Genomic DNA, 115,343 nt, shown 5'->3' on the forward strand with positions numbered 1-115,343 from the left:
CTAGGATATCCGTCTATGTGAAACCAAAGATCATCTTTCTTCGCCCACTTTGTCCTTAGATAATCATTATCAACATCTCTATGGCCGACTGCCATAGTCATGCTTTCAGTAAGCTTATAGATATCTATTTTTCGATTATTCTCGTTCACAATTTTCTTTGCTTTATTTGTAATCCACACAGGAGTAACGATTGATGGTAGATCAAATTCAAATGGACTATTTCCCGATTCAAATTGCACAAGCTCTTCTTTCGTGTCTTCCAATCTTTTCTCAAGTAATGACTCTGCATTTCGTAATGACTTTATTTTTTCGAAAATTAAATTCTTACGCCCCCATTCATTTAAGCTCGATTCAAACTTAAATCTAATACCTTCTATTTTAACTTTATATTCCTTAGGAACTTGCCAATTAGGATCTTCAACAAGTGATTTTAATTCTTTCCATTTAAGAACCTTCTTATAATCACTTTCAATATTCTTAATCTTTCGAGAAAGAAATCTCTTCTTTTTAGTAATCTTTTTAGTGCTTCCTTCTAGCAAATCAGACTCGTATTTATCTATCTCAAAATCTCGATCTTTTTCAGACACACTTCCAACTTCAACAGCTCCAAAACCAACTTCTTCTAATTTCTCATAAAGTAGTTCCTTAGCTTCACTAATGTTTTCTACTTTCAACTTACCTTTCCAAGATGCGAATAACTCTACTCTTTCACTGACTTTATATATATGAGCAAAGTATAGATCCTTGCCTTTCCAGAAAAAATAAAAGAAATTCTTCTCGCCCTTTAACGTTTCAAATTCGAGCAATTTATCTTTTTCATTAAGTCTGATATCAACAAGAGAGCTAGATGATAGATATTTTCTTAAGTATTCAAGATACTTATCAATAACCCTTACTTGTGAGGCAGGATGACGTTCCATAATCCAAAACCCAGAGTATTCAGATCCTCTTCCTAGGGCAAAGTACTTCGTCTTTCCAGGAAAACGTACAGCTACTGATATGAAATGCGGCGTCGACATTATCTTTTGAATTTTACCAAAGGACTTTTTACCATCTTGGTTTCCTTCGGGATTAATTTTATTAACATTTCGCTTTATTTCATTATAATTCAAATTCATGTCACACAACTTATTAAATAACTCAGAGTTTTTAGACTTAGTAGATTGGCCAGAAGTCGCCAATAATATTTCTACTTATTCACATTTTGATTTTACAAAAGAACAACTTCTTAAACAATTGAAGGCTAAGTCAAAAAGTGAAATTTTACAAAATTTTGATAATATTGACTTCTTTATCAAAAATTTTGAACAGTTCACTATTGGTAAAGAGAATTTCCTTACCTATATTCCTTCAAATCTAGAATCTAACTTTTCATCTATCGTAACAAAATCTGCTGAATTAACAATTAGACAGATTAATAGTCTCTGTCTAGCTTATGAATTGTATGGATCACTATATAAGACCTTAATTGACTGGGAAAACTTTCAGGAATTCGAAATTGGTCAATCAGAAAAGGATAAGATCAGAAATAAATTTGTTAAGCCTCTTAGAATCTTTGTATCTAAAGAGGGTCATCAAGACTTAGAAAAACACCCGCTTCTAAGAGAATTATTTCAAAACCTAAGAGCTCTCGAAGAGCACTTGCGCTTTCGTTCTACTGAGCTAATAAGAGATCAGAGATATTCAAAAATTATTCAATTTGAACAATTCGATATTGTAAGCGACCGGTTTGTTATCGCTGTAAGATCCGATTCATATAAATCTGATCTTGGGTCTATTGTAGGCCGTTCTACAACTGGCCATACTTTATATATAGAACCTCCAGAACTCAGAAGTGCCAACAATTCAAAAATTGAAATCACTTCTAAGATAGAAAGTGCTCTTTCTAAAATATGTCGAGATTTTACTCAGACAATTCAAAGCTTCTTACCAGAGTTTTTGAAGCTTATAGATTTCTTCAAACTCTATGATGAAATTTATATGAAGAGTCTTTATTCTCTCAATGCTGGTTTAAATAGACCTGAGATCATTGATGAGTTTTCAATTTCTATTGAAGGATTATTTCATCCACTCATCAAGAATGCTGTAAAAAATGATATTGCTCTAGAGTCGAATAAACTCGGACTTGTTATTTCAGGACCTAATACCGGAGGGAAAACGGTCACCCTTAAAAGTGTCATTATTACTCACTTATTTATGCATCTTGGGATTTTTGTTCCAGCAAAAAGAGCAAAACTCTATCCTGTTCAAGAATTATATTTTTATAGTCATGATCAACAAGACTTATCTCAGGGTTTAAGTTCATTTGCTTCAGAAGCAAAGAACTATTTAGAACTACTCTCTACGATTGGAACAAATTCTTTGATCGTTATTGATGAAATTTTTAATTCAACTAGTTCTGAAGAAGCTTCAGCACTAGCGATTTCTTTACTTGAAAAAATACATCAAAAAAGTCATTCAAAAGTAGTCCTTTCAACTCACCACCAATTATTTAAGACTCATATCCACTCTGATAATCAATATGTCTCGGCCTATGTTGGTTACGATATGGAAGAGCATGCACCAACCTATAAGATTTTTCTTGGTGAGCCAGGAAGCTCAATGGCCTTAACAATCTTTGATGATTTATCAAAGAGATTTGGCGTTGAAACGAATATTTCAGAAAAAGCACAACTTGTTCTCGATAGAAAACAAGTTTCTTACGAGAAATTATTAGAAGAGCTTTCTAAAAAGAAATCTCGTCTTGATAAACTTCTCATGGAGAATGAAACTCTTAATAAAGACTTAAAAAACAAACGTAAGTCTTTAGAGGGAATCGTTCATTTAGAAAAAGAACGCATTATTAACAAATACGAAAAGAAAGTTAAGAAAATCGTTTCTCAAGCAGAAGATTTAAAGCGAAGAGCAAAACGTGGTGAATTCAACATAGGAAAGCGTTTTGATAAAGACTCGCATGGCCTTGTTCATTCTGTTGCTACGATGAAAGAAGACCTCTATCACAAGAACGAGCAACCACAACCTGCAACAACGACATTAAACTTGGAAGCACTCGCCTCAGGTGATGTAATCTATTCAACAATCCTTAAAAAGAACGTCGAAATCATAAGTATTAATCTTAGAAAGAAAGAAGTTCAAATTAAAAACGGAACGCTGAAAGCATGGATGCCAGCTAAGTCTTTTAAAGGCCTTAAAGATAAACATATTAAGAAAGTTCAACCGGAAGTCACTGTCCATGTTCAAAAAACGACTGTAGGAAACATTGAAATCGATTGTAGAGGAATGCGTTTAGAAGAGTTCCAGCGCAAGGCCGAAACCTCTATCAACGAAGTGATTAGTGGAGATATACCTTTTTTAACAATCATTCATGGTCATGGATCAGGGATTTTAAAGAAGTGGTTGCGTGAATATCTAAGTAAGCACAGAGAACTCTATTTTGAAAATTTAGATGGGAATGACGGCTGTACGAGAGTTTATCCTAAAGAGTAATCTCACTCTATAGATGTTCCCATTCGTCCTGGCCTGATTTTAAAATTCTTATGTTCGCCAAAAGGCAATATCATTGAGAACCAAACAAATAAGGCCTTTCCCTTAATATACTTTTCAGGAACTAGACCCCAGAATCTTGAATCGTGAGAAAAATCTCTATTATCACCCATAACAAAATATTTTCCTTTTGGAATTTCTATTTTGTCATGAAAGTTACCATAGTAATTGTCATGATCTTGCTGAATAACATGTTTGTGCTTACCCGTTTCTACTTCGTAGAACCTTAAGTTATAAACCTTAAACATATCATCCATGTCTTCCATGATTTTTCTACCATTGATCTCTTTAGCATGAATTGGTTTAGAGTTTATATAAACAACCTTATCCCTTATCTCTAAAGTATCACCAGGAACGCCTACAACCCTTTTTATAAAATTCGTAGAAGGATCTTGTGGAAATTTAAAAACAATAACATCCCCTCTATCAGGACCATCTGTTTTAAATAAGTAAATTGGATCAAAGTTAATATCGAAGAATGAAAAATCTGAAAAAGGAATCTTGAGCCCATAGCTCATCTTATTGACGAGAATGAAATCACCTATCATCAAGGTTGGAATCATTGAGCCTGATGGAATTCTAAATGGTTCAAAAAAAGAACTTCTAAAGCTTAAAATGATTAAAGCGAGTACAGAGATTATTTTAACCTCTCTCAACACTTTGCTTCTCTTTGTCGCTTTATTTTCTTCCATTTTATCTTGATGTCAGTAGAGCATCACCATTAACAGGGTCAATCTTCTTATAGTAATAGTTGATGATTTTATTGGCCAAGAAAGTCGATTTTACGTACCACTTTTTCTTGTTTACAATCATAACACAAATTGAAATACCTTTATCTTTTTCAGCACTTGAGGCAGGTTTTGCAAAGGTTGTCACCCAGTCTCTTTTCCCATATGGAATTCCACCAGTCAGAGAACCTGTCTTTGCTCCAACAATCAAATCTCTTCGCATCTTTCTAGGAAGTTTTCTTTCAAGAATTCTTGCTGTCCCTTTATTGGCCGTATACTCCATAAGAGACTCTAAGTAGTCTGCTGTTTCTTTACTATAAACTTTCTTTGAGCGAACTTCGTTATTCCAAATTAATTCTTTTGTTGTCTTATTCTTTACGTTTAAAACCATTCGTGGATAAACAAGCTCTCCATCATTAGCAACAACTGAAGCAATCAGTGCGCCATGAATAGGACTAATGAGAGTTTCCTTATTAAAACCAGATGCTAATTCAGCTAAATGATAATCACTTCTTGGATGTACAAAGCGTGACTTTGAAAGATCAACATCAACCATAAGTTCTTCATTAAATCCAAACTTACTGGCCATATCAAAAAGCTCTTCTCCACTAATGTGATTAATTGCAGCTTTTCCAAAAACAACATTATTTGAAAAAGCAAATGCGTTTTTAAAACTCTGCTTTCTAGTCCAACGTGTTTTTTTATTTTTAAGCTGATACTTATAAAGAGTCGTTCCTCTACCTCTGTAAGTGAATACCGTTTTATTTTTAACATCAGCATCTTCAACTAAAGCAGCTGATGTGATGACTTTAAATAAACTGGCAGAAGGATGTGTACTTGTAAAAGGAAGAACATCTGCGGGCTTATTTCCTTCTCGCTGATGTCCGATTGCAGTCAAAATATTTCCGTTATTATTATCAATGATAACGACTGATGTATAATCAGGTCTGTGTCTTCTTAAAAGCTTTCTAACATAAGAAGTAAGCTCATCATTAAAAGTATATTCTACTTCAAATAGATCATCTTCAAATTTAATGTCGTGTGGAAGTTTTAATTTACCAGGACCGAAGTGGTCCCCAATTTCAGACTTAACAGTTTTCTTGATTTCGATTCTTCTCTTTCTCTCATACTCTTTCTGATAATGCTCAAGAGCAAAAGTGAAAGCTATCAATGAGAAGATCCCACCAAGAATGATATATTTCTTTTTTATTTTACCTATCATAGGTATTAATTATGCCTTAAAGTTTTTCCCTATGACAAAAAATTCTTTGCTGACTGAGCGTGTTGATTTTGGCTTCAAAAAATGGAAACTTTCAAACAAATTCTTTTGTTCTTTTAGGTATTGCTGAGCTTTATTAGAATCAAAGACCTTAATAACAAGGTTTCCACCAGGACGAAGAAACTGTGGAGCATGATAGAAGACCATTTCGATAAGGTTTAAACTTCGATCTTGATCAACTGATCTTATTCCAGTTGTATTTGGCGCCATATCTGAGACGATAACATCAAATTTTTTAGAAACTTCTAGTTCTTCTAGGTTTTGAATATCAAAGACGTCTTTTTCGAAAACTTTCACATTCTTAAGATGCATAAGCTTTTTGTTCACTGGCTTAATATCACAGCCAACAACTAGCCCCTCTTCACCAATCACTTTTTGTGTATATTGAATCCAAGAGCCTGGGAAATATCCTAAGTCGATGACTTGATCACCTTTTTTTAAAACTTTGTACTTTTCATCTATCTCTTCTAGTTTATAGATACTTCGAGCGAGATACTTTTCTTTCTTAGCTTTTTTGAAATAGTGATCTTGGACTTTGAAACCCATGACGAACCCTTATAATTATGCGTAATTTTTCAGTTCGGTATTAATATCATACTTCTTAATTTTTGCAATTAAAGTCCCTTTGTTGAGAGCGAGATAGCGAGATGTTTGATTGATTTTGCCGAAATTCACCTTCAAAGCCTTTGAAATTAATTGTCTCTCGTATGAATTCACCGACTCTTTAAAATTTGTAAATATTTCATGTTGTTCTTCACTTGAAAACTGTAACTTCCAGTTAAGAAAATCAATGTTCTTCAACGACTTATCCTCAGTGCTTATAAGCATAGATTCACAACAATTTCTTAATTCTCTATAATTTCCTGGCCAGCAATAAAGGAGCATTTCATTTAAAAGTCCCTCGGTTATTTTCTTTGAAATTTCAAAGTCTGCTTGAGCCTTGTAAAGCATTTTTAGAAGGACATTTCTATCAATTGTTTCTCTCAAAGGCTTAAGCTTTTTTTGAACGCATGAAATTCTATAAAATAAATCTCTTCTAAACTTTCCCTCTTTCACTAATTGTAAAAGGTCTTCATTAGTTGCACATATAATGTGCCCATGAAACATTCTTTTATCACTAGAACCGACTCGATAAAAAATTCTCTCATCCAAAAGAGTGAGGAGCTTAGCTTGTGAACTCAGTGTTAAAGATCCTATCTCATCCAAGAAAAGGACTCCGTTTGAAACTTTTGAAGCAAAGCCCTCCCTTTCACAATGGGCACCAGTAAAGGCTCCTTTGACATGACCAAACAATTCACTCTCAAATAATTGGTCATTAAGTGTCGTTACATTCAATTGTAAAAATGGTCTGGATTTAAATGCTGATTTGGAAACGAGAGTTCGGACAGTTTGACTTTTTCCTACGCCACTCTCTCCTATTAGCAAAACCGATCTCTTATTTTCTAGTGCTTTTAAAAGTGCATTCATAATTCCCCCCTTTTGATTTCACGTCAAAAATTGAGTTCATCAATACATGCACTAATTATTTTTAACTACTTAACGGCATTCTTTTTTTCTAGAATTTTCAAAATTGAATTTTGAATCGAATCTTTATACTCAGGTCTACACCATAATAGATTTCCATCTATTTTCTTCTCAATACCTAAAGTAATTTCTTCACTTCCTTGATAGAGCGAAATACCTCTTTCTTTACATATTAGTGTGCCCGCTTTGATATCCCAGATATTTTTAGGTGTTCTCGAATACACAAAATCGCAAGCTCCAGCAGCGAGAAGCCCTAGTTTAAAAGCAATACTCCCCCTTGGAAGTATTTCGATATCATCAACTTGATCAATAAGGTATTTACCGCGACTGTGCTCTGAACGAGAAACTAATCCAACTAGTTTACTCATAGCTAATGGATTCGCTTGCTTTGATTGCTGGATGTCATCAGAAGCTATTTCAAAACCCGTAAATGGATTATAAATCCAACCCCACTCACTATCATGCGAATGTATCGAAAGCGAGATCGCGCACTCGCCTATTCCCTTTGCCAACTCACGCGTTCCATCTATCGGATCGACGATCATGCAGGGATAGACTAAAGACTTCTGATCTTCTTCACTAAAAAAGTTAAGGCCCGCTTCTTTTGCAACTTCGTGCAAGAGATCAGATATATAAAGATCAACTTCGGTAACGAGTGAACGGTCCTCTTTTTCAAATTTTTTGAAATTTCTTTGTGTCCAATCGATTTCGCCGATTTTCTTTTGTACTTTTGTTTTGATTTCCTCTATGACACTCTGATCCAATCTCATTTTACCCACTCCGTCATCAACAAAACTTAATTATTTCGTTCACTTTTTTTGCGAAAAGATGCTTTTTTCTGTTGACTCAAGTATTTTATCCACAAAATTTGCCAAGTTATTCACAATCCGGTGTAAAAACGTCACCTTTTTGACCCCGCTTTTGTCAAGTATAAAAACCCTACTATTTCAGGAGCTTAGCACGCCTCGTTATTTTTTTTTGCGACTCGCCAAATTTTAGCAAAAAGCTTTTCAACAAAATCACCAAAGTTATTCACATTCGAGCCTCTTGTTAACACAAAAAATCACAATTCCTTACAGCTAACACAACCCCAATAGAACCTAACAAAAGCTTAACAATGATTTTGAGAGTAAGAGACTTCAACCACACATAGTGCGTGGTTCGCAAGATCTAGACTTCTTTACGACAAAACTATTCTTCTGTCGTGAGCACTTCCACATCCCCATGCATGGCCATTGAATACGCTGTTAAGTTTTCATCTTCATCATAGAAAACATTCGTCAGAAGCCTAACTTCAGCGCTCTCAGGGTCTACAAAAACAAAAGGGGGTGTGACAATTTCAGACTTACCAAGTTGAAATTCGTGGCAGAAATCATCATAGAGAGATTTTGTTATATTTGACTTAAACAGAGGAACTCCTTTTCAACTGCTTGTCACATATATAATTCTACCACGTTTTGTGATTTAGGAATTAAAAATCCTTAAAATAATTTTTATCCTTCCTTCAAGGTGTGAATCTAAAAGGCAGATTAAGATATAAACAACGTAAATCATGTTACGAGACGATCTCAATCGGCTGATTGATTGAAATAAGTACTCAAGTGGCAAAACACTTAAGAGCGCTAGTGGCCACATAAGTCCAAAGGCCTTGAGGTTATCTGTTTCAAAGAAGATGGCGAGAACACTTATGGCCATAAGTGAGATTAATAGCTCATTTAACTTATCGTCACTGAGTTTAAAATCTCTAAGACTTGTTACTTTATGGGGAAGAAACTTATAGGCCGAAATCAAAAAAACGGATAGGAGAGAGAGCGTAAAAAAAGCTTTTCTCTCTAGAATCGTCCAAAAATCGTTCAAACTGAATCCGAAGTTATAAATCTCAGAGAGATTTAAATGAGACATAAAGACGACCAGTGCCGAAAGAATGACGCCAAATGAGCTGTATTTAAGCATTTGTCGTCTATACCAGAAGGTCTTATTTGACGAGAGCATATAGAAGGTAGCAAAGACCTGAAATGCAGTCAGAACAATATTCATTGGATTAATTAGTATTCCATAAAAGTTCACGAGACCAACAAATAAACCTGATCGATATGTTGATGATTTCGTTGACCACATCAAAGACCAAATCCAAAGCAATGTAAAAGTTGAGTCGAGAGCTAATCCAAAATCAGCAGCTAGAATCTTTGTAACTGACCACGAAGAAATAATGGCAAATGTACCGAGTAGCGAAAGTCTTCTCGATACGAAATATCTCAACAGTGAGTAGAATGTAAAAAGAAACATTCCAAAGAAAGAGAAGTAAAAATGCATCGACCAAGCGACTTTGAATAACTCAGGATATTTTTTAAAAGGGAAGTAGTTAACTGTTAAAAAATTCCATAAAAGGGGAGAGATGGTTTCACTTGGATCAAAGAAAAGTTTCAGTGCACTTATATTATTAAGCTCTGTTAATTCTGGAATCGAAATGATGACCATAACAAAAGTTAATGAAAGTAGCGTTTTTTCAAATCTATCTAAATAGCGAAACTCATTAAAGTTGGAGCTGACCGACTCTTGAATAATCTTTCCTCTAGTAGGCCATGAATAAAATAATCCAAGCACTGCCCAGGTCACCCAGAATGTATTGTTAATCCATTTATCAGGAAGCAAGCTTATTGTATTGAAATAGAGAATGATAAAGAACATTCCAAGATAGATTCTATAGATGATCCTATCTAGACTCGAATTTACCTTAAAGAAGATCTTTAACCTGTGGTCAATCTCTTTACCTAAGAGAAACCACTGAGAGGTCATAAACATAATATAAAAGAGCATGACCAAACATTGAGCAAGTGGGCTCAAGTCCAAACTCTTTTGTGTCCAAACTGGAAAGAGAAGAAATATAGAATATGTAAGTGCTCGATATAAAAAGAACTTTGCTTTTTTTAACCAAATACTTGAGTTATCATCTAAAGTTTTCACCATAATACCCGACTAGATTAGTACAACAACAAAATCCCAATTGTTGCTAAAAAATTTATTTTCTCGAATCGGCCGGCTTCCCACCGGCCTTTTTTCATTTTAAGGAATCTTAACGAACATTCAAAGCTTTATCTCAAAAACTGAGCACCTTACTCAACTATTACATACAGAAATTAATTCCGCCCATGCCCAACTCGTTGCAACATTTTATCTGTGTGCTATTCTTTAAGTAGCGCCAAGCCTAAGGATAGGATGTCCGAGGCAACATCATGGAGGATGAATTGGGTATCGCTTTTGGTTCTATTAGCACGGGTCTTCCCAAGGATATCGTTAAGCAGATTATGGCTGCTGAGAAGATACCTTTGAAAAACATGGAAGATCGAAAGGGAAAGTTTAGCGACAAGAATAAGCTTGTATCTGAACTAACTCAGCTTGTTCAAAGCGTTCGTGGAGAACTCACTAAAAATGCCAGTGCTCGCTCACTCCGTGAACTTAAGCTCGACTTCAACGATCAGGTTGTTGGAATTACGGCCGATAAAAATATCGCAGAACCAGCAAACTACCAATTTGAAGTTGTTCAACTGGCCCAAAAATCTTCTGCAATGTCCTCTGGATTTGCTGACAAGGATGAGAGTTACATTGGCGTTGGTTACATTCAGTACACGCTGCCTAATGGTGAAAATAAAGAAATTTATGTCGACTCAGACAACGCCTCTCTTACAAAGGTTGCTAAATTAATTAATAAATCAGAAAACAGTGGTCTTCGTGCCAGTGTCATTAATGATGGAAGTGGAACAGATACACCATGGAGATTAATTTTAAGTCTCGAAGAAACTGGTGATAATAACCTTGCAGAGTTCCCATACTTCTACTTTGTGGATGGCGAGGATGACTTCTATCTTGAATTTGAAAGGGAAGCTCAGGATGCGAAAGTAAAACTCGATGGGTTTGAAATTGAAGTTCCTGAAAATAAAACAAGTGATCTTATTCCTGGCTTAACAATCAACTTAAAAAAAGCAAAACCTGGAGAAGAGTTCACAATCAAGGTAGATGAAGATACTCAAGCGATTTCAGGTAAGATTCAATCACTCGTTGATAATATCAATGGAGTTTTAACCTTTATTCACGATCAAAATAACATGGATGAAAACACTGATAGTTCTAGAACTCTTGGTGGGGACATCATGCTTCAGTCTCTTGAAGGAAGATTACGCTCTTCAATCTTTGAAAGTGTCGAAACCAAATTTGGTATGAGAAGAATTGGAGATGTTGGGATTACATTCCAAAGAGACGGGAAGCTTCAATTTGATCAACAAAAATTTTCTGCAAAATTAGAAGAGAACTTCGAAGAAACAACCCAAATTTTAACGGGTTGGTATAAAGATGATGGAATTAAGACAAAAGGTTTCATCGACAATCTTAATGGTAAGATTGGACAAGTACTCCGTTTTCCAGATGGATTACTTCAATCAAGAAAGCGAAGTTTAGATAATAACATTGAGCAAATCGATAGACGTATTGCTCAAAAAGAAAGAATGCTCGAACAAAAAGAGAAAAATTTAAAAGATAAATTTGCAAGACTCGAAGGAACGATTGCTAAAATTAAAGGACAAGGCGCAGGTATTGCTGGTCTAGGAGCTGCTGCTCCAAACCCAGTACAGCAACTTGGTTAGTCTAAGTCAGGAGGACTAAAATGAGTTATGGATTAGGTGCTTACAAGAAAACCTCAATTCACACAGCGAGTAAGGAACAGATCCTACTAATGCTCTATCAAGCGGCCATTAAAAATTGTAAAAAAGCAATTACGGCCATTGAAGAGAAGAACATCTCTGCTAAAGGTGAATTTATTGGAAAGCTTCAGGATATCGTTATCGAGCTTAACAACAGTCTTGATTTTGAGATCGGTGGAAAAGTAGCTGAAGAACTTTCTTCACTCTATGACTTCATTCTATTCTCAAGTACACAAGCTAATATCAAAATCGATAAAGAACCACTCGAAGGTTGTTTAAATGTACTTATCACTCTCTATGATGGGTGGAATGAAGCAATTAAGCAGATGAAAGTAGAAAAAAAATAAGAGGTATCTTGTGAAAGAAAAACTAACTTCTCTCCTCATGAGACATATTGATCTCATGGACGCATCTATTCGTTCAACTAATAAGCTTCTCACAGCGGCATCTAAAGGTGATATCAGCTCAATTGAAGAAGAGTCAGACAATAGAGAAAGACTAATAAAAGTTATTGATAGGTTTCAGAAATTTATTGAAGAAGAAATTCAGCAACTTGCAGGAAGCCAAATCGATGCAACAGGTATTGATATCCTCAAAACATGGGCCTATGAAGTTCATAAGTGGGTTGATAAAACTGAGCGTCTTGATCAAGAAATATCTGAACAACTTGAATCGCTTAGAGAAGAGACTTCGAAGGAAATTTCGACAATTTTCAAGTCTCGCCAGCAATTTAAGGGATACAATCTTAATAACCTAAAAAAGTAGTCAAGTATAGGCCGTAATTTTTTACGGCCTTTTCCATCTTAAGCAAAATCTGATTTGACAAAAATCCGTGATCATGAGGAAATATAGATAGCAAATTGTGCCTAATGAATAGGCTCATACCAAATAGCTTAATACCTTAAGGAAGAGGTTGTAAGTGATTTCTAAAAATATAGTAACTCTATTTCGTATTCACATCTCTTCCCTAATTAAACGAGTGGAGATTAGTGATGAATCTTGATCAAATCGAAAGATATGAAATTAAAACTTCAAAAATGGGACTCAAACTTCCTGTTGTAAATGATGTCCACCTTCATTCGATATATAATCCAGAAAAAGAAGCGCAAAGTATTGCTGACAAATACGAAGAGAATATTAAAAGTAAAAAAAATATTCTAATCCTAGGTCTTGGTTTTGGTTATCACGTAAACAAAGTAGTCGAAATGGCCAAGAAGTATCATGGCGAAGACTTCAACATCGTTGTCATTGAACCAAATCTAAAAGTTACAAACGATTGTCGCGAATTGAAAATTGTAGATGAAAGTATCCTTACAATTCATGCAGGGATGCCTATCCAAGAACTATATGAGATGCGCTCACTTGTTGAATTTCTAACGGATAAACCAACAGTCATCGCTCACCCATCTTCTTTCAACTTATATAGAGATTACTTTAAAGACTTCTTATCATTCGAAGCAAAGAGTGACCTCTTTTCTTGTAGTCGAATTATCACTAACAAGGAAATATCGGAATATCTTGGAAGCTTTGGTGATTTCGATTCAATTGAAAATCTTATCGATCATAAAATATTAAGACAAACGGAGTTAAAGGATGAGAAAGATCATGTGATGTTAGCTTACCGCCACATGCTCCTATCAGACTTTTAAGAGGAAAATATGAAGAATATCCTAATTGTAAATTTAAAAAGATTTGGTGATGTTTTTACAACTGCCCACATTGTAAATTCTTATGTAACAGAGAATCCAAATAACAAAGTTTCTCTACTCGTCTTCAAAGAGTTTGAAAGAGCAGCAAAGAACATTGCAAATGTTGATCAAGTTTTTACTATCGATAGAGAGAAGTTTCTAACATTTTCAAAAAATAAAATTTTCTCTAATGCTTTTTCTTTAGAAAAACTTTTTAAAGACTTACAAGAAATCAAGTCCAAAGACTGGGACCATGTCTTTAACTATTCAAATGATCGCGTCAGTACTCATCTATGTTCATTCTTTAAACCAAATGCAACAAATACAATAGGCCTAACATTTAGTAATACTTGTTCAATCGAATATTCAAGTGAATGGGATATTGTCTTTAATGATGTACTCACTTCTTATAAGTATTCACCGATTAACTTTGTAGATACATATCATAAGATGGCCAACTTAAATAAGGCCAAGAGAAGTACTGTTTTAAAAACAAACGATGAACACAATAAGGCGGCCTTCACAAATCTCTCTCAAATTAGAAAAGGAGATAGTGAAACAGAGCAAGAAGCTAAAAAGATAATTGGGATCCAAATTACTGCATCTGCAAATAGAAAAGAGTTAAGTAGAAATGAACTTATCTCATTAATTGATGAAATCGCAGCTGATGAACGTTACTGCCCAGTTCTACTCATGGCCCCAACGGAAAGAGAAAGAGAAATCGTAAGATCTATCAACTCAGAGTTTAATGATAGTCTCATCTCAATCGAAGCTGACTTTTTAGCTTTAAACTCTGTGCTTATGAACCTCGATCTCCTTATTACTCCAGACACTGCCGTAAAGCATGCTGCAGATCTTCTCAACACACCAACGATAGAACTTTCACTAGCAGAGGCTCCTCTCTTTAAACAGGGAGCAACTAATGAAGACTCGATCATCATATCCAAAAGAGTTGATCACAGATATTTTACAATAAAAGAGTGGAACGATCATAAAGAACATCAGTATCAAGCAATCAAGCATACAGATATTTTAATGGCCGTAGAATTCTTATTGGAAGGTAAACTTCTCGATAACCAGGCCTTAAGTTCAGATATCACTGTTTATCAACCTGTTGCTGATAAACTTGGAACTCGCCTAGAAGCCATTGCAGGGTTTAAGAATCCTTCAATTGAAATCAACAGACTATTAGGAAGACAATTCATCAATCATTTCTTCGGTCAAGGAGAGGACAACACAATTTTTTCTAGTGCTTCTCTATTTTCGAAAGAGGATACAACTATTTGGTTAAATGAATCGAAAGAACTTCTTACAGATTTCACAAAAGATCTTTTAGGTACTCTACGCTCTCTTTTACAGTCGAAAGATAATTCGAGAGAAGAGTTCGTTGGTAACCTCGCAGGACTTCTCGACTACTGTGAAGGACTCAATATCGCTTCAATTCCAGCAATTATTTTTAGAGCTCGTCTTGAAGTTTTAAATACTCAAGATCTAGATTCGAGCATAAAAGAAATAGAAGGTCTTCTCTATGAATTAAAGGGCGACCTTCAAAAACTACATAAAACAATTAAGTCTTTTGAAGATTTCATTTTTACAAAAGGCAAAGAAGACAGAATGTTTTCTCGACGCGGACCTTCTGCGACGATTTAGAATACATTTAAACAAACCAAGGATGGTTTATGAGCAGTAATAATTTCAGGGAAGAAATTTTTGAAGCTCTTGAAGAAGTTAAGCACTCGCTAAACGAAAAGCAAGAGATAAACGAGAAGCATCTTGAAGTTCTTTTATTAACTTCTCTTCTTGAGGAGGAATCAAAATGAACGCAAAAGTCGTTTCTACACCTCCTCAAGAAATAAAAAAGAGAATGACATTAATTCAACTCACTCGAGTTGGAGATCTAGTTCAAACTTTTCAAATGGCAAGACTTCTCAAAGAAGAACATCCTGAAATCGAACTAACTCTTGTTGCCAGAAAGCAGTATGCGAATCCTCTCAAATTTCTACTAGTAAATGTATTCGATGATATCATTCTTCTAGATACTGATAAGATTTTTAGATCACATGAATCTATTACACTAGATAAATGTAAGAGTGAGCTACGTAAGTTCCTACTTAGAGTTAATCAGCACCCTGCCAGTGTTAGTATTAATCTATCTTTTTGTAAGACTTCAAGCTATCTTCATTCCCTAATACACTCTGAATTTAAAGTAGGGCCATATTATGACCTGACGGCTCAAAAAGTGATCAAAGATAAGTGGAGCCAATATCTATACTCCACTGTTATGAGAGGAGATCTCAATCCGTATAACCTGGTTGATCTTTTCAAAAATATTGTCGGTGTTAAGTCGATCAAATCAGTTGAAGTTAAGCATCAAAAGCGTCGCCATATCGTTCTTCACCCTTTTGCTTCTCAAGAGAGAAAGCGATGGAAGAATTCGAAATGGAGTGAAGTCGTTTACAAACTTCTTAAAGATAATAGAGATCTTAAAATAACGATTGTTGGAGCAAAATCAGACTTAATTGATTGTGACGATATTCTCAACACACCTCTACTAGCAAGCTTTCTTGGTCAAATTGAAAATAAAGTTGGTAAAACAAATATTGAGGAAGTTTACAACCTATTAGATGACAAAACTTTATTTGTTGGCCATGATTCGGCCATTAGCCATCTCGCGGCAACAAGAGGAACACAATCTCTTACTATTGCCCTTGGAAATGCGAGAGCTCAAGAAACGGCTCCTTATGCTGACGGTAACTATGTTCTTGCTCCTAAGACAAAGTGTTATCCATGTTTTCCGGATGTAAGTTGTTCATATTATCAGTGTCATGCTGATATACCTTATCAAGTAGTTATTTGTGCAATTACAAACCTATTAGATGGAAAAGAACTAGAGGAACAAACTCTATTAGAGGGAACATCTCACTTTCAACTAAATGGTGTTGAACTATTCAAGACTAGGACAAATGCAAATGGACATCAAAGAGTCGAAAGAGTAATCAAGCACAGCCTGAATTCGAAAGAAGCAATGAGAGATATTTATACGATTGCTTGGCAATTTTTATTCAATGAAGCAGAAGAAGATGCATCATTTCCAGAATTATCAGCTAATGCTTATGCAGAACTCAAAAATGATATTTCTGGAGTAAAGCACTGTTATGAACTCTGTGAATTTGGAAAAAAATATTCACGATACATATTAGAAGAGATTTCTTCTAAAACCCCAGATCTTGCACAAATCAAATCTTACTCTGCAAAGATTGATGAAATAGATGGGCTATTTGAAATCGTGAAGAACACGTTCTCACGTTTACACCCTGTTCTAGACTTCCTAACAATAAGCAAGTCTAATTTGCATGGTTCAAATATTGTAGAGCTATCGGAATCTTCATTTCTTACTTACAATGACTCTTCTATGCTTTTGAGTTTAATTTTTGATCTAATTAATAAGACGGTAACGGAATACGAGAAAACTAATATTAAAACATCGACAAAGGAATTGCGATGACAATGATTTCTGTCAACAATCAAATCATTGACCACAAAATCAATGATAAAAAAACAGTGCACGAAATAATGGACTACATCCTAGACAATCATGCAGGATCTGAAGAAGTTGTAACTTCGATTACGATCAATGGTAAAGAGTTAACTCCTGAGGAGGAGAATACTTGTCTTGATATAGAGTTCTCATCATTCAATCATATCAACTTCAAGTTGCAATCTTCACTAGAGATGGCCTATATGTCTTTAGACTCTTGTTCGGGATATATTGATAATGTTATTGCACAAATTCATACAACATTGAAGTTGTACAATGAGAATAAGATCGATCAGGCAAATGTAAACTTCTCAGAAGTCATCGAGATCATGGATCTTTTTATTCAATTAATGGCGCGTATTCATAAGAACATCAAAAGAGCTCACCCAAGCTACTTTGTTGATAACAAAACGCTTCAATCTTTAGAAATACACCTTCTTTCTATTATGAAGGCCCTTGTTCCAGCGAAGGAAAAGAACGATATTATCATGTTAAGCGACTTGCTAGAATATGAACTTATCGATAACCTAACTCAATGGAAAATAAAGGCCATACCGGAACTCAAAAAGACAAGAGAAGTTTAGTAATAGATGAAGAGTCGAAAGACTCTTCATCATCTTTTTTCTCATATATAGAATCAGAAATTCTTTTAGTTCAAAATAATATTCAAGATACAAGTGTTTCAATTAAATCTTCTGATTATTCTCATTTAATTTCTTTACTTAAAAAAGGAACTTTCACATCAGAGAACTTACCTCTCAGTATGAAAGATATGATGAGAACAATTGACCAAACAAGAAAATCTCAGTCCTTAAAGGAATTTTTTCTAACGATCTTCAATGCTCCTATTTTTAAAAATGTAAGCCAACTACAATTTGTCATTCACAGACTAGGGAATAAGTCTGCTGATAGTTACACTGTGGGAGATGGCGTTATAAAAGGTAAGAAAGTTCCAATTGAGAAGTACAACTCGCTCTTTACAAGTATATCTAAAAGTAAATCTCATTCATTTGATCAAGGGACCCTTTTGTCTGGGATCATTGACTCTTCAGGCTTTTTTCTTGCTGATGCACAAAGACTAAGAGGTTCTAGTCTCATAATCGTTCTTTCTAACAATTCTTTTCTTCCTCCTGACATAAGCGAAATCAATAAATTAAAATTTCTAACGAGTGTCATTGTCGAAAGTTTTGAAAGACATATTAATCTTGAAACGACTCAGCGTCGAAAGGAATATGCACAAGAACTGATCAAAAATCTCCCTTTAGAAATCGACCTCTCTCAAGGAGATGCTAAGGGAAAGGATAGCTTCCAACAGGAAATCGATGGTCACCTTGTTACTCTTACGTTTCCTTCAGAAACTTCGGTAACAAATATTTATCATCATGAGAGAATTTCTCTTCTTGGAGATCTACTAAACACATTGCAACACGAGCTCTCAAATCCACTTTTTGGGCTTAATCTTTCAACTTCAATGCTTCTAATGGAAGAGTTCAATGAAGATGCTAAAGAGACGATTCAAGAGATCTCAGAGTCAATTAAGCGCTGTGAACAAATTATTAAAAGTTTCTCCCATCTTTATAAAGACAAGAGTACAAATACTAAGATCTCTCTCATAGGCTTAATTAAAGAGACTCTCATACTAGCAAAAAGTGAATCGAAGCAAATTCAAAAGAAGATTCACCACGAATTAGATGATAGCGACTTCTTAATTTCAACAAACCCTACATGGGTCTCTCAAATCCTTTTCAATCTCATTATTAATAGTTCACAAGCTTTAAATTCAACTGAAAGAAGGGACAAGCAAATCAATATTACACTGGAAAAGGACAATGATTATTTCATTGTTCAAGTTGAGGATAATGGGCCAGGTATTGCGAAACCTTTTATTGATAAAATATTTGATCCATTTTACACAACAAAGAAGACAGGAACAGGTCTTGGTCTTTCTATCTGTCAAAACCTAGCCAAAAAGCTCGGTGGTAAGTTAGAATTTATCCATAAAAGCAATGGAGCTTGTTTTAAACTAGTGATTAAAAATGAAGAAAATTCTACTTATTGAAGATGAACCTCTCATTCAAAAGTCTTTAAAAAAACTTTTGGAAAAAAAAGGTGCAGATGTCTCAATAGAGTCCTCAGGAAAAATGGCGATTGAACAAATCATAAACAAGGATTTTGATCGAATCATCTGTGATCTTATGCTTCAAGACATAACAGGCTTCGATGTCATTGAAGAATCCAAAAAGAAATTTTCTAAAGAAGAAATATCCGAAAAATTTATTATCATCACGGCCTATACATCTGAACAGACTCTCAATAAAGCTGAGTACTACGGATGTCGTTTACTAGGTAAACCTTTTGAAAATATAAATGAAGCTCTTAAGACATTTCTTGGAGAAAATTAATGAGTTCTAAAAAAGTTAAGCACGTTTCTATTATTTTAAAGCCAAGAGTTGTAAATGAATTCTCGACGATTTTGCCAAATCTTACAAAGTGGCTCATGCGTAGAAAAAAGACTATTTCATTTGCAACAACAGAATTAGAGCGCATAAAAAAAATATTTAAAAACGTTCCTAAGAATATTACATTTCTAAATGAAAAAGAAATCCATGAACAATCCGATCTTATTATTACTTTTGGTGGTGATGGTACATTCATTGGTCATGCTCGAAAATGTAAAAGAAATTCTCCACCAGTATTTGGTGTGAACATGGGACACTTGGGCTTTATTACTGAATTTGCTAAGCATGAATTTTATGACGGTCTCGAACATGCCATTAATGGAAAATTCGAAACGACAAAGCTTTGCCTCTACTCAGCTCAAATATTCAAGAAAGAAAAACTAATATCTAAAAGCTATTTTCTCAATGACGCCGTCATCAATAAGAATGATATTTCAAGAATGTTCACTGTTGAAGTCGAAGCCGATGATGAAAATATCTACAACTTAGCAGGTGATGGACTAATTATCAGTTCACCGATTGGCTCTACGGCCTATTCTCTTGCTGCTGGTGGCCCAATTATTCACCCATCAGTTAATAGCATGGCACTCACTCCAATCTGCGCCCACGCTCTAACTCATCGCCCAATGGTTATTTCTGATAGATCTAAGATTGTTGTAAAACCAACTAGTTCTAGCGAAGCCGTTACTTTAACACTTGATGGGCAAGAGGCTTTTGTTATAAAGAATGGTGAGCGAGTTGTGATTACAAAAAATACAGCACGCTATGTGAAAATTGTTAAAAACCCAGAGAGAACTTACTATCACACTCTCAAAGAAAAGTTTAAGCACGGTAGGCGAGATGGATAAAACACTAAAATTATCTCTTGAAACAGTATCAATTAAAAACTTTGCTACTTTTGAGGACCAAACGATTAATTTTTCAGGTGGTTTCAATTCAATAGTAGGTGAGACGGGTTCTGGTAAGAGTTTAATTTTAGATGCCATTCAGCTTCTTCTAGGTGCAAGGGCCGATAGAAAACTTGTTCGTAAAGATAGTGAATTTGCAACAATTGAAGCAACATTTATTGGGTCCTCTGAAAGTACAAATCGCTACTTCGATGATATTGGTTACCCAACAGAAGATGATATTACGATTAAAAGAGTCATTTATGCCAATGGTAAGTCTAAATCATTTTTGAATTATCAATCATGTCCACTTTCAGCTCTTCAAACGTTCTCGAAGAAGTTTATCGACCTTGTTGGACAATTCGAAAATCAAAAGCTTCTCTCAAATGATTATCAATTAATTCTTCTCGATTCATACGCGAATCTAAAAAATGATGTTGATAAATACCAAATATATTTTTCAAAATACAATGATCTACTTAACAAGAGAGACGAACTTCTCGAATTAAACGCAAGTAGAATACAACGAGAAGAATTTGTAAAATTTCAGATCAATGAAATTGAAAAACTCTCACCAGAAATTGGCGAGGAAGAAAATCTTATTTCTAAGAAAGAGAGTATTCTTAATTACGAAAAAAACATTAATGCTCTTCAAGTTATGTCAGAAATCATTTCAGATGGTGATACCAATATTTTGGCTTTGATCCATCAATGTAAGAATCTTTCGAGTCAGACAAGTCATGATTTTTCATCATTACTAGAAGAAATTAAGTCTAATGTAGAACAACTCTCTTATGAAGTTTCAAAAAACATAGACCAAGAACCACTAGATGAATCAATCGACGATATCATCGATCGTTTAGACCTATATCAAAAGCTAAAAAGAAAATTTGGTGGTTCGATTGAAGCAATTCTTGAAGAATATGAGAATTTAAGAAAAGAGTTAAATGAGCTCAATGAGAGTGAAATCAATTTACACAATATTTGTGCTCAAATAGAAGATACAAAAAATAAGGCCTATGCCTTGGCCCAAGAGATTCATGAAAAACGCTCAAAGGCGACAAGTAAGCTTTCCCAAGCTCTAACAAAAAGTGTGCGTCAACTTAAAATGGATGGTGCAACTTTTGATATTAAAATTCAAGAGTCACAAACAATGGGCCCAAGAGGAATTTCTTCTCTTATTTTTATGGCCGAAACAAATCCTGGCGAAGGTTACTTTGCCATAAAAGATATTGCTTCAGGTGGTGAGCTTTCTAGAATTCTTTTATCGTTAAGACAAATACTCTCTTCTAATGAATCTATATCTGTTTTCTTATTTGATGAAATTGATACAGGAGTCGGAGGTGAAACGGCACTAGCAATAGGTAAATCGCTTTATGAAGTTTCAAAAAATTCGCAAGTCATTGCCATTACTCACCTTCCACAAATCGCTAGTTTTTCTGACAAACTTATTCTCGTGTCAAAAAGTTCTCACAACAAAAGAACTATTTCCAAAGTAGAAGAGATTACAGGAAAGAACAAAAGGGAAGTTATCGAATTAATGGCGCCATTAAATTAGAGAAATGAACGTCACTTCATTTGATTTAATTTTAATACATTGCTTTTCAATTCTAGCGTAACCGCCATTTAGATAACGACATTGCTTTAGGATAACATCGTCTTTTACATGACTGTGGCCACAAATGAGAAAGTCATAATGTTCATCTTCGAGAACATTTAAAACAGATCTTCTAAACTTATCTTTTACATGAGAATCATCAGTAACTTGATATCTGGATTCATTTCTTTTTCGTGATGCACTCGATGCATTTTTTCCAATTAAATTTAATAGGGAATAAGGCATTATATAATTAGCAACACATCTCATAAGAGGATTATTAACGATCTTCTTGTATCGCTGGTAATTTGGGTTTTCTATCTCAATATCATCACCATGTGAAATGTGATATTTCTTTCCAGCAATTTCTTTAACTAAAATACCTCTAACAACGACAAGTGATCCTTCTTCAATTGCATGCTTCTTTTTAAACTTTTCAAATAGTTTTTCTAAATGAAAATCATGATTCCCTTCAAAGAAATAAACTTTTACTCCTATTGAAATTATGTCTTTCAATGTTTTAAAAAAATTAGAATAGTCTTCGAAATACTCTTCATGTCCGCCAATCATTAAATCAAAAATATCACCTAGAAGATAGACTTCATCTCCCCTTTGAAAGTCTTGGCGCAGAAAAAGAGTAAGTAATTGATCACCGAAATCATTAGGTTGTTTTACATGGACGTCTGAAATGAAATATAAACTCATGATAAATCGCTCATTAATTTTCCAATAGAGACCATCAACTTTTCGATCTCAGGCTTCATTGAAGCATATTTCTCGGAAAACATGAACGATATTCTGTAAGCTCCATACATAAAACGATCATTTTTATAGGGAGGAATTTTTTGAACAGCAACAATTGTCGCTTCAATATCGATATTTCTTAGAGGAAATTTAATTTGGCCTTTCGATTTTTGACCTTCTTTCCATTTAAGATATGGCAGCTCCAACGTACCAAGAACAACTGAGAAACCACCTTCACTTATATCAAAGCACTCAAATTTCTTTCCACCAATAAGAAATTGAATTGAAAATAGAGGCTCAAATCTTGGAGTCTCTCTTCTTTCAAATCTTTTAATTTTTTTGGGGAATGATGTTCTTAGATTTTTTTCTTCGAGCTTAATGAGATCAACTTCAAAAGCAACTTTAAAACGAGGAATAAAGACTTTTACAAGTCCTGAGCCCTTTATAAAATTTGTAATGACAGTGCTGAATTTTTTATCAAAATCAAAATGAAATTCTTTTCTATGAAGAGAGTGAGATCTTAATTTAACAGGTACCTTTATTAAGTTGCCGTTATTAAGATCCCACAAATAACCTTCACACTCTGCTCTAGTAATTTCATTAATGATTCCTTTATTATCCACTTTCGCTATCTCCATCCCAAAAGGCCTCTAAAAAACCTCCCTAACACGGGCAATGTCAGGGAGGTAAAATGGGCTTTCGGGAACAAGTAACATTGCCAACTACTCATTCCGAGTTTGAAAGGAGAAGGAAGGGTGGGCGCCCTTCCTAAACCTTATTTCTTAATTATCCTACTAGTCTTAGTGCTGAGTTTGGAATCCCGTTCGCTTGCGCTAAAGTCGAGATACCAGAGTTTTTGATTACGTTGTTCGAAGCTAGTTTTGCTGATTCCTCTGCTACGTCTACGTCTTCGATTACTGATCTTGCGCTTTCCTGATTCAGTGTTTGTACTTCAAGGTTTGATACAGTTGACTCAAGTCTTGACTGAATCGCACCAAGGTTCGCTCTAAATCCTGATACTTTTTCAATTGCTTCGTCCACTTGTGCCATAGAGTCTAGGGCACTATCTTTATCTGCAATTGAAGCACTCGCTACACCAATCGAATCAGCCGTGGCATTAGTTTCTCCAGCATCGAAAGTAATTCTGTTTTGTTCACCGTCAAATGAACCTACTTGAATATCTTTCGTATCACCTTCACCGTTAAGAACGTTCGAGCCGTTGAATGTTGTTGCTTCCGCAATTCTATCAACTTCTGATGTTAACTGTTGAAATTCCTTGTCTAGGAAACCTCTTTCAGTATCACCAACTGTGTCTGAAGCGGCCTGAACAGTTAACTCTCTTAAACGAGTCAGGATGTTTGATGTTTCGTTTAAACCCCCTTCAGCTGTTTGAACTAAAGAGACACCGTCATTCGCGTTTCTTGTCGCAGCTCTTAGACCTCTAGTTTGAGCTTCTAAGTTCTTTGCGATCGCAAGTCCCGCAGCATCGTCAGCGGCTTTCGTAATACGTTTACCGCTCGATAGTTTTTCAAGAGAGTCCTTACCTTGTGAAGATACTTCTCTTAGGTTTTTCTGTACTGTTTGTGATGCAATGTTTGTAGCAATTCTAAGTCCCATTTTCCTTACTCCTTTCAAATGTTAATAGTTTCGCCATTTTTTTTGTCTGAGTTATTTTGTCAGACACTAACCCTATCGCCGCTACGGCAAAATACTTTAGTTAATCACTCTGCTTTTTCTAAAAAAACATAGTGATCGGCTATAAATTCAATAACTTAGAACTTGATTTTTTTGGTATGGTTTTTGGATAGAAAGGACTGTGCCACTTTAGATTATAAAAAAAGGAAAAAAAAAGGCCCCTATAATGATAGGGGCCTTTGGAAGTTTGTTTGCTGATTCTTGGTTTCTTAACCGATCAATCTTAGTGCGCCTTGCCCAGACTGGTTAGCTTGTGCAAGCACTGAAGTTGCTGAGTTAGAAAGAATATTAGTTCTCGCTAGTTCAGCTGATTCAGAAGCAATATCAGTGTCTCTGATTCTCGAGTTCGCTGCTGATTGGTTTTCAACAGAAACTTCAAGGTTAGAGATTGTCGATTGAAGTCTGTTCTGGAGCGCACCTAGGTTTGCTCTGTTCTCAGAAATCCTAGAAATTGCTGTATCAATTGCTTCTAGGTTTTCCTGTGCTCCACCTTTCGATGCAACACTTAGGCCTTCAAGACCGATATCTGCTGTTTTAGCGCTAGAATCTTGTGGCTGGTATGAAATTCTATCATTCTCAGCATTATTATTGATACCAATTTGAAAATCTAATGTTTCGCCTTGTCCATTTAATAGGTTTTTCCCGTTAAATTGAGTCGACTCTGCAATTCTATCAACTTCTTTTACAAGAGATTGGAATTCCATATCAGTAAACTTTCTCTCAGTATCTCCAACAGTGTCTGAAGCTGATTGAACCGATAGTTCTCTCAGTCTTGTTAGAATGTTAGAAACCTCATTTAGACCACCTTCAGCTGTTTGAATCATAGAGATACCATCTCCGGCGTTTCTCGTTGCTTGTCTAGTCGACTTAATGTTAGCTTTTAACTTTTCACTAATCGCAAGACCTGCAGCATCGTCTCCCGCTTTATTAATTCTATTACCTGAAGCTAGTTTTTCTAGCGAACTATTTTGCGCAGTCTTAACTTGTCCTAGACTTCTTTGCGCAGCTAATGATTGAACATTTGTGTTAATTCTTAAACCCATACTAATCTCCTCGAATCGTCAAACCTCCTTGTGAATTGCATCTAAGACAACCTTGTCGAAGATGTTTAAAACACCTGTGTTTCCCAGCACAGGCAATAACCTCTACGGAGACTCAGAAATATACTTGAGAAGTTTTAATCGAAAAAGGCGAGTTTTTTCAATAACTTATAATTGCCTCAATTGATCAGGTATTGAGTTTTTCTTTAAGAGATTGGCTAAATCGGTGAAAATTTAATGTGTTAGAATCAGCGGAAAATCCATTGAGAATTTTTCGTGTAGCAATTGATAGGAATACTTTATTATTTGTAAAAGACTGTCTCTTATTAAGCTCAAGTGAGTCTTCAAAACTATTTTCTTCACTTTCAATGAGTATGACGTCTCTTGCATTGTATAAAGAAGAACAAATATAGAAGAGAAGCTCATTATCAGAATTGCAAGGAAGTGTAACAAGGCCTTGGCCTGTAATTTTTTTTAAGCTGTAGAGATCGTAAGTTTTCTGCTTAAAGGTATAGGAAATTCTATAAATCAACTTTTACCCTGAACATTCTTTATTAGACCTGAAGTAGAGTAACCTTCTTTAAAAATTAAACTTTTTACTTCTCCGCCTTTTGCAAGAACGATATCGTGACCCACAATAGACTCAACTGCCCAGTCGCCTCCCTTCACGAGGACATCTGGCATAACTTCTTTTATGAGTTCATATGGAGTGTCTTCTTCAAAAATAAAGACTCTGTCGATAGCTTTTAAATTCTCTAAAACATATTTGCGATCAAGTTCGCTATTAATTGGGCGATCTTCACCTTTAAGTCTTCTAACAGAAGCATCCGAGTTTAATCCTACAACGAGAATGTCCCCCTGAGCTTTGGCATCATTCAAATAGAGGACGTGCCCTGAGTGTAGAATATCGAAACAACCATTTGTGAAAACAACTTTCTTATTGCTGTTTGCGGCTAAAAAAGATTTATCTTCATTACTTAGCTTAGTCATTTTCAACAACCTTCGTATCCGAAAGTTTACCACTAAAATCAATTAAAGCTGGAAGACCAATAAGTAAGATTGAAAGCAGAGAGATTATTGAACGAATCGTCGTCGACTTGAATGATAACTTCTCTTCATTTCCAATTAATCTTAAATTCAAAAGACTCTTTCCTGGACTTGAAGTTAAATCAAGAATTGAAAAATAACTTAGGTATACAAGACAAAAGAAAGCCCCAAATATTGCCATCATTTCAAATTCAATAACTTTTAAAAACTCTAATGCATTGATCCCCACGACTTGTGTAAAACCAAAAACAAATGCACTGAACATGGCCAAGATCAATGTTATATCAATGAGCCAAGAGCTAAAAGTCAGGGCCAGAGAAGCTTCTTGATACTTCTTTTCGACTTCTACTTTCAACTTGTTTGAAGTTGCTTTTATTTCTTGTCTATTATTTTGAACATTTGCCGAGCCACCATAGAAAGCTTGGAGGTCAGATGGCATACCCATCATTTTAGAAGATGCCTCTTGAGATACTGAGATATTAGCATGTTGAGATGAAGCTGGCTTAGTTGATGGCATTTGCGCCGATGAAACGCTCCCACCTTGTCGAACTGGCTGAACACTTTTCTTAATATGTGTTAACTTGTCCTTTTCACCATGGTGGAATCCAAGCCCTTTATTAATCGGCTTAAAGTTAAACTCATCAAAGTCAAAGTTGATTTCTTCCATTGGCATTTTACTACTAGATGGTTTTTCTGTTGTATTTTGCATACTTCTCTCTAGGGTTAGTTCTTTAAAAGAATCTCATAAAATACACAAAGCATCAAACACTTTGCATCAGGCCAAAAACATATCCAACAGCGCTACATACGGCCGTTTGCGATCTTAGAATCCAAGAATCAAAATGGACAACATTCACTTTCTTATGAGTAAGAAGAAACTCCTCTTCTTCATAAGATAATCCAGCTTCAGGTCCAATAATAATTAAAATGCTATGCTTATTTTCAAGCTTTTCACATTGCTTAATATTTGAATGTGATGAGAAGTAATAGATGAAATCATAATCTTTAAAAAGCTCATCTAGATTTTCAAAGTTACGACTTTCTTCAATTTCTAAAAGGTACGGATTATTAGATTGAATCATTGCAGATTCAATTAGACGAAATGTCCTCTCGTTATTTTCGATCTTTAACTGAGAATACTGACTCTCAATCGGAAAAACTTTATTTATCGCCAATTCAACTGAATATTTTAATATGTCAGCCGTTGCATCTTTTTTAGGAGGACAAAGAGCAAGATCAATATTGTGCTTTTTCTCAAGTTTCTTTTGCGCCAAAATTTGAACCGTAACACTTTTCTTAGAAACAGACTGAACGTCACATTCAAAGTGATCCCCCAGACCATTTAAAACAAGAATCTTTTCTTCCGGTTTAATTCGTACAACTTTAACTAGATGATGTGCACTATCGCCAGTAATCTCAGCAATGTCATCTCCACTCTTAAACTCATTAAGAAATACAGCTCTCATAAAGACCTAGTTCTTCTTCATTAATATTGCACTCCAGTCCCCTTTAGAAAGAACTGAAATATTCTCAAGACTTGAATACTCCTCTAAGATTCCATCAACTTGCTCATTTAAGATTCCAGAAAGAATCAAAAAGCTTCCTGGCTTTAATGAATCGAGAAGCACTTCTTTTTCTGTCTTAAGTACATGCTCAAGAATATTTGCAAAGACAATATCGTATTTCTTTGGAGTAAACCTATTACGAATAACAAGTCTGTGGCCATTAAGCCTAGACTCAACAAGGTTCAATTCTAAGTTCTGAACACAATTATCAAGAGCTGCCGGATCGATGTCACAAAACTCAACCAACATATTCTTCATCTTGATAGTACCGATACCCAAAATCCCTGAACCACATCCAAAATCTAAACATGTTCCTTCTTCAGGAAGTTCATCTCTAATATTATCTAAGTGCTTTAAACAAAGAAAAGTCGTTTCATGCTCACCTGTACCAAATCCCATTCCAGGGTAGATATAAACAGCATTATCATTTTCCTTATAGCCTTCTTCTTTAAACCACTCAGGAATAACTGTCATTCGGCTAGAGACCTCAATTGGACGATAGTGCTTTCTCCACTCATCGTTCCAATCAGAATATTCCTCTTGAGCCATTTCTACGCTAAGACCTTCAACTTCTTTCACGGCCTCATAGAAATCTTTTGCATTTTCTTCGCAATTATCAGTGAAAAAATAGAACTTAACTTTGTAATCATTTGTCTGAGCATTTGCACGCTCTGATACTTCATCGATAACTGACTCAGGTACATCACCACCTGAATAGGCTCTCTCTCCTAAAATAGAATCTACTGTCGGCTCATCTAAAGAGAAGTCCTCAATACCATCACAAGAGAACTCAGTTATTGCGAGACTTTTAATCCCTTCTTCAAGTTCTACATTTTTAGAAAAATCAATTACAACAATGTTAAAGTTTTTAATTTCCACAACGACTCACTAATTTATTTAAACCGATAAAACTTCCGTTAGGATAGATCTTCAATCCATCAATACATTTTCTTGTTATCAGCATATGATTTGGGTGCCATAGATTTATATATGAATAGTCGTCGTTTGCAATGGCCAATGCTTTTTTGTAATAAAAATTTCTCTTATCTTTCTTTGTTTCAATCGATGCCTTATCAACTAACTCGTCGAATTTACTATTACTGTACTTACCTCTATTTCCACCTTTAGGAGGAAAAGACTTTGTATGAAACACGTATTCAAGCATTTCCGGCCCAGTAAAACCAACCCATTGAGCAAATACTAAGTCAAAATTGGATTTTTTAATCCCTTTCATGAATGTACCCCATTCCTGAACTGTGAGATTAATTTTCAATCCAAAACTTTCAAAGCTTTTTATCATTGTCTTTACGAGCTCAATAGTCGACTTATTGTTATTAGAGATCCAATTTAATTCTATATATCGATTATTCTTATGCCATCCCTTTTCATCTCTTTGATATCCAATCTCTTCTAATAGCTTCTTTGCCTTTTCAGGTGAATACTCATCAATAGAAAAATTCTGATAGATCGCTGGAAAGTCTTTAGAAAAGAGAGACTTTGCCAACGTGATATTATTTTTAAATTTGAAGAGCTTAATCTTCTCTCGCTCAATAAGATGAGATAGCGCCTTTCTAACATTCAGCTCTTTTAGATGTTCGTTTTCATGATTAGGACTGAGATATTTATAATTAGAACTAGGTCTAGAATAAAAGGCGAGATGATCAGCACGCTTTTTTAACCAATCAAATTTCCGTGCACTAATATCAGCAAAAGAAACATCAATCTCATTATTAATTAGCTTCAAGGCGAGAGTCGTCTCATCTTTTACGACTTTAAATTCAATATCAGATAGACTCGGTTTAAGGGCCTTGAGTTTAATTGAGAGTTCTGAAATATGAGAGGGCGTATAATCTCCAGCTCCTATTATTTCAGTAACCTCAGGCCTTCCTTCTTTCCAATCTCTACTCAACTTCAGGATTTTAAAAAGAACGAGGTTTGCAATGTTATCTAACTTGAACTCTTCGTAGACCAACTCAACAACATACTCACTCAGAACACGAACTTCTTTTATCCTTCCAAAAGCAAAGCGAAAGATTGATTTTATTTCCTTAGTATCAGTGAATAATTCATGAGCTCTTTTTATATCAATCGCCTTAATCTCTTTGGCATCCCAAAACTTAACACCTTTTTTAAGCGTGAATTTTAATATTTGTTTTCCATTATCAAATCGCTCTTCAAAAGATTCACACAAACGACATACAGGCTCCATATTCTCATCGACATCAATCAAAGACGTATGAATGAGACGATTAAGGTTCTGTGAATTTGCATCGACATTAAAGAATGGACTGAGGTTACTGGGCGATGATGATAGAGCGACAGAAATGGTTGTCGCATTTACCGAGAGTGAAAATAAAAATAGTAGAAACCAAAGTCCTTGCTTTATCAAACTTAACCTCTTGATTTTATATGTAACTTCTTTTGACACACGTTATAATTATTACTTCTAGTCTTTGATCAGTAAACAACTCATGTTAATAATTTAAAAGTTTTAGCATCAAAAATCTGGAGAATAAGAATGTACATTATTGGTATCTGTGGTGGGTCTGGTTCTGGAAAGACAACGTTTGCCAAAAAACTTCAAAAGCAATGCGATTTTGAATTACCAATTTTACACATGGATTCTTACTATCTCCCAGAGCAACCAAAAGAGTTTTTTACCTGCAAAGGTAAACCTAACTATGACCATCCTGGTGCATTTGACTGGGAATTACTTAGAACTCATTTAAGTCAGTTGAAAGAGGGAAAAGACATAGAAGCTCCAGTCTACGATTTTAAAACGTCTAGCCGTTTAAGTGAGACAGTTAAGATAAAAGCAACAGACATTATCCTATTTGAAGGGATTTTTACTCTTTTTGATCAAGAGATTAGAAACTTGCTTGATATCAGATCTTTTCTCCACGTTGATTCAGATATTCGTTTTGCGCGAAGAATGAACAGAGACGTAAAGGAGAGAGGACGCTCTGTTGAATCGGTTATCGAGCAATATTATGAAACAGTTCGCCCTATGTACCAAAAATATCTAGATCCACAAAGACAGCATGCTGATTTTGTTGTTGGTGAAGAAACTGATATTGCGGCATCCATCCTCAGTGCGAAAGTAAGAGAACTCTGCTTTGACAGAACTAGGGATCACAAGTTAGAAAGAAGTCATCTTAATTATGAGAATTCTGAATTAAACGTTAAGGATGCTTAAAACTTGTTAGAAATTAGACCTATTGGTGGTGTTGGTCAGATTGGATCAAACTCAACATTGATTAAAACGAAGAAAGATTGTTTTTTAATTGATTGTGGAATTCTATTTCCTTACGAGGATTTTTTTGACTTAAACTACCTCATTCCTGACTTGAGCTTTGTAGAAGATAAACCTACAAAATTAATCATAACACATGGGCATGAAGACCATATTGGTGCTATTGTTCACTTTCTTGAATCTTATCCACAGATTGAAGTTTGGGCCCCAGAGTTTGCAAAACTATTAATCGAAAAAAAGCTCGCTCGTAAAAAACTAAGTAAGAAAGTCCATGTTTATAAAAGAGATTCGAAAATAGAGTTAGATGATACAACTATTATTCCAATCCAAGTTAATCATTCTATTCCTGATACCTACGGTATTCTTGTTAACAATGAAGACAAATCACTCTTTCTTGTTTCGGATTTTAAAATAGATGAAAAACCAATTTATGAACCTGATTTTGATTTCGAAAAGCTTCTTTCTTACTCAAAAGGTAAAACAAAAATTCTTCTTGCTGATAGTACAAATATTTTAAGTAATAATCTTAAAACGCCTAGCGAAGAAAGTTTAATCTCTGATTTTGAGTCGATCATAAAAAACTCTAATGAAAGACTATTTGTAACAACGTTTGCCTCTAATATTTTTAGAATTAAAACAATTTTAGATCTTGCGAAGAAACTAGGTCGAAGAGTTGTTCCTCATGGAAGATCAATGATCTCTTACATTGATAGTGCTATTGAAGCGGGGATAATTACCGACACTTCAGTTCTTAGAGATGTTGATTCAATTGATCCCAATGACAAAAAACTGATCGTTCTTCTTACTGGTTGCCAAGGTGACTTCAAAGGCTCTTTTCGTAGAGTTGCCATTGGAGAGGATAGCCGTTTCAAAATAAATCAAAATGATACATTTATTTTGAGCTCTAAATCAATTCCTGGGAATGAGAAGAAAATTTCACTTCTTCTTAATTCAATTTATAGCTTTAATGCAAAGGCCATCACTGTAGCAGATGCGAATATTCATGTTTCAGGGCATCCAGGAAAAAGAGATTTAGAAATACTTTATTCTAAATTTGATCCGAACATAGCAATTCCTATCCATGGAGAGACTGCATTCATACACAAGCATGTGGATTGGATCAAAGACAAATTCCCAAAAACAAAGCCAATCACCCTTAAGAACTTTGACAAAGTTATTTTTGACAATAACAAAGTAAAAATTGAACAAGTAAAGGATTCTCCTGAACCACTTTTAATACATGGAAATTATCTTGTTATCGAAAAAACAAAAATCTCTGAGCGTAGAAAGCTTGCTTGTAATGGTGCTATTTTTATCTCCATCAATAAAGACTCATTAGCAAAGAGAAGACCACAGATAAACGTCGATTTCATGGGTCTGCCTCTATTTATTGATAATCACAAAGAGAGTTTTGAAGAATTTCTAAAGACTTCGTTAAAGGATAGAAAGATTAAACTTATAGAGAAGACTCAAGAAGAAATCCGCATCGAGACACGTCGATACTTCAATAATATTCTTGGATACAAGCCCATAACAACAGTACACTTCGTTTAAGCTTGTAAACTAATTCCACACTAGTATAATTTAATTATGGATATCTCAAATGAAAAAGTTGTACTACTTCTTGTCGTATTAATTGTTATTACAATGCTACTCCTACTTACATTGGTAGGCTTAGTCGTCTATTACCTTTTCAAGAATAGACCTGAATGCAAAAAACATTTATCGACTACAGATTTAAACCCAGTCACTTTATCGACAACTAATGACGAACCAGAATGGAAAAAGTCAGCGCGAGAAATTAGTAATACATTTCAAACTCCAGGCCCAACTGCTAGTACTGGATTTTGTAAGAACCATACTTTGATTCAAAGTGCTGGAGTTTGTTCAATTTGCGAACATGAGTTCTGTCAAAAATGTATTAAAGAGATAGACAAGCTTCATTTATGTCCTGAACACTTTCAGTTATATATCGATCATAAATGGGTTCCAATAACTAACCAACTCACAACAGCAGATACACCCGAGGCTGGAGTTTACATATATAATTTTAAAAAGAAATTATGGGACCAAGAACAGACACCAAGCTACATTTTAAATGAATACAAGATAAACGTTGATAACGACTATATTGAGACATATGTTCAACTTCATGTTAAAGATAGTGACTCAAAAGATCTCGAAGAACGATTAAAAGGTTTTAAAAGTGAATAAAGATCAACTTCAAAACATGATGAATGAAATCATGGAAAAAGAAGCGCCAAAAAAAGCAATCAAATCAAAAGCGGCAAGAGAAATTTTGAATATTGAAAGAGAGCTTCGTGACAGTGGTGTTGCGGCTGAGTTTGATGTTTTAATTTCTGAGCTTATACCAGAAAAGGCGAATGACAAATTTGGTAATGGTGGATTTCCAAGAGACAAATACTCTCTTTCTTGGAAAGTTCTAGAAAATGGTCCTTTCCGCCTTTTCCTAACTAATGTTCAGTATAATAATTCAAAATTATTAATCGAATGTCCCGAATCATTTCAAGATGACACATTCAAGTACTTAAATCGTTTTGTTACGATGATGGCCCAATCGTTCAATGATAAATTGAAAAATGTTGTTATTGAAGATACAGAAGAATTGGAAGAAGAGTAAAAAAAAAGCGCCCCGTGTTGCACTAGCTCAGGGGCGCTTATATTGAGTTGGGGGAACCCAATAGGAACTTATTGAAGTTCGTTATTCACAGGTCTTTGAAACTCTTGCTCTTTACTTTCCTCTTTTCTAAGGTAAGTCGGAGTATCGAGTTCATCTTCATCAAAGTTTACAAATCCTAGTTTTTCAGCAATAGACTTCGCTCTATTCATTGAATTGTCAGAATGTCTTTGAGTACTTGCTGTACCTGGATTCATTGATGTGTGCATCATTTCAGTATTTTGGTTATCTACTGTTTTAGTACTTTCATATCTTGTTGCTGCATCTTTAATTGATTGCATAAGAGGAGAAACTTGTTCTTCTCTTTGTGGCTCTACGTTTTGAAAGTTAGATTCAACTTCAGCTTCTACATTTTGTGTCCAAGTGTTTTCTTGAACTGGAGCTTGGTTAAAACTTCTTTCTTCTACATGCTGAACTGGTCTTTGCGCTTCAACAGTTTCCCCACCTGCTAGAAATTCGTCTACAGTTTGTTGAGCTTTAACTTCGTGTTGAACATGTTGCTGAGCTACTGGTCGCTCATATGATTGCATTTGTGGCTGAACTTGTGGAGCTGCTTGCATAACAGGTCTCTCCATTCTTTGCTCAGTCATCATTGGTTGCTGTTGCATTGGAGCTTCGATCTTTCTTTCTTTGCTTCCGCCAAGACCAGTAGCAACAACAGTAACTTTAATATTATCTTCTAGATTTTCATCAATTGCTTGACCAAAGATTACTTCAGCATCTTCATCAGCAGCTTCCATGATTAGCATTACAGCTTCATTAACCTCGTGCATAGTCAGAGATTCTGAACCTGTGATGTTAACGATAATTCCAGTCGCTCCATCAATTGAAATATCTTCAAGAAGTGGAGAGCTAATTGCTTCAGTTGCAGCTTTAATTGCTCTATCCGGACCAGCACAAACACCAGTTCCCATAAGAGCTAAACCTTTATTCGCCATAACAGTACAAACGTCAGCGAAGTCAGCGTTGATATTACCAGTTGTATTGATTAGATCTGAAATACCTCTAACAGCATTTAAAAGAACTTCGTCAGCTTTTTTAAATGTATCTACTAGAGAAAGACTTTCTCCTGCAAGGTATAATAGTCTTTGGTTAGGAATAGTAATAAGTGAATCAACATTCTCTTCAAGAGTTTCGATTCCCTTAGTTGCTTGTCTCATTCTCTTCTTTCCTTCGAAGAAGAATGGCTTTGTTACAACACCTACAGTTAATGCTCCAAGTTCCTTAGCAAGTTTTGCTATCACAGGTGCTGCACCAGTACCTGTACCACCACCCATTCCGGCAGTGATGAAAACCATATCAGAACCTTCAAGAACTTCACTTAGTTGTTCATATTCATCTAAAGCTGATTTTCTACCAACTTCAGGATTAGCACCAGCTCCAAGACCTTTTGTGATCTCAGCACCAAGTTGGATTTTAACTGGAGCAAGGTTTACATTAAGAGCTTGAGAATCTGTGTTTGCAACAATGTATTCAACTCCAGAAAGTCCAGACTTGATCATTGTGTTAACGGCATTACAACCACCGCCACCGACACCGATTACTCTAATTTTCGCACCTTCTGGTACAATTTGATTTTCATTTTCAGAAATTTCGAACATGGCGTTCCCCCTTTATTAAAAAATTTCCTTGAACACTGATCGTAGTGAATCACTTAAACGACCAACCAGATCCGTCTGGTTGCCAATTTCCTCTTCTTCATACACAGATCCTTCGTTTCTCTTGTTTGCTTCTAGTAGAAGTCCTAAAACAGTTGAGTACTTTGGATTCTGCATAATATTTGTCATTCCACCAAATGGGTGAGGATATCCAACTTTAGTGGCCCTAGATAAAAGATATTCACCAAGTTCCGGCATTCCCTTAATCAAGGCTCCTCCGCCCGTTAAGACAACACCACCAGTGATTTCTTTATCCAATCTTTTTTCAGCTATAATTTTGTTAATGATATCGAATAGCTCTTCAGCTCTTGCTCCAAGAACTTTTGCAACAAGACTGAGTTGAACTTCTCTTGGCTTTGTACCAGGAAGACCTTGAACTGTGATATGCGCTGATTGATTTAACTGTTCAGCAAGAACTGATCCGTGGTTAATTTTAATTCTCTCAGCTTCAGCATGAGGTATTTTAAGTGCCACAGCTAAGTCATTTGTAAAATGGTTTCCACCCACAGGTATAATTTGAGAGTGAATAAGAGATCCCTCTTTCCATACTGCTACGTCTGTCGTTCCACCACCGATATCAACGAGGATAACTCCCATTTCCATTTCTTCTGGTGTTAAACATGATTCAGATGAAGCGATTGGCTGAAGAGTAACATGTTCTGCACGAACACCTGTTTGCTCTACACATTTGACTAAGTTTTGAATCAAAGAAATTGATCCAGTAACAATATGAACGTGGGCCTCTAAGCGAACTCCACACATTCCAACAGGGTTCTTAATCCCTGGTGTGTTATCAACTCTATATTCTTGTGGAATTACATGAAGAATTTCTCTATCGCTTGGAATAACAACTGCCTTAGCAGCTTCTAGAACTCGATCTACATCTTGCTCTGTTATTTCCTTTCCCTTGATAGCAACAACACCTGAACTGTTAAAGCTATAGATGTGACTTCCAGCAACTCCAATCGTGGCGCTACTGATATCAACACCGGCCATAAGGCGAGCTTCTTCAAGTGAGTTCTGAATAGACTTAACCGTCTTGTCGATATTAACGACAGAGCCTTTTTTGAGACCGTAGCTTGGATGCGTACCAATACCGATAATCTCTAATTCAGAGTTAGTGTTTTTGATTCCTACAATAGTGCAGACTTTTGTTGTTCCAACGTCAAGTCCTACAATGACATTCTTTTCGCTCATGAGATTCCTTTCTCACTGTTAAAGATCTAATCCATTAAATCTTCTATATTAGGCAGGAAATTCTTGCCGAATATAGACTATTAAGAAAATTCTAGGATGCCTATTTAAACTTGACAACAACTTTTTTGGGATTTGTAAGGTTTATAATTGCAGGAATCTTCTTATTGCCTTCCATATAGGAGACTATTTTCCTCAACTTTTGTACCTTATCTTCCCATTGTTCTGGTCCCATGAAGACGCTTGAAGGGTGGCCTTTGATAGAAAGAATCATCGTTAATTCTTTGTTTTCATTAACGATTACTTCAGATAGTTTTTTTCTAAACTTGAGATCCATATCTCTTACTAGTCTTGTAATTTGCTCCTGTACTTCTTCTTCCATTTCACCAACAGGTAGTGCTAAGAAAGGTAGATCGTAGCTTAATTTTTTCTCTGATCGCAATAATACTTCATAAGTTGGATCAAATAATTGCCCATTTTCAACTAGGATAGCTTCATATGATTCAAGTCCATTGCTTTTATAAATTTGAACTTTCATCAATGGCTCGGGACAATCAAAATTAAATTGAAGGAACTTTTTTAATGGATCGTATTTAATTTTATAGCTGGAAATAAAGTGTTTTTCCGCTAATTTCTCTTTTAAGATTTTAACTTTAAGATCTTTCATTGAACCATTTAGTTCAAAGTTTTTCATCAACTGCAAAGTCAAAGTCCCAGCCGCGCGTGAAGGGCACTTTCCAAATGAAGTTCGATATTTAACTTCATCTCTTTTATCAGCAATCTTCGCTTGTGAATAAGCTGAAAAAATAAGTGTTCCAAAAAGTGTAGAATATTGAATCGCGCTTTTTAAATTAATCAATTTTGACTTCCGTTTCAAAATCAACTCCATAATGAAGTTTTAGTTCGAATTTCACTAACTTAATTAACTCTAGGATATCTTCGTAACTAGCAGATCCAAAGTTTTCCATAAAGTTAGCATGCTTGTTACTTACTCTTATTCCGTTATGTGTAAGTCCCTTAAGCCCCATTATATCAATAAACATTCCGGCCCTGCAAGTTAACTCACCAACACTGTTTTTAAAGACGCAACCACATGTTTTTTCTTTTAAAGGCTGTGTTTTATTTCTTAACTCGAGGTAATTTTTAATCTTATCTTTGATGCCTTCATTTATTCCAAGATGCTTCATCTTCACCTGGTAAATGACATCTCCCTTGCACACGATGTGTGATTTTCTATATTCAAATGATTTCTCATCTGGCTTTATCGTAACATCTTCACCGTTACTTCTAATCAATGACACTTCAGTAATGAGAGGGCCAATTTCGCCTAAATTTGTCCCCGCATTCATAACGACAGCTCCACCGATAGAAGCAGGAATACCTGTGAAAGACTCCCAACCTTGAAGACCAAACTTAGCAGCATGAGCCGTTAAGGTACTTAATCTAACACTTGCAGGAAAAGTGTACTCTTCCTTAGGTGATTCTAGTTCGCTTTTATCAAATGGAAATTTAAGAACGAGGTAGGGAAGTTTACTTCCTTTTGGAAGTAATTGATTGGCACCCATTCCAACAATTCTAGAATTGAGTTTCATTGAGTTTAATATTTTTTGAACTTCAATAAGCGCTTCTTTTGATTCAACGACAATCAGGTCACCGTAAGCAACGAGTCTCATCGTAGAAAATTTTGTTAAGTCTGCTTGTTCAGTAAACTCAACACCATCAATATTACTTAACGCTTCTTTTAAACTCATTTCTTTTCGGCCCATTCCTTAGTGATACGCCCAATTGAACCCGCTCCCAAAGTAACAATGGTAACAGAGTCCTTAGAACTAATAAAATCCTCTGCTAATTTTTCAATGTCATTTGTTGAGTCTAGTTTTTGCGCAAACGATGGGTGAAGCTTGTTGATATCATCAATCAATCTATCTGCTGTAATCCCAGGAATCTGTTTTTCACTAGCTGGATAAATAGGAGTGATATAAAGTTCATCTGCATAATTAAAGCAGTGTAAAAATGCATTCCAACAGTCTCTTGTTCTCGTATATCTATGAGGTTCGAAAACACAGACAACTTTTTTATCTTTTCTTGTATCTTTGAGAGTCTTTAAAGTTGTAGCGATTTCGGTTGGGTGGTGAGCATAGTCATCAATAACTTCTACGGATTCACCTTTATGAAGTAATTGAAAACGCCTACCGACACCATCAAACTTACAAATTGAGTTCTTAATTTTATCAAATGAAACTCCCATATTGTAGGCCAGAGAAATTGCCCCAAGAGAGTTTAAGATATTATGTTGACCAGGTAGATTGATTTCAATGTCACAAACTTTATTCCCTTCGAAAATAAGTTCATATTCAGATCCAAAATCTTTTTGAACAATATTCTTTGCAACAAAGTCCGCTTCAACTTCTTCTGTTCCAAAAGTGACAGAAGGTTTTTTCATACGCTGCTTAATCTTCATTAGCTTTTCATCGTGAGCGTTGAGAGCACAAACGCCATAAAAAGGAACCTTATTTGTGAATTCCTCAAAAGCAGATAGAAGATTCTCTTCGCTTCCATAATGATCAAGGTGGTCGTTATCAATATTCGTAACAACTGACATGATTGGGTTAAGAAGAAGAAATGATCCATCTGACTCGTCAGCTTCAGCAACAAGAAAGTTTCCCTTTCCAACTTTTGCATGACCATTTAGGTTCTTAACAATCCCACCAATTATATAGGTTGGATCAAAGTCACTTTCCTGAAGAATTGTCGCAAGAAAACTCGTCGTAGTTGTTTTTCCGTGAGTTCCAGCAATAGCAAGACCATGCTTAAGTCGCATGAGTTCTGCTAACATCTCGGCTCTTCTCATGATTGGAATATTAAATTCCTTGGCCTTTTTGATTTCAGGGTTTGTCTCATCAATTGCCGAACTATAAACAAGAACAGTAACATCTTTTAAATTATCTTCATGGTGACCAACATAAACTTCAGCACCAAGATTTTTCAATTTAACAACATTTGTCGATTCAGAAATATCAGAACCAGAAACCTTGTATCCTAGAGATAATAAAACCTCAGCGATACCGCTCATTCCAATACCACCAATTCCAATAAAATGGATTTTTACATTTTGACGAATCGTAAGCATGAAAACACTCCAAGCTTTAATTAATATGAACTTCTTTTCTTACACCCTGAAAGCGCATTCTGTCACGAAATTCACTCGATGGTTTATTCATTTCATGCCCTTGATTAGTATCGATATTAACTCTTTTTGTTGAGGATAAAATAAGACCAATCGCAAAGAAGTTGGCCATAAGTGACGAACCTCCATAACTGATAAAAGGTAAATTGAGTCCCTTTGTTGGAAGAAGACCTAGAACGACACCCATATTTAACAGCGATTGAAGTCCTACTGCGAAGACAAGGGAAGTGATAATTAAGTAAGAAATTCTCGACTGGGCTTCCATCGCCATTTTGAATCCAAAATAGATCATGGCCAAAAAGAGACATATAATAAGAAAGACGCCAATGAAACCAAGCTCTTCTCCAATCACTGAAAAGATAAAGTCATTATGAGCTTCTGGAAGATAAAAAAGTTTCTCAATAGAATTTCCAGGACCCTTTCCAAAGAATCCACCATTTGCAAAACCAATCCATGACTGGATAACTTGAAATCCACTGCCTTGAGCATTTTTCCATGGGTCTAAGAAGGCGAGAAGTCTTCTTACTCGGTAGGGTTGCGAAACGAGAATAAAGCCTCCAGAAACGAGACCTGCCCCTGCGAGACTGTAGAACCACTTTCTTGGAAATGAACTCAAAAAGCATGCAAAGGCCATAACACCAAAGCAAATAGAGAATGTCCCAAAGTCAGGCTGTAAAACAAGTAAGGCAAGAGGAATCAGTAAACTTAGTCCGTGCTTAATTTTCTGTTTTTGATCAATTCTTGAAAAATTCTCGAAGTAATAAAGAGAACTTAAAAGAATTGTGTATTTTACAAATTCACCAGGCTGGAGTGAAAAAGGTCCAAGCTTTATCCATCTGTTGGCACCTTTAACAACGGGACCGAGGCCAGGAATGAAGGTGAGGGCAACAAATCCACTTGCTACCATATTGAGGTAGTAGCTGTACTTGTACCAAAATCTAAACTTTGACTTAGCAATGACAAAACAAATTCCAACAGAAAAGATAAGAAAGAGAAGTTGTCTTAAAACATAGTGAAGCGAAGTTCCAAACTTCTCTTTTGCATACATATAACTAGAAGAATAAACCATAATGATTCCAACTAAGACGATGGCACTTAGAGTCATTATGAAATACTGAGATGTTTTAGAAGATGGTCTCGAATCGAGCATAAAATACTTCCTTATATTTTAATCGGCTTTTAGCACTTACTTCCTGTCGCGCATATTAAATGATAATCACTGATTCACCAAAAAGCAAAGGCCGCTTTCGCGGCCTTTAATTATAATTGGTAAACTAGTTTTTTAAAGTAATTTCCACGCTCTTCGTAATCTCTGAAGAAGTCTGTGGCCTCATTACCTGGAGACAAGAGAATCGTATCTCCCGTTCTCGACTTTTGATAAGCAAAGAGAACTGACTCTTCAAATGACCCAACGATAAATGTTTGGTTGTGTGCATCTAAAGCTCTGTTCATTCTTTCTTTACACTCACCTACTAGAACGATAACTCTCGTTCCTTCAACGATATCATGTGAATACGGTTCGTAATCAAAGTCTTCAATGTCTTTACCACCAGCAATTAGAATTACCGGTGTCTTGAAAGCTGTTAATGTTTCACAAAGATCTTTCATCGACTCAGCTTTAGAATCGTTATAGAAAGAAACTCCATTTTTTTCCATTAAGAACTCAAGTCTGTGAGGAATCCCTGGGAACTTCTCAACACATGTCTGAATCGATTTATCAGAAACTTCAAGGGCCTTACATGCTGTGATTGCAGCTAATAGGTTCTCTCTGTTGTTCTGACCAACAATTCTCATATTATTAACTTTGAATTCAGAGTGGCAGTATATATTCGAGTGAATTCTTCTCTCGTGGAAGTGTGTTCCTTGAATTTCATTCATAACACCCATTTTCACGAAAGACTTTCTTGAATACCAGTAAGTCTGGCAATTTGCGTTCTTAAAGAACGTGTTATTTGCAAGCTTATCAAAGTTACAAACAAGAACATCATCAGGTGAGAGCGCTTTAATGATACTAAGCTTAGTTTCAATATACTCACCAACTGACTTAAATTGCTTCTCTGGGTAATTTTCAGAAATATTTGTGAAAACAACAAGCTTTGGGTGAAAGTCAGTTAGTTTTCTCATTTGAGATGCTGAAACTTCAATGACAACGTAATCAATTTCATCTGTATTTGCTAACATTGCATATTCAATGAATGGACTTTCAGAAGTTCCACCAATAAAAACACCTTTCCCCTCAAGTTTTAGAGTGTATCCAATCATGTGGGCAACAGTCGTTCTTCCGTAGCTTCCGCAAACAGCAACGATAGGCTTTTTACAGAGAAGGTTACCAAGTGCAAATTCAGAGTAAACTTCTTTACCATGTTGTCTTGCTAGTTCTAGCTGAGGAAGGTCTGGATCAACTGAAGCTGAATAAATAACAACGTCTGCTTCAAGGAAGTCTTCATCCCTGTGCTCTCCAAAAGTCATCTGAGGAGCTGGTCTAACTTTCTTAAGTTTTTTAACTGCTTTGTTTAAATCAAAGATTGGCTTAATATCAGTAACTTTGATTTCGCACTCAAGCTTATTAAAAAAGTTGAGTAGCTTAAAACCCGTTTTTCCAATACCAACGATTAAAACTTTTTTTCCTGTAAATCTTTCCATTTATGACTACCTCATTTTCAGAGTGGCTATAGATAAAATTGCTAAGAAGATACTGATGATCCAAAACCTAACGATTACTTTCGGCTCAGGCCACCCCTTGAGCTCAAAGTGATGGTGAATTGGAGCCATCTTGAATATTCTCTTCTTTCTTAATTTATATGATCCAACTTGCAGTATAACTGAGACAGCTTCTACTACAAAAATCCCACCAATAACAACAAAGAGTAATTCATTCTTAGTCATTACGGCAAAAGTACCAAGCGCTCCACCTAAAGAAAGTGACCCAACATCACCCATGAAGATTTGTGCTGGATAAGAGTTATACCAAAGAAAGCCAACACCTGCACCAACAATACTTGCTGCTAGAACTGTTAACTCACCGGCACTTTCAATATATGGAATAAACAAATACTCACTAATCTCTTTGTGACCAGTAGCGTAAGCAATAATCCCAAGTGTTGCTGCACTTGTTACAATCGGTCCAATTGCTAGACCATCAAGACCATCAGTTAAATTAACCGCATTACTCGATCCAACAATCACAAAGGCTACAAATAAAATATAGATAGTATGAAGATTGATAATTGAATCTTTCAAAAAAGGTGAGTACAGCTCAGTATCAATGACTCCATACTTTACACCAATCCACCCTGCGATAATGGCCGTTGCAAATTGCCACAGAAGCTTTCCCTTCGCAGAGACACCATCAGTGTTCTTTTTGAGGACCTTTAAATAGTCATCAAGAAAACCAAGAACAAAGTACGATAGCATTACGCCAAGAGTTATAAGTAATGGCTTCGAATTAAAATTAGCTGTGAAAAGAAGTGTTAAAATAATACTTCCAATAATAAAGACACCACCCATAGTTGGTGTTCCAGCTTTTTTGAAATGGCTCTCAGGACCATCATCTCTTACGACTTGTCCAAATTGCTTTTTCTTCATGAAGTTAATAAAGACCTGCCCCCAAACAATAGAGACGATCGTCGCAATAAGAAAAGCAGCAAAAGAGCGAAAAGTAATATAGCGAAATATATTAAATGCAGAAATTTCCTGACTTAGAGGATATAAAAAATGATATAACATGGCCCATCCGGTGGATTGATTTATTTTTATCCAGTCCTATTTTATATCTAGGATTGACTCAAGTTGTAAAGAGCGGCTGGCCTTTAGAAAAAAATACTGACATGTTTTGTATTGTTCATTCCATTGAATTTTAGCCTCAGCAACATTGTCGCAACACACAGCACCATCAAAACCAAATCCTTCAGCATAGTCTTTACAGTGTGCGCCAATGAAAAGCGCTTTTTTGAAACCAAGTTTTCTTGAAAATTGTCCAAGTTCCTTATGAAGCTCACAAGCATCGGGGCCTAGTTCTTTCATATCCCCCAACACAATCAAAGCATCTTCAAATGCTACTTGTTCTTTGCTCAATGTTTTAGAAAATGAGTCCAAAGCTTTTTCCATAGACGTTGGATTAGCATTATAAGCATCAAGAAAGATCTTCTTATTGCCATCAATGATCCACTCAGATCTATTGAGCTTAGGCATTTGAAAATTTGAGATTGCCTCTGTCAGTTCAACTCTTCTACTTGGAAAGAGTTGATCAATCAAAAGTGCAGCAGCGACGAGATTTTGAATATTGTATTCTTCTTTTAAGAACTGATTTTCAAAAATCCAATCACCTGACTCACTAGAAACAACGATTTTACCATTAGATAAGATGTACGAATAATCACGACCTAAATCGATACAACCTTCGAATGCTTGAAGTTGCTCTAGTTTTTTATCAAGCGAATTTAAGAGAAATTGATGTCCTTCAAATCCGTTATCTCTTACAAAATTGAAAAGCGCAGATTTCTCTATAAGAATATTATCAATACTTTCGAAGAATTCTAAGTGAGCCTTTCCAATACTTGTAATGATTCCATGATGAGGTTTCGAGAGTTCGCAAAGAGCACCAATTTCACCAGGGTGATTTGTTCCCATCTCTACAATAGCATACTCTTGGGAATCTTCTAAATCTAGTAAAGTAAATGGAACTCCTAGATGGTTATTTAAATTTCCTTTTGTCTTCAAAACTTTCTTTGGAAAAAGATAATCTAAAAGAAAATAAATCATCTCTTTCGTCGTCGTCTTACCGTTAGAGCCGGTAATTCCGATTATGCGTCCGCCTTGCTCAACCCATTCATCTCTTCTGGCGACAGCTAGCTTTTGTAAAAAATCAATTGTGTTTTTTACGACAAGAAATTCAGTTTCTGTATATTGAGACTTTATTTTTTTAAGTTCTTCACTAGAAAGTGAGTCTTTATTTACAATAGCAAAAGGGCAACCTTTATCGAGTACAGAAAAGATAAACTTTGCACCATCAAAACTAGGCCCCTTGATTGCGATAAATGCCATTGCATTTTCAAATTTTCTTGAATCACTGCATAGCTCAAGCTCTTGGGATGGTTGCTTATTATAATGTTCTACGATTTCATTTTGTAGTTCATCTACTAAACGGTTTCTAAACATTATGTCCTCTTTTTATTTTTTCTACGACATCAAAGTCGCTAAAATCAATTTTAGTACCCATAATATCTTGGTACTCTTCATGCCCTTTGCCTGCAATGAGTACAATCGTCTCACCTTCAACAAGATCAAATGCCTTCTTGATGGCTTCCTCTCTTTTAGTCACAAGGTGATAGTTTTTATCTAATCCAGGAATAACATCTTCTATAATTTTCTCTGGGTCTTCAAAACGTGGATTATCTGTTGTTACGATTGTAACATCAGAATACTCACATGCAGCTTTTCCCATCAAGGGTCTCTTTGTTCTGTCTCGATCTCCACCACAACCAAAGACTGTAATTAGTTTTGATTTTGGAAACGCTTCTTTAATTGAAGAGCAAATATTCACTAAGGCATCTGGAGTGTGGGCATAGTCTATAACAAATAAACATTCACCTACTCTATAAGTTGAAAATCTTCCCTTTGGAAGTTTTAACTTTTCTAAATCAAAAGACTCAAAGCCCGTTATCTTTGTTACTAATGTTTTAGCAAGTGAAAGGTTATTATAATTAAAAAGTGGTTTAAAAGACGCTGGCACACTTGAACGATTTAGATCTTTCGCTTCAATATTTTTATATTTTACTTTCTTATTCTTTAATCTTTTCTGTAATTCCTTTTCATGGAAAGGAATATATATTGGTTCGTTCTTTTCCATTAAATCTCTTATGAGAGTTTTAGCCTCAAAATAATCATCAATATCTTTATGATAGTCCAAGTGATCTTGCGAAAAGCTAGTCCAACCCGCAGCGACAATCTTTTGATCATAAAGTCTTTTTTGAACAAGGGCGTGTGAACTTATTTCCATAAAAATGAAGTCATAACTTTCCTGAAAGTGGTGAATTATTTTTCTAAGCTCTAAATATGAAGGTGTCGTTGCATTAGGCGTAGGATAAATCTCTTTATCTTCGTCATAGACACCTAACGTTCCTATAGAGAAAGCTTTCTTGCCTGCCTGTTTAGCAAGTTGAACGGCTAGATTTACAGTTGTCGTTTTACCATTCGTTCCTGTTACACCAACAATTTTTAACTTATTGTGATTAGGGTAAAGAGCATCAGCAATAAGTCGCTGCGATTCAAGAAAGTCGCTTACAATAAGTCGATCTCGTTTTTTATAAATACGAGAATCCCTATTGGTAATGATTATTCCCGGGTTTGCAAATTCAAGTCTTTTAGCGAGAGCAGCCTCGGCCTTTTCATTTTCATGTAGAAAATAAAAGACGATATCTTTATCGCTAGCTTGTTCGATATTGGTTGTTGCACCAGATAACAACTTATTATCATTAAGCTGTTTGGTAACGATGTAGGAGTTTAATATATCTAATAGTTCTATTTTATTCATAACTTGGTGGGGAATAAATTAACTTAACACTCGCATGCTCGTCAATTTGTTCTCCAACCTTAGGTAACTGATCGACTACAACACCAATCCCTCTATGATTTACATCTATTTTGAGTTTGGTTGCGAGACGATTTGCTGATTTCTTGTCTAGTCCAATGAAGTTAGGAACTAAGCCTTGACCAACAATTCTCGTTGATGAATGTTTCACTTTAACTGTATCAAATGCCTTACTATTTCTATAATCGTCATTTACTGCTAGGTTAGAGAACTCTTTATTCTTATAAAGAATGTATTGTGCGACTTTCTTGAAAACTGGACCGGCCACATAACTTCCGTAATAAATTTTTCCGCGCGCAGGCTTATCAACATAAACGTAAATAACAAATGGATTATTTACGCCAACAGGATATCCTAGAAACCCTGGAATATAACCATTGTATCGACCCGAGCTATCACTTCTTTGTGCAGTACTGGTTTTACCTGCAATCGTAAAATAAGGAACCTTCGCTCTTGCTCCTGTTCCATCTTCTACAGCATTAATGAGCATCTTCGTCAGCTCTTTCGCTGTTTTTTCTGAAACTACTCGTTCTTTCTTTATAACTTCAGAAGGCTTACGTTTGAAGATTGTTGGCTTTATATACTGTCCACCATTTGCGATGGCAGAGTAAGCTGCCAGCATCTGAATTCCAGTTGTAGCAACACCTTGACCAAAACTAATATTACTCAGACTCAGAGGTCTCACATTATCTTCATCTGTAAAGATACCTCTTGATTCTGCTGGAATTTCAATATTTGTTTTATCGCCAAATTTAAAGTCTTTTAGAGTCTTTTTGAGCTTAGGATATTTAAGATCAAAGGCAATTTTTGTTGTACCAACATTTGAGCTGTAACGAATAATTTCATCAACACTTAACCATTCGAACTTCTTTTTCGATTCCGCTTCAGAGATGATATGGTCTTCAACTTTTAACTGACCTTTCTCGCAGTAATAATTTGTCTCAGGCTTTGCAATATTATTTTCAAGAGCACTAGCAACAGTGAAGATTTTAAATGTCGATCCCGGTTCAAATGGATCACTTACAAATGGAAGTTTACGCGTATTTGAAGGGTACTTTCCTGGTTCATTTGGATCAAAAGTAGGGTAGTTGGCCATGGCCAGAATCTCTCCTGTGTGAGCATTCATCACACCAATTCCACCACGAAAGGCCTCAGCTTTTTCAACTGCCTCTTTAATCGATTTCTCAGCGATTGCTTGAATATCTTTATCAATTGAAAGAACGATATCCTGAGCTCTATCTCCTATTTCGGTACTTTCGTAACGAACAGGGCGTCCCTTTCTATCGATAATATATTTCATGATCTTCGGCTCACCACGTAGTTGAGTATCGAATTCGTATTCCACACCAGAGAGTCCTACGTTATCGACACCAACAAAACCTAAGCCTTGGGCGAAAAGTTCGTGGTTAGGATAAAACCTTTTTGGAACAGCTTCTAGGTATATTCCATTAAGATCTTTTATCTTAGTTACTTGCTCTTCAGAGAGAGTTAGTTTTCTTCCAAGCCAAGTAAATCTTTTTCTATCAGACACCCTATCCAAGATTTCTTTGTAACTCATATCGGGGAGGATACGAGCTAGTTTCTTGAACTCAGCTTTTGGATTTTTAATATTTTTAGGAATTGTAAACAATGAATAAGTTTGAATGTTGATCGCTAGAGGATTTCCATTTCTGTCATAGATATTTCCGCGCTTAGGATAAACCTTTCTTTCACGAAAGAACTGTCTTTTAGCACGAGAAATTAACTTCTCTTTATCCAGAACTTGAACTTTAAATGCTTTTCCCGCAACAACAGCAAAAGCTAGGACAAATCCTGCAAAAACAAAATGGACAATCTTCTTATCTTTATTCATAGGCCTACGGTATTACTATAATTTGATGTTGCTTAGGCTCGCTTAGATTATACTTTCTTGCCATTTTTGTTAGGCTTTTAATCGAAAGCAATCTTGCTTTTTGTGCCTTGAGCTCTTTGCCCTCGACAACAACTTTCTCAATATCTTTGTTTAAACTCGTAATCTTATAGTTGAGCTCAACACCTTTCATTCTAAAGAGTACAAAAAGAATTCCAATAATAGAAATCGTCAGAACAATAGGAAGTCCCTGAGAACTTAGAAAGATTTTTTTAAGCTGCTCCTTAACCTTTAATCCAATGGTAGATTCAGCTTTTGATTTAGATTTAGACTTAGCTTTTCTCTTAGTCTGGGCCATATTCACTCCTTGAACTTGGCTTTATCTTAATTATCGTTTGTTAAATGCGCGTATTTATTTTTACTTTTTTTGCTTTCAACACGTTCTAGTACTCTTAGTTTAGCACTTCTTGAACGAGAATTCTCTAAAATTTCCTGATCAGAGGGAAGAACTGGTTTTTTCGTAATTATTTCGCACGGCGTTTCACCCTTTGCCATGGCCTTGAATTTAACTTTCGCGATACGGTCTTCTAAAGAATGAAAACTAATAACAGCAACTCGCCCACCAACTTTTAAAAGAGGCAATACCTGATCTAACAACTCAGTTAATACATCAAGCTCGGCGTTAACCTCAATTCTCAAAGCTTGGAAACACTTTGTAGCAGGGTTAATACGGCCGTGTCTCATTTTCTTAGGGTAGCAATGAAAAATCAGATTTTCTAATTCTTTTGTAGTACGAATAGGAGACTGTAATCTCGTCTCAACTATTTTCTCAGCGATTCTTTGTGAAAATTTCTCTTCACCATAATCTCTAAATATTCTTACAAGATCAGTTAACGAATACTGATTAACAATATCAGCCGCTGTTTTAATATCATCATTATCGACATCCATTCTCATATCAAGTGGAGCATCTTCTCTAAAAGAGAACCCTCGTTCACCTTTATCAAAATGATGACTTGAAACACCTAGATCCATTAAGACTCCATCAAGTCCACCCTTATCTAAGATATCTTGTCTATTCTCTCTAATGTAAGTTGGGAAATGACGAAAGTTTGAATCAACTAATTCAATACGATCTTCAGCGTTACTATTCTTTATTCTTTCTCTACCGTTAGATAGAGCATCAGGGTCTTGATCAAAACAAACGAGCTTATTTTTTTCATTTTGCTCGAACAATGCGAAAGTATGACCGCCACCGCCAAAAGTTAAGTCGGCATAAAAGAATTCACTTTGTTCAGAAGTTTGATTCTCTGTTAAAAAATCAATGCATTCTTTCTTTAAAACGGAGTAGTGTTCTGTGTAAGTCATTATCTAGTTAAAACCTCAACCCATTTTTTCTGCTCTTCAGTCATAGCTTCAACAGGTGTCATAATTGCATTCTTGTTTTCTTTAATCACTTCAATTGGTCTTGCATATAAATCAGGAAGAACTCTCTTCAATAGTTCTTGTGCTGTCGAATTATTCTTATGCATAACTTTCATGATTTCTTCTACAGTACAATGTTCTTCTTTCCAACAGTCATAGTCCGTAACCATCGCAACAGTTGCATAAGAAATTCCTGCTTCTTTTGCTAAGTATGATTCAGGAACATTTGTCATACCAATTACATTTGCACCAAAACTTCTATAAATTGCAGATTCTGCTTTAGAAGAAAATTGAGGTCCTTCAATACAAATATAGCTACCACCTTTGTGGTATTCAACATCAATTTGTTCACAGTGTTCTGCAAGGCGAGATTGTAAATTTAAACAAATTGGTTCAGCAGTTGAAACGTGTGCAACAACTCCATTTCCAAAAAAAGATCTCTCTCTCTTTCCTTTTGTCCAATCAATGAATTGATCAGGAAGAACAAAGTGAGTTGGAGCATGTTCTTCTTTTAATGAACCTACCGCTGATACAGATACAATAACATCAACGCCCAAAGACTTAAGTGCAAATATATTAGCTCTATAATTTACTTCATGAGGAAGTACGCTATGTGTTCTTCCATGTCTTGGAAGGAAGAAGAATGTCTTACCGTCGGCCTGCGCTTCCAAGACTTTATCGCTTGGTTTACCAAATGGCGTTTCTACTTCATGTTCTTTAACAATATTAAACCCATCTAGTTTATAAACACCACTACCACCAATAACGCCAACTAATGACATGCCAAGACCCCTTTGTTTGACGACACATAATATCAATGCAACAATTTTACATCTACCATCTCTTTTTTAAAAGAGAGTTTATAAAATCTTTGAACTATGAATGCTCACGTAAAAGACAGATTTAGCAACAAACTTTCATCCCTTAAACTGGCCTTTGATCAACACACGGCTAGAAAGGATCGCTATAAGAAAATTTTAGCGAAAGCTGCTCACACGTCTTCACATGAAATTCTAGAATCTGTTTTTGATTTAAAAAATGGAATCTCTCCAACAGATTTATTAAATATAGGGAAACAGCTAACGAATGCTGGTACTTGGATAGGGCACTCTTATTTAAGATATCTCATTTCTCATGCGAACTTCAAACATGATGGAAACAAACCTTCAAGATCTGAAGAAGAAGAGGTCATTCTCGATCATCTTATAAATAATATACCCCTTAATGAGAGATACTCACACTCTGAGATATTCAAGACTATATATAATGAAAGAGAATTCCAACATTACTACCCGAACTATAAATCTCCTCTTAGAATTCCAAAAACTAATATAACGATGGTATTAATTTCGGGAGTTTTTAACGAAATATTTTCAACAGCGGCCTTTGAAAGAGGTGCAGCTCATATGAGTGAAAACCTTGGAGTTAAGTATTTCGCTGCTGATGTTCACGGTTCAAAAGATAGTGATCACAATAGTGAATTAATTAAAGAGCAATTGGATCAATATATTTTAGAAAATCCTAATGAGAAGCTTTGGCTTTTTTGTTTTTCTAAAGGTGGTGTAGATAGTTTAAGGTTTTTGAATCGATATTCAGATTTTGCCAATCGCCATGTAGTTGGATTCTCCGCTGTTGCGAGTCCTATTCTTGGTTCAGACCATATAAATAATAAGCTCATCTCTACGATTAGTAAGATTCATGAACTCAAGGATTCAAAAATCTATCACCTCATTAACGAAAGAGGTGGGATTCTTGCAAAGGCCTTTCAAGACTCACTTTCTTCAACACATCAAAGAGTGTGGTTTCGAAAGAATCATAAGACCCTGCCTAAAAATCCTTTCTACTCAGCAGTTGCCTTTGAAGCAAGCTGGTATGAAAGTCATTTATGGATGATGCTAACGAAAATAATTTTTAAGAGTGCAAAGTCTAATGATGGAATAGTTGATGCTGAAAATGCTTTATTTCCAAGCTATTTTAATGGACTAAATTTAGGAATTTTAAAAGGGCACCATTTGGTAGGAACGAGATCGAGCTTCTATTGCCAAGAAGCTCTATTGGAATCTCATATTATCATTTTTAAGTATCTAGGGCTTCTCGACTAGTTAAGTCCACCCTTCAAATTCATAAGAACTAATTTAGAAATACTCTTAAGTGTTTCAAAGACGCCTTCACCAGTTACAGCACTTGCTTCGAACTCAGGAAAGTCCCACTTATTGATTTTAGTTCTCAAATCTTCAATTGAAGCAACGTTTGGAAGATCTCTCTTATTCCATTGTAAAACCACAGGAACTTTTTCAATTTCATAACCTTGTTCAATTAAATTTTTCTCAAGTCCTCTAAGACTTTCAAGGTTTGCTTCCATTCTTTCTACTTGAGAATCTGCAACAAACACAATTCCATCAACACCTCTAAGAATAAGCTTCCTTGAAGCTTCATAGAACACTTGCCCAGGAACTGTATAGAGATGAAATCTTGTTTTAAAACCTCTGATTTCTCCAAGATCTAAAGGTAGAAAATCAAAGAATAGAGTTCTTTCATTTTCTGTATTTAAAGTAATCATTTTACCTTTAGAATCACCACTTGTTTTCTGATAAACATATTGAATATTAGTCGTCTTACCACCAAGACCTGGTCCGTAATAAACGATCTTACAATTCACTTCTTTTGTGTTGTAATTTACAAAAGACATCTTAGCTCCCTTTAGTTACCAAAAGAAAATAGGTTATCCATTTCATCATCTGTGATGTCTTCAAATAGATAATCTTCTTTTAGAGACTCTTCCTCACCATTAAAAACTTCATCCAAGAAAAGTTCTAATTCATTGCGAATAATTCTTAGCTTAGACTTCATGGCCCCAGGATTAACCATATTCCTATAGATAATTCCCAATTGATATTCATCTCCCTTATGCATAACAGGTAGAAGATAAATACCGCGAGAAGAAGTATCAAAACTCAGTCTAAATATATCGGATTCATCATCGGCAGGAAGAAAGTCAACGAGACTTCTCGCCGCTTGCCACACTCCACTTACGAGTGCGCCAATAGAGTCTTTTTCGATATCATCAGAAAAAGATGATTGAGAATAGAGAGGAACTCCATCTCTTCTTGCAAAGATTATAGCAAAGTCATCTAACCAATCTAACTGAACAACATTTTCAAAATAATCCTCAATCGAGGATAAGAACTGATCCTTGTTCAAAATGTGACTCCTTTCACATTAGAGTTTTTTTCTGTTTTCCAAAGCTTTAGTAATGGTCATTGCATCTAAATGCTCTAATGATCCACCCATTGGAATACCGAATCCAATACGATCTACAACAACATCATCAGGAAGAACTTGTCTTAAATAAGAGCAAGTTGCATCCCCTTCAACAGATGGGTTAACTGCTAGAATGATCGTTTTAATGGACTCATCTAAAACTCTTTTTACAAATCCATCTATATCTAATTCTTCTGGTCCAATCCCTAGTAGAGGGTTTAGCACTCCACCAAGAATATGATATTTTCCATCAAATTGCCCACTTCTCTCGATTGCAAGTAGGTCACTAACGGACTCAACAACACAGACAATTTCAGATTCCATACGCCCAGAGTTTGAACAAACAGAGCAAAGCTTTTCATCTGAAAACATTCCGCATTTTTCACACTTAAGAATTTCATTCAATCCCTGTAGTGCCTTTGCAAAGTCTTCAATCTCGTTAGAGTTCCATTTCGTAAGAAAAAGCACTTGTCTCAGTGCTGTCTTCTGACCGACTCCCGGAATCTTTGAGAATTGATCAACTAAATTATTAAGTCCGCTAGGTAATTCCAAAATACGATCCTAGAAAAGACCTGGGATATTTAATCCACCAGTAACTTTCGACATTGCATTAGAAACCATATCTTGAGATTCTTTAACAGCTTGATTAACGGCTGTTTGAACGAGTTCTTCTAGAGTCTCAATATCAGTTGGATCAACACATTCCTTATCTAATTTAAGTTCGATAATTTCTTGTTTACCATTGATTTTGATTTTAACCATTCCTCCACCAGAAGAAACATCAAGCTCTCTACTCTCAAGTTCTTTTTGAAGTGTAGAAATCTTTTGCTGCATAACTTGTGCTTGTTTCATTAGGTGATTCATATTCTTGGCCATAATAATCTCCGCTTTTATTTATTTTTATTTCTTATCAACAATTACTTTATCTACTTTAGCACTAAAAATATCTTGAGCATTTTGAATGATAGGATCATTTAAAATCTCATCTCTTTTATTATCGTGCACTTTTTGTTCTTCTTCCTCTTTAATAGCTGCTCTTGAAATGAAATTTGCCTCATCAGCTTTTTCATCATCAAGCAGTGTTATTGAAAGATGAACATCGTCGCATCCAAAATATTTTTTTAAGTTATCAACAAGTTTCTTTTGTGACTCATCTTCAATCATATAATCGTAGAAGACCTTGCCATCAACAGAATAAGCAAAATCAACTGATACTTGTAGCTCTGTCACATTGATAGGTGTTACAAGGTTTCCTTGCTCAAGATTAGACGCAGCAGCAGGTGAAATTTTTGCTAAAGACTTTAAAAATCCTTCCCAAGATTTTTCACCACTTTCCAACACGACTTCTTCAACTGGAGCCACAACTGGTTGATCAACTTGAATTTCTTCTGTTGATTCTTCTTCCATCGCCTCTTGAATTTTATGACGAATATCAATACTTGGTGTTGCTTCCTGCTCAGTGACTTCCTCAACAGGAGAAGGTTCTTGCTCTTTAACTACATTATTCTCAGTAGAAGGATTCACGTCTGAGACCTCAACTTGAGGTGTACTTTCAATGGCCTCATCAGTTGATAGTGTTTCTTGCTTTTCAACAGGTGAATTATTTAGAGTTTTTTTTTGAGAGTCAGCTGTTGCTACTTGACCACTCAATGTCGCTCCTTCAGTAAAAAAAGATCTTCTCAAAGAGATCTTCTTAACAACTATCTGTAACGATTTAGGCGGTAATAAAGAATCAAGAATCCAATTTGCATCCTTAGCAAGAGATTCATACACCCATAGAGCTTCTGCTTGTGAAATTCCTTCAGGGAGTTGATGATCTTTAATTTGATCAAAGAGCTTAGAAAGAATTGAAGATAAAATATTTTTAGTACTTATATTTTCTGAAATAAACTTTTCTACCAGATCACATGCTTGTTGGTCTTGACCAGCAAACATATTGTTTATCAAAGTAAGAACCGCGCTTGTCTTAGCGATACCAAGGGCCATCGCGACAACTTCTTCGCTAACGACCTTGTCTTCACTAAAACTTAAAACTTGATCCACTAAAGAAAGTGTATCTCTAAACGAGCCATTACCTTGGATACAAATAGTTTGAATAAGTTCATCATTTTCAAATTGAATGCCTTCTTTTTCGGCAATCTTTTTCACATGTCCTACTAAGTCTATAAGTGTTGCATTTCTAAAATCGAAACGCTGACAACGAGACAAAACTGTTCCGAGTAATTTTTCGGGTTCAGTAGTCGCTAAGATAAAAACAGCATGCTTAGGTGGTTCTTCCAACGTTTTTAAAAGTGCATTGAACGCACTCGTTGAAAGCATGTGAACCTCATCAATGATATAAACTTTATATTCACCAACAGTAGGCAGGTATTGAACGTTACTAATTAAATCTCTAATGTCATCTACTGAGTTATTTGAAGCACCGTCAATCTCAATGACGTTCATTGAAGATTGAGAATCAAAATCTAAGCAAGAATTACAAGTTCCGCATGGATTAGAATCTTCCTGTCTCTGCTCACATCTTAAGGCCTTGGCAAAAATACGAGCAATTGTCGTCTTACCAATCCCTCTTGTTCCAGTAAGAATATATGCATGTCCAATCTGATTTCTTTTAAGAGCGTTTTGAAGTGACTTAGCAATATGAGATTGCCCTACAACTTCTTCAAATTTCTTTGGACGCCATTTTCTTGCAAGAACTTGATATGACATGTTATTTCCCTAAATATAATGAACTGAGATCAAATTTCTAATGATTTTAACTTATTGAATACGAGTTTGATAGGATTTTTAAAGGAATAAGCGGCAGCCGATCCAACAACACAATACCTCTACGGCTACCGTTGCTTCGTTCCCGACCTGGCGGAGTTCACCAAGAAAGCACTTGTTGCGGATCGACTACCGAGGCTGATATTAGAGTCTCTATGACTTTGTGTCAACACGTCATCAGTAGTACGTATATAATACTATAGAGCACTTTCTCTAATCAGATAACTATCTAAAATTAATCATCTTTCTCACTCTTTGTACTTTCTCTCTCTGTAATGATCATAACTCCCTTACGGTGAAGAAGAAGAGCGAAGGCCCACTGCACAAAAACCATGAAGCGATTCCTGAAGTTAATCAAGAAGAGTACGTGGACAATTGACCAGCTAAGCCATGCAAAAAGTCCGGCCATTTTTAGTCCATGAAAATCCATCACGGCCTTAAACTTTCCGATTGTGGCCATACTTCCTTTGTCCAAATATCTAAATGGCTCTCTCTTAAAATCAATAATATTCTTGGCCACATGGCGACCTTGTTGACTTGCAACTGGAGCGAGTGAGGGAAGTACTTGTTCATGTTTCCCAACAAAGTGAGCCGCATCACCAAGGATATAGATATTCGGATACTCTTTTAGTGAAAGATCTTTATTAACTATTGCACGTCCCATTCGATCAATTTCAACATTAAGGCCTTCAATAAGAGGTGATACTCTATTTCCCGCTGCCCAAATAACATTATTCGAATTTATTCTAATCTTCTCATCACCTTTACTCAAAATGACATGATCACTTTCAATATCGCTGACAAAGTGATTTGCAAGTACAATCACTCCGAGTTGCTCTAGTAGCTCTTTAGCCTGCCTCGATAGCTCCCCCTTATAGGCAGGTAGAACGTGATCTCCACCTTCAACAAGATAGATTTTTGTTTTACTTGGATCAAAGTGCCTAAAGTCTTTAAGTAGCACATCATAAGCGATTTCAGCAAAAGCTCCTGCAAGCTCCACACCCGTTGGACCTGCGCCAACAATAACGAAATTTAACTCGTCTCTTCTTTCTAATTCACATTGTTCAAATGACTTTAAAATTCTATTTCTAATTGTCAGTGCATCTTCTAGTGTTTTCAGTCCAGGAGCAAAGTTCTTCCACTTTGTTTTACCAAAGTAAGAAGGCCTTGCACCTGGTGCGAGGATTAAATGGTCGTAGCCTAAAACTTTATTCGATCGGCAAATAACTTTGTTATTCTCTTTATCGATTGAAGTTACCTCATCAAGTATTACTCTGATATTTTTTGCATCAGAAAGAATTTCTCTTATTGGTGCAGAAATATCGGCCGGAGAGAGAGCAGCTGAAGCGACTTGATAGAGTAGAGGTTGAAACAAGTGATGATTTTTCTTATCGATTAAGACAACTTCAAAATTTGTATTTGAAAATTGTTTTGCCGCTGCAATACCAGCAAAACCACCACCTACGATCACGACTTTGTTTACCATGATATCTCCTCTGATACATTAATCTTACTTTACGGTCATTTTGAAATTGAAACAATAAGTCAGATTTGCAATACTTAATTACAGATATGGAAATAATAGAAAAAACATCATTTGATCGTATTTATGCCTTTCAAATCGCTCTAACAGTCTTAAAAGAGGGCTCTTTTATTTCGGCAGCTAAGAGGCTAGGAGTTTCTGCTCCGAATATTACTCGCGAAATTCAAAAGTTAGAGGATTATTTAGGAGTTAAGATCTTTAAGAGAACAACGCGTTCTTTAAGCCTTACGGCCGAGGGAAAAGTTGCCATCGATAAGGCGAGGATCATTTTAAATGAACTCCATGATCTAGAAGATCATGTTCAAGGCTCTAAGATTGTACACCGTGGTTCACTTCGAATTACAGCTCCAACAACTCTAGGCCAAAGTATACTCTCTGATATATTCGCTGATTATCAAATTGATCACCCCTATATCGACATTGACTTACGACTAACCGATCGCATTCTCGATCCTATTGAACAAGATATTGACCTCAGTATTCGAACAGCCTATCAACTTAACGATTCAAGTCTCTATGTAAAAAAACTAGGAAAGCTCCCAAGAGTAATCGTTGCTTCTCCTCGCTATCTGGATAAATTCAAAGAACCTCGAAGCTTAGAGTCACTTTCAAAGCACAACTGTCTTCACTATATGCGCGGATCATCTCCATTCATTTGGACTTTTTCTAAGAAAGGAAAAACTAGTCACATTCACGTACAAGGAACATATAAATCTAACAACCTTCCAAGCTTAATTAGGGCCTCGGAAATGGGAGTGGGTATTCTCAATATCCCACGTTACCTCGTTGAAAAACAAATCAAGGAAGGTAAGCTGAAGATTCTTTTTAAGTCTTGGCACCTAGAAGGACACAACATCTTTTTGCTCTCTAGCAAGAAACCGTCTACGAGCAAGAGGCTCTCTAGCTTGATTGAATTTATTGAAAAGAAGTTGGAGAATGTTGTTAAGTGATGGCGGAGAATACTAAAAGCGCAAGCTTTTAGTCCCATTAGCCAAACGTCAGAGCTGGCGTATCTGATAGAATTTGTATTTTCTTGTTTGAAATTTGTATTTTCTTGTTTGAATAAAAATGGCGGAGAACACTAAAAGCGAAAGCTTTTAGTCCCATTTGCCAAACGTCAGAGCTGGCGTATCAGGTAATCTTTGTAGCATCTTTTCTGAAAATAAAATGGCGGAGAACAGGAGATTCGAACTCCCGAAACCTTTCGGTTTACACGCTTTCCAAGCGTGCGCCTTCGACCACTCGGCCAATTCTCCGTTAATGAATTTATACTTTTTCGATCCTCATATCATTGCTGCTGTATTGTTACTCCGTAACAAACAAATCTCGAAACAATTCTCCGCAGATAACAGAGAAATTTTAAGCAATAGAATCTGCCTTGTCTACTTCTGAGAATTCTTATGCTTGTACTTATTTCTCTTTGCTTTAAAAAATGTAGAGAGGATTTCAGAACATTTAAAATGTTCAATTCCACCGACAACACTAAAGTTATGATTTAAACGCTGATCTTTATATAGATTATAATTTAAACTGAGGGCTCCGCCTTTGGCATCATAGGCACCAAAAACAACTTTGCTAACTCGCGCTTGCACCATTGCACTTAGACACATTGGGCAGGGCTCTAGTGTGACAAAGAGAGTGCATCCGCTAAGTCTCCAGTCCCCTTGTTTTTGGCAAGCTTTCTTTATCGCGAGTATTTCTGCATGTCCGCATGGATCATTTACTTTTTCTTTTACATTATGTGCAACTGCGAGAACTTCTCCATCACCTGTTGTGACAACTGCCCCTATAGGGACTTCATCTTCTCGAAATGCTTTTTCAGCTTCTTCGAGGGCCGTAGTCATATGCCACTTGTATTCGGAAAAATTCAATTCAATACATCCTTAGAAAACTTCTGCTGCCTAACCAGTCTCTTCTTACTGTGCCATTCTTTAAGGAGCTTGTCATATTCAACACTGCGTTCACTAAGATTTTCATATATTTTTAGCCCGTACATGTAAGGCCTTCCAATCGAGTAACTTCTTTTACTTACAATCTCGCAATTAAAAGAAATCTCTTCACTTGCTGTTTCGTAGACAATTTTTACTTTCTCTCCAAGTGTAAAGCTCTTAAAACTTTGAATACCTAGAGCAGAGCGCCTTAGATCGACAATACGTGATTCAAATCTCTCACCTTCAAACTCAACATCCATCTTCAAGTCTGTACGATATCTAAAATCATATTCCCACCAGCTCACCATTGGATAATAAATAGGCGAGTATAGGACATACATTTGAACACTGATAAAAATGAGTGCAAGCAAGTGAATATAAACTAAATTGTAATGGGAAAGAATAAAGATTGATTCATAGAGCCCATACAATAGGTATACAACCAAGAAACCGCTCATTGTCCAATAAGTATAGTAATAGCGCTTGAGGGTTTTCCAAGTGAAGTTAAAATAAAAAACTAAGATTACAATCTTAGTCATATTTAAAATGAGGTTATTGTAGATAAAGGCCTTAGTAAAAAGAGCAAGGGCAAGCAATGCAAAGACGGCCCAGAATAAGATCTTAATACGGTCATTATCTTGTCTTAAATTAATTTTCTCTAGAAATTGGATCATAAGATGATTTTATCTGATTAAGCTAAATCTTGGAAGTACTGAGAATCTATTCCCTGAAGACCTATAAAAAGAGCATCAAATAACTCGTGTTTCTTGACTGGCTTAGACAGATATTCATTGCAACCGGCCACAAAGCACTTTTCTTTCTCTGATGCAATTGCGTGAGCGGTGAGGGCAATTATGTGACAAGGTGTTCGAGACTTCTCGACTTCGAGCTTTCTAATTAATCTAGTCGCATCATATCCATTCATAACAGGCATCTGAACATCCATAACAACTACATCATAAGCTTTTACGTTGAACATATCAGCGGCCTGTTTTCCATTATAAGCATAGTCTACATTGAACTTATAAGGCTTAAAGTAGAGCTTCAATAAGTTAATATTATCCTCAGAGTCATCAACGATTAGAATATTAGCATCAGTAATGTTTTTAAGTTTTTCCAATCCATTAATTTCTTCTTCCTTTACTTCTTGTCTAATGATGATTTCATCGAGTTCAAGATCAAAATAAAACTTGGATCCAACATTTTGTTTCGACTCGACTTCTATTCGTGAGCCCATCAAAGCGAGAACTTTCTGACAAAAGCTCAAACCAAGACCGGTTCCACCGTACTTAACTGAAATAGAGGAGTCTTGTTGTGTAAAAGGAGTGAATATTCTCGATAAATATTCTTCTTTAATACCAACTCCAGAATCTACGACTTGGAAACGATATTTATCTTCATTTACTTTTAAAAGGCTGATTTTAACCTCACCTTCTTCTGTAAACTTAACAGCATTACTAATCAGATTAACGATAATTTGTTTAATATGAAGATCACTACCTTCTAATAACTCTGGTACATTTTTATCGACAAAGAAATGAACACTAATTCCTTTTCTCTTGGCCTTAAGTTTAAAGAGATCAACAGCTTCATAAATCATTTCACGAGGATTGAAAATCTGTTCATGAAGTTCAAATTCTCCCGCTTCAATTTTACTAACATCAAGAACTTTATTTACGATATCGAGAAGATTATTTCCCGCGCGATTAATACTCTCAACGAGCTTCCTTTGATCACTATTAATATTGCACTCTTCAAGAATCTCTGTCGTACCAATTATCGTATTCAAGGGCGTTCTAATTTCATGGCTCATCACTGATAAAAATTGTGACTTTTCTTTTTCAGAATCCAGTGCCTTATTTCTTTCATCGACTAAACTTTTTTCTGTCTTCTTTAAGTTCACATAGAGTTTTTCGATTGATGAAATAAGATGATCAAGACCATTTCCTTTCACTTTTTTAAAGGCCTTAATATGATTTTTTCCTTGAGTAATCAAATCAATGGCGCCAATAGTTTTCGATAGTGGGTTAAATATATATAAGAAAGAGTAGAATAAAATTAGACCTGCACAAATTATGTAACTTCCAAAAAGTACGATGACATACACAAAGGAACTAGAAACAACTGTTCGAAGCTCTAAAGTAGTACTGTTAAGAATCGTTTGAATTTCTGATTTAAAATATCCTATATTTCTAGCAAGAATCGTCTTACTTACTTCCACTTCTTTTAAAAGATTTAATTTCTCTTTTTGATCCCTTTCTAAAAGAACTTCATTCAATGTGAAGTTAATTTTACTTTCTAAGTCTAAAAATGATTCCTCAAGTGTTAAAAGTGAAAGCATCGCAAACTCTTTGCTTTCTTTATTGATATTAGCTTTATCAACAATATCCTTCGCCCTTAAAAAGTTTTGCTTAACAAGAAGATTATTTATTTCAATTTTTTTTACATAGGCACGTGGCAATTGGCTTTTATCATTGAGCTGAATTTCTGTACTAAACTTTGTTAAGATTCTCTCATTGTCATTGAAAGTCGAAACAATACTATCGATCTCATTAGCGAGAGGAATTTCTTGTTCAGTAATAACTGTAATTTTAGAATTAACTTCATTAATTTCTTTGAAAACTACAAGGGAAATGCCAATAAAGACAATTCCCCCTATAGCTAGAGTGATGAAAAAGCGTAAATTGAATTTGTTCCAATTCTTAAACATTTGCTATCCCTTAACAAAAAAATTTTAACTTGGAACAACGTTTTAAAATCTTAATTTTTACTCAATTAAAACAACAAATATTTATAATTATTCTTAATCTCTTAATGTCAGTAGCTTAGCTTTGCCTTTAACTATTTCAATTTCCCCAAGATCTCGAAATCTCTTAATTTCTCCTTGAGTAATTTCTAATTTTGCCTTGTATTTGCCTGGTTTTAATTTCAAAGAAGTCATCTGTACAGAGTTTGGCAGAGTAACCCAACTTCTAAGATCAGCCTTCTCTGACATTTCAATACCTTTATTAGCAGCGGCGTAAGTTGCTGATGCCGTTAGGAGAGCAAATGCATCACCCATACCTTTTTGGGCAGTTTTATAAGTACCATAAGAAGTTAGAAGAGCTGCTAAGTGCTTACCGGCCACTCTTGTACCTGTCTTTACTCGTGTACTTACAATATCGTTTTCTAGTGCAAGCTCAGCGATCTCACTGAGAGGATCAAGTAGGACAAGATCAACTTCTTCTTTCTTTTTTCCTTCAAGCAAAAGCTTCATAGTCGTTTTTACTTGTTTCTTTTTGATTGCTGGCAACTCAAAACTAATTTTTGGTTGGCTAGCGGCTCCGAGTTGTAGCACTTTAAGTGAGAATGATAGAAAATCATTCTTATTACTAACACCAGCAGGTAAGGTTACTAGGTTAATTGGAAATTCAAATTTCTTTGCAAACTTTTCAGCGATGAAGTTAGATTGCACAATGAGAACTAAGTTATCCTTGTGTCCCTTTTTAAGGTGCTTTTCTCTTTTGTTAATATAGTTCAATAACTCTTTACTGTATTCAGTCTCTTTTACATATTTGGATTTAACACTGTTTAAATTCATTTGTGGGAGCTTACTGAAATCTTTTTTGAATTTTTTGTTCAATTTATTAAAAGAGGGATAGATATTGTAATTTCTAAAGAGAATTTTCTTTGCTTCACGATATAGACCTAAAGCAATTTGTCTATCTTCACCTGTTCCAAGTTGCTCATGAATAAACGCTCCAAAAAGCTTTGCAATAAGATCGTCTTTATAAACTACTTCACCGCCACTCGTTCCTTTATATTCATCGAGAAGAGAATCCCATTCAATTAGAATAGATCGTGCAGAGATTAGATGGTTTCTCTTTTCTTTCTCTGTAAGAACTTTTTCTGGAATTAACTTTTCCTTTAATTTTTTCTGATCATCACCAACAGGCTTTACTTTATGGGCCTCGTATTTACCTACCTGATAAAGCATATAATGATTAAGAGCTTGATAAAAACGAATCAAAGATCTTTCATGAAGATCACCATAGTAATTATCAGCGCTATCATTTCCAACACCACTTAGAATTTTTTTACTTATAGACTTTGTGAAAAGTTGTCTTGAAAGTTCTTTTGCTTCATCAAATGACTGGAGTGACTGAAAGTATTGTCCATTAAGGTTTTGCAGAGTTCCAACTTCCACCAACTTTAGTAGTTTAGAGTTATCTTCTTTGTAAAACTTATCACTTTTTGTAAGTTCGAGGGCCTTTTTGTAATCACCTACTGAGACAAGTTTCTTTAACTTCGCGACACTCTTTCTATTTTGAGCAGTACCACAGCTGGCCAAAAAAATGGCCAGCATGATGATTGAAAATATTTTTTGCATATATTACCAACCAGAAGAACTTTGGTCAGAGAACTTATTAACCTTTACTCTTGTTCTTAGAACTTCAACACCTCTTTCGATATCAGTCATTCTAATGTTTACAGAGTATTCTTTGATTGTTTTTCCACCTCTTTGCTTCGGTGACATACGAACAGCTCCAAAGATTAGCAGATCAGCACCTGCCTGTTTTCCAATTGACTTGATTTGTGATGGATCTACCATACCGTCATTTTGGTATTGAATCTCTTTTAGAAGTCTATCTCTAGCAGCGGCATCGATAAGAACGTAATCACCAGACATAGAGAATTCAGTTAACAGTTCATCGTTAAAGTCACCAATTGGAAAATATGGATTTGATGTAATGTTTTGAACTTCAGAAATAAAAACTTTTGGTTGTTTCCCAAGCTTTGCTAAGTAACGCTGAAAACCTTTATGCTTTTCAATTTGCTTTAAAATTTTACTAACAGAAATTTCAGTATCTCGGGCAACCCACTTATCTGTAATTTCCATTGCTAATTCATCAGACTCATCACTTGTTACACGCTTAGCTTTGAATCCACCACAAGAGGCAAGAGTTAGTGCCATAAGTAGGCTAATTACGATTGAAATTTTTTTCATTTTAAATCTCCTTATTTAAACGATAGTTTTTTCATATTTTGTTTTAAGTAATTAATAACTTCTATTTTTGCTTTTTCGTAGGCCTGGCCATAATCACGGCCGACGGCAACAAACTCCTGTGACAAACTTCCCTTAGAAACTTTATTTTTATCCATCGCATTCATTTTCAAGATGAATCCATATTTTTCAAAACCATCAACATTTAGAAATTTTTTCTCCGGATAGAATTGTCCTGAAAGAATATGTGTCGCTTGATTTGAGTTTGTAACTGTTTCATAACCTAGACTGCTAACTTCTTGTCTAATAATTGAGCCTACATCGGAAGATCCTTCCTCTTTCAGCTGAATAAGAACACGAACTCCTGAGACAAGCTTCTTTTTTCTTTTCAAAATGTCTTCAAACGAAATAGGTGATGGTTTTTCAATTCCAGACAACAAGACAATCCGACTTGTAAGTAAACCACGTTCTACATAAAGGCTCTCCAATTCAAAGATACTTTTCTGGTCTTTCTCATCTTTAAGTGCCTTCATTTTTTCATCGATCTCTGAAACTTTTTTTCTAATTACTTTTCTTGCCTTAGATTTATTCAAAACAGCTAGTGCATAATAATTAACTTTATCTTCATCTGTTTTTCGAATTTCGATTCCATCAACAACTTCTTCTGTACTTTCTTTAACTCGCTCATTTGCACTCTCTCTGATGTCATTCCCAACAACTTGAAGAGATGTCTCAAACTCTGATTCAATTTTAGTAGAAAAGAACTTTGCAATTTCAGCTCTGGCATTAATCTTTGCAAAACTAATACTTTCACCTTCGCCGACAGCGCATATTTCTTTTTTAGCATTACATAGTTTTGTATTCTTATCGAGAGATGTCGTCCATTCAGGTGCAGCAAAAGCATTTGCTATAACCAAGAACGCACTTAAAGTAAGGTATTTCATAATGGTCCTAAAAAAGGGAGTCTATGACTCCCTTTGTTTTATTCTTCAGATTGTACTTCTACTTTTTTATCTAACTTAACGAATGCATCCTCTGCACCTTTAAGCGCTTTCTTTGCTTTCTTCTTTACTTCTGGATCATCAATATCTCCATAAAGTTTTTGCATCGACTTCTTAAGAGCTTTTTCAAGATTTTTCTTGCTCATTTTAACGAGTGCAAAACAGTTATACTTTGTCTCATCTTCTTTAGCTCCTAAAGTCTTCTGGTATCTTCTTTTTTCCCAGTACGTCTTATGTACTCTTGCACCAACAAGAAAAGTCTGCGCTTCTTGTCCAAGACTTTCTTCCATGTATTCTGAAACCTCATCTCCCTCATCTACTTGAGTAGATTCAGCATATGAGTTCTTCATAAACTGAGCTACTTCTTGAGCAATTCTTGCTGTAGCTCTTGCAGAAGCTGAACGTACACAGGATCTTTTAGATACACTTGCAGATTCTGAAACAAAATATCTATTTAACTTTGACTCTTTTTTCTTATCGCCAGATGTTGGCTCTTCGATCCAAGTTGGTTCTGTCTTTGATGAAGCATCAACAAGGACATAGTCTTTTTGAAATTTAGGCTCTTCTTTAACTACTTCTTTTTTCTCTTTTGATGCACATGAAACAAGGGCCAATGAGCTCATGAGCAATATCGCTTTAAACAATTTCATTCTTCCTCCAAAACAAAGAATTACACTTTTAAAAAATATATCTATTAAGTGTAAGTACACCTGCTTTAGGTTTCAATAAAATTATCATTAATATTTTTTAATTCTGAAGATTGATTTTTTTAGTCAACTTAGAGGTCATTTATAATCGATTCCAAGACAACTTTACTCGAGTTTCTTTTCTGATTTTCAATAACATGAATGGGCTTTGCGGCCCTTGATTCACAGTCCATAATAGTACATCGCTCACATGTTTGACTGACAACTTTTGAAGGTACCTTCTCATCTTTCCAAAACTTTACCTGATCCTTGAAATACTCATCGATTAAAATACCTATTGTAATACAAGAACTTGAGCCAGGCTTAAGCTTAGACGGTCTAGCAATTGATACGCAGAAATAATCTGCATCATGACCATTCATAGTAGAACGTTGCGTTCCTAGTAGAGGTTGGTCATCATTAGAGTTTTTGATTTTATCACCAAGACCTTTCAACAAGTCTACTGTTACCCATCTTCTACAATAATGCTCTTTCAATCTTTGTCCATGAGGAGCATGCATTTGCGAGAGATGAAGTTCTGATGTGATTTTATAATCTTCAGGAGTTTCAACGAAGTTATTTGTAAACTTTAAAAAGAAGAGCTGATTAAGACCAAAGTACTCTGGGAGAATTTGCGTTAATCTATGCATAAGAACTTCAGAACTTAATCCATATTTTTGCAAGATTCCCAAAAAGAGTTCACCCTTAAATTCTTTATTCTGAAAAACGTCTTTTAAATCCCTTACGAGTAAATGTGATGGCATAAGTAAGGCGCCTGAAAAATAAGAGGCCCTAAAATGTCCGAGCTTACTTGTGAAATCTCTTTCATCCGTTCTCTTAATACCAAGATAGCAGTATCCAAGTTCACGAGCTAAAACAAAGCGCTTTTGTGCTGTCGTTAGATTTTGATTTAATAAGAAGTAATTTTTATTCTTTTTTATTTTAAAATACGATCGTACTGACTGAGTCTCTTCATTTTCAGAAAGTTTAGTCTCGTCAATTATGTAATCATATGAATCGATAAGAGTTTTCTTTAGGGCCTCAATAGAGAGAGTCATTTCATTAAGAGAATACTCTTCTCTAGCTCTTAAAGAGAGGTTTTCAAGATCAACGAAATAATTATTGTAGCTTTCCTGATAGCTTCTTAATGCCGAATTAAAGACATCTTCAGGAGAGATATCATAGCTTCTAGCAAGCTCTAAAACAGCTACTAGAAACGATGCGAATTTTTCAGGGGAGTGAGACATGAGATCATATATATCTTGATCATTAATCCCAAATAATTCAGCTGGAAACTTATTGAACAGATCACTTTCTACAAAGTGAGTAAGTGGGTGAAGAGACTTTCCTAGTTTAGTCGAAGCAAGATGATCTGAACTTACATTTAGAACATCTGCGATTGCTTGAATTTTTTCAAGTTTTGGGTACTTCTTACCTTTTTCAATTTCATTTAAATAAGAGGCAGATAATCCCGACTTCTCAGCAAGTTCTTTCAAGGAAAGAGAAGCTTTCTTACGAAGCTGTTTTAACTTAATTCCTAGAACAAACTTAATGACATGTTTTTTTGTTACTTTCAAAAATTCCCACCCAAGTTATGAGGGACTTTTGTAACCTTTTTTTCGTGATTTGGAAACTTATCGGAGGTAATTAGATGGCGCACCCTGAGAGATTCGAACTCCCGACCTTCTGATCCGTAGTCAGACGCTCTATCCAGCTGAGCCAAGGGTGCGCATTTAGATATACATTTTTAATGAATCTAACGCGAAAAATCAAGGGGATAAATTAATCGATGTATTTTATATCGCTTATCCCCTCAATTTCCGGTTTATTCTAACTAAATTTTATTAAATCGACTGTCTTTCTTCATTAATTCTTCCAGGTAACAGAGTGTAAATACAAGGAACAATATAGAGAGTTAGAACCGTCGAAAAGACGAGTCCTCCAATGACGGCTAGTGCCATAGGAATACGCGTCTCAGCACCTGGCCCAAGAGAGAGTGCAGCAGGAACTGTACCAGCAACAGTTGAAACTGATGTCATAATAATAGGTCTCAATCTTACCGGACAAGCTTCCATAAGTGCTTCTCTTATTCCTAAGCCTTTAGCTCTCATCTGATTTGTTAAATCAACCAAGATAATCGAGTTCTTCTTAACGATACCCATTAGAAGAATAAGACCAATCATACTGTACATGTTTAAAGTCTGACCCCCTAGCTTTAAAGCAATGAAGGCACCTGTAAAACTAAATGGTAGGGCCGATAAAATTGTAATAGGACTTACAAAACTATTAAACTGTGACGCCAAGATCATATAGGCAATAACAAGGCCTAAAACGATTACATAAATCAAGCTGTAAAAAGACTCATTATATGTTCGAGTAGATCCACTCTCAATCAATGTGTATTCCTCAGGAAGATTATTTGCAAAGTTCTCTCTTACATATTCAAGAGCATCACTTTGAGCAACCTTTGGAGCCAAGTTAGCCGTCAATGTTATCGAGCGCGTTCTATCTTCACGAATGATTGAAAGAAGACCAGTTGTTTCTTCAACTTTTGTTACCTCACTTAATGGGATCAGCTGACCTCTGTTATTTCTAACAGTAATTTTTGTAATATCTGCCATTTCATTAAGCTCATTCTCTTTGATCTTAACTTTCACATCATAACGTCTGCCACCTTTGGCAAATTTACCGGCGACGACACCACTAACCATTGATTGAATCGTTTTACCAATAGCATCAACAGAAACACCACGAGCAAGAGCTTTTTCTCGATCTGGTACGATATGCAACTCAGGAATCTTTCCTTTGTAATTTGAATCAATTCCAACCATCAACTTAGATTCTTCCATCTTTTTCTTAAGATCTTCAGAAGTCTCAATAAGAACATCCCAATCAGGTCCTGTAATACTGAATTCAATTGGGTAACCTTCACCTTGACCAAAACCGCCAAGAGAAGGGTCGCGAACGAAAGCAAAAATGCCCTTAACGTTTTTTCTTATGTCGGCTTTTAAAAAATCGGAAAATTCCTGTTGAGTAAGGACTCTATTTGCTTCTTTGTTCTTAGGTCGCTCTCTTTTATCTTTCAGTGTCACATATCCAAAAGCTGTGTTTGACTCAGTTCCTGTAAACCCACCAATGGCAACGAAGTATCTTCTAAGTTCATCATAAGACATTAAGATTTTTTCAATCTCAGCAACTTTTTTTTGCGTGTATTCTAATGACGAACCAGGTTTTGTCTTCATAAAAAGAATGAGTCTTGATTGATCTTGAGGTGGTACAAATTCTCTTTTAAGAGATTTGAAGATAAAGAATGTTGAAGCAAAAAGAACAACTGCTCCACCTAGAACAAAGAATCTAAATTTCAATGCAGCATCAAGTGTTCTACTATAAAAACCTTCTAATTTTTCCATGACCCTATCAATAAAACGGTGACCTTCTTTTTTATCTTCACCAAGCATTATCGATGTTCTCATTGGCGTTAGTGTAATCGCATCAATATATGAAAAGAAAATTGCAATACAAATGGTTACAGCAAATTGATAGAAGTACTTCCCAACAATTCCCGACATAAACCCAAGAGGAAGAAATATTGCGATAATGGCCGTAGACGATGCAAGGGCCGCAAAACTAATTTCTTGAGTCCCTAAGAGTGAAGCCTTGATCTTAGAATGACCTTCTTTAAATTTCCTCGTAATATTTTCAAGAATCATGATGTTATCATCAACGACGAGACCTACTGCGAGGGTTAGACCAAGCATCGTAAAAGTGTTTAACGTAAAGCCAAAAACTTTCACTCCAATAAACGTCGCAATAATAGCTGTTGGTATAGATAAAACAATATTAAATGCAGCACCGAGTGATCCTAAGAAGAATAGAACAACTGCTGAAGTCATAACTCCAGCAAGAACAAGAGTAAATTTTAATTCTTCAATTGAATCTTCAATAAAGACTGTTCCATCATAGTTAACACCAATGGACGTCCCCTTTGGCAATGCATTAGCGATAATCACCATCTTATCTTTTACATTATGGGCTACATCTACTGAATTCGAGCCTCTCTTTTTTCGGAAACCTAGACCAATAGATTGCTCTCCCATAACACGCGAGATTCTTCTTACATCATCAAGGCCATCTTCAATCTCTGCGACCTTCTTAAGTGGAATAGGCGAATAGTTTGGCGCTCCACCCCTTTGATTAATTGAAATATTCTCGAAATCATTTACTGATTTAGCTTCACCAAGAACTCGAACATTGTATTCTGTCGAAGGGTTTTCATAGATACCTGCGGGATATTCATTATGTTCATTAGAAATAGCGTTATACACATCAAGAACGGAAAGATCATATTGCTTGAGCTTTTTATCACTAACCCAAACTCTTAAGCTTGGATCAACATATCCACCTAGAATAACCTCTGACACTCCATCAATCGTTTGAAATCTATCTTTGATTTGATCTCTTACAAATGTCATTAATTCTTTCTTACTCATCTCTGAAGAAGTAATACTTAACCACATAATTGGTCTATCTTCTGGATTCGACTTTCTTACAACCGGAGCATCGATATCATCCGGCAAACGCCTTTGAGCTGAACTTAGAATCGATTGAACTTCTTGAACAGCTACGTCAATATCTGTATCAATCTCAAATTCTAACGTAACATCTGCACGTCCACGTCTAGCCTGAGAAGTAATTTGCTTTATCCCCTCCACTGAGAGAAGTGAACTTTCTAAGATATCGATAATATCTAATTCAACAACTTCAGGTGCGGCACCTTCCCATCCGACAGATACACTTACCACTGGAAAATCGACATCTGGTTTTTCACTGACACCTAATTCCCTAAAACATAGGTAACCAAATATAATAAATGAAGCCATTACCATCCATGCAAAGACTGGCTTCTTGATTGAGATTTCTGTTAAATTCACAAATTTTTCCCTGCTAATGACTTAATTTGAAAACCAGCACTTTGTACTGATAACTTTGTTGTATAGAAATTTTTCTTGGCCTCAATATATTGTGTAAGAGCTGAAAGTACTTCTAAAGAAGTAACGAGACCTAGTTTGAATTCCTTTCTATATTCTTCGTAATTCACCTTATTTGCTTTATTTGCCTTATCGAGGAGATCAATTCTTCTTTCACCTGTTTCAAACTCGTTATATAGAGTCGATAGTGTTTCACTAATAACTTTCTTACCTCTATCAATTTCATAAATCGTTCTTCTATAGCGAAGTTCATCTGCACTCACTTGTGCTGATGTCTTCCCGCCAGAATAGAGAGGAAAACTCATAACAACTGCAGCATCCCAATCTCTTTGAGTAGAATCATTTGAGTTATGTAAATAATAATTAGACTTTAAATCAACGCTTGGTTGATGATCGGCCTTTGAGATTTCAATTTTCTTTTTTGCGATATCACGTAAAAGCTCTAAGGCCCTTACTGTAGGATAATTTTCAATATCGCTTTCATTAAAGGAAATATTATTTTTAAACTCTGGTGCTGTTAAAACCTCTTCTTTTTCAAGAGGAATTAGAGTTGTTATCAAAATACGAGCATCATCAACTTCTTTTTGTAATCTCTCTACATTAGCTTTTGTATTAAAGAGTAGCGACTCAGCTGATAAATAATCACTTCTCTTAGATTTACCAATTTTCACTCTATACGAAATATCTTTCAATCTCTCATCAGAGAGTCGAACAAGTTCTCTATTAAGTTCAAGTTCCTTTGATTTAATCAAAAAATTAAAAAATTTGATGATTAGTTCTTGCTGTAACTCACGAATTTTTGCGTTTTCTAGATACTTTTGTGACTTAGAATAAATTTTTGCTGACTCAAAGGCCTTCCATTCTTTCAAGCCTCTATAGAGTGGTTGAACGAGTCCCACCGACATTGATGTTTGATCTGATTCATTCAGAGTCTTTCCAGGTCCATACTTATTATATGATCCATTTAGCGATACATCTGGTAAGACCGCTGATTTCAAAACATCAACTTCAATGTTTGATATCTCTGTTTCTTTCTTTGCTATTTTCACCTGTTCATTTTCATGAAGACGCTTAAGAGCATCTTCCAACGTCAGGGCGTAACAATTGTAACTAAATAAACAAATTATTAATGTAAGTAATTTCATCTCTGACCTTTTTTAAGAATACCGAGTAAATCTTAACTTTTATTCCTAGAAGAATCGAATAAAAATATTAGAATTAACACTTATTTGACATAAGTGTTACAAATTGAAACAAATTTAGATCAATGACACTTTCTTGATGTAACCTAGAAGATTTAAACTCGACAATGATAGAGAATAGATACTTTGACCTGGAATTGTCGTATCACTTAAACAGTAGAAATTAGATACGGACGTTTTAGTTCTTTGATGCAGGAAAAGCGGGTCACTCAAAGAATAGGGTATCCCCCCTAGAAAACCTTTTTCTCTATTTGTATATCTTTGAAAGGTTAATGGTGTACCAACCGCTGTATTTCTAATTTGTGTGATCTTATATTTTTCAAATACATTTCGAAGAGATCTTTCACAAAATAATTTAATACATTCCTTTGCCTTTTTATAATCTTCATCTCTTTCATTCAATTTCCACTCGGTTGCATCAGTATGATAAGAAATCGTGACAAGCCTTCGATTTCCCTTTGTTCGAACTTCATCATCAATATGGGATAGAGAGACAAAAATGGAGCGGCTCTTACCAAACGGCGCATCAGAAATTAGAAATTGATAATAAGTGCCAGGAATTTCTTCTTCTGTATCCATTACAAAATAGCTTGTAATTGCAGACCACTTCTTCAAAGTCTTTTTAACATTTAAATTTAATTGGCGTTTTAAGCCACCATCTACGATATTTTCTAGACTAAAATTTGGTACACAGGATATGACATAATCAAAACTCATCTTCCTTTTGGCCGTTTCTATATGAAAAATATCTTTTTCTAAATTTATTTTTTCTACTTTTTCACTTAAATAAATTGTACCATCATATCTTTTAATTAGATTTTTTAGCTCGTACATTAATGATTTCATTCCCCCTGTAGCGCACCAAAGATCAAAAGGGTACATAACACCTAGAATTCCAAAAAGAGCAGGCACATCTTTTGAAGTCGATTGTGTCGAGATCATCAATATTTCATCGATAACTTTTTCTACTTCTTTAGAAGCATTAAGAGGTTTTAAATAAACGTCATAAAAACTCTTTGTAATAAGCGGTAAGGCCCTTAGCTTTGAAAAAAGCTCAGTTGTTAATAACTTTGAAATATTTTCGACAGAAGGGAATTGAATATAGCTTAAATTTGATACGAGATTTAATGCCCTATCCTGGTCTTCTTTCATTTGTTTCCAAAATGATTCAGAATTAAAATGCGGGAAGACCTTATTGAACTGTTCAATAGTAGAATCAATTGAATTTCCAATAATTAATTCATGTTCATCAGATATAATTCTTATTCCATCTTCAACTTCTAGAACATCTACATCAAGATCGAGAACATCTAAGATCTTTCGAAATGGTCCACCATCTCTTAGTCCTGACAATGTCGTTGCGCCTGCATCAAATGTATCTTTTCCACGCGAAAAATAACCTGCACAACCGCCAAGCTCACCATGCTTTTCAAAAACCGTAACATAGTACCCATACTTTGCTAGAAGTGCAGCGATTGAAAGGCCTGAATATCCTGCTCCAATAATAGCTATCTTCTTCATAATTACATTATATACAAGTCGTTGCGCTCCTTCATTCTTGTCAAAGTTTTGTATAACGCAAAATAGAAGAATTTATTCTAATATTCTTTTAAGAGGTGAGTTAATGAAGACATATAGACTTTCAGATTTAGAAAATTTTGATCAAAGATATAGGGCCAACTTTGTTAACTCCCTCTCTGGATTTAAAAGCGTGGCCCTTGTAGGAACATATGATGAAAATAAAAATAGTAACTTAGCTATTATTAGTTCCTTATTTCACCTAGGTGCTCATCCACCTCTTATAGGAATGATTATCAGACCTCACAGTGTTCCAAGGCATACTCTTGAAAATATCCTTTCTACTAAGTTCTATACAATCAATCACATTAGGGAAGAATTTTATAAGCAGGCACACCAAACTTCTGCACGCTATGATCGCGATGTCTCTGAATTCGAGGCAACAAATTTACAAATTTCAGATATAAGCAATAAAGCCCCGTATGTGAATGAGTCCCAAATAAAGTTTCTTGTAGAGTATGTCGAACATCAAACTTTAAAAGTGAATGACACTGTTCTAGTTATTGGTAAAATTGTTGAAGTTCATTTACCAGAAGAGATTATAGAATCAGATGGTGCTCTTAATATTGAAATGGCGGGAACAATTACATGCTCAGGGCTTGATCGATATCATAAAACAGAAGAACTTAGTCGTCTGCCTTATGCTAAACCTAATATCAAGATCGAATAAAATGACAAGTATATCCGTTAGGATTCTTTTCTAGATAGTCTTGATGAAAGTCTTCGGCTTCAGTGAATTTCTTAAGTGGCTCTAATTTAGTGACAATTGGCTTTTCCCAAAATCCACTTTCATCAACTTCTTTAATCACTTTCTTTGCCTCAACGAGTTCTTCTTCACATGAATAAAAAATCGCAGAACGATACTGAGAACCAATATCATTCCCCTGTTGATTTATAGTCGTAGGATTATGCATTTTAAAGAAGAAATGAAATAAATCATTTAAAGATGTTTCATTCTCTTCATAAGTAATCTCTATCGCTTCAGCGTGATTAGTAGTACCAGTTTTTACTTCTTTATATGTAGGATCAGGAAGTGCTCCTCCCGTATATCCAACTCGAGTTTTTATAACACCTTTTTGCTTTCTAAAAAGATCCTGCATTCCCCAAAAACATCCACCAGCTAAAACAATCGTTCTCATAAAAGTCCTATAGATAAGGTTTTAAAATTTGATAACTAGAGTAATGCTGCTTGTAAACACCGTTTAGTCTGATTTTCTCTTCATCTGTAGTCTCAAAGATCGATAAACGTGACAACATACTCTGTGCTTCAACAAACATAGCCTCTTTAATATATTCTAAAAACACATCTATATACAATTTCTTATTTTTTGTACGAATAGCTTCTTCTGTTTTGCTATTTAAGTACTCGAGATTTCTATCTATAAACTTATTTTTTCGAAGAACTGAGTAAGCAAAAACATCATTTGGACCTAAGTATCCATCCAGAAGGACAGCATAGTTTTTGTAGCCGACCTTACAATAAGCATTCTCTGATGCTTCAATATCTGTGTATTTTGAACAATCAACATTTTTCAAAATATCGAGGAATCTATTTTTAAAGGAATCATGATTTAAGCTTCTCGCAATATATGGAGAGAGAAATTCCTTCACTTTATAATCTTCCCCTGACCAAAATGAGTAATGGTTTTGAAATGAAATCTTTGGTGTTGTAATTTCATGGCCAATATCAGGCTTTATCTTTGCTAAAAACGCTGTCTCTTTTGCCGTCAAAGCTTGTAATAACTCTAAGTTCTCAGGATTTTTAAGGGCCATTCTATCCAACAGTGTTTGTTCGTAACTATTGGCAACTGGAGCGTATCCATCATGTTTATAATCAGATGAAAGAAAACAAATATCTCCATCAGCTGTTTCATAAATCTCTACATAATTAAAATTGTTCTGTAGATTAATAATGATAGAGTTAATTATCTTCTCATTCATACTATAAGTATGGGCCCATTGAACGAGAATACCTTCTTTCGTCATTGACTTCTTAATCAGTTTATAAAAATAACCCGTATATAAATTCTCAACACCTAGTACCCATGGGTTCGATGGTTCTGAAACAATATAATCATATTTATGGGGAGCATTCTTAAAAAATTGAAAGGCATCAAGTTTACTGAGATTAACCTTTGGTGAATTGAGAAAGTCATTATTCTCTTCTTTTAGAAATTTTTGGGCCTCAATGATTGCATCAGAAATCTCAACAACATCGATTGTCTTCACTCTCTCAAGCTGAGAAGTGATTCCTGCAGTCATTCCTGTTCCAATACCGATAATTGCACTTTTTAAATTTTCAGATTTAAGTTTAAAGTAGGGAAGTATTGTTAAGAGACTTACCGTCGTAAAATCAAATTGAGTATGCCCATCAGACTTACCGTTGACTACAATAGATTTACCAAAACTGTTTTTCATGACCGACACTGTTGTATTTGGCCCATCATTTAAATAGAGAGTCTCTCTTCCCTCTCTTTTGCTCATCGTCTCTGAGAAGATATTTTTATAGTGCTTTGTATCTGGCGACTTAACTCTAAAAAGTCCCAGCTCATGATGCTTTCTAGAAAAGGGCGTAAATGGTGTAATCAAGGCCATTAAGAGCACTAAAACGACTAGTTTATTTCTATCACCTTGCTTCAATACCCAAATAGAAACTAGAAAAAGAAAAGTTAGAAGTATTTTAAAAATTGTATCGATGTTGAAAAGATAGAAAAATAAATATCCAAAAAGAATAGATCCAACAAAACATCCAAGAGTATTAAATAAATAAAGCAGTCCTACATCATATCCAAACGAGTCTTTGTCTTTTGGTAGAAAACTATAGGCATACGGAAGGATTCTCCCCATGAAAAAGACAGCGGGGAAAAGCACGACTAAGAAAACACTATAAGCAAAAATATGAAAGCTGATATAAGTGAATGAATTGCTAATTAAGCTGACTCTAACATTTGATAAAATAAGTGGAAGAAATGGAGCTGCTACAAATGAGAAATAACTCAGTATCCCCGCAAGAGTAATATCTCTCCAAAAATGTTTTTCATTTTGCTCTTTTAGTGACAGTGAACCAAGACCGATTCCTAAAACAAAGATAGAAACAATGATAGGGAAGACCAAAAATGATGATCCCATCGTTAAAGAAAAAATTCTAAAATAGAGTGTCTCTATTGATAGTGTAACAAGACCAGCAACAGCACCTAAAACATAGAGGGACTTTTTCGAGTATCGTGACTCATGAATCATTCTCTCTCTTTGAACATTAGTAACTCCGTCTAGTTGATTGAAGATATAAAAAATAGAAACAAGAATATTGATTCCACCAAAGATGGTTAAACTTAGATCGTAGCCAAACTCAGGAATAAAATAAAAACTACAAATAAGCGTTCCAATAAATGCACCCAAAGTATTTACACCGTAAATCAATGCGTGATCTTCTCCGACATCATTTTTTGATCCAGGGATAATACTAGTCATACATGGAATCGTTGCTCCCATCAAAATCGTAGGGACGATCAGGAAAACCGAAGAAATTAACAAATGAACGAAGAAATTATTTGTACTCGTTATCGATGATTCAAATACGGCCATAAAGGCCTTCGGAAAAAGAACTGCGTATAGACCAGTAAACAATTCAACAAATCCATACATCTTCAAAAGCTCATGTCTTTCTTTATACTTCTTTGCAACTTTTCCAAAAAGATAATAACCCAAGGCTAGCCCAAGTAGAAAAACACCAACGATGATAGTTGAAGAGCGAGCTTCACTACCAAGCATTAAGTTTAAATATCGCTGCCAGATCATTTGGTAAGAAAGAGAACAAGCGCCGGTAATAAAAATTACCGCATAACAAAGACGAAGATACATTAGACATCCATTTCCAAAGATAACGTTATAGTTATTTTAGTTAGTATCTAATTATATTCAAGAAATTTTTGTTAAGGGTATAGTTCATTTGAAGAGACACGAAGGGTGTGTCAACGATGCCACCCAGTTTGACACAGTTCGTGTCAAAACTTCTTGTATATGCTCAACTCTCTAGATATAAATTTATCCATGGAAACCAATAGTTTTAAAACATATCTACAAAATGAATTAATTAGTCGTTGTGATAAAAACCCTAGCTATTCTTTGAGAGCATTTGCCAAGTCTCTAAAGATTGAACCTTCTGCATTATCTCAAATAATTCGAGGAAAAAGAAAGTTAACTAAGAAAATGACTTTGAGATTAGCAAATGAGCTAGATATCGCTCCTTATAAGACTTCTCTCTATTATGAAGTTTCTTCGAAGCCCGAGGCACCCTTTAAAGAACTTACTCTTGATTTATTTGAAGTGCTAAGTGACTGGTATCATTTTGCGATTTTAGAACTGATGAATGTTAGTTCTTTCTCTACTGACCCTGCTTGGATTGCCAGAACACTTGGACTTACAGTTTCAGAAGTAAATATATCAATATCTAGATTGCAAAAGCTAGAAATGCTCAAAATCGATGAAGATGGTAAATGGCATGACCTCACTGGAGGAAAAACGAATTTAGGTGATCCTTCACTAACAAATCAAGCCTTCAAAAGATATCAAAGAAAGATTCTAAAACTATCTGAAAAGTCTTTAGAGGATACACCTATACAATATAGAGATCACTCTGGAACGACAATGGCCATAGACTCTTCGAAAATCCCAGAAGCAAAGGAGCTCATCAAGGAATTTAGAAGAAAAATGGGAAAGCTACTCACAGGAAAAAACGAAGACCAAGTTTATCAATTACAAATTTCACTTTACCCGTTATCGGATATCAAGAAAGGAGAATAGTATGAAGAAATGGATTTTACTAACTTTAACTCTGTTTAGCACCGTAGTAATAAGTGGAGAAAGGGATACTCACGGTGGAGGATACTTTTTTTGCCCCAATGTTCCTGATGATGGAACTTACAATTTACTAGATCTTTGGGAGGGACAAAAATTAGAAAACTTAACTTATCCCCATATAAACGGAGATATTGAAGCTCAATTTAATTTTATCTTCAATAAATTTTCAAAGGAACTTGATTCAAGCTTTAGTAATAAATTAAAGGCTGAAATCATTGCGATTAGAAACAATTTTAAATTTATCTCGTATACAGATGGAATCGTAATACCAGCCCCCTCTGATGCTAGGCAAAACCTATCTAAGAGAGGTTGCGAGCTAAAAGGTCTTGCCAGTTTTCAATCTATTCCTTGGGAGTTTGGCTTATTATATATCGACAAGGTTGCCTATGATCAAATAAGTGAATTTGAGAAAGCTGCACTTTTTGTACACGAAGCTGTCTATAAAATTCTAAGGGATGAAGTTGGTGCCGCTGACTCTGTTTTAGCACGAACAATTACGGCAAATATCCTCGCTGAAAATATTGACCAAAAGTTATTTTCTGGCAGAACCTTAGCATGTACTGATAAGTTTGGAGAGAATTCATTTTATGTAACGGAGAAGAATAACGATTGGTCATTCGTCCAGCTTGTTAATGGTTACTCACAATCGGTTCATCCAGATACTAAATATATGATTCCAATGAGCGTGGAAGAGTTTCTGAAGAAAAGGCCAAATCTAGAGTTTCCTCTAACTGGTAGACCTAAAGAAAATAATATCAAGTTCAAATATAGAGACGATGAAGATCCAAGGAGAACTGGTTACTTCCTAGAAACTGCCAGAAGATTCGAACCAATAAAATGTAATCTACAATAAATAATACTCCCTCTCTCTAGAGAGGGAGTATATCTATAAAATAGTCACTAGAAAAAACTTACATTAGTAGAGTTTGGGAAAAAGTTCTTTGACTTGTCTTTCCATCCCAGTTCTCAGGAATAGTTTGAATCCCATAAGACATCTTTGGAGCTTCGTTTATCTTCTCTTCAAACAGATCAACGTTTTGAGTTTTTTTGTCGCTAAAAACTAAAAAGAGCGACCGTTAAGTCGCTCTTTAATAAATAAAAATAAAAATGGCGGAGACGGAGAGATTCGAACTCTCGGAACCGTCAAACGGTTCGACACCTTAGCAAGGTGCTCCCTTCGGCCACTCGGGCACGTCTCCTAAAAAATGGCGGAGGACACAGGATTCGAACCTGCGGAACCTTTCGGCTCAACGGTTTTCAAAACCGCCGCTTTCGACCACTCAGCCAATCCTCCGCTTAAGAGACCTAGATGTTAAGCTTTTTCATTTGAAATTGCAACGTCCAAGTGACTTTTTGTAGAACTTTTTTTAATAGAATCTAAAGAATGCGTCAACCCTTTTATTACTTAAGTTGAGTAATAAGGTTATTTATTTGTACTCGATCAGTCGCCGATGGGTTTAGCGTCAGATAAGTTTGAAAAGATTGTATCGCAAGTCTACTTTGTCCTATTTCTTTGTAAACAAAACCTAGTTGTCTATGAATAAGAGGATTATTTTCATCTTGTCTTAGCGCCCTAGAGTAGAGGTCACGTGCCTCTTCAAAATAGCGCTGTCTGAGCTTTAACCAGCCAAGCCCCATAAGAGCATCAACGTATTTAGAGTTCAGAGCAATGGCCTTTTCAAAGCCTTTTCTAGATTCTTTATAATCACCTTTGAGTCTTTGAGCCTCAGCTAAAATGAAATAACCATTCTCCAAAGTTGGATTGAGTTTAATCTCTTTGTTTGCAAACTCAATCGCTTCATCATATTTACCAACTTCAACATATATTTTTGAAATATAGTAATTAACTCTTGGATAAGTCTTCAATCTTTGCGCGATAAAATTTAACTGATCCAGTGCTTCTTGAAATTTTCCCTTTTCAATAAGGATCGATGATAACTCCATCCTAACAACAAGATTTCCAGGTTCAATCTTTAACAAGTTCGTAGCATAAGAAATAACATCATCTAATCGCCCTTCTAGCTTTCCTGAACGAATCATAGACTTATAAAAACTTGCACTTCTTTGAGTTAAATTCTCAAGCCTTTCTTTGAATACTTTATAATTATCAAGCTTTTGTTGCTGATAATAATAGTATGCAATATCACCTATCAATGTCGGATGATCGGGATGGGACTCAAGTATATCTAATAGATAAGAGATTGCTGTATCACTTCCTTCAGTTTGGCTTATTATGCGAGCATAAAAACTTCTGTATTCAATATTTCTAGGATCTAAAAGGATTGCTTTTTGAATCCTTGCCTTACTGAATTGATAATTTCCGGCCCTAAAATAGACTTTAGCAACTTCAAAGTAGTTCTCGTCATGGAGTGGATCTATCTGCAAACTTTCATTATAAGATCTGATAGCTAATTTAACGTTTTTAATTTTTACGTAGTATTGAGCTAGCATTGTTTGATATTCAGCAAAACGAATATATTTTGTTCTAGAAAGTGCCGATAATAATTTCTTAGCGTCCGATACTCTAAAACTTTCGATATAGGCATTAAATAGGATTGAGTTTACTTCTCTCTCTAGAGGATAATCTTTGCGAATCTCTTCTAAAGTCTCAATAGCAAAAGAAAAGTATCCTCGCTTAATCTGAATCTCAGCTAAATACAGCTGCGCTTGTATATTCGATTCATCTAAATCCGCGGCCTGTACAGCATATTGAAACGCCTTGTCCCAGTTGAGTTTTTTCTCAGCCAGCTTTGCCTTTCTTATTAATTCTTTAATTTTACTTTCACGAATAAGATATTCTGTAATCTTATCTCCACCGATCTCAAGTTGTGCAAGTCTTGTTCTTAGTTCTTGATCCTCTTTAATTTTAAGGGCCATTTTAAAGTAGAGTGATGCCTTTTTAGGATCTTTCAAATAAGCCGTTAAAACACCCATCTTCTCTAAGTATTCAGCGTAATAAATTGGAGATTTTTCGGCCTCTAGTTCATTGATTACTTTTAGAGTTGTAGTTAATTTTTTAAAATCACTTCTGTGGATAAGTAAATCTGTATATAAGAGAAGATAGGGAACACTTGTCTTATATTCACCAGAATACTTATTCATCAATTCATAAGCATCTTTATGATTTTCATTCAAAATCATATATCGACTTAATGAAAGAACTGTTTCCTCATTCATTTTCTTAACTTGAAGTAAACGATTTGCAACTTTCTCGGCCTTATCTAGTACACCAGCTTTTACAAGGGCATTCAGATAAGCTGCAAACAAGCGAGTTGTTGGCTTATTTAAGCGAAGATAATTTTCAATGATATTAATCGACGTATAATACTTTTTAACTTTTGAATAAAAAAGGGCTGACCCTAGAGCAATGTTTACATCTGAAAACATCTTAGAGTTATTTAGCTGGAGAAGTTTAAAAATATTTTGAGCTGCTTTTCTCTTGTCTTTAGCATTCTCATAGATTTCAGCGTAGATTAATACAAGATAGCCCATTGATTTATTATCTTTAAATTGATGTTTTAAAGATTCATTAAACTTCTTAACTGCACGAACTTTTGCAGGATAAGTACCTTTTTGATAGGCCTTTATACCTTCTTCATATGCATTTCTACTCTTAATAACATCCTTATATTCAGCAGCAACTGGAAAAGTAATATTAACTGAAACTGGTTGTATATTTCGAACTTTCTTCTCTTCTTCAGGCATCATCAGATAAGCAATGATCAGGAAAAAGATTAAGGCCATAATTGGTCTCATTCCTTTTTTCTTTTCAACTACTTCTTTTTTCTCAACGACTTCAACAACCTCTTCTACTTTTTCTTCAAGAGATTTCTCAATTTCCAGTTCGAATTGTTTAGCCTCATCTAGAAAATTTTCCTCTTCAGGCTCATCGCCTTTAACAGGTAACTGTACGACACGAGTTTTCTCATCAATATCAATCTCTTCCTCAACGACAGGAAGATTCTCTTCATCTGCTGATTCCTCAGATTCACTATCTTTGTTTTCAATTTCGTCTAATTCTTCTCTACCGATAACAACCGTTTTCTCAACATTATTTGAAACGGGGCGATTGAGAACAATCGTTTTATCAACATTATTCTCATTCTCTTCTTCCTCTATGAGCTCTTCGTTGATTTCCTTCTCTTTTTGTTGCTCTTCTTGGTACTGCCTTTCTAGCTCATCATAATCAATATGAATTTCATCCTCATTTTCATATTGAAGCTCAGGAAGTTCAGCTTCTTTTTGTTTCGGTTCTATATTTTTTACGATTTGGACTTTTTTAGAGAATGTATTTTGAGTGAGATCATTCGCTTTCTTATGTTGAGCAAATTCTTTGAGTGCTTTTTTAATGTCTGGATAAAGTAGTATGTTTTTCCATTCACCAACAGGAAAACTCTGGCAATTTTCATTACCTTTGATATGACCTTTTTCAAATAGTTCTACGATTTGAGAAACTTTAAAAGGACCAACGACACGCTTATTTTCTAATCTTATCCTATACTTAGACATCTATCTCATTATAACTGAGCTTACATTTTCATGCCTCACTTACTTAATGGAAATAATTGCCTCTATTTCATACGCAGCTTAGAAACTTTCGTTAGTTGTTTAATAATAAGAAGGCCAAGCCCAGTTACAAGTAGAAATAACAACAACTTCTCATCTGATGTTAAAAAGAAAACTTCATTCTTGTTTAAAAGCAAACCCACAATGAGGTTCATCACAAAAATTATTGAGAACGACACTCTATAGTTTTCAATGTTTTCTATTTTTGCTTTTTCGACTAAGACTAGAGGAAAGAGAATCAATAACGAGAGAATCGTATATATTTCCAAATTCACCATCATCGTGAAAAAGAAGTATGTACAAAGAGCATTACCAGCAATTACATTCTTTGTTATAGATTTTCCCTTTCCAAAGAAATAATAACCAACTGAAAAGCTCATAAACAAAAGACCAACGATTGAATTAAACTCTTTATACAAGTTCATAGATTGATCAAATTCAATGGACTTGAAACCGACTCCACAGAACAAAGATATCAATGTAATTAAAGTTAGCTCAATGAAGCTAACATCTTTCTTATTTTCACTACTGATTAAAAACAGAGAGTTTATTGTAAAAATAAGCAAACTAACTGATGCCCACAGCATTTGAAACATTAAAGAATCAGATACAAGGGGACTTGGTATCAATAGACTTGTGAAACTCAATTTTGAAAACACCATAATCGCTATGACAATCATAAATTTGAAGAGCATCATGCGAATAGATTCATACCGGTTCTTTAGTAAAATCTGTTGAAAAATAACAAGCGATGAAATAATGAGGAGAAATGTTATCAACTTGAAATCAGTATAAATGAGATAAACGCTAAGTCCGTAGAACAAATTTAAAATGGCTGCCTTTACTCGCCCCTCTAATTCAATATTACGCTCAAAAAACAGACATAATAGAACAGCAGATAATAAGAACTGCCAGTTAAGACCAAAGGTTTTAAAAGTGATTAATAAATTAAAAAGTCCTACAATACCAAAACAGCTTATTTGAATAACTAGATCACGGCCATTTAATAACTTAACAAATAAGACAAGCATCATTAAAAGCGTATAAAGAACGATTACTATATCATAACTAAGCATATTTAATATTCCTTCTCGTTACATTAAAGAATCCTACAGCAAATAGCAGGGCCATCACTATAGGCTCAATTCTCGATGTGGAAATCATTAATACTGTTAGAAATAATAAGACGAGATCAAAAACCGGTTTTACCCAAAGTATTTCACTCATTTTAAAATCTTCAAAAATAATCGAGACCAAATATATAAAAAATAGTACGAATATTAACGATAGCTCTTGTGAACTATTATTTAGTATCAAAATAGGAAACATAAAAAGAACGAAATTTGTTAACGATCCTGATGCTGAGGTTTTCTTCAAAAGATAATTGATTAATAAAAAACCAATCATTAAGTAAGTAATCAATGCTTGAAATTGAGAGAAGGTATTCAACATCATTGCGTTTGCAAGAAAGAGACATTGAAATGATACTGTTTCTATTTTTCTTTCACTAGTCGCCTTATTGGTAACAAAGTTAAATAATGATAAGGACATTATCATAATCATTGTTACTTCAATGTAATCTTGTTGATAACTATCGAAAATATATAAAAAAATAGAACAAATAAGACAAAGTAAATATGGTAGATCCGCAAACGTTGATCGCCTATACTTAACCCAATTCATTATCAAGAAACATATTCCAATATATGAAAACACCCAAAAGCTTGCATGATTTACCAAAAACTGCCCTACCAATAAAGCTATTAAAGTCACTCTATTGGCCATGGTAGCACTTAAATAAGGCGTTAATAACGTCGCCATGATTATAGTTATTGATACCTTATTCGATAAAATACTTAGAGAATAGACAGTATTAAAATATCCCATCTTCACAACAAACGCTTCAAATAATAGATATGAGATTAAAGCAATTGGAATAAATTTAACTCGCACATTAAACGACTTTGCGTTTATACCTAATGCAATTAAAAAGAATAATGCTGAAATAATATATGTCATTTCAACCTCACAAGGTAAAGAATCGAAAGTGCCAAACTCATCAATAAGATGATAGTTGAAATTTTTCCTTCATCGAGCTTAAAAGAGTAATTTAATCTTTGAATCGAACTCTCTTCAGATGACTTTTCTATAACAGCTATTTCTTCACTATCTTGCTTAACAAATGAAAAACCATTAGCAAATATGAAGTCATTTACCTTCGAGTTAACAAGCTTATGCTTTTGAATATGTATTACATAAGAATAAAGAGCAATAATTAATAATATGATACCGAATGAAACATAATATGTTTCTGGTTCTATAACAATTTGAACATAGTCTTTATTATAGAGGTTTGTAGAAAGAGAACTGAATAACTTATCTTTGAGATTCGTAAAAATAAAAAATGGTGTTAACACTATAAGACATAGTGATGTCAAATAGTGACTCGCAATCACATCGTTTACTTCATCCATTTCAGCGAATACAACAAGGAAAAGACATTGTGTTAATTGTAATACAGCGACAGGAATTGCAAGTGATACAAGTATAGTCGAGTCTACAATATTCAAATAGATCATTAAACCAATGACATGAGTAATGAAAAACAATAGTTTGAATAACTTCGTAAATTCATTTTTAGATTCAAATCTTTCTCTGTAATTAAAAAATGAGTACAAGGCCTTAAAGTTAATAACAACAATTGGCAATATACAAAAATGTAGGATCGATAAGATTGCCATGCCTTTTATCAAAAGAATATAAGACGCTAAATAAGTCGTGAGAACAAAGAAGCTAAATCGTTTTTTTAATTCTCTATTAAAGAAGAATAGTAAAACAGAGATAAGATAGGTAAGTAATACGAGAGCAATGATTACATAATTCCCATAGTAATTAATTGCAGGGAATTTTGCTAAGAATATTAAACTTGGAAGAAGTACTGAAAATTTTTCAAATGAATCATCCTTATAAGTTAGTTGTATATTCAATAGAGCATTAATAAAAATAGATATTGAAAGTAAAACACCGAGTGTTCTCAAATTGGTATTAATAAAGATCGTATTGAAATTTTCTATCGACTCTGTATTCAAAATTGAGATTGAGTAAACGACAGACACAGTTAAAAACGCTAGAAATATTGATTTACTCCATCTTAGAAAGTTACTCGTTGTTGTTTTAATATTATATAATTCAACAAGTACAAACATCATCATGGCCAAGAATGTTGAGAATGTTGATGCCAATATTACTGTTAAAACATGTATAAGAACATTCTTGTTACCTCTATGACAGACATAGTTAGCTACTATAAAAAATACTAAACACAGAGATAGTCCGCCTATTTTAAAATCTAATAAATTTGAAAATAGAATATTATTCGCTACCATTTGATTAACATTGAAAGTTAAATCAACATTTAAACTAATAAAAAACAGTATTACTGAAAATACTGTTAGTACGATTTGAGAAATACTATTTTTAGTTAAATTATTCAACATTTCCTCTCTTTTTTAGAGATAATAATGCTGAGAATATGGAGAGAATTCCAAAGCATAACAATAAATAAGAAAGAAAAGTAAGCTGAGATTTTTCAATATTTAAGTCAACGGTTTTCAATATAACAATAGAAACAAGAATAAGAAGAAAATACGCTCTTATTTGTTCACTGATTCTGGATCTAAAAAAAATTGAAAACAATCCTGCTAGAGTTGCTATCACCAATAAATAGAACATTATTTCTTCTCCTTAGTGACATTTGAGAAGATGTAAAATATCGCCAACGTTAGAACCATTAGACTAATATCCCCAAGCGAGATCTCCGTCAAAACATTGCTATGATCATTTGCCCACATACTCTCGACTTCGTTTACAGGTCTTTTCTTATAAAGAATAACTGTAACAACACCTATCAATAGAGATAAAATAACAGTGTTGATACTTTTGGCCTTAGTCATCTGCTCTGATTCTTTGATTCTTTTCCAAAAAGGCTCATTTGATGAATTTAGAAGTTCTGAAATAAAGTATACGAGTATCGTACTTACAAAGAGTACAGCTCCAAACTCTAATCCATGCTCAAGAACTACAACAGTAACCATTACCAAGGACAATAAGAACCATGAGACCTTTCTCGAGTAATAGTCCTTAGCGAGTGTATATACTGTAGCAACAATAATTAAACAGATAATTAAAATTGTGTTCATCATTTATAATTCTCGATAATTAATTGAACAAAGAAAATAGAAATTAAGATCGGCACGAAGAAGTTAATAACAAATCTCTCCATATTAAAAAGTACAACTTTTTTGAATCTTGTTTTTATCCACTCAACAGCAATTCCACCGATAAAAACTTTAATTACTAGAGACAAGGTCTGACTCATTAATAAAGCAATGTCCCCATACCTAGTTAACCAAGTAAGTCCTGGTAAAACTTGATAGCCTCCAAAGAATACTGTGACGAACAATAGAAGAAGAAACAGTGTTGTAATTTCTTTCGATATATAGGTGAATATACTTTCTATGGCCATTTTCTCTTTATTAACCCTACAAACTAACTGTTGATACTCATCTTCTGTTTGAATTGTTGAAACAGGAATCAAGAAAAAGAAAGCAAACATAGCAATAGGATGCAAAATAGCATTGTAATCAGTAAATGAAGACTGCAAGTTAACGAGCTCAGAAACAAGGCTGATTTTTTGAATTAGAAGTACTTTCATTACAGATAAAAAGAAAAGGCTATAAATGATTAAGTTTTTCCACAGTACCTTAAAACGTAATTTCTTCAATGAATATTCAAATCTTCTTCCAATGAGAATCATAGGAAAGATTGAAAGGAGAAACGTAATAGAAAGTCCCAATAAAATAGAGTAGTCAGCGTCAACGAATTTAAATTCAATCATCGTCGACTTAAATACAAGCCCATCTGCAAAAGGGAGAAAAATAAAAGGCAGTATAGAAAGTAAGATATAGATCAAAATACCAAAATCAACCATGAGACTGCGATTGTCTATATCAAGAAGAAAATGACGTAACTTAATATATAAGTTACTTGGCGAATTCACGACAATTGGTAACGTATATGACTCTAAGAACTTCTGCCTAAAGAATTTTAGCAATCCCAGACTTAGGAAAATAAATGTAAATACATAAGTCGTTTTAACTATTGTGATAAAACTGGCATCCATGCCCAATCCATTTTTTACTTATTTATTAATGACTTGATTATAACTAAAAAAGGTAAAGGTGAAACGATAATAAATAGTACGAATTTGGTATCAATATCTTTTGAAAAATAAGACTCAATAGTGAAATATGCCAAGATCACCCATAAGAGAATTGCGATCATCTCGGCCGACTTATCGAATACATTTGTACGAAAAGTCGTATTGAAGTGAGACTTAAATCTATATGTACTTTCGTTTGATTTTGTATCTTGAACTTTTGAACTATCAGAAAAAAACAGCCTTGATGCAGCTACTAATATAATAGCTACGATCAAGGCCGGTAATAAATAGATTGTGATCTGATTTATTGTTTCCATTAAGAGTTATTTAATGAAAATCTTCGCTCCATCAGCAATTAGGATGATTTTTTCCCAAAACACACCAAGAACGACAACTGGTACACAAAGAGCAGCGATGAAAGTTTGGTTAACAAACCCAAAACCTTCAATTTTCTCATCACTTTCTGCTGGCTTGAAAACCATAAGTCTTACAATCTTCAAATAGTAGTAAAGAGAGACAACACTGTTTAGACCAAGAATTACTGCAAGTACATAATACTTCTCTTTCAAGATCGCTGCTAGAATATTGAACTTAGCAACAAAACCTGAAAGTGGAGGAAGACCTGCTAGAGAGAACATTACGATCGCCATACAAATGGCCATAACTGGATACTTATTCATAAGCCCATTAAATCTCTCAAAATGATCATTTCCATACTTATCTTGAACAATTGAAACGATAAAGAACGCTACGATTGTCATAAACATATAAGTGATTAGGTAGAAAAGAATTGATGTAGCCCCTGTTTGTTTTAAAACAGTAGCCGCTGCAATCATAACACCTGCGTGTGAGATTGAAGAGTAAGCTAACATTCTTTTTACTGATCTCTGTCCGATTGCTGAAACGTTACCAACAGTCATAGTAAGAGCAGCAACAACACTTAGTGTTCCAACCCATGTCATCTGAAGAGCTGTTGGCTCGCCACCAAAGAAAACCATTGTCACTCTTGTAAGAACAGCAATACCTGCAACCTTAGGAACGATTGCAAAAAATGTTGTAACAGGAAGTGGTGAACCTTCATAAACATCTGGTGTCCACATGTGGAAAGGAACACAAGAAATCTTGTAACCAATACCTACAAAGAACAATAAGAACGATGGAAGAAGAATGGCCATCTTCTGTGCATCTAATGTTGGAAGAATTTGCATAATCTCAGTGAACTGAATTGTACCTGTCATACCAAAGATATGGCTGATACCGAAAAGCATGATACCGGCAGAAACACCACCATAGAGAACATACTTTAAACCAGCTTCTGATGATCTTGTGTCATTCTTCTTAAGAGATGCAAGAACATAAGAAAGAATAGAAAGTGTCTCAATTCCAATATAAAGAATTAGCATGTTATTTGCAGAAGAAAGAAGCATACCACCAACGAGTACACCAACTGCGATAATAACGAACTCAGACTTCATATCTTCATAGATGTCTTTTGATTGTCTACTTAAGTAGATTACAAAAGCTGTACCAAGAACCATCACGATTTTAGCAAGTGTGCTAAACGAATCGATTACTACAGAGCCAGTAAACAGTGTCACTGGATCTTTAGATAGGCCTTGAACAAGATATACTAGAGAAAAGAAAAGACCCATGTAGGCAAAACCAAAAAGGTAACCCTTAGAACTTCCTTTCTCTTTGTCACTATAAGCGGCCTCAATCATAATGAGACCGACCATAGTAAAACACATAATCAGTTCTGGAACATAACGTCCAATATTTGCTAAATAAGTAAGTGCCATAACGACAACCCTCTTAGTACTGCGCTAGAAGTGAAACAAGTTTCCCAACTGAAGCTTTCATAACATTTAGAATCGGTGATGGGAAAATTCCGAAGAAAATTACCGCTACACACAATGGAATCATGTAGAAAACTTCTCTAGCATTCATATCTGTGTATGACTTACACTCTTCAACAACTTCTCCAAAAAACATTCTCTTGAACATCCATAGAAGATAAGCTGCACCGATAAGAAGACCAACAACACCAATAACTGTAATTGTTGTAAATCTCTCATAGATTCCTAGGAAAATTAGAGCTTCAGAAATGAACCCTGATAGACCTGGAAGACCCATAGATGCAAACATCGCGATGATGAAGATAATTGAGTAAACTGGTAGTTGAGTATAAAGACCTCCAAAACCTTTAGAACCATCTGGTCTAACGATCCATCTGTGGTGAGATCTTTCATAAAGAATACCGATCAGTAGGAACATCATAGCTGTTGAAGTTCCGTGGTTAAACATCTGAAGAACAGCACCGTTCATACCTTGAACTGTCATAGCAGCAAGACCTAGCATTACAAACCCCATGTGTGAAACAGAAGAGTATGCAACAAGTTTCTTAACGTCAGTTTGAGCCATTGCACAGAATGCACCGTAAATAACGTTAATAAGACCAAGCCAAGCGATAGCATCAGAAAAGTAAACTGAAGCTTCTGGGAAGATTGGGAATGCGATTCTTAAGAAACCGTAAGTACCCATCTTTAGAAGAACACCGGCAAGGATAACTGATATAGCAGTTGGAGCCTGTACGTGAGCGTGTGGCAGCCATGTGTGGAATGGGAAAACTGGAACTTTGATAGCGAACCCGATGAAAAGTGCTACAAAGAATAGTTTTGCAAATGGAATTGCCATTCCAAAAATCTCAACTACTTCCTTAGTGAAGTGACCACCAGAAAGAGCAAGAATATCAAATGAGCTTTCTGTTTGCCCTGATACAAAGTAAAGAGCAACCATACCAACTAGCATTAAGATTGATCCAAAGAACGTATAAAGGAAAAACTTAACAGCAGCGTATTCTCTGTTTTCTCCACCCCATACACCGATAAGGAAGAACATTGGAATAAGCATTACTTCCCAATAAACATAGAAAAGGAAGAAATCAAGGGCCATGAATACACCGTAAACAGTACTTTGTAGGAACAGTAGTAGTGCAAAGTAAGCCTTAACTTGCTTTTTGATAGTCCAAGAAGAAAGAATACAGATCGCTAGAAGCAATGATGTAAGAACAATCATTGGAAGAGAGATCCCATCAACTCCTAGGTAATAATTAATGTTGAATTGGCTGATCCAAGGAATCTTAACAGAAAATGCTTGTTGCATTCCTGGAACTGTCGTGTCGAATTTTGCATAAAGCACTAAAGACAAGACGAGAGTAATAACAGTGTTGATCAAAGACCAAACTCTAATTGCTCCTTCCTTAGTTCTTGGAATGAACAAGATCCCTAAAACACCAATAATTGGCATCCATAGAATCCAGTTTAATAAATTTGACGTACCGCTCACCGGACAACTCCTTATAAAAAATTAACTTATAAAGCTAAAATGTAACCTGTTAGAACTAAAATAATCATAATAAAGTAGAACTGAATTTTACCTGATTGAAGAGTTCTCAAAATAACATTGAAAAATCTTACTGAAGCACCAGTTCCATCAACACCAATAGTGTCAACAACGAGGTTGTCGAACCACTTAGCAACTGTGTAAAGCCATCTGTTTACTGAAGCCCAACCATCAACTGCAAATCTGTCATAAACACCCATGTCAAATTTAGCAAGAAGATTGTTAAACGGTAGTAGACCTTTTTGAATAAATCCTTTGATATAAACATCATCAAAGTAATATTTATTCTGAAGTGCTCTATACCATCCAGAGAATGTATTAACCCACCAACCTGGATTAACAGATTTCTTGATGTACATAAGGAATGCTAAGAAAACACCAGAGAATGCGATGATGATTGAAGCAATAGCTCCAATATGGTGCACATGGTGAACATGATGCGCTCTTTCTTCATCTAGACCGTGGTTTGAATCATATTGAGACATTGGAAGCTGATTTTTAGCTCTAGTGTCTTCATTTCCAAACATTTGTCTTTCGTAAGCAGAGAATTTCTCTACTTTTGGCTTAGCAATTAGAGTATCAAACCACTCAAGCTTACCTTCAGCACTTGCTACTTTAACAAGCTTTTGACCTGTAAGTGATCCAGAGAACCAGATACCTAAAGTGAAAACTGAAAGAATTAGAAGAGGAACGTTTCTATTCCAAGAAAGCTTCTCAGAGTGAGTATGATCATAAAGTTCTTTATCTCTTGGCTCACCGTGGAAAGCTAAGAACATCATTCTACACATGTAGAAAGCTGTTAAGAAGGCTCCAGCAAAACCAAGAATTGTTGGAATCCAATAGAGACCATTATCAAAAGCCGCTACAAGTGCATCACCAAGGATTCTGTCTTTAGAAACGAATCCTGAGAAGAATGGAATACCAGCAATAGCAAGTGTACAACACCACATTGCAATCCATGTGAATCTCATTTTATTTTTAAGACCACCCATTCTTGGCATTTCTTGTACGTGCTCATGAGTGTGATGATCGTGTAGTGAGTGAATTACAGAACCGGCACTTAGGAAAAGACATGCTTTAAAGATAGCGTGTGTAATCAAGTGCATAAATGCTGCATTGTAAGAACCAACTCCAACACCTAGTACCATGTATCCAAGCTGAGAAATCGTTGAATAAGCAAGTACTGCTTTGAAGTCTGTTTGAACAAGAGCAATCGTTGCAGCACCGAAAGCAGTAATTGCCCCGATACAAGCGACGAAGAATGTTAAGTTACCAGCTTCAAGAATTGGGTAAATTCTAAGTGAAAGATAAACCCCAGCAGCAACCATTGTAGCGGCGTGGATTAGGGCCGAACATGGAGTTGGACCAAACATCGCATCTGGTAGCCATACTTGAAGAGGGAATTGAGCTGATTTACCAATTGTACCAGCAAAAATACAAAGACCAGCAAAAGTAGCAAGAGGAATTCCAAGAACCATAACTGGATCAAATTTTCCTGCAGCAAGTGCTGAATAAATATCAACAAATGAAACACTTCCAACAGTTGTCCAAACAGCAAGAATACCTAGGAGGAAGAAAACATCCCCAATTCTTGTTGTCATGAAGGCCTTAATTGAAGCATTACCTGCACCTTCTTTCTCATAGTAGAAACCGATCAGTGAGTATGAACAGAATCCCATGATCTCCCAGAAGATGAAAACTGAAAGTAGGTTATCCGAAAGAACAAGACCAAGCATCGCAGAAGTAAAGAGAGAAAGGTAAGTAAAGAATCTACCATTTCTACCGTAGTTCATATCATGGTGCATGTAGTAAGTTGAAAAGATGTGAATCAATGTCGCAACAGCAGTAACCATAAGAAGCATAGTTGCTGTCATGTTATCGATATAGATACCCATATCAACTTTAAACGCCTGTCCACCACCATTAAGGTCAAACCATGGGAATACCTTATGGATGTAGTAATCAGTCGCGTAATTTCCAAAGACAAAGTCCTTAAAAACTCTAAATGCAAAGAGGAATGATCCAAAAATCGCAGAACAGCTTAGCGCAACGGCCGTTTTTGTAAATTTTCTAGCAATAAATGCGTTAATTACAAATGCACAAAACGGAAGCAGAACGATTGGAGCAATACTACCTAGTGTATAATCCATCACTATTACCCTTATATATCAGTTCAGTTATTAACTCTGTAATTGAGTAGCATCATCAATGTGAATACTATCTCTAATCTGGAAGAATCTAATCACAATCGCAAGACCAACAGCTGCTTCAGCCGCGGCAATAACGATAATGAAAAGAGACATAAGATGCCCTTCCAAGTTGTTATTAATAAATCTTGTATAAGCAGCAAAGTTAAGTGCCGCAGCATTCAAGATAAGCTCGATTCCAAGCATAATCGCAATGATATTTTTTCTTGCGATCATGACTGCGATTCCGCATACGAAAAGAGCAAAAGCAATAAAAAGATATGAAGCTAATGTTATCATTATCCTTTCCTCGTCGGTCTAGAAATTACTGCTGCACCAACAAGAGCTCCCAGTAGTAAAACTGAAGAAATCTCGAAAGCTAGTACGTGGTCAGTAATTAACATTGTTCCAATTTTTTCAACTGTCGAAGTGAACTCTGGAAGTTCACCAATTTCATTTGCTTTAAGAACGCTAGCGATAATTTTAAGTAGAACAAGTGAAATTACTGTTGCACTTAAACCACCGATAATGAAAGTTTTAACAGAACCCATACCAGGTACTTTAACTAGTCCAAACTTGTTAGCGTTATTAGTGTTTCCACCAGTAAGCATGATTCCAAAAAGCATTAGAATAACAACACCACCTGCATATACAACAAGTTGAGTTGCAGCTAAGAAATCAGCTCCAAGCGTAGCGTATAATCCAGCTACACCAAACAGACTTGCTAGAAGGTAAACACATGCGTGAACAAGGTTTTTAGTCCCTGCTACCATGATTGCACCACCTAGTGTCAGTAGGGCAGAAAGAAAAAAGAGCGTACTACCAAACATCTAAATTCCCCTATATTCTAATGATGTCCACCGGCAGCACCTGCGCCTGCGGCCATTATTAGTTCCATAATTGATTTACCATCAAATGCATACATCCAAACCGCTACACCAACTAGGTTGAAAAGTGCGATTGGAGTTAAATATTTCCAACAAAGAACCATAAGGTGGTCAACTCTCATACGTGGAAGTGTCCAACGAACCCAAATTACTACGTAATAAAGGAATAGAGTTTTCGAAACGAATGATCCAATTTGTAGAAATTGTCCTATGTTTTTTCCAAGCATTGGATGAAGTCCAAGTTTCTCAGCGAAAAGTGCTCCGTTTCCAAGATCGAAAGGTACTTTATATCCACCCATGAAAAGTGCTGCTACAACACCACAAACAACAAAGATCTCAACGTATTCAGCAAGTGCAAAAAACGCGAATCTCATACCTGTATATTCAGTGTGATAACCAGATACTAGTTCTGATTCAGCTTCTGGTAGGTCAAATGGTGCTCTGTTTGTCTCAGCAAGTGCTCCGATAAACATGACAAAGAAACCAATGAACATGAATGGGTTATGAAACATATACCATTCGTGAGGAAGACCCCCCTGTCCTTCAGTGATTGTTTGGATATTCATTCCACCAGCAAGTAAAACTGCTGCAAGGATTGATAGTGTTACTGGAACTTCGTATGAAACGATTTGAGATGCACCCCTCATACCACCAAGCATAGACCACTTAGAGTTTGAAGCGTAACCACCAAGGAAGATACCGATACCAACAAGTGATGCCATACCAACAAGGTAAAGGATACCAACGTTTAAGCTAACGAGCGTAAATCCACTTGAGATTGGAAGTACTGCGATCGTTGCAAAAACTCCGGCCATACAAAGTGCAGGTGCAATCGTAAAAAGAAATTTATCCGCCTGTCTTGGGATAACGTCTTCTTTAAGAAGCATCTTTACACCGTCGGCTAGGAATTGAAGAATCCCGAATGGACCAACGCGGTTTGGACCTTGTCTCATTTGGATGTCGGCAGAAATCTTTCTTTCTGCATACGTTCCAAGACCACCGACAGCGGCCAAGACATTGACTAGAATAAAAGCGGCAAGTGCAAAAACGACAAAAGCCACAAGTGAAGTGGCATCGAAACCTAAAGTTTCTGTCAGTGTTTTTACAATCGCTTGATAGCCTTCAGTTTGAGAAAAGTATGAGACGATACTGTTCATCTTTAATCCTCTTGTGTAGCTGTTTCATTAACCTGGTAAGACCTAACCCAATCAAGGTCACCTTTCTTCCAACAATAAACAACACCTGCGAACAGGATTGTAATGAAAAGAAGAAACGAACCTAGGACAGCTCCACCGAGGCCAATCTCATTAAACTTCTTAAATACTGAGGCAACTGGAAACATTAAAGCTCCCTCAACATCAAAGATAAGGAAGATAAGTGCTACAACGTAAAAGCGAACGTTAAAGTTCGACCAAGCTGTACCAATTGGTTCCTCACCACATTCGTATGGTGTTTGCTTAAGTTCAGTAGGGTTATGTGGACGTATCAGCATCCCTACTAAAAGCGCACCAAATACCATAATCAATGCGAATGCCATTAAAATTAATACTGGCATGTAGACGTCTAAGTTGTATGACGACATCCCTTTAACTCCATTTTTCTTGATATAGTAAGTGCAATAAGGTTACACGATTCTTAACATGTTGGAAACATTTTGCCTCTCGTTTTTTAAAGTTTTAGTGTAATATTTCGCTAGTATGTAAAAACCCTGCCATGCGTCGCAAACAAATAACTTTGAGGACTACATCATTATGACTTACTTAAAAGGCTTTAACTCTCTCTTTCAAAGGCTCGAGCAATGGAAGCAGGGCAACAATAAAGGTCTAAAAGTTTCGGGGATAAATCCTGAACAATTTTTACTACTGCTAGGCAGCAAAGAGGGTGTAAATTTTGCTGACTCAAGATTTGTTTTCGTTTTCGCGACGCAAGATGAAGCAGATAAGTTCTCTGACAACCATAAATCTCTAAACAAAAAGCTGTTTAGTTACCCTGGATTGGAAGTTTCTCCCTACCAAGGAATTTATGCCTCAGAACGTAACCAATTTTCCAGATTTAGTACTCTTGCCAATTTAACGAATAAGAATTTCCAAAACATCGTTTTAACCCCGGAGGCCCTCCTTTTAAAAACTGCACCTCTACATTTTTTTAAGGACAATTTTTTAAAGATTGAAGTTGAAGATATTATTTCACCAGATGAGCTAGCTTTAAAATTAGTTGAACTAGGTTACAGTTCATCAACTACAGTTGAAGAAGAGGGGACCTTTTCTAAAAAAGGTGAGATCTTTGATATTTTCCCCGTTGGTGCTAGGCCAATTCGTTTAAATTATTTTGATGAATTAATCGAAAAAATTTACGCGATAGACCTCGAAACTCAAAAAACGATAAGAGATCAAGAGTTAGAATCTGTAACGATTGTCCCTACACCTTATATTTTTTCTAATAGAGAATTTTCAAATGCTTTAAGAGAAAATATTCCAATGCCGGCCCCAGGTGAAAGGGGAAAGTTTGAAAAGAGAAAGCACATCTTTTCTTCTTTAAGTGACAATTTACTTTTCGACAATCATGTCAGCTATACACCACTCTTTTTTAAAGAGTCTTCTACTATTAGAGACTATTTAAGTGACGATTATATTTTTATCTATTTCGATTCTCATCTAATAGAGGATCATGCTTTAGAACTTCTCGAAGATTTACGAGTTGATTATAACAGAGAATCAGAAGACGAAAGAAGTGAACTATTGCTTCCAGAACCACAAAGTCTTTACTCGCATAACTTACATGAAGCGACGTCAGGATTTAAGACTCTCACGATTAATCACATCGATATCGAAAAAAACCTTGATGAAGATTTTTCAAATGTCGTTAGTTTTAATCTAAAAGATTCCAGTATTTATTTTAAAGATAAAGTAAACTCGACTCTCTCTAAGCCCGAATATATTAAGTCCGTTTTTAATACTATAAAACACGACTTCGAAAAAAATGGCGAGATTCTCATCTCTACTCAAACAGAAAATTCACGACGTGAAATCCAACATATTTTTGATATTTTAGATTTTCCTAAAGAAATTCTTTCTCGTGTTATTTTTAAAACTTATTCACTTTCCAAAGGTTTCTTCTATGAAGCCGAGAAAGTTTTAGTTTTATCTGAAGCGGATTTCTTCTCCGCAAAAAGAAAGACAACGAAAACTCATTATAAGAAAAATGTCGATCTCTTCGCTGAGCAACTAGCTTCTTTAAAAGAAGGCGACTTCGTTGTTCACACTGAATACGGAATAGGGGAATATTTAGGGCTTGAGTCATTGAATATTGGTGGTAACCAAACAGACTACCTTGTTCTTCTTTATAAAGGTAACGATAAAGTTTACGTTCCTGTTTATAAAATGAACTTAGTTCAAAAGCATGCTGAGTCAGGTAGTAAAGTTGGTCTCGATAGTATTCGGACAAATAAGTTCAGCAATCTCAAAAACAAGGCTAAAAACTCTGTCAAAGAATTAGCCTTTGACCTCCTCAAACTTCAAGCAGAAAGACAGAGCTCCCCTGGTTACTCTTTCACCGAACCTGATCATGACTATAAAGAATTTGAACTTGCTTTTCCTTTTGTTGAAACTCCTGATCAAAGACGTGCTATTGATGAAGTTCTTCAAGCGATGCATAAACCATCTCCAATGGACTACTTGGTTTGTGGAGATGTAGGTTTTGGAAAAACAGAGATTGCAATGCGTGCTGCTTTTAAAGCAATTCTTGACAAGAAACAAGTCGCTGTACTTGTTCCAACAACAGTTTTAGCGTTTCAGCACTACAATTCTTTCGTGAAACGTTTCAAGGACTTTCCTGTCAATATTGAATTCCTTTCGAGATTCAAAACTGGAAAAGAAGAGAAAGAGATTAAAGAAAATTTAGAGCTTGGAAAAGTTGATATAATAATTGGAACTCATAAATTACTTTCTAAAACTGTACGCTATTTTGATCTAGGTCTAGTTGTTGTAGATGAAGAGCAACGATTCGGTGTTGCTCACAAAGAGAAACTTAAACTTTTAAAGAACTCTGTCGATTTTTTAACATTAACAGCAACACCAATACCAAGAACATTGCAATTAGCTTTCCTAGGTATTCGTGATTTATCTTTAATTCAAACACCTCCACCGAGAAGACAGTCAATTAAGTCTTACATCATTAAACAGGATGACCACACTCTACAAACTGCTATACGTAAAGAGCTTGGGCGTGGTGGGCAAGTTTTTGTTGTTCATAATAAAGTCCAAGATATAGAGGCTTATACCAGTTATATTCAGGAACTCGTTCCGGAAGCTAATGTAATATATGCTCACGGTCAGCTGTCAGAGAAAGAACTAGAAACGAGAATGAAATCATTCTACGAAGGACGCTATCAAATTCTTATTGCTACGACTATTATTGAATCAGGTATCGATATACCAAATGCAAATACAATGATTGTAGATAGAGCTGATACTTATGGTCTTTCACAGTTACACCAACTGCGTGGACGAATTGGGCGCTCAGATAAAAAGGCCTACTGCTACTTCATCATTCCAAAGCATAAGATAATTACTGAAGTTGCTTCAAAGCGATTGCGAGCTCTTCAAACTTATGCAGATATGGGTTCAGGATTTCACATTGCCAATTGCGATTTAGAAATTAGGGGTGCTGGAGATATTCTAGGAGGAACTCAATCTGGGCATATCGAGAATATCGGTCTCGAACTTTATATGCAACTTCTAAAAGAAGCCATTCAGGAACTAAGAGGGGAGAAGAAGATTCTGAAAAAAGATATCGAAATATCTACTCCATTTGCATCTTATATTCCTAATCATTTCATTACTGATTCAAGTGAAAGACTTAAACAATACAAAAAGCTTTCTAACTGTAATTCGTTAGACGAGATTGAAGATATTGCTTCCGAACTAGAAGATGTCTATGGGTTAATTCCAGAAGAGTTACAGAATCTCATTATGATTCTCAAGACAAGAGTTACCTTACAAAGTTTTGGTCTGAAATCAATTCAAGTTGCAGGTACGCTCATTTCACTTCAATTCGATAAGCAAATTCTTGAACTCAATGAGCAATTACGTAATTCAATTGTAGAGACATTTATATCAAGACCGAAGACTTACCAATTTACTCCAGATTTCAAAGTTATTTACACACATAAAACAGGAGTAAACCAAGCAGATCTTCTAAGTTTTGCGGAGGATATCGCTAAGCAAATTGTTCCATGTTAATGAAATTTCACTTATTTGCTGATTTTTTGATAATATATAATGGATATTTGAACAATTTTCGAGGGAATCGCAATGATTAAAAGAACTTCGTTTTTAACTTTGCTCGTATTATTTAGCTTAAATAGTTTCGCTGCGAATGATCCTGTCGTTGCTAGTGTCAACGGACAGACAATTAAAAAATCTGAGTTAGAAAAGGCCTACAAAGAGAACCTTCTTCTTGTTGGTCCAGAAAAAGTTACTAAGGGAAAAGTCCTTAAAGACTTAGTTAATAGAATTCTTGGAATTGAAAGAGCAAAGAATAATAAGCTTATGCAAGATCCTGTTGTGAAGTACAAAATGGAAGACGTTATGTATCACGCTCAGGTTTCTAAAGACTTAGAACCGAAGCTCAAGAAAATCGTTGTCACTGAAAAAGACATCGAAACTTACTATAAGAATCACCCAGAATATAGAACTGCTCACATACTTTTTAGAACACGTGTTCAACCAGAAAAAGTTGAAGATGAAGAAGCAATGAAAATGGCGTTCAAAATTTATGACACATTGAAAAAAGCTCCTGAGAAGTTTCCTGAGCTCGCCAATAAATATTCACAAATGGCAGCTGCACCAAATGGTGGTGACATTGGTTATCAGCCATCTATTAATTTGGCACCTGAGTATTTCGAGGCAATTAAGGGTAAAAAAGTAGATTACGTTTCTCCGCCAGTGAAATCACAATTTGGATATCACATTATCAAAATTCTTGGTGTGAGAAAGTTTCAAGAGATCAACCAACAACTTTACAAGAAAATTGTTTACGATATTAAACGTGATGAAATTCTTAAAAGTTACTTCAAGGATTTACGCGCCAAGGCGAAAATCAATATTTTCAAAGACCGTCTAAAATAAATATACCAGTGCGACTTGTATAACGCTTCATATTAATCTATCTTCTATAGGATAATGACTAAGGAGATAGGTTACTTATGAAGCGTTTTTTTATTCTATTCTCAATTCTTGCAACTTTTAATGCTCATGCTGAGCTTCTAGATAAAATTCTTGCTGTTGTTGATGATAACGTTATTACACTTTCAATGGTTGAAAGAGTTAAGCAAAACTTAATTGCGAGAAGAAATATTTCTCCTTTTGTATATTCAAAACAAAAATACTCAAATAAAGAAATTTCAGACATTATTATTAACAGTCATCTTATTCGTTCAAAATTAAAAGAAATGAATATCATCATTACTGATGAACATGTTGAATCTGAAATTAAATCAAAAGAAAAAGCACTAGGTCTTTCAAGGGCAGCTCTTTTAAATTTCTTAGAAAACAACAATACAACTTTTGAAGAGTTCTTTGAAATTACTAGGGGAGCGATTGAATTTAATCAATTCAATGCGCGAGTAATCGCACCATTAATTTCTGTTACTGATCAAGAAATTAAAAATAAGTACTACGAACAAAATTCAAAAGATAAGCGATTGGCATTCAAATATAATCTTGTCGATTTTTCTCTTTCAAAAAATAAAGTAAAAGACAAAAACCATTTTGTTAATTCTCTCAAAAAATATCAAACAACAGGAATCTTACCTGATCAATATTCTGACCTAGGCACAAATGTATTAGGTGATATTACAGAGGATGGACTAACAAGTGAGTTAAACAAGCTTCTTAAAAAGTCTCAAGAAGGGCAATTCACTTCCCCAATTCTTCTTTATGGTGATTACCATGTCTTCTTTGTTAAAAAGAAAGACCTAGTTGAATCTGAAGACTATAGAAAACAAAAGAATAGACTTAAAGGTCAAATTTTCACTCAAAAGTCTCTTAAAGTAACAGATAATTGGTACAAAAGAGAAATGACAAAGCATTACGTAAAGTACTTCTTCTAATATGATACGAGTGACTCAAGGCCATGAAAGCGGTATTGGTCTAGAAATATTTATCAAGAGTTTCTTATTACTAAGTTCAAATGAACAAAGTAAATTCAAACTCTATTGTTTTCAAGAGTCACTCAAACTTACACTAGAAAAATCTAAACTCGTTTTTGATATACAAGATGATGGTATTATCATTGCTAATACTTTTTTATCTTGTGAGTGGCTTAATGGCGATTTACCAGAATCAACTGTTTCTTTAAATAAGGCGTTAAGTGATATTTCTGAACAGGAAATCTTACTAACTCTTCCAACAAGTAAAGATCAATTAATAGATGATGGTATTCAAAGAGCTGGTTACACAGAATTTTTACGAGCTCGCTATAAGTGTGATCTAAGTATGTTATTCTCGTCCCCAAATGAGAACTACTTGCTCGTGACTGATCATATCCCATTAATTGATGTCACAAAAAAAATAAATTCCAAACTTATCCACAAAAAAGTAAAGCTTTGTCTGGATAATTTTAAAAAATATTTTTACTCATTTAATGAAGTTGTTTTCTCAGGACTTAATCCTCACTGCGGTGAGAATGGTCTCTTAGGAGATAAAGATTCAGAGATTAATAAAGCCATACAATCTCTTTCTAAAGAGTATCCTATAACGTTTAAAGGACCTCTTTCCGGTGATACGCTACATCTCCACTATAGGGATAAAAATCAACTATTCGTTTATATGTACCATGATCAGGGTCTTCCTGTTTTCAAAGCAAAAAATCACGTAGTCGGACTAAATATAACCCTTGGATTACCTTTTCTAAGAATGAGTGTTGATCATGGAACTGCATTTAACCTCTATGGTAAAAACCTGGCCAATTATTTAGGTTGTCACTACTTACTTCGTTGCGCTCTCAAAGCATTATAATTTATTGGAGATATTATGACAGATATTCGCGATATCATTGTCACTAAAGCAAATGTACATAATTTGAAAAATGTTTCTGTAAAGATTCCTAAGAACTCTCTAACTGTTGTTACAGGTCCTTCTGGTTCAGGAAAAAGCTCACTTGCTTTTGATACCATATATGTTGAAGGACAAAGAAGATATATAGAATCTCTTTCTTCTTATGCTCGTCAATTCTTAGGTCAATATCAGCAACCCGATGTGGAATCAATCATAGGGCTTTCTCCATCTATCGCTATTGATCAAAAGACTTCTTCTCGAAATCCAAGATCAACTGTTGGAACAATTACAGAAATTTATGATTATCTAAGAGTACTCTTTGCTAGAGCAGGAACTTTATATTGTCCTGAAAGTGGTGAAGAGGTTATTAGCTATACACCAGCACAAATTGTTAAAAAGTTACTATCAAATAAAGAAAAGACAAAACTTCATATTATGGCCCCTATTTTTACGGGAAAGGGATCTGATCTAACTCCACATATTAAAAAGTTCATATCAATGGGTTTCACTCGTTGTGCACTCAACGATGAAATTGTTGAATTATCAGAGGGTCTTTCATTTCCAAAGACGAAGAAATTAAGTTTTGATGTTGTTATAGATAGAATCCTTGTTCGAGATGAGATCCAAAAACGTCTTACTGATTCAATCGAATATGCTCTTAAATTAGGTCATGGAACAATCAAAGTTCTAGTCAATGATGATGTTGTTTTTTTCTCTGAAAAAAACATATCTCCAGCTACAAAAGAATTATTACCTGATCTAGAGCCAAGACTCTTTTCATTTAATTCTCCTATTGGAGCATGTCCCTGTTGTAATGGAATAGGGGAGTCTAAAACTTTTGATAAAGACTTAATGCTATTAGATGAGAATCTCTCTCTTGAAGACGGTGCCATTACACCGATTAAGAAAAAGAACTCTTTTCTCTACAAAATGGTTGAAGGAGTCCTAGAGGCTGAAAAATCATCGCTTGATGTTCCATACAATAAGCTTTCAAAGAAGATTCAGAAAATACTATGGGAAGGATCAACTAAGTCTTATAAATATTCATTCAAATCAGAAAGCAGTAACTTTGAATTTAATAAGCCATTTCCAGGTATACCGGCATGGCTTAATAAAAAATTCCTTGAAACTGGATCAGAAAAAGTTCGTAATGAATTGCAAGAATATATGAAGATTAAGACTTGCCCAGAATGCAAGGGTCTTCGTCTAAATCAATACGCTCTCTCTACAAGACTTGGTGATTTCAATATTATTGAACTTACAAATAAATCTATTATTGATTGCTTAAAAACGATCAAATCAATAAAACTTGATGGTGAGAAAAAGTTAATTGCTGAAAAACTACTAAAAGAAATTCTTTCACGTTTAACTTTTCTTCATAATGTTGGCCTTGATTATTTAACACTCAATAGAAGTGCTGCAACACTTTCAGGTGGTGAAAGTCAAAGAATTAGACTAGCAACTCAAATTGGATCAGCTCTTTCAGGTGTACTCTATGTCTTAGATGAACCAAGTATTGGACTTCATCAAAGGGATAATGAAAAGTTAATTGAAACGCTCAAAGAGTTAAGAGATCTTGGAAATACAGTTCTCGTTGTAGAACATGATGAAGATACGATGAATGCAGCTGATCACATTATCGATATGGGTCCAGGAGCAGGAGTTCACGGTGGAGAGATTGTAAGTGAAGGACCAATTAAAAGCGTTCTCAAATCAAAAGATTCTCTCACAGCACAGTATCTAAAAGGCAAAAAAGAGATTGAAATACCAAGTGAAAGAAAAGTTGCTGACCGACATATTCAACTTAATGGAGCTAAAGAGAATAACCTTAAAAATATAGATGTTGAAATCCCTCTAGACAGTGTTGTTTGCTTAACAGGAGTAAGTGGCTCAGGAAAGTCATCTCTTCTCCACCAAGTTCTCGTTCCTGCTGTACGCTATCACTTAGCAAATAAAAACAAGGGTCTTTATAAGAGATCAAATTATCATTCAATTGCCGGTCTCAAAGATATTAAATCGGTTATAGAACTTGATCAAAGTCCTATTGGCCGTACACCGCATTCAAACCCTGCAACCTACACAGGTCTCTTCGATACAATACGTATACTTTATTCAAAAACTCCAGATTCGCAAATCCGTGGGTACAAACAAGGTCGTTTTAGCTTTAATGTTAAAGGTGGCCGTTGCGAAGAATGTGAAGGTAATGGAATGAAGAAAATCGAAATGCATTTTCTTCCAGATGTGTATATTACTTGTAGTGAATGTAATGGTAGTCGTTATAATGCTGAGACACTCTCAATTCTTTACAAAGGTAAAAGTATTGCAGACGTTCTACAAATGACTATCGAAGAAGCTTATGATTTCTTTCGAAATCACACTAAGCTAGAAAGAATCCTAGGAACACTTAATAGTGTTGGTTTAGGCTACATGAAGCTCGGTCAGCCTGCGACAACGCTCAGTGGAGGGGAGGCGCAACGACTCAAGCTTGCTAAAGAATTGGCCAAGAAGACTCGTGGTCACTGTCTTTATATCTTGGATGAGCCTACTACAGGTCTTCACTTTGAAGATATAAAAATTTTATTAAAGGCCATTCATAATCTCGTCGATCAAGGAAACTCTGTGATAATCATTGAGCATAATTTAGATGTTATTAAAACAGCTGACTACGTAATTGATTTAGGTCCAGAAGGTGGAGATAAGGGTGGTACCATCGTCGCTACAGGAACTCCTGAAGAAGTTTCGAAAGTTAAGAAAAGCGAAACTGGAAAATATCTAAAGAAGGTTCTAAACAAGTGATAAATATAACAGACATTGAAGATGAAAGAATCATTGAATTCAAGTCTTTACGAGATAATTTATTGAATAAAAGAGGAATCATTCTCGCTGAAAGTGAGAAAGTAGTACTTAAACTACTTAATAGTGATAAAAAGATTTTTAAGTTATTTACGACAAACGAACATTTCGAAAAATACCAAGATCTTATCGTGAAAAAGCAGTGTGAAGTCCTAATCTCTTCAAAAGAAGTTATGGAGCAAATTGTTGGATTTAAACTCCACCATGGGATCATGGCAACAGTTGAAAGACCTAAATACGAAAGTCTTTCCAATCTTGATAATAAAATTCTCATCTTAAATGGTTTAACTAGTCCAGAAAATGTTGGAACTATGATTCGCAATGCAGCTGCATTTAATGTTAATTCTATAATCTTTGACTATAAAACTTGTTCTCCTTATTTAAGAAGATGCGTTCGTGTTTCAATGGGAAATATCTTTAACGTAAAAGTTCATCTCACTCAAAACCTTGTCGATACCATCAATACACTAAAAGAAAATGGTTATACTGTTTATTCTACAGCTAATGAGGATGGGGCAATCGATTTACCAGGACATAAATTTGAAGAGAAGTCCTGTATTATTATTGGAAGTGAAGGACACGGTATAGAGCAAAGAGTAAAGGAAAATAGTTCTTCTATCATTCGTATACCTATAAATGATACTGTTGCACATTTAAATGCTGCATGTTCATCATCTATCTTTTTATATAATCTTGTTCAATAGGATAAAGCATGAATATCGAATCACTTGATCCTAGTTGGAAAGAAATTTTAAAAACTCAAATCCAAAGTTCTTACTTCAAAGAACTTCAGCGATTTTTAGATAACGAAAAAAAGGAAGATAAAGTTATTTATCCTCCTGAAGAGTGTATTTTTGAAGCTTTTGCTCACACTCCTTTTGATAAGGTTAAAGTTGTAATCATTGGACAAGATCCATATCACGGCGAAGGACAAGCGCATGGCCTTAGCTTTTCAGTTAAGCATGGAGTTAAGACCCCTCCATCCCTTGTAAATATCTATAAAGAATTAAAAAACGATTTAGATATTGATATTCCAACTCACGGTAATCTAACAGATTGGGCCAAACAAGGCGTCCTACTTCTCAACAACGTTTTAACTGTTGAACACTCAAAAGCTGGTTCTCACCAAAAGCGTGGATGGGAGACTTTTACTTCTGAAATTATCGATCAATTAAATGATAAGAAAGAAAATCTTGTTTTTATATTATGGGGAAGTCCTGCTCAAAAGAAAGCAAAGAGTGTTAACGAAGATAAACACTTTATCATTAAATCTCCACATCCCTCTCCTCTTGCTGCGTATAGAGGGTTCTTTGGATCTAAGCCTTTTTCTAAGGCAAATGAATATTTAAAGAAAAAAAATATTAAAGAAATAGATTGGAAAATAAGAGAATAAAAAGCTCCTCATTACGAGGAGCTTTTTATTATTTTAGATTATCAAATAAAGATGTCATTTCAATCGCACCAAGAGCGGCTTCCCAACCCTTGTTACCAGCTTTTGTTCCAGCTCTCTCAATTGCTTGCTCAATTGTATCAACAGTTAAAACACCAAAAATAACTGGTACTTCTGTATCTAAAGCAACTTTAGAAACACCTTTTGCTACTTCATTTGAAACGAAGTCAAAGTGCGGTGTCGAGCCTCTAATAACAGCACCAAGACTTAAAACTGCATCGTACTTTTTACTAGCAGCTAGTTTTTTTGCCATAAGTGGAATTTCAAAAGCTCCAGGAACCCATGCAATATCAACATTACCTAAGTCACCTTGATGTCTTTTAATACAATCAAGTGCACCGTCAACAAGTTTACCTGTAATGAATTCATTAAAACGACCTGCTACGATAGCAAATCTCTTTCCCTCAGCGTTTAAATTACCTTCGATAAAATTAGGCATATTTCACTCCATATTTAATATAGTTATTTTTGTATATCTTTCTTTCTATAATCAATCAAATCTTTGATAGTGATAAATTTAAGGTCATATTCTTGAGCTAATTTAAAAAGCTCATCTCTTTTGGCCATCGTTCCATCTGCGGACATAATCTCACAAATGACACCTACCGAATCTAATCCAGCTAAACTAGCGAGATCAACAGCTGCTTCAGTATGACCATTTCTTTCAAGCACTCCACCATCTCTAGCGATAAGAGGGAAGATGTGACCAGGTCTTAGAAGATCACTCGGTTTAGTCTTTTTATCTGATAACGATTTAATTGTTATCGATCTGTCTTTACATGAAATACCTGTACCAGCATTTACATGATCAATACTAACAGTAAAGGCCGTATGATGAATTTCGTTATTCTGTTGAACCATTAATGGAAGCTCTAACTCTTTGGCCCTTTGACTTGTGAGGGGAGTACAAATAAGTCCTCTTCCATAAGTTGCCATAAAGTTTATATCTTCAGCTTCGCAAAGTTCTGCGGCCATAATGAAATCGCCTTCATTCTCACGATCTTCATCATCTACAACAATAACCATCTTACCGTTGGCAACAGCTTCGATAGCATCTTCAATTTTATCAAAATCATTCATCTAATAACCCTTAGATTTTAACCAAGCATCTGATAATGGTGCAGGACCGTTATCTTTGTACTTTAAAAGGTTCTCAATATACTTACCTAGTATATCTACCTCTATATTAACCTTACTGCCAGTGTAACGATTTCTTAGTACCGTATTTTTCCAAGTGTGTGGAATAATTGAAACAGTAAAGATTCTAGATTCTTCTTCTACATCAGCAACCGTTAGAGAAATGCCATCAATTGTAATGGAACCTTCTTTTACAATATATTTCATTTGCTCTTTTGAGACTTGAAGTCGCACGAGATAATTATCACCTCGGTTATCAATCGTAACAATTGTGCCAAGGTCGTTAACATGGCCTTGTACAATGTGGCCACCAAGACGATCCGAAGCCCTAAGCGCTAATTCTAGATTCACTTCATCGCCAGCTCTTAATGTTCCAAGCGAGCTCTTTTCCAATGTCATATGAACAGCTTGAACAGTGAAGCAATCAACATCTACTTTAACTGCTGTTTGACAGGCACCGTTTACAGAAACGGAATCATCAATTTCTATTTCAGAAATAAGCTCTTTTGATTCAATAATGAGAAGCTTTCCCTCTTTATTTGGAATCACAGATTTAACTTTTCCAATTTCTTTTACTAGGCCAGTAAACATCTTATAAGTCCTTTTTAGAAGTTCTGTACGCTGTCATTAAAACTTGATCATTAATAACTTCATAAGAGACATCTTGTAACTTTACAGCATTAGACATTTCATTGATTTCGCTATTTTCATAATAACTTGGTCCATTTCCAGCCAGTTTTGGGCAAATGAAACAAGATATTTTGTCATAGAGTTCTTCTTTGAGAAGAGTTGAAATAACTTTTGCTCCACCCTCAACTAAAATAGAAGTAATTTTCATTTCTCCTAATTTTTTGAAAGCTTCCTCAAGATCAATACGATCTTCTCTTATTGATGCGAAAACCATTTTAATTTTCTTATCAGTAATTTTCTTAACAAAATCATTATCTGCTTTTTGATAGTCCTCAATTGAAGTAATAATCACAGTTTTATCTGTAAATTCGTCATTAAGAATATCTGCATCTTGATTTATATTTCTTAGACTACCGATGATAACTCTATAAGGAACTTTCCCTTTATTATCTATCCCCATTCGAATATTTAATTTTGCATTATCTTTGTTAAGAGTATTTCTTCCAATTAAGACTGCATCATACTTTAAACGCATTTCGTGGACTTTAGTACGTGCACTTTCGTCGCTAATCCACTTAGAGTCACCACTATTAACGGCGATTTTACCATCAAGTGTTTGCGCGTATTTGATATTTATAAATGGCATCGAAGTTGTAATGTATTTGAAAAACACTTCGTTAACTTTAAGGCCTTTTGATTTTAAAACACCAGTTACAACTTCTATTCCTGCTTCTTCTAATTGCTTAACACCTTTACCAGCAACATAAGGATTGGGATCTAAGTTACAAATTACTACTCTTTTAATCTTCGAAGAAATTACAAGATTCGAACATGGTGGAGTTTGCTTATTTGTGTGACAACAAGGTTCTAAAGTACAGTAGAGAGTCGCACCTTCAGGCGAGTCAGTTGCAGAATTAATTGCATTCACTTCGGCATGAGCTTCGCCATATTTCTCATGGTAACCCTCGCCAATAATAATTCCATCTTTAACTAACACAGCTCCAACGAGTGGATTAGGGGAGACCGTACCGATCCCTTTCTTAGCAAGAGCGAGTGCTCTTTTCATAAATTGAATATCTTTAGTTAACATAAAAAAAGCCCTAGTTTATAGGGCTGTATATAACACATAATGACAATGTCGACATCTATATTAGAAATCTTTCATTAAAGATTCCATAAGTCTGAGTCTTTCAAGAATAGTGGCCTCTAATTCAACAGACGGCTCCATTCCAAATTCTTCAATTTCTGCCATCACGGCAACTCTCTCTAATTCAAAAGAGTTCAAAATTGCTGCGCGAATTGCACCCTCTTCATGACTATATGGCTCTCCAGCGTTTTGCTCTTTGATATTCATTGCTTCAACAACATCCATTAACTTGATATCTAAGTGGGCCACAGAGCTTCTCACATACATTTGTGATGTCATGAGCTTACCTCTAGTAATTTCAGCTGCAATATCTTCATCTGCAGGCATCGCTGCAAAAGCATTATTTAGAAACATAAGTGAAAGAATAAATAAGAGTGCCTTTTTCATAACCATCTCCTGGTGCTTAAATTAATTAAGTTTTTTAGATGGTATCTTGAATTTTGGTTCTATAGGGGCAGTTTTGGAATCTTTTCAGGGGGTGTAAATAAATTTGACAATGATAATAAGTACTTGATTTTAAACAAAAAAAGGGAGCTTATAGCTCCCTCTCTTTATAGAATTCTTTAATCAATTCTATCTCTAAAATTAACCAGCAAGGAAAACAGAGATAAGAACGAAGATTACAAGAGATTCCATAAGTGCAAGACCAAGAATCATTGGAGTTTGAATCTTGTCAGCAGCAGATGGGTTTCTTGCGATACCTTCTAGAGCAACAGAAGCAGCTCTTGATTGAGCAGCTGTTCCACCGAAAGCTGCGATAGCCATTGCTAGGAAGTAAGCGATGTACTTAATTGCGATAGTTTCCATAGTTTTCTCCTTAAAGAAAATAGTTAGTTATAGCCGAGAGTCTTCTATTAGTGAGCGTGATGCTCATCATGATCGTGATGAGCAGTAGCTAAGCTAATATAAACCATACTCAGCATTGTAAATACATATGCCTGAATAAAACAAACAAGAAGACCTAGAAAGTAGAATGGTAGCGCCGCTCCAAGGTAAGCTACTTTAAAACCAAGAATTTCTAGGTTTAGGAAAGTACCAAGTACCATGTGGTCACCCATCATGTTCCCTCTTAGACGTAGAGCTAGAGAGATCGGTCTAATCATGTTTGATAAGATTTCAATTGGAAAAATAAGAATGGCCATATACCAAAGTGGTCCTGCGAAGTGAGCAAGATAATTCTTAACACCTAGCTCCTTACACCCTTTAATATTGTAGTAAATAAAAGAGAGCAGACCAAGAGCAAGAGTTGTAGAAACAACTTCAGTTGGTGGTAGGAAACCTGGAATAAGTCCAATTACGTTTGAAATAAAAATAACAAGAAAAATCGTAGCGATGAACTTGAAATACTTTGGTGCATCTTCTTCACCCAATACAGCTTTACACTGTGAATAAATGAAAGACCCATATAGTTCAACGATATTTCTGAAAGTAATTCCCGAATCTGGGAATACTTTATTCTCAACTTTCGAAAGCTTAGCTCTATAGATTAAAGCTGTAATAACAAGCATAATCGCAACAAGAATAAATGTAACGATTGCACCAGCTGAGTGATGATCAATGTATGGCATATGGTGATGCAACCAGTGAGTAATCGGATCTAACCAAATTAATCCACTCGCAGCGTACACGTTTACCGATAAAAGAGACGTCAATAGAAATAAAAGTGTTTTCATTAACTCAATTACCTTTTTTAAAGCTTAAACCTAGAATTATTATCTGAATAATGTAGTTAATTACAGGTATAATTATCCTATTACCCATAATTTGTACACCAATTAATAGGGCAATAATAAGGACTAACAACTTTCCTAAAAATAACCCTAATACCTTTCCCTTATTTCCCTTCTTTTTGTCAAAATCTTTGTCTGTATAGGGACGAAAAAGTTCCGCTACAGCAACATTGAAAAGAATTAAGTAGGCTAATGTTGCAACGTATACACCCAAAATAGCAAGTACTTCTTGTAAATTTTTAGCAAGTGCTAAACAGATACATGTAGAAATAATAGAGAGTAAAAAAAATCTCTTTAAATTAATCTTTTGTTTTAACTTTGAGAGCATACCAAACCATAAGACTTATTGTGTTAACAATAAAAACTATAAATAAAAGCCATCCAATTTTTTTGGAGACTACATCATTTTCAATAAGAGTTTCAACTATTAAAGCAACGCCAAAAATACTCGAAGGAAAACTTATTGCTAGTCCAAGGACCTTGGCCCATTTTTTTTGTACAAGCATTAACGCTTCCTTGCGACTCTTCGCGTATAAATTGAGTTCAACCTATTTTGAATAACCTCAGTATTAGGATATTCTCCTAGAATTGAATAGTAGATATTGTAGGCAGTCTTTAGATTTTCCATAGTTTCGTAAGCATTTGCCATTAAAAACCTTGTTTGAATAATATTGTCTCGACGTGTTTCGCGTTTAATGTACTCCTTCCAAAACGCAATTGCGTACTTCCACTTCTTTTTTTCAAAGTTAATCATGCCAAGCTCATAATACGAGCGCACATTATATTCACTATTTGGGTTGGATCTAATTTTTTTAAGAACTTCTTCGGCCTTATCATAGTTTTTCTTACCCATATAACTACGACTCAATCGATATTCATAGAAATCAAATCTCTTCAGTCGAGGTTTGAAATTAGTTAGCTTTAAATAACTCTCAGATGAACTTTTATAATCTCTTAGAAATGAAAAATTAATATCTGCAATTCTTTCTTCAGTCTTAATTAACCAAAGAGGATCTTCAGTGAGTGTCTTCACAATTAAATAGTACGTAAGCGCTTCTTTGTTCTTTCCGAGGTTCAAAGATAAAATTTCACCTAACTGATAATTAATTTTAACTTTAATATCATCTGATGGATTATCTCTAAGAATCATTTTGTACTGATTAATAGCATTGTCGTAATCATGCTGAGTTAAATACTCTTGAGCAAGAAGAATTCTTTTATGAAATCTTGGAGTGAAATCGCAAGAAAAGAGAAGGGTACTCAGAAAGAGTACCCCAATCAAATTAGCTTTCGCTTGAATCTTTTTCGTCATTATCATCACTATCAGATTCTACAATCTTTTCTACAGAAACAACTTTTTCGCTGTCTTTAACATTAATGATACGAACACCTTGAGTTGCTCTACCCATTAATGAGATTCCAGAAATCTTAGTTCTAACAACCTGTCCTTTATTCGTAATAACCATGAGGTCATCAGCTTCAGTAACTGGTTTAATATCAATGATCTGACCTGTCTTCTCAGTTAGTCTCATAGCAAGAATTCCCTTACCACCACGAGTTTGTTTTCTATATTGAGAAGATATTGTACGCTTACCGTACCCTTTATCTGTTACTGAAAGAATTTCTACATTGTCATCAATCAGTTCCATTCCAATAATTTTTTCGCTTTCTTCAAGAGAAATACCTTTTACACCTTGAGAAACACGCCCCATACAACGAGCATCGTTTTCATCAAAACGAATAATTTTTCCTGAAGTAGAGCACAGAAGCACATCTTTTGATCCATCAGTTACTCTAACAGAACAAATGCTATCTCCATCCTGAAGCTTAATTGCTCTTAGACCACTTTGCTTAATTTTCTTGTAGTCAGAAAGTTCTGATTTTTTAACAAGACCAAATTCTGTGGCCATAAGAAGAAATTTACCTTCCATCTCTTCTTCGTTTGGAATACAAACGATTTCCTTAACTGCTTCACCTGATGGAATTTGAATGAGGTTCGCAAGGTTTCTACCTTTTGAAGTTCTTGTACCTTCTGGGATGTTGTAAACTTTCTTCGAGAATACTTGTCCACGTGTCGTGAAGAAAAGCATTGTCGAGTGAGTATTTGCAGTAAAGATATTCGTAAAGAAGTCATCATCATGAGATGCACCCTTAACACCTTTACCACCTCTGTTTTGAGTTTTGTAAGTATCTAGAGTTAAGCGTTTAATGTATCCCTTATGTGTAATAGTAACGATAACGTCTTCTTTCTTAACGAGATCTTCCAATTGAATTTCGTCAGCTTTAGCAACAATTTCAGTTCTTCTATCATCACCGTATTTTTCGATAATTTCTTGGAACTCATCTTTGATAATTCCTTTAATCAGACCTTCACTTCCTAAGATCTCTTCTAAACGAGCAATTTCTTTCATAATTGCTTCGTAATCAGCAACAATCTTATCTCTCTCAAGACCAGTAAGTCTTTGTAGTCTCATATCAAGAATTGCTTGAGCTTGAATTTCAGAAAGCTCATAATTCTTCATAAGTTTTGCGCGGGCATCACTTGGACCTTCTGACTTCTTAATAAGTTCAACAACAGCATCAATATTTTCAACTGCAACTTTTAAGCCTTCTAAGATATGCGCTTTTTCTTTTGCTTTTTTAAGTTCGTAAACAGTTCTTCTAATGATGACTTCACGTCTGTGATCAATAAAAGACTCAAGCATTTCTTTTAGGTTCATAACCTTAGGTGAACCATTTGAAATAGAAAGGAAGATGATACCAAATGAAACTTGGAGTTGAGTCATTTTGTATAGTCTGTTAACAATTACAGATCCAATTTCACCTTTCTTTAGATCAATACAAACACGAATACCTTCACGGTTTGATTCATCTCGAATATCAGAAATACCAGTTATAGCTTTTGAGTTTACAAGCTCTGCAACTTTTTCAATAAGCTTAGCTTTGTTAACCTGATATGGAAGTTCAGTAACAACGATTCTATCTCTATCTTGAGATTTACCATATTGCTCAATATCAACTTTCGCACGAATTTGAATAACACCCTTACCATTGTGGTAAGCAGCTTTAATTCCCTCTGTTCCATGAATAGATCCCGAAGTAGGGAAATCTGGACCTGGAATAAATTTCATAAGATCTGGAATTGAGAGTGTTCTGTCATCTGTTAAAGCGACAAGAGCATTCATAATTTCACTTAAGTTATGTGGAGGGATATTTGTTGCCATACCAACAGCAATACCAGCTGATCCATTAACAAGTAGGTTAGGAATCTTTGTTGGAAGAACTTTTGGCTCTTTTAATGAATCATCGTAGTTTGGCTGCCAATCAACTGTTTCTTTATCAAGGTCACGAAGAAGTTCTTCAGACATCTTCTTCATTCTAATTTCGGTGTACCTC

General features: G+C 35.2%; 103 protein-coding genes, 4 tRNA genes, 1 other RNA gene and 1 pseudogene (2 of these 109 only partly in view). 29 read left to right on the forward strand and 80 right to left on the reverse strand.

Annotated elements, in window-relative coordinates:
• Positions 1-1,118 carry the 5' portion of an NFACT RNA binding domain-containing protein gene (locus tag HBN50_RS16020; protein ID WP_273871722.1) on the reverse strand. Its footprint begins 247 nt before the window's first position, so the window shows 1,118 of its 1,365 coding nt (coding positions 1-1,118); it begins with the start codon at positions 1,116-1,118; its stop codon lies off the left edge, out of view.
• On the opposite strand from HBN50_RS16020, the gene HBN50_RS16025 reads away from it, so the two are divergent.
• Entirely contained in the window at positions 1,117-3,486 is a 2,370-nt protein-coding gene (locus HBN50_RS16025) for an endonuclease MutS2 (RefSeq protein WP_273871723.1), read from the forward strand. The two genes, HBN50_RS16020 and HBN50_RS16025, sit on opposite strands and share 2 nt — an antisense overlap.
• A 2-nt stretch (positions 3,487-3,488) precedes the next feature.
• Here HBN50_RS16025 and lepB read toward each other — a convergent pair whose 3' ends face one another.
• The 6 genes from lepB to HBN50_RS16055 all read right to left on the reverse strand — a co-directional run bounded on the left by lepB (position 3,489) and on the right by HBN50_RS16055 (position 10,041).
• The gene (gene lepB / locus HBN50_RS16030; protein ID WP_273871724.1) at positions 3,489-4,235 is read right to left on the reverse strand and encodes a signal peptidase I; all 747 of its coding nucleotides are present in this window, start codon (positions 4,233-4,235) and stop codon (positions 3,489-3,491) included.
• Position 4,236: 1 nt separating this feature from the next.
• The gene (locus HBN50_RS16035; RefSeq protein ID WP_273871725.1) at positions 4,237-5,493 is read right to left on the reverse strand and encodes a penicillin-binding transpeptidase domain-containing protein; all 1,257 of its coding nucleotides are present in this window, start codon (positions 5,491-5,493) and stop codon (positions 4,237-4,239) included.
• A 9-nt stretch (positions 5,494-5,502) separates the two neighbouring features.
• Complete coding sequence (locus tag HBN50_RS16040) at positions 5,503-6,096, reverse strand: RlmE family RNA methyltransferase (protein ID WP_273871726.1); 594 nt, start codon at positions 6,094-6,096, stop codon at positions 5,503-5,505.
• Between the two features lie 15 nt (positions 6,097-6,111).
• Positions 6,112-7,017 carry a sigma 54-interacting transcriptional regulator gene (locus HBN50_RS16045; RefSeq protein ID WP_273871728.1) on the reverse strand — a complete coding sequence of 302 codons (906 nt, stop codon included), beginning with the start codon at positions 7,015-7,017 and terminating at the stop codon, positions 6,112-6,114.
• Between the two features lie 65 nt (positions 7,018-7,082).
• A complete protein-coding gene (locus tag HBN50_RS16050) occupies positions 7,083-7,844 on the reverse strand; it encodes an inositol monophosphatase family protein (RefSeq protein WP_273871729.1) in 762 nt (253 codons plus the stop codon).
• A 694-nt stretch (positions 7,845-8,538) separates the two neighbouring features.
• Positions 8,539-10,041 carry a hypothetical protein gene (locus tag HBN50_RS16055; RefSeq protein WP_273871731.1) on the reverse strand — a complete coding sequence of 501 codons (1,503 nt, stop codon included), beginning with the start codon at positions 10,039-10,041 and terminating at the stop codon, positions 8,539-8,541.
• A gap of 278 nt (positions 10,042-10,319) precedes the next feature.
• On the opposite strand from HBN50_RS16055, the gene fliD reads away from it, so the two are divergent.
• The 12 genes from fliD to HBN50_RS16115 all read left to right on the forward strand — a co-directional run bounded on the left by fliD (position 10,320) and on the right by HBN50_RS16115 (position 21,898).
• The gene (gene fliD, locus HBN50_RS16060) at positions 10,320-11,711 is read left to right on the forward strand and encodes a flagellar filament capping protein FliD (protein ID WP_273871733.1); all 1,392 of its coding nucleotides are present in this window, start codon (positions 10,320-10,322) and stop codon (positions 11,709-11,711) included.
• 20 nt (positions 11,712-11,731) lie between these two features.
• Positions 11,732-12,115: a flagellar export chaperone FliS gene (gene fliS, locus HBN50_RS16065; protein ID WP_273871735.1), complete on the forward strand. Its 384-nt coding sequence runs from the start codon at positions 11,732-11,734 to the stop codon at positions 12,113-12,115.
• A gap of 10 nt (positions 12,116-12,125) precedes the next feature.
• Positions 12,126-12,533 (forward strand): hypothetical protein, encoded by a 408-nt coding sequence (locus tag HBN50_RS16070; RefSeq protein WP_273871736.1) that lies wholly within the window; start codon positions 12,126-12,128, stop codon positions 12,531-12,533.
• A 227-nt stretch (positions 12,534-12,760) separates the two neighbouring features.
• Positions 12,761-13,417, forward strand: a complete 657-nt coding sequence (locus HBN50_RS16075; protein WP_273871738.1) for a hypothetical protein — start codon at positions 12,761-12,763, stop codon at positions 13,415-13,417.
• 9 nt (positions 13,418-13,426) lie between these two features.
• Positions 13,427-15,106: a glycosyltransferase family 9 protein gene (locus HBN50_RS16080; RefSeq protein WP_273871739.1), complete on the forward strand. Its 1,680-nt coding sequence runs from the start codon at positions 13,427-13,429 to the stop codon at positions 15,104-15,106.
• A 29-nt stretch (positions 15,107-15,135) separates the two neighbouring features.
• Positions 15,136-15,276 (forward strand): hypothetical protein, encoded by a 141-nt coding sequence (locus HBN50_RS16085; protein WP_273871741.1) that lies wholly within the window; start codon positions 15,136-15,138, stop codon positions 15,274-15,276.
• Entirely contained in the window at positions 15,273-16,961 is a 1,689-nt protein-coding gene (locus HBN50_RS16090; protein WP_273871743.1) for a glycosyltransferase family 9 protein, read from the forward strand. The genes HBN50_RS16085 and HBN50_RS16090 overlap by 4 nt, the downstream gene beginning before the upstream one ends.
• Complete coding sequence (locus HBN50_RS16095) at positions 16,958-17,578, forward strand: hypothetical protein (RefSeq protein ID WP_273871744.1); 621 nt, start codon at positions 16,958-16,960, stop codon at positions 17,576-17,578. Before HBN50_RS16090 ends, HBN50_RS16095 begins: the two co-directional genes overlap by 4 nt.
• The gene (locus tag HBN50_RS16100; RefSeq protein ID WP_273871745.1) at positions 17,530-19,053 is read left to right on the forward strand and encodes a sensor histidine kinase; all 1,524 of its coding nucleotides are present in this window, start codon (positions 17,530-17,532) and stop codon (positions 19,051-19,053) included. The genes HBN50_RS16095 and HBN50_RS16100 overlap by 49 nt, the downstream gene beginning before the upstream one ends.
• Positions 19,031-19,396 carry a response regulator gene (locus HBN50_RS16105; protein ID WP_273871746.1) on the forward strand — a complete coding sequence of 122 codons (366 nt, stop codon included), beginning with the start codon at positions 19,031-19,033 and terminating at the stop codon, positions 19,394-19,396. Before HBN50_RS16100 ends, HBN50_RS16105 begins: the two co-directional genes overlap by 23 nt.
• Positions 19,396-20,301 carry an NAD(+)/NADH kinase gene (locus tag HBN50_RS16110; RefSeq protein ID WP_273871748.1) on the forward strand — a complete coding sequence of 302 codons (906 nt, stop codon included), beginning with the start codon at positions 19,396-19,398 and terminating at the stop codon, positions 20,299-20,301. The genes HBN50_RS16105 and HBN50_RS16110 overlap by 1 nt, the downstream gene beginning before the upstream one ends.
• Positions 20,294-21,898: a DNA repair protein RecN gene (locus HBN50_RS16115; RefSeq protein ID WP_273871750.1), complete on the forward strand. Its 1,605-nt coding sequence runs from the start codon at positions 20,294-20,296 to the stop codon at positions 21,896-21,898. Before HBN50_RS16110 ends, HBN50_RS16115 begins: the two co-directional genes overlap by 8 nt.
• On the opposite strand, the gene HBN50_RS16120 is transcribed toward HBN50_RS16115, so the two are convergent.
• From HBN50_RS16120 to HBN50_RS16165, 10 genes are all read right to left on the reverse strand, one after another.
• The gene (locus HBN50_RS16120; protein WP_273871751.1) at positions 21,890-22,642 is read right to left on the reverse strand and encodes a UDP-2,3-diacylglucosamine diphosphatase; all 753 of its coding nucleotides are present in this window, start codon (positions 22,640-22,642) and stop codon (positions 21,890-21,892) included. The genes HBN50_RS16115 and HBN50_RS16120 overlap by 9 nt on opposite strands.
• The gene (locus tag HBN50_RS16125) at positions 22,639-23,304 is read right to left on the reverse strand and encodes a PilZ domain-containing protein (protein WP_273871752.1); all 666 of its coding nucleotides are present in this window, start codon (positions 23,302-23,304) and stop codon (positions 22,639-22,641) included. The genes HBN50_RS16120 and HBN50_RS16125 overlap by 4 nt, the downstream gene beginning before the upstream one ends.
• A 163-nt stretch (positions 23,305-23,467) precedes the next feature.
• Positions 23,468-24,298: a flagellin N-terminal helical domain-containing protein gene (locus HBN50_RS16130; protein ID WP_273871753.1), complete on the reverse strand. Its 831-nt coding sequence runs from the start codon at positions 24,296-24,298 to the stop codon at positions 23,468-23,470.
• 287 nt (positions 24,299-24,585) lie between these two features.
• Positions 24,586-25,419 carry a flagellin N-terminal helical domain-containing protein gene (locus HBN50_RS16135; protein WP_273871754.1) on the reverse strand — a complete coding sequence of 278 codons (834 nt, stop codon included), beginning with the start codon at positions 25,417-25,419 and terminating at the stop codon, positions 24,586-24,588.
• A gap of 184 nt (positions 25,420-25,603) precedes the next feature.
• Positions 25,604-25,948, reverse strand: a complete 345-nt coding sequence (locus HBN50_RS16140; protein ID WP_273871755.1) for a hypothetical protein — start codon at positions 25,946-25,948, stop codon at positions 25,604-25,606.
• Positions 25,945-26,406 (reverse strand): D-glycero-beta-D-manno-heptose 1-phosphate adenylyltransferase, encoded by a 462-nt coding sequence (gene rfaE2, locus HBN50_RS16145; RefSeq protein ID WP_273871756.1) that lies wholly within the window; start codon positions 26,404-26,406, stop codon positions 25,945-25,947. The genes HBN50_RS16140 and rfaE2 overlap by 4 nt, the downstream gene beginning before the upstream one ends.
• Complete coding sequence (locus HBN50_RS16150) at positions 26,399-27,172, reverse strand: RDD family protein (RefSeq protein ID WP_273871757.1); 774 nt, start codon at positions 27,170-27,172, stop codon at positions 26,399-26,401. Before HBN50_RS16150 ends, rfaE2 begins: the two co-directional genes overlap by 8 nt.
• 52 nt (positions 27,173-27,224) lie before the next feature.
• Positions 27,225-27,929, reverse strand: coding sequence for an RsmE family RNA methyltransferase (locus tag HBN50_RS16155; RefSeq protein ID WP_273871758.1), 705 nt, complete (start codon positions 27,927-27,929; stop codon positions 27,225-27,227).
• 6 nt (positions 27,930-27,935) lie between these two features.
• Complete coding sequence (locus tag HBN50_RS16160; protein ID WP_273871759.1) at positions 27,936-28,907, reverse strand: 50S ribosomal protein L11 methyltransferase; 972 nt, start codon at positions 28,905-28,907, stop codon at positions 27,936-27,938.
• Positions 28,897-30,417 (reverse strand): ABC transporter substrate-binding protein, encoded by a 1,521-nt coding sequence (locus tag HBN50_RS16165; RefSeq protein ID WP_273871760.1) that lies wholly within the window; start codon positions 30,415-30,417, stop codon positions 28,897-28,899. The genes HBN50_RS16160 and HBN50_RS16165 overlap by 11 nt, the downstream gene beginning before the upstream one ends.
• Positions 30,418-30,546: 129 nt before the next feature.
• On the opposite strand from HBN50_RS16165, the gene udk reads away from it, so the two are divergent.
• Genes udk through HBN50_RS16185 form a run of 4 tightly spaced genes read left to right on the forward strand, consistent with a single transcriptional unit; the run spans position 30,547 to position 33,922 of the window.
• Positions 30,547-31,224 carry a uridine kinase gene (gene udk / locus HBN50_RS16170; protein ID WP_273871763.1) on the forward strand — a complete coding sequence of 226 codons (678 nt, stop codon included), beginning with the start codon at positions 30,547-30,549 and terminating at the stop codon, positions 31,222-31,224.
• Between the two features lie 3 nt (positions 31,225-31,227).
• Positions 31,228-32,835 carry a ribonuclease J gene (locus HBN50_RS16175; RefSeq protein WP_273871766.1) on the forward strand — a complete coding sequence of 536 codons (1,608 nt, stop codon included), beginning with the start codon at positions 31,228-31,230 and terminating at the stop codon, positions 32,833-32,835.
• 36 nt (positions 32,836-32,871) lie between these two features.
• Entirely contained in the window at positions 32,872-33,495 is a 624-nt protein-coding gene (locus HBN50_RS16180) for a hypothetical protein (protein ID WP_273871767.1), read from the forward strand.
• On the forward strand, positions 33,488-33,922 hold the full coding sequence (locus tag HBN50_RS16185) for a hypothetical protein (RefSeq protein WP_273871769.1): 435 nt from the start codon (positions 33,488-33,490) through the stop codon (positions 33,920-33,922). Before HBN50_RS16180 ends, HBN50_RS16185 begins: the two co-directional genes overlap by 8 nt.
• A gap of 68 nt (positions 33,923-33,990) precedes the next feature.
• On the opposite strand, the gene ftsZ is transcribed toward HBN50_RS16185, so the two are convergent.
• From ftsZ to mtnP, 14 genes are all read right to left on the reverse strand, one after another.
• Positions 33,991-35,580 (reverse strand): cell division protein FtsZ, encoded by a 1,590-nt coding sequence (gene ftsZ, locus HBN50_RS16190; RefSeq protein ID WP_273871770.1) that lies wholly within the window; start codon positions 35,578-35,580, stop codon positions 33,991-33,993.
• A gap of 15 nt (positions 35,581-35,595) precedes the next feature.
• Complete coding sequence (gene ftsA, locus HBN50_RS16195) at positions 35,596-36,834, reverse strand: cell division protein FtsA (protein ID WP_273871772.1); 1,239 nt, start codon at positions 36,832-36,834, stop codon at positions 35,596-35,598.
• Between the two features lie 100 nt (positions 36,835-36,934).
• Positions 36,935-37,708, reverse strand: coding sequence for a cell division protein FtsQ/DivIB (locus HBN50_RS16200; RefSeq protein ID WP_273871774.1), 774 nt, complete (start codon positions 37,706-37,708; stop codon positions 36,935-36,937).
• The gene (locus HBN50_RS16205; RefSeq protein WP_273871776.1) at positions 37,683-38,582 is read right to left on the reverse strand and encodes a UDP-N-acetylmuramate dehydrogenase; all 900 of its coding nucleotides are present in this window, start codon (positions 38,580-38,582) and stop codon (positions 37,683-37,685) included. Before HBN50_RS16205 ends, HBN50_RS16200 begins: the two co-directional genes overlap by 26 nt.
• Positions 38,579-39,961, reverse strand: coding sequence for a UDP-N-acetylmuramate--L-alanine ligase (murC, locus tag HBN50_RS16210; RefSeq protein WP_273871778.1), 1,383 nt, complete (start codon positions 39,959-39,961; stop codon positions 38,579-38,581). Before murC ends, HBN50_RS16205 begins: the two co-directional genes overlap by 4 nt.
• A 16-nt stretch (positions 39,962-39,977) precedes the next feature.
• On the reverse strand, positions 39,978-41,168 hold the full coding sequence (ftsW, locus tag HBN50_RS16215; RefSeq protein ID WP_273871779.1) for a putative lipid II flippase FtsW: 1,191 nt from the start codon (positions 41,166-41,168) through the stop codon (positions 39,978-39,980).
• Between the two features lie 110 nt (positions 41,169-41,278).
• Positions 41,279-42,661 (reverse strand): UDP-N-acetylmuramoyl-L-alanine--D-glutamate ligase, encoded by a 1,383-nt coding sequence (gene murD / locus HBN50_RS16220; protein ID WP_273871781.1) that lies wholly within the window; start codon positions 42,659-42,661, stop codon positions 41,279-41,281.
• A gap of 6 nt (positions 42,662-42,667) precedes the next feature.
• A complete protein-coding gene (gene mraY / locus HBN50_RS16225) occupies positions 42,668-43,744 on the reverse strand; it encodes a phospho-N-acetylmuramoyl-pentapeptide-transferase (RefSeq protein WP_273871783.1) in 1,077 nt (358 codons plus the stop codon).
• A 36-nt stretch (positions 43,745-43,780) separates the two neighbouring features.
• The gene (locus HBN50_RS16230; protein ID WP_273871784.1) at positions 43,781-45,175 is read right to left on the reverse strand and encodes a UDP-N-acetylmuramoyl-tripeptide--D-alanyl-D-alanine ligase; all 1,395 of its coding nucleotides are present in this window, start codon (positions 45,173-45,175) and stop codon (positions 43,781-43,783) included.
• On the reverse strand, positions 45,168-46,550 hold the full coding sequence (locus HBN50_RS16235) for a Mur ligase family protein (RefSeq protein WP_273871786.1): 1,383 nt from the start codon (positions 46,548-46,550) through the stop codon (positions 45,168-45,170). The genes HBN50_RS16230 and HBN50_RS16235 overlap by 8 nt, the downstream gene beginning before the upstream one ends.
• On the reverse strand, positions 46,543-48,459 hold the full coding sequence (locus HBN50_RS16240; RefSeq protein ID WP_273871788.1) for a penicillin-binding transpeptidase domain-containing protein: 1,917 nt from the start codon (positions 48,457-48,459) through the stop codon (positions 46,543-46,545). The genes HBN50_RS16235 and HBN50_RS16240 overlap by 8 nt, the downstream gene beginning before the upstream one ends.
• Positions 48,460-48,463: 4 nt before the next feature.
• Positions 48,464-48,814 carry a hypothetical protein gene (locus tag HBN50_RS16245; RefSeq protein WP_273871790.1) on the reverse strand — a complete coding sequence of 117 codons (351 nt, stop codon included), beginning with the start codon at positions 48,812-48,814 and terminating at the stop codon, positions 48,464-48,466.
• A 26-nt stretch (positions 48,815-48,840) separates the two neighbouring features.
• Entirely contained in the window at positions 48,841-49,824 is a 984-nt protein-coding gene (gene rsmH / locus HBN50_RS16250; protein ID WP_273871792.1) for a 16S rRNA (cytosine(1402)-N(4))-methyltransferase RsmH, read from the reverse strand.
• Positions 49,824-50,663 carry an S-methyl-5'-thioadenosine phosphorylase gene (gene mtnP, locus HBN50_RS16255; protein WP_273871793.1) on the reverse strand — a complete coding sequence of 280 codons (840 nt, stop codon included), beginning with the start codon at positions 50,661-50,663 and terminating at the stop codon, positions 49,824-49,826. The genes rsmH and mtnP overlap by 1 nt, the downstream gene beginning before the upstream one ends.
• A gap of 96 nt (positions 50,664-50,759) precedes the next feature.
• On the opposite strand from mtnP, the gene HBN50_RS16260 reads away from it, so the two are divergent.
• Positions 50,760-51,983: a hypothetical protein gene (locus HBN50_RS16260; RefSeq protein ID WP_273871794.1), complete on the forward strand. Its 1,224-nt coding sequence runs from the start codon at positions 50,760-50,762 to the stop codon at positions 51,981-51,983.
• Here HBN50_RS16260 and HBN50_RS16265 read toward each other — a convergent pair.
• The 7 genes from HBN50_RS16265 to HBN50_RS16295 all read right to left on the reverse strand — a co-directional run bounded on the left by HBN50_RS16265 (position 51,980) and on the right by HBN50_RS16295 (position 57,394).
• Positions 51,980-52,570 carry a GTP-binding protein gene (locus HBN50_RS16265; RefSeq protein ID WP_273871795.1) on the reverse strand — a complete coding sequence of 197 codons (591 nt, stop codon included), beginning with the start codon at positions 52,568-52,570 and terminating at the stop codon, positions 51,980-51,982. The genes HBN50_RS16260 and HBN50_RS16265 overlap by 4 nt on opposite strands.
• 11 nt (positions 52,571-52,581) lie before the next feature.
• Entirely contained in the window at positions 52,582-53,082 is a 501-nt protein-coding gene (locus tag HBN50_RS16270; RefSeq protein WP_273871797.1) for a hypothetical protein, read from the reverse strand.
• 18 nt (positions 53,083-53,100) lie between these two features.
• Entirely contained in the window at positions 53,101-53,694 is a 594-nt protein-coding gene (gene recR, locus HBN50_RS16275; RefSeq protein ID WP_273871800.1) for a recombination mediator RecR, read from the reverse strand.
• A 9-nt stretch (positions 53,695-53,703) separates the two neighbouring features.
• Positions 53,704-54,018, reverse strand: coding sequence for a YbaB/EbfC family nucleoid-associated protein (locus tag HBN50_RS16280; protein WP_273871801.1), 315 nt, complete (start codon positions 54,016-54,018; stop codon positions 53,704-53,706).
• A 24-nt stretch (positions 54,019-54,042) separates the two neighbouring features.
• Positions 54,043-55,851 carry a DNA polymerase III subunit gamma/tau gene (gene dnaX / locus HBN50_RS16285; RefSeq protein ID WP_273871802.1) on the reverse strand — a complete coding sequence of 603 codons (1,809 nt, stop codon included), beginning with the start codon at positions 55,849-55,851 and terminating at the stop codon, positions 54,043-54,045.
• A gap of 92 nt (positions 55,852-55,943) precedes the next feature.
• Positions 55,944-56,039: signal recognition particle sRNA small type (gene ffs / locus HBN50_RS16290), an RNA gene on the reverse strand.
• Between the two features lie 104 nt (positions 56,040-56,143).
• Positions 56,144-57,394 (reverse strand): NAD(P)/FAD-dependent oxidoreductase, encoded by a 1,251-nt coding sequence (locus tag HBN50_RS16295; RefSeq protein WP_273871804.1) that lies wholly within the window; start codon positions 57,392-57,394, stop codon positions 56,144-56,146.
• A gap of 86 nt (positions 57,395-57,480) precedes the next feature.
• Here HBN50_RS16295 and HBN50_RS16300 point away from each other — a divergent pair, with 86 nt between their 5' ends.
• Positions 57,481-58,401: a LysR family transcriptional regulator gene (locus tag HBN50_RS16300; RefSeq protein WP_273871807.1), complete on the forward strand. Its 921-nt coding sequence runs from the start codon at positions 57,481-57,483 to the stop codon at positions 58,399-58,401.
• Between the two features lie 218 nt (positions 58,402-58,619).
• Here HBN50_RS16300 and HBN50_RS16305 read toward each other — a convergent pair.
• The 13 genes from HBN50_RS16305 to HBN50_RS16365 form a co-directional block, all read right to left on the reverse strand.
• Positions 58,620-58,707: transfer RNA gene (locus HBN50_RS16305), tRNA-Ser, on the reverse strand.
• A 126-nt stretch (positions 58,708-58,833) separates the two neighbouring features.
• Entirely contained in the window at positions 58,834-59,322 is a 489-nt protein-coding gene (locus tag HBN50_RS16310; RefSeq protein WP_273871808.1) for a nucleoside deaminase, read from the reverse strand.
• Entirely contained in the window at positions 59,319-60,056 is a 738-nt protein-coding gene (locus tag HBN50_RS16315; protein WP_273871810.1) for a PilZ domain-containing protein, read from the reverse strand. Before HBN50_RS16315 ends, HBN50_RS16310 begins: the two co-directional genes overlap by 4 nt.
• 17 nt (positions 60,057-60,073) lie before the next feature.
• Positions 60,074-62,092 (reverse strand): hybrid sensor histidine kinase/response regulator, encoded by a 2,019-nt coding sequence (locus tag HBN50_RS16320; protein WP_273871812.1) that lies wholly within the window; start codon positions 62,090-62,092, stop codon positions 60,074-60,076.
• Between the two features lie 93 nt (positions 62,093-62,185).
• Positions 62,186-63,751, reverse strand: coding sequence for a hypothetical protein (locus tag HBN50_RS16325; protein ID WP_273871813.1), 1,566 nt, complete (start codon positions 63,749-63,751; stop codon positions 62,186-62,188).
• A gap of 3 nt (positions 63,752-63,754) precedes the next feature.
• Positions 63,755-64,369, reverse strand: coding sequence for a hypothetical protein (locus tag HBN50_RS16330; protein ID WP_273871816.1), 615 nt, complete (start codon positions 64,367-64,369; stop codon positions 63,755-63,757).
• A gap of 11 nt (positions 64,370-64,380) precedes the next feature.
• Positions 64,381-65,310 carry an LPP20 family lipoprotein gene (locus HBN50_RS16335; RefSeq protein ID WP_273871819.1) on the reverse strand — a complete coding sequence of 310 codons (930 nt, stop codon included), beginning with the start codon at positions 65,308-65,310 and terminating at the stop codon, positions 64,381-64,383.
• A gap of 38 nt (positions 65,311-65,348) precedes the next feature.
• Positions 65,349-66,017, reverse strand: coding sequence for a hypothetical protein (locus HBN50_RS16340; protein ID WP_273871823.1), 669 nt, complete (start codon positions 66,015-66,017; stop codon positions 65,349-65,351).
• A 128-nt stretch (positions 66,018-66,145) separates the two neighbouring features.
• Positions 66,146-67,630 carry an XRE family transcriptional regulator gene (locus tag HBN50_RS16345; protein WP_273871826.1) on the reverse strand — a complete coding sequence of 495 codons (1,485 nt, stop codon included), beginning with the start codon at positions 67,628-67,630 and terminating at the stop codon, positions 66,146-66,148.
• 75 nt (positions 67,631-67,705) lie between these two features.
• Positions 67,706-67,782, reverse strand: a tRNA-Arg gene (locus tag HBN50_RS16350).
• 115 nt (positions 67,783-67,897) lie between these two features.
• The gene (locus HBN50_RS16355; RefSeq protein ID WP_273871828.1) at positions 67,898-70,984 is read right to left on the reverse strand and encodes an efflux RND transporter permease subunit; all 3,087 of its coding nucleotides are present in this window, start codon (positions 70,982-70,984) and stop codon (positions 67,898-67,900) included.
• Positions 70,981-72,186, reverse strand: a complete 1,206-nt coding sequence (locus tag HBN50_RS16360) for a TolC family protein (RefSeq protein ID WP_273871830.1) — start codon at positions 72,184-72,186, stop codon at positions 70,981-70,983. The genes HBN50_RS16355 and HBN50_RS16360 overlap by 4 nt, the downstream gene beginning before the upstream one ends.
• A 114-nt stretch (positions 72,187-72,300) precedes the next feature.
• The gene (locus tag HBN50_RS16365; RefSeq protein WP_273871832.1) at positions 72,301-73,764 is read right to left on the reverse strand and encodes a phytoene desaturase family protein; all 1,464 of its coding nucleotides are present in this window, start codon (positions 73,762-73,764) and stop codon (positions 72,301-72,303) included.
• Between the two features lie 103 nt (positions 73,765-73,867).
• Here HBN50_RS16365 and HBN50_RS16370 point away from each other — a divergent pair, with 103 nt between their 5' ends.
• Positions 73,868-74,491 (forward strand): flavin reductase family protein, encoded by a 624-nt coding sequence (locus HBN50_RS16370; protein WP_273871835.1) that lies wholly within the window; start codon positions 73,868-73,870, stop codon positions 74,489-74,491.
• On the opposite strand, the gene msrA is transcribed toward HBN50_RS16370, so the two are convergent.
• Complete coding sequence (gene msrA / locus HBN50_RS16375) at positions 74,478-74,960, reverse strand: peptide-methionine (S)-S-oxide reductase MsrA (protein ID WP_273871837.1); 483 nt, start codon at positions 74,958-74,960, stop codon at positions 74,478-74,480. The two genes, HBN50_RS16370 and msrA, sit on opposite strands and share 14 nt — an antisense overlap.
• Positions 74,961-74,967: 7 nt before the next feature.
• Complete coding sequence (locus HBN50_RS16380; RefSeq protein WP_273871838.1) at positions 74,968-77,682, reverse strand: fused MFS/spermidine synthase; 2,715 nt, start codon at positions 77,680-77,682, stop codon at positions 74,968-74,970.
• Between the two features lie 189 nt (positions 77,683-77,871).
• Between HBN50_RS16380 and HBN50_RS16385 the strand changes: the two genes are divergently transcribed.
• Positions 77,872-78,624, forward strand: a complete 753-nt coding sequence (locus HBN50_RS16385) for a TIGR02147 family protein (protein WP_273871840.1) — start codon at positions 77,872-77,874, stop codon at positions 78,622-78,624.
• Between the two features lies 1 nt (position 78,625).
• Positions 78,626-79,534: a hypothetical protein gene (locus tag HBN50_RS16390; RefSeq protein WP_273871841.1), complete on the forward strand. Its 909-nt coding sequence runs from the start codon at positions 78,626-78,628 to the stop codon at positions 79,532-79,534.
• A gap of 255 nt (positions 79,535-79,789) precedes the next feature.
• Here the strand turns inward: HBN50_RS16390 and HBN50_RS16395 are convergent.
• From HBN50_RS16395 to HBN50_RS16470, 16 genes are all read right to left on the reverse strand, one after another.
• Positions 79,790-79,880, reverse strand: a tRNA-Ser gene (locus HBN50_RS16395).
• A gap of 7 nt (positions 79,881-79,887) precedes the next feature.
• A tRNA-Ser gene (locus tag HBN50_RS16400) sits at positions 79,888-79,975 on the reverse strand.
• A 107-nt stretch (positions 79,976-80,082) separates the two neighbouring features.
• Positions 80,083-83,190, reverse strand: a complete 3,108-nt coding sequence (locus HBN50_RS16405) for a tetratricopeptide repeat protein (RefSeq protein WP_273871843.1) — start codon at positions 83,188-83,190, stop codon at positions 80,083-80,085.
• Between the two features lie 62 nt (positions 83,191-83,252).
• Positions 83,253-84,323, reverse strand: coding sequence for a hypothetical protein (locus HBN50_RS16410; protein WP_273871844.1), 1,071 nt, complete (start codon positions 84,321-84,323; stop codon positions 83,253-83,255).
• A complete protein-coding gene (locus tag HBN50_RS16415) occupies positions 84,316-84,474 on the reverse strand; it encodes a hypothetical protein (RefSeq protein ID WP_273871847.1) in 159 nt (52 codons plus the stop codon). The genes HBN50_RS16410 and HBN50_RS16415 overlap by 8 nt, the downstream gene beginning before the upstream one ends.
• Before the next feature lie 788 nt (positions 84,475-85,262).
• A complete protein-coding gene (locus HBN50_RS16420) occupies positions 85,263-86,489 on the reverse strand; it encodes a hypothetical protein (protein WP_273871848.1) in 1,227 nt (408 codons plus the stop codon).
• A 489-nt stretch (positions 86,490-86,978) separates the two neighbouring features.
• Positions 86,979-87,449, reverse strand: a complete 471-nt coding sequence (locus HBN50_RS16425; RefSeq protein ID WP_273871850.1) for a hypothetical protein — start codon at positions 87,447-87,449, stop codon at positions 86,979-86,981.
• A complete protein-coding gene (locus HBN50_RS16430; protein WP_273871852.1) occupies positions 87,446-88,360 on the reverse strand; it encodes a hypothetical protein in 915 nt (304 codons plus the stop codon). The genes HBN50_RS16425 and HBN50_RS16430 overlap by 4 nt, the downstream gene beginning before the upstream one ends.
• A gap of 83 nt (positions 88,361-88,443) precedes the next feature.
• Positions 88,444-88,785 (reverse strand): hypothetical protein, encoded by a 342-nt coding sequence (locus tag HBN50_RS16435; protein ID WP_273871853.1) that lies wholly within the window; start codon positions 88,783-88,785, stop codon positions 88,444-88,446.
• 6 nt (positions 88,786-88,791) lie between these two features.
• Positions 88,792-90,267, reverse strand: a complete 1,476-nt coding sequence (locus tag HBN50_RS16440) for an NADH-quinone oxidoreductase subunit N (RefSeq protein ID WP_273871854.1) — start codon at positions 90,265-90,267, stop codon at positions 88,792-88,794.
• A 13-nt stretch (positions 90,268-90,280) separates the two neighbouring features.
• Positions 90,281-91,813 (reverse strand): complex I subunit 4 family protein, encoded by a 1,533-nt coding sequence (locus tag HBN50_RS16445; RefSeq protein WP_273871856.1) that lies wholly within the window; start codon positions 91,811-91,813, stop codon positions 90,281-90,283.
• A gap of 26 nt (positions 91,814-91,839) precedes the next feature.
• The gene (gene nuoL / locus HBN50_RS16450) at positions 91,840-94,020 is read right to left on the reverse strand and encodes an NADH-quinone oxidoreductase subunit L (protein WP_273871858.1); all 2,181 of its coding nucleotides are present in this window, start codon (positions 94,018-94,020) and stop codon (positions 91,840-91,842) included.
• Between the two features lie 30 nt (positions 94,021-94,050).
• The gene (gene nuoK, locus HBN50_RS16455) at positions 94,051-94,356 is read right to left on the reverse strand and encodes an NADH-quinone oxidoreductase subunit NuoK (RefSeq protein WP_273871861.1); all 306 of its coding nucleotides are present in this window, start codon (positions 94,354-94,356) and stop codon (positions 94,051-94,053) included.
• Positions 94,356-94,886 (reverse strand): NADH-quinone oxidoreductase subunit J family protein, encoded by a 531-nt coding sequence (locus tag HBN50_RS16460; protein WP_273871862.1) that lies wholly within the window; start codon positions 94,884-94,886, stop codon positions 94,356-94,358. Before HBN50_RS16460 ends, nuoK begins: the two co-directional genes overlap by 1 nt.
• 17 nt (positions 94,887-94,903) lie before the next feature.
• A complete protein-coding gene (gene nuoH, locus HBN50_RS16465) occupies positions 94,904-96,100 on the reverse strand; it encodes an NADH-quinone oxidoreductase subunit NuoH (RefSeq protein WP_273871864.1) in 1,197 nt (398 codons plus the stop codon).
• Between the two features lie 2 nt (positions 96,101-96,102).
• A complete protein-coding gene (locus HBN50_RS16470) occupies positions 96,103-96,525 on the reverse strand; it encodes an NADH-quinone oxidoreductase subunit A (RefSeq protein WP_273871865.1) in 423 nt (140 codons plus the stop codon).
• 169 nt (positions 96,526-96,694) lie between these two features.
• Here HBN50_RS16470 and mfd point away from each other — a divergent pair, with 169 nt between their 5' ends.
• The 7 genes from mfd to ung all read left to right on the forward strand — a co-directional run bounded on the left by mfd (position 96,695) and on the right by ung (position 107,246).
• The gene (gene mfd / locus HBN50_RS16475) at positions 96,695-100,183 is read left to right on the forward strand and encodes a transcription-repair coupling factor (protein ID WP_273871866.1); all 3,489 of its coding nucleotides are present in this window, start codon (positions 96,695-96,697) and stop codon (positions 100,181-100,183) included.
• Between the two features lie 72 nt (positions 100,184-100,255).
• Positions 100,256-101,071 carry a peptidylprolyl isomerase gene (locus HBN50_RS16480; RefSeq protein ID WP_273871867.1) on the forward strand — a complete coding sequence of 272 codons (816 nt, stop codon included), beginning with the start codon at positions 100,256-100,258 and terminating at the stop codon, positions 101,069-101,071.
• A gap of 77 nt (positions 101,072-101,148) precedes the next feature.
• Complete coding sequence (locus tag HBN50_RS16485; protein WP_273871869.1) at positions 101,149-102,054, forward strand: SurA N-terminal domain-containing protein; 906 nt, start codon at positions 101,149-101,151, stop codon at positions 102,052-102,054.
• Position 102,055: 1 nt separating this feature from the next.
• Positions 102,056-102,961, forward strand: a complete 906-nt coding sequence (locus HBN50_RS16490; protein ID WP_273871871.1) for a 4-hydroxythreonine-4-phosphate dehydrogenase PdxA — start codon at positions 102,056-102,058, stop codon at positions 102,959-102,961.
• A gap of 15 nt (positions 102,962-102,976) precedes the next feature.
• Positions 102,977-105,796 (forward strand): excinuclease ABC subunit UvrA, encoded by a 2,820-nt coding sequence (gene uvrA, locus HBN50_RS16495; protein WP_273871873.1) that lies wholly within the window; start codon positions 102,977-102,979, stop codon positions 105,794-105,796.
• Entirely contained in the window at positions 105,793-106,557 is a 765-nt protein-coding gene (locus tag HBN50_RS16500) for a TrmH family RNA methyltransferase (protein WP_273871874.1), read from the forward strand. Before uvrA ends, HBN50_RS16500 begins: the two co-directional genes overlap by 4 nt.
• Before the next feature lie 8 nt (positions 106,558-106,565).
• Positions 106,566-107,246 carry a uracil-DNA glycosylase gene (gene ung / locus HBN50_RS16505; RefSeq protein ID WP_273871875.1) on the forward strand — a complete coding sequence of 227 codons (681 nt, stop codon included), beginning with the start codon at positions 106,566-106,568 and terminating at the stop codon, positions 107,244-107,246.
• 28 nt (positions 107,247-107,274) lie between these two features.
• Here the strand turns inward: ung and ribH are convergent, their stop codons facing one another.
• The 11 genes and pseudogenes from ribH to gyrA form a co-directional block, all read right to left on the reverse strand.
• Positions 107,275-107,742: a 6,7-dimethyl-8-ribityllumazine synthase gene (ribH, locus tag HBN50_RS16510; RefSeq protein ID WP_273871876.1), complete on the reverse strand. Its 468-nt coding sequence runs from the start codon at positions 107,740-107,742 to the stop codon at positions 107,275-107,277.
• A gap of 38 nt (positions 107,743-107,780) precedes the next feature.
• Positions 107,781-108,383 (reverse strand): annotated as a pseudogene (ribB, locus tag HBN50_RS16515) (3,4-dihydroxy-2-butanone-4-phosphate synthase); the annotation flags it as partial.
• Positions 108,384-109,031 (reverse strand): riboflavin synthase, encoded by a 648-nt coding sequence (locus HBN50_RS16520; protein ID WP_273871878.1) that lies wholly within the window; start codon positions 109,029-109,031, stop codon positions 108,384-108,386.
• Between the two features lies 1 nt (position 109,032).
• Complete coding sequence (ribD, locus tag HBN50_RS16525) at positions 109,033-110,160, reverse strand: bifunctional diaminohydroxyphosphoribosylaminopyrimidine deaminase/5-amino-6-(5-phosphoribosylamino)uracil reductase RibD (RefSeq protein ID WP_273871879.1); 1,128 nt, start codon at positions 110,158-110,160, stop codon at positions 109,033-109,035.
• A gap of 60 nt (positions 110,161-110,220) precedes the next feature.
• Positions 110,221-110,604, reverse strand: coding sequence for a hypothetical protein (locus HBN50_RS16530; RefSeq protein WP_273871880.1), 384 nt, complete (start codon positions 110,602-110,604; stop codon positions 110,221-110,223).
• 198 nt (positions 110,605-110,802) lie between these two features.
• A complete protein-coding gene (locus tag HBN50_RS16535; RefSeq protein ID WP_021269646.1) occupies positions 110,803-111,024 on the reverse strand; it encodes an ATP synthase F0 subunit C in 222 nt (73 codons plus the stop codon).
• Between the two features lie 47 nt (positions 111,025-111,071).
• Positions 111,072-111,890 (reverse strand): F0F1 ATP synthase subunit A, encoded by an 819-nt coding sequence (gene atpB / locus HBN50_RS16540; RefSeq protein WP_273871882.1) that lies wholly within the window; start codon positions 111,888-111,890, stop codon positions 111,072-111,074.
• A 4-nt stretch (positions 111,891-111,894) separates the two neighbouring features.
• Positions 111,895-112,275, reverse strand: a complete 381-nt coding sequence (locus HBN50_RS16545) for a hypothetical protein (RefSeq protein ID WP_273871883.1) — start codon at positions 112,273-112,275, stop codon at positions 111,895-111,897.
• A complete protein-coding gene (locus HBN50_RS16550) occupies positions 112,247-112,453 on the reverse strand; it encodes a hypothetical protein (protein ID WP_273871885.1) in 207 nt (68 codons plus the stop codon). The genes HBN50_RS16545 and HBN50_RS16550 overlap by 29 nt, the downstream gene beginning before the upstream one ends.
• The gene (locus HBN50_RS16555) at positions 112,453-113,259 is read right to left on the reverse strand and encodes a tetratricopeptide repeat protein (protein ID WP_273871886.1); all 807 of its coding nucleotides are present in this window, start codon (positions 113,257-113,259) and stop codon (positions 112,453-112,455) included. Before HBN50_RS16555 ends, HBN50_RS16550 begins: the two co-directional genes overlap by 1 nt.
• On the reverse strand, positions 113,231-115,343 hold the 3' portion of the coding sequence (gene gyrA / locus HBN50_RS16560) for a DNA gyrase subunit A (protein ID WP_273871888.1). 386 nt of this gene lie beyond the right edge of the window; the window shows 2,113 of its 2,499 coding nt (coding positions 387-2,499); its start codon lies beyond the right edge, outside the window; the stop codon is at positions 113,231-113,233. The genes HBN50_RS16555 and gyrA overlap by 29 nt, the downstream gene beginning before the upstream one ends.

It is taken from the genome of Halobacteriovorax sp. GB3 (assembly GCF_028649655.1).
Classification (GTDB): Bacteria; Bdellovibrionota; Bacteriovoracia; order Bacteriovoracales; family Bacteriovoracaceae; genus BSW11-IV.

What these genes read in the sequence shown, in the direction of transcription:
- HBN50_RS16025 (WP_273871723.1), top strand. Translation starts at nt 1,117, where the DNA reads ATGTCACACAACTTATTAAATAACTCAGAGTTTTTAGACTTAGTAGAT.
- lepB (WP_273871724.1), bottom strand. Translation starts at nt 4,235, where the DNA reads ATGGAAGAAAATAAAGCGACAAAGAGAAGCAAAGTGTTGAGAGAGGTT.
- HBN50_RS16035 (WP_273871725.1), bottom strand. Translation starts at nt 5,493, where the DNA reads ATGATAGGTAAAATAAAAAAGAAATATATCATTCTTGGTGGGATCTTC.
- HBN50_RS16040 (WP_273871726.1), bottom strand. Translation starts at nt 6,096, where the DNA reads ATGGGTTTCAAAGTCCAAGATCACTATTTCAAAAAAGCTAAGAAAGAA.
- HBN50_RS16045 (WP_273871728.1), bottom strand. Translation starts at nt 7,017, where the DNA reads ATGAATGCACTTTTAAAAGCACTAGAAAATAAGAGATCGGTTTTGCTA.
- HBN50_RS16050 (WP_273871729.1), bottom strand. Translation starts at nt 7,844, where the DNA reads ATGAGATTGGATCAGAGTGTCATAGAGGAAATCAAAACAAAAGTACAA.
- HBN50_RS16055 (WP_273871731.1), bottom strand. Translation starts at nt 10,041, where the DNA reads ATGGTGAAAACTTTAGATGATAACTCAAGTATTTGGTTAAAAAAAGCA.
- fliS (WP_273871735.1), top strand. Translation starts at nt 11,732, where the DNA reads ATGAGTTATGGATTAGGTGCTTACAAGAAAACCTCAATTCACACAGCG.
- HBN50_RS16075 (WP_273871738.1), top strand. Translation starts at nt 12,761, where the DNA reads ATGAATCTTGATCAAATCGAAAGATATGAAATTAAAACTTCAAAAATG.
- HBN50_RS16080 (WP_273871739.1), top strand. Translation starts at nt 13,427, where the DNA reads ATGAAGAATATCCTAATTGTAAATTTAAAAAGATTTGGTGATGTTTTT.
- HBN50_RS16085 (WP_273871741.1), top strand. Translation starts at nt 15,136, where the DNA reads ATGAGCAGTAATAATTTCAGGGAAGAAATTTTTGAAGCTCTTGAAGAA.
- HBN50_RS16090 (WP_273871743.1), top strand. Translation starts at nt 15,273, where the DNA reads ATGAACGCAAAAGTCGTTTCTACACCTCCTCAAGAAATAAAAAAGAGA.
- HBN50_RS16095 (WP_273871744.1), top strand. Translation starts at nt 16,958, where the DNA reads ATGACAATGATTTCTGTCAACAATCAAATCATTGACCACAAAATCAAT.
- HBN50_RS16100 (WP_273871745.1), top strand. Translation starts at nt 17,530, where the DNA reads ATGGAAAATAAAGGCCATACCGGAACTCAAAAAGACAAGAGAAGTTTA.
- HBN50_RS16105 (WP_273871746.1), top strand. Translation starts at nt 19,031, where the DNA reads ATGAAGAAAATTCTACTTATTGAAGATGAACCTCTCATTCAAAAGTCT.
- HBN50_RS16110 (WP_273871748.1), top strand. Translation starts at nt 19,396, where the DNA reads ATGAGTTCTAAAAAAGTTAAGCACGTTTCTATTATTTTAAAGCCAAGA.
- HBN50_RS16115 (WP_273871750.1), top strand. Translation starts at nt 20,294, where the DNA reads ATGGATAAAACACTAAAATTATCTCTTGAAACAGTATCAATTAAAAAC.
- HBN50_RS16120 (WP_273871751.1), bottom strand. Translation starts at nt 22,642, where the DNA reads ATGAGTTTATATTTCATTTCAGACGTCCATGTAAAACAACCTAATGAT.
- HBN50_RS16130 (WP_273871753.1), bottom strand. Translation starts at nt 24,298, where the DNA reads ATGGGACTTAGAATTGCTACAAACATTGCATCACAAACAGTACAGAAA.
- HBN50_RS16135 (WP_273871754.1), bottom strand. Translation starts at nt 25,419, where the DNA reads ATGGGTTTAAGAATTAACACAAATGTTCAATCATTAGCTGCGCAAAGA.
- rfaE2 (WP_273871756.1), bottom strand. Translation starts at nt 26,406, where the DNA reads ATGACTAAGCTAAGTAATGAAGATAAATCTTTTTTAGCCGCAAACAGC.
- HBN50_RS16150 (WP_273871757.1), bottom strand. Translation starts at nt 27,172, where the DNA reads ATGCAAAATACAACAGAAAAACCATCTAGTAGTAAAATGCCAATGGAA.
- HBN50_RS16155 (WP_273871758.1), bottom strand. Translation starts at nt 27,929, where the DNA reads ATGAGAGCTGTATTTCTTAATGAGTTTAAGAGTGGAGATGACATTGCT.
- udk (WP_273871763.1), top strand. Translation starts at nt 30,547, where the DNA reads ATGTACATTATTGGTATCTGTGGTGGGTCTGGTTCTGGAAAGACAACG.
- HBN50_RS16180 (WP_273871767.1), top strand. Translation starts at nt 32,872, where the DNA reads ATGGATATCTCAAATGAAAAAGTTGTACTACTTCTTGTCGTATTAATT.
- ftsZ (WP_273871770.1), bottom strand. Translation starts at nt 35,580, where the DNA reads ATGTTCGAAATTTCTGAAAATGAAAATCAAATTGTACCAGAAGGTGCG.
- ftsA (WP_273871772.1), bottom strand. Translation starts at nt 36,834, where the DNA reads ATGAGCGAAAAGAATGTCATTGTAGGACTTGACGTTGGAACAACAAAA.
- HBN50_RS16205 (WP_273871776.1), bottom strand. Translation starts at nt 38,582, where the DNA reads ATGAGTTTAAAAGAAGCGTTAAGTAATATTGATGGTGTTGAGTTTACT.
- murC (WP_273871778.1), bottom strand. Translation starts at nt 39,961, where the DNA reads ATGCTTACGATTCGTCAAAATGTAAAAATCCATTTTATTGGAATTGGT.
- ftsW (WP_273871779.1), bottom strand. Translation starts at nt 41,168, where the DNA reads ATGCTCGATTCGAGACCATCTTCTAAAACATCTCAGTATTTCATAATG.
- murD (WP_273871781.1), bottom strand. Translation starts at nt 42,661, where the DNA reads ATGGAAAGATTTACAGGAAAAAAAGTTTTAATCGTTGGTATTGGAAAA.
- mraY (WP_273871783.1), bottom strand. Translation starts at nt 43,744, where the DNA reads ATGTTATATCATTTTTTATATCCTCTAAGTCAGGAAATTTCTGCATTT.
- HBN50_RS16230 (WP_273871784.1), bottom strand. Translation starts at nt 45,175, where the DNA reads ATGTTTAGAAACCGTTTAGTAGATGAACTACAAAATGAAATCGTAGAA.
- HBN50_RS16235 (WP_273871786.1), bottom strand. Translation starts at nt 46,550, where the DNA reads ATGAATAAAATAGAACTATTAGATATATTAAACTCCTACATCGTTACC.
- HBN50_RS16240 (WP_273871788.1), bottom strand. Translation starts at nt 48,459, where the DNA reads ATGAATAAAGATAAGAAGATTGTCCATTTTGTTTTTGCAGGATTTGTC.
- HBN50_RS16245 (WP_273871790.1), bottom strand. Translation starts at nt 48,814, where the DNA reads ATGGCCCAGACTAAGAGAAAAGCTAAGTCTAAATCTAAATCAAAAGCT.
- rsmH (WP_273871792.1), bottom strand. Translation starts at nt 49,824, where the DNA reads ATGACTTACACAGAACACTACTCCGTTTTAAAGAAAGAATGCATTGAT.
- mtnP (WP_273871793.1), bottom strand. Translation starts at nt 50,663, where the DNA reads ATGTCATTAGTTGGCGTTATTGGTGGTAGTGGTGTTTATAAACTAGAT.
- HBN50_RS16260 (WP_273871794.1), top strand. Translation starts at nt 50,760, where the DNA reads ATGAATGCTCACGTAAAAGACAGATTTAGCAACAAACTTTCATCCCTT.
- HBN50_RS16265 (WP_273871795.1), bottom strand. Translation starts at nt 52,570, where the DNA reads ATGTCTTTTGTAAATTACAACACAAAAGAAGTGAATTGTAAGATCGTT.
- HBN50_RS16280 (WP_273871801.1), bottom strand. Translation starts at nt 54,018, where the DNA reads ATGGCCAAGAATATGAATCACCTAATGAAACAAGCACAAGTTATGCAG.
- dnaX (WP_273871802.1), bottom strand. Translation starts at nt 55,851, where the DNA reads ATGTCATATCAAGTTCTTGCAAGAAAATGGCGTCCAAAGAAATTTGAA.
- HBN50_RS16295 (WP_273871804.1), bottom strand. Translation starts at nt 57,394, where the DNA reads ATGGTAAACAAAGTCGTGATCGTAGGTGGTGGTTTTGCTGGTATTGCA.
- HBN50_RS16300 (WP_273871807.1), top strand. Translation starts at nt 57,481, where the DNA reads ATGGAAATAATAGAAAAAACATCATTTGATCGTATTTATGCCTTTCAA.
- HBN50_RS16315 (WP_273871810.1), bottom strand. Translation starts at nt 60,056, where the DNA reads ATGATCCAATTTCTAGAGAAAATTAATTTAAGACAAGATAATGACCGT.
- HBN50_RS16320 (WP_273871812.1), bottom strand. Translation starts at nt 62,092, where the DNA reads ATGTTTAAGAATTGGAACAAATTCAATTTACGCTTTTTCATCACTCTA.
- HBN50_RS16325 (WP_273871813.1), bottom strand. Translation starts at nt 63,751, where the DNA reads ATGCAAAAAATATTTTCAATCATCATGCTGGCCATTTTTTTGGCCAGC.
- HBN50_RS16330 (WP_273871816.1), bottom strand. Translation starts at nt 64,369, where the DNA reads ATGAAAAAAATTTCAATCGTAATTAGCCTACTTATGGCACTAACTCTT.
- HBN50_RS16335 (WP_273871819.1), bottom strand. Translation starts at nt 65,310, where the DNA reads ATGAAATACCTTACTTTAAGTGCGTTCTTGGTTATAGCAAATGCTTTT.
- HBN50_RS16340 (WP_273871823.1), bottom strand. Translation starts at nt 66,017, where the DNA reads ATGAAATTGTTTAAAGCGATATTGCTCATGAGCTCATTGGCCCTTGTT.
- HBN50_RS16360 (WP_273871830.1), bottom strand. Translation starts at nt 72,186, where the DNA reads ATGAAATTACTTACATTAATAATTTGTTTATTTAGTTACAATTGTTAC.
- HBN50_RS16365 (WP_273871832.1), bottom strand. Translation starts at nt 73,764, where the DNA reads ATGAAGAAGATAGCTATTATTGGAGCAGGATATTCAGGCCTTTCAATC.
- HBN50_RS16370 (WP_273871835.1), top strand. Translation starts at nt 73,868, where the DNA reads ATGAAGACATATAGACTTTCAGATTTAGAAAATTTTGATCAAAGATAT.
- msrA (WP_273871837.1), bottom strand. Translation starts at nt 74,960, where the DNA reads ATGAGAACGATTGTTTTAGCTGGTGGATGTTTTTGGGGAATGCAGGAT.
- HBN50_RS16380 (WP_273871838.1), bottom strand. Translation starts at nt 77,682, where the DNA reads ATGTATCTTCGTCTTTGTTATGCGGTAATTTTTATTACCGGCGCTTGT.
- HBN50_RS16385 (WP_273871840.1), top strand. Translation starts at nt 77,872, where the DNA reads ATGGAAACCAATAGTTTTAAAACATATCTACAAAATGAATTAATTAGT.
- HBN50_RS16390 (WP_273871841.1), top strand. Translation starts at nt 78,626, where the DNA reads ATGAAGAAATGGATTTTACTAACTTTAACTCTGTTTAGCACCGTAGTA.
- HBN50_RS16405 (WP_273871843.1), bottom strand. Translation starts at nt 83,190, where the DNA reads ATGTCTAAGTATAGGATAAGATTAGAAAATAAGCGTGTCGTTGGTCCT.
- HBN50_RS16410 (WP_273871844.1), bottom strand. Translation starts at nt 84,323, where the DNA reads ATGCTTAGTTATGATATAGTAATCGTTCTTTATACGCTTTTAATGATG.
- HBN50_RS16415 (WP_273871847.1), bottom strand. Translation starts at nt 84,474, where the DNA reads ATGAGTGAAATACTTTGGGTAAAACCGGTTTTTGATCTCGTCTTATTA.
- HBN50_RS16425 (WP_273871850.1), bottom strand. Translation starts at nt 87,449, where the DNA reads ATGATGAACACAATTTTAATTATCTGTTTAATTATTGTTGCTACAGTA.
- HBN50_RS16435 (WP_273871853.1), bottom strand. Translation starts at nt 88,785, where the DNA reads ATGGAAACAATAAATCAGATCACAATCTATTTATTACCGGCCTTGATC.
- HBN50_RS16440 (WP_273871854.1), bottom strand. Translation starts at nt 90,267, where the DNA reads ATGGCACTTACTTATTTAGCAAATATTGGACGTTATGTTCCAGAACTG.
- nuoL (WP_273871858.1), bottom strand. Translation starts at nt 94,020, where the DNA reads ATGGATTATACACTAGGTAGTATTGCTCCAATCGTTCTGCTTCCGTTT.
- nuoK (WP_273871861.1), bottom strand. Translation starts at nt 94,356, where the DNA reads ATGATAACATTAGCTTCATATCTTTTTATTGCTTTTGCTCTTTTCGTA.
- HBN50_RS16460 (WP_273871862.1), bottom strand. Translation starts at nt 94,886, where the DNA reads ATGTTTGGTAGTACGCTCTTTTTTCTTTCTGCCCTACTGACACTAGGT.
- nuoH (WP_273871864.1), bottom strand. Translation starts at nt 96,100, where the DNA reads ATGAACAGTATCGTCTCATACTTTTCTCAAACTGAAGGCTATCAAGCG.
- HBN50_RS16470 (WP_273871865.1), bottom strand. Translation starts at nt 96,525, where the DNA reads ATGTCGTCATACAACTTAGACGTCTACATGCCAGTATTAATTTTAATG.
- mfd (WP_273871866.1), top strand. Translation starts at nt 96,695, where the DNA reads ATGACTTACTTAAAAGGCTTTAACTCTCTCTTTCAAAGGCTCGAGCAA.
- HBN50_RS16480 (WP_273871867.1), top strand. Translation starts at nt 100,256, where the DNA reads ATGATTAAAAGAACTTCGTTTTTAACTTTGCTCGTATTATTTAGCTTA.
- HBN50_RS16485 (WP_273871869.1), top strand. Translation starts at nt 101,149, where the DNA reads ATGAAGCGTTTTTTTATTCTATTCTCAATTCTTGCAACTTTTAATGCT.
- HBN50_RS16490 (WP_273871871.1), top strand. Translation starts at nt 102,056, where the DNA reads ATGATACGAGTGACTCAAGGCCATGAAAGCGGTATTGGTCTAGAAATA.
- uvrA (WP_273871873.1), top strand. Translation starts at nt 102,977, where the DNA reads ATGACAGATATTCGCGATATCATTGTCACTAAAGCAAATGTACATAAT.
- ung (WP_273871875.1), top strand. Translation starts at nt 106,566, where the DNA reads ATGAATATCGAATCACTTGATCCTAGTTGGAAAGAAATTTTAAAAACT.
- ribH (WP_273871876.1), bottom strand. Translation starts at nt 107,742, where the DNA reads ATGCCTAATTTTATCGAAGGTAATTTAAACGCTGAGGGAAAGAGATTT.
- HBN50_RS16520 (WP_273871878.1), bottom strand. Translation starts at nt 109,031, where the DNA reads ATGTTTACTGGCCTAGTAAAAGAAATTGGAAAAGTTAAATCTGTGATT.
- ribD (WP_273871879.1), bottom strand. Translation starts at nt 110,160, where the DNA reads ATGTTAACTAAAGATATTCAATTTATGAAAAGAGCACTCGCTCTTGCT.
- HBN50_RS16530 (WP_273871880.1), bottom strand. Translation starts at nt 110,604, where the DNA reads ATGAAAAAGGCACTCTTATTTATTCTTTCACTTATGTTTCTAAATAAT.
- HBN50_RS16535 (WP_021269646.1), bottom strand. Translation starts at nt 111,024, where the DNA reads ATGGAAACTATCGCAATTAAGTACATCGCTTACTTCCTAGCAATGGCT.
- atpB (WP_273871882.1), bottom strand. Translation starts at nt 111,890, where the DNA reads ATGAAAACACTTTTATTTCTATTGACGTCTCTTTTATCGGTAAACGTG.
- HBN50_RS16545 (WP_273871883.1), bottom strand. Translation starts at nt 112,275, where the DNA reads ATGCTCTCAAAGTTAAAACAAAAGATTAATTTAAAGAGATTTTTTTTA.
- HBN50_RS16550 (WP_273871885.1), bottom strand. Translation starts at nt 112,453, where the DNA reads ATGCTTGTACAAAAAAAATGGGCCAAGGTCCTTGGACTAGCAATAAGT.
- HBN50_RS16555 (WP_273871886.1), bottom strand. Translation starts at nt 113,259, where the DNA reads ATGACGAAAAAGATTCAAGCGAAAGCTAATTTGATTGGGGTACTCTTT.